The sequence below is a fragment of the Gilliamella sp. Nev6-6 genome (assembly GCF_001690605.1).
Classification (GTDB): Bacteria; Pseudomonadota; Gammaproteobacteria; order Enterobacterales; family Orbaceae; genus Gilliamella; species Gilliamella apicola_C.
In genome coordinates, this window is sequence record NZ_LZHP01000088.1 from 1 (window position 1) to 109973 (window position 109973).

97 protein-coding genes, 1 tRNA gene, 1 pseudogene and 1 riboswitch are annotated in these 109973 nt (G+C 35.6%); of the genes and pseudogenes, 39 read left to right on the forward strand and 60 right to left on the reverse strand.

Features of this window, described 5'->3' with window-relative positions; genetic code table 11:
* The coding region (locus A9G42_RS14495; RefSeq protein WP_179854642.1) for an RHS repeat-associated core domain-containing protein at positions 1 to 1063 on the reverse strand (1063 nt) is incomplete at its 3' end.
* Between the two features lie 71 nt (positions 1064 to 1134).
* On the opposite strand from A9G42_RS14495, the gene A9G42_RS13960 reads away from it, so the two are divergent.
* Entirely contained in the window at positions 1135 to 1272 is a 138-nt protein-coding gene (locus tag A9G42_RS13960) for a hypothetical protein (protein WP_179854643.1), read from the forward strand.
* A gap of 2 nt (positions 1273 to 1274) precedes the next feature.
* On the opposite strand, the gene A9G42_RS09940 is transcribed toward A9G42_RS13960, so the two are convergent.
* The 5 genes from A9G42_RS09940 to A9G42_RS09960 form a co-directional block, all read right to left on the reverse strand.
* Positions 1275 to 1481: a hypothetical protein gene (locus tag A9G42_RS09940; RefSeq protein WP_065653335.1), complete on the reverse strand. Its 207-nt coding sequence runs from the start codon at positions 1479 to 1481 to the stop codon at positions 1275 to 1277.
* 128 nt (positions 1482 to 1609) lie between these two features.
* Complete coding sequence (locus A9G42_RS09945) at positions 1610 to 2017, reverse strand: NTF2 fold immunity protein (protein WP_065653336.1); 408 nt, start codon at positions 2015 to 2017, stop codon at positions 1610 to 1612.
* Between the two features lie 9 nt (positions 2018 to 2026).
* A complete protein-coding gene (locus A9G42_RS14500) occupies positions 2027 to 5200 on the reverse strand; it encodes an RHS repeat-associated core domain-containing protein (protein WP_065653337.1) in 3174 nt (1057 codons plus the stop codon).
* Positions 5201 to 5298: 98 nt separating this feature from the next.
* A complete protein-coding gene (locus tag A9G42_RS09955) occupies positions 5299 to 6981 on the reverse strand; it encodes a DUF6531 domain-containing protein (RefSeq protein ID WP_065653338.1) in 1683 nt (560 codons plus the stop codon).
* Between the two features lie 8 nt (positions 6982 to 6989).
* Positions 6990 to 7778 (reverse strand): DUF4123 domain-containing protein, encoded by a 789-nt coding sequence (locus A9G42_RS09960; RefSeq protein WP_065653339.1) that lies wholly within the window; start codon positions 7776 to 7778, stop codon positions 6990 to 6992.
* Positions 7779 to 8054: 276 nt separating this feature from the next.
* Between A9G42_RS09960 and A9G42_RS13965 the strand changes: the two genes are divergently transcribed.
* Positions 8055 to 8222: a hypothetical protein gene (locus tag A9G42_RS13965; protein ID WP_179854644.1), complete on the forward strand. Its 168-nt coding sequence runs from the start codon at positions 8055 to 8057 to the stop codon at positions 8220 to 8222.
* 244 nt (positions 8223 to 8466) lie between these two features.
* Here A9G42_RS13965 and ribD read toward each other — a convergent pair whose 3' ends face one another.
* The 13 genes from ribD to rpsU all read right to left on the reverse strand — a co-directional run bounded on the left by ribD (position 8467) and on the right by rpsU (position 24026).
* Entirely contained in the window at positions 8467 to 9579 is a 1113-nt protein-coding gene (ribD, locus tag A9G42_RS09965) for a bifunctional diaminohydroxyphosphoribosylaminopyrimidine deaminase/5-amino-6-(5-phosphoribosylamino)uracil reductase RibD (protein WP_065653340.1), read from the reverse strand.
* Positions 9580 to 9587: 8 nt separating this feature from the next.
* On the reverse strand, positions 9588 to 10040 hold the full coding sequence (nrdR, locus tag A9G42_RS09970; protein ID WP_065567847.1) for a transcriptional regulator NrdR: 453 nt from the start codon (positions 10038 to 10040) through the stop codon (positions 9588 to 9590).
* Positions 10041 to 10264: 224 nt separating this feature from the next.
* Positions 10265 to 11554: a threonine synthase gene (gene thrC / locus A9G42_RS09975; protein WP_065653341.1), complete on the reverse strand. Its 1290-nt coding sequence runs from the start codon at positions 11552 to 11554 to the stop codon at positions 10265 to 10267.
* Positions 11555 to 11661: 107 nt separating this feature from the next.
* Positions 11662 to 12600 (reverse strand): homoserine kinase, encoded by a 939-nt coding sequence (gene thrB / locus A9G42_RS09980; protein ID WP_065567849.1) that lies wholly within the window; start codon positions 12598 to 12600, stop codon positions 11662 to 11664.
* Positions 12601 to 15057: a bifunctional aspartate kinase/homoserine dehydrogenase I gene (gene thrA, locus A9G42_RS09985; RefSeq protein WP_065653342.1), complete on the reverse strand. Its 2457-nt coding sequence runs from the start codon at positions 15055 to 15057 to the stop codon at positions 12601 to 12603.
* Positions 15058 to 15408: 351 nt separating this feature from the next.
* The gene (locus A9G42_RS09990; RefSeq protein ID WP_065567851.1) at positions 15409 to 15738 is read right to left on the reverse strand and encodes a hypothetical protein; all 330 of its coding nucleotides are present in this window, start codon (positions 15736 to 15738) and stop codon (positions 15409 to 15411) included.
* Between the two features lie 146 nt (positions 15739 to 15884).
* Positions 15885 to 16640, reverse strand: coding sequence for an SDR family oxidoreductase (locus A9G42_RS09995; RefSeq protein ID WP_065588613.1), 756 nt, complete (start codon positions 16638 to 16640; stop codon positions 15885 to 15887).
* Between the two features lie 182 nt (positions 16641 to 16822).
* On the reverse strand, positions 16823 to 17275 hold the full coding sequence (uspA, locus tag A9G42_RS10000) for a universal stress protein UspA (RefSeq protein WP_065588612.1): 453 nt from the start codon (positions 17273 to 17275) through the stop codon (positions 16823 to 16825).
* A 65-nt stretch (positions 17276 to 17340) separates the two neighbouring features.
* Entirely contained in the window at positions 17341 to 18855 is a 1515-nt protein-coding gene (pitA, locus tag A9G42_RS10005) for an inorganic phosphate transporter PitA (protein ID WP_065653343.1), read from the reverse strand.
* A gap of 68 nt (positions 18856 to 18923) precedes the next feature.
* Positions 18924 to 19895 carry a bile acid:sodium symporter family protein gene (locus A9G42_RS10010; RefSeq protein WP_065653344.1) on the reverse strand — a complete coding sequence of 324 codons (972 nt, stop codon included), beginning with the start codon at positions 19893 to 19895 and terminating at the stop codon, positions 18924 to 18926.
* Positions 19896 to 19963: 68 nt separating this feature from the next.
* Positions 19964 to 21805, reverse strand: coding sequence for an RNA polymerase sigma factor RpoD (rpoD, locus tag A9G42_RS10015; RefSeq protein WP_065567856.1), 1842 nt, complete (start codon positions 21803 to 21805; stop codon positions 19964 to 19966).
* Positions 21806 to 21886: 81 nt separating this feature from the next.
* A complete protein-coding gene (gene dnaG / locus A9G42_RS10020) occupies positions 21887 to 23668 on the reverse strand; it encodes a DNA primase (protein ID WP_065653345.1) in 1782 nt (593 codons plus the stop codon).
* A gap of 142 nt (positions 23669 to 23810) precedes the next feature.
* Complete coding sequence (rpsU, locus tag A9G42_RS10025; protein WP_034882800.1) at positions 23811 to 24026, reverse strand: 30S ribosomal protein S21; 216 nt, start codon at positions 24024 to 24026, stop codon at positions 23811 to 23813.
* Positions 24027 to 24212: 186 nt separating this feature from the next.
* Here rpsU and hemB point away from each other — a divergent pair, with 186 nt between their 5' ends.
* Positions 24213 to 25220 carry a porphobilinogen synthase gene (gene hemB / locus A9G42_RS10030; RefSeq protein ID WP_065588609.1) on the forward strand — a complete coding sequence of 336 codons (1008 nt, stop codon included), beginning with the start codon at positions 24213 to 24215 and terminating at the stop codon, positions 25218 to 25220.
* 687 nt (positions 25221 to 25907) lie between these two features.
* A complete protein-coding gene (locus A9G42_RS10035; RefSeq protein ID WP_065567860.1) occupies positions 25908 to 26489 on the forward strand; it encodes a Maf family protein in 582 nt (193 codons plus the stop codon).
* Positions 26490 to 26543: 54 nt separating this feature from the next.
* Here A9G42_RS10035 and A9G42_RS10040 read toward each other — a convergent pair whose 3' ends face one another.
* From A9G42_RS10040 to A9G42_RS10085, 10 genes are all read right to left on the reverse strand, one after another.
* Positions 26544 to 27209 (reverse strand): ABC transporter ATP-binding protein, encoded by a 666-nt coding sequence (locus A9G42_RS10040; RefSeq protein ID WP_065653346.1) that lies wholly within the window; start codon positions 27207 to 27209, stop codon positions 26544 to 26546.
* Positions 27209 to 28420 (reverse strand): ABC transporter permease, encoded by a 1212-nt coding sequence (locus A9G42_RS10045; RefSeq protein WP_065653347.1) that lies wholly within the window; start codon positions 28418 to 28420, stop codon positions 27209 to 27211. The genes A9G42_RS10040 and A9G42_RS10045 overlap by 1 nt, the downstream gene beginning before the upstream one ends.
* A 72-nt stretch (positions 28421 to 28492) precedes the next feature.
* Positions 28493 to 28987, reverse strand: a complete 495-nt coding sequence (locus A9G42_RS10050) for a DUF4418 family protein (protein WP_065653348.1) — start codon at positions 28985 to 28987, stop codon at positions 28493 to 28495.
* Between the two features lie 20 nt (positions 28988 to 29007).
* On the reverse strand, positions 29008 to 29667 hold the full coding sequence (locus A9G42_RS10055; protein ID WP_065567864.1) for an ABC transporter ATP-binding protein: 660 nt from the start codon (positions 29665 to 29667) through the stop codon (positions 29008 to 29010).
* A 10-nt stretch (positions 29668 to 29677) separates the two neighbouring features.
* A complete protein-coding gene (locus tag A9G42_RS10060) occupies positions 29678 to 30820 on the reverse strand; it encodes an ABC transporter permease (protein WP_065653349.1) in 1143 nt (380 codons plus the stop codon).
* 17 nt (positions 30821 to 30837) lie between these two features.
* Positions 30838 to 32124 (reverse strand): ABC transporter permease, encoded by a 1287-nt coding sequence (locus tag A9G42_RS10065; protein ID WP_065653350.1) that lies wholly within the window; start codon positions 32122 to 32124, stop codon positions 30838 to 30840.
* A gap of 24 nt (positions 32125 to 32148) precedes the next feature.
* Complete coding sequence (locus A9G42_RS10070) at positions 32149 to 33399, reverse strand: Fe-S-containing protein (protein WP_065580719.1); 1251 nt, start codon at positions 33397 to 33399, stop codon at positions 32149 to 32151.
* Positions 33400 to 33498: 99 nt separating this feature from the next.
* The gene (locus A9G42_RS10075; RefSeq protein ID WP_442903039.1) at positions 33499 to 34026 is read right to left on the reverse strand and encodes an iron transporter; all 528 of its coding nucleotides are present in this window, start codon (positions 34024 to 34026) and stop codon (positions 33499 to 33501) included.
* A 143-nt stretch (positions 34027 to 34169) separates the two neighbouring features.
* Complete coding sequence (locus A9G42_RS10080) at positions 34170 to 35372, reverse strand: FTR1 family iron permease (protein WP_065567869.1); 1203 nt, start codon at positions 35370 to 35372, stop codon at positions 34170 to 34172.
* Between the two features lie 17 nt (positions 35373 to 35389).
* The gene (locus tag A9G42_RS10085; RefSeq protein ID WP_065567870.1) at positions 35390 to 36028 is read right to left on the reverse strand and encodes a nitroreductase family protein; all 639 of its coding nucleotides are present in this window, start codon (positions 36026 to 36028) and stop codon (positions 35390 to 35392) included.
* 245 nt (positions 36029 to 36273) lie between these two features.
* Between A9G42_RS10085 and A9G42_RS10090 the strand changes: the two genes are divergently transcribed.
* The 13 genes and pseudogenes from A9G42_RS10090 (at position 36274) to thiD (ending at position 48285) form a co-directional block, all read left to right on the forward strand.
* Positions 36274 to 37716, forward strand: a complete 1443-nt coding sequence (locus tag A9G42_RS10090; protein ID WP_065653351.1) for an LTA synthase family protein — start codon at positions 36274 to 36276, stop codon at positions 37714 to 37716.
* Positions 37717 to 37725: 9 nt separating this feature from the next.
* Positions 37726 to 38353, forward strand: a pseudogene (locus A9G42_RS14860) (LysE family transporter).
* A gap of 201 nt (positions 38354 to 38554) precedes the next feature.
* Entirely contained in the window at positions 38555 to 39517 is a 963-nt protein-coding gene (gene gutQ, locus A9G42_RS10100; RefSeq protein WP_065567872.1) for an arabinose-5-phosphate isomerase GutQ, read from the forward strand.
* 184 nt (positions 39518 to 39701) lie between these two features.
* On the forward strand, positions 39702 to 40223 hold the full coding sequence (aroK, locus tag A9G42_RS10105) for a shikimate kinase AroK (RefSeq protein ID WP_065567873.1): 522 nt from the start codon (positions 39702 to 39704) through the stop codon (positions 40221 to 40223).
* A gap of 67 nt (positions 40224 to 40290) precedes the next feature.
* Positions 40291 to 41079, forward strand: coding sequence for an SPOR domain-containing protein (locus A9G42_RS10110; RefSeq protein WP_065653352.1), 789 nt, complete (start codon positions 40291 to 40293; stop codon positions 41077 to 41079).
* A 48-nt stretch (positions 41080 to 41127) separates the two neighbouring features.
* Complete coding sequence (locus tag A9G42_RS10115; RefSeq protein ID WP_065567875.1) at positions 41128 to 41949, forward strand: Dam family site-specific DNA-(adenine-N6)-methyltransferase; 822 nt, start codon at positions 41128 to 41130, stop codon at positions 41947 to 41949.
* 39 nt (positions 41950 to 41988) lie between these two features.
* Positions 41989 to 42666, forward strand: a complete 678-nt coding sequence (rpe, locus tag A9G42_RS10120; protein WP_065653353.1) for a ribulose-phosphate 3-epimerase — start codon at positions 41989 to 41991, stop codon at positions 42664 to 42666.
* Positions 42659 to 43354, forward strand: a complete 696-nt coding sequence (locus tag A9G42_RS10125; RefSeq protein WP_065580713.1) for a phosphoglycolate phosphatase — start codon at positions 42659 to 42661, stop codon at positions 43352 to 43354. The genes rpe and A9G42_RS10125 overlap by 8 nt, the downstream gene beginning before the upstream one ends.
* Positions 43355 to 43377: 23 nt before the next feature.
* On the forward strand, positions 43378 to 44373 hold the full coding sequence (trpS, locus tag A9G42_RS10130) for a tryptophan--tRNA ligase (protein ID WP_065580712.1): 996 nt from the start codon (positions 43378 to 43380) through the stop codon (positions 44371 to 44373).
* A 108-nt stretch (positions 44374 to 44481) separates the two neighbouring features.
* Complete coding sequence (trkA, locus tag A9G42_RS10135; protein ID WP_065653354.1) at positions 44482 to 45843, forward strand: Trk system potassium transporter TrkA; 1362 nt, start codon at positions 44482 to 44484, stop codon at positions 45841 to 45843.
* A gap of 39 nt (positions 45844 to 45882) precedes the next feature.
* A riboswitch (TPP riboswitch) is annotated at positions 45883 to 45984 on the forward strand.
* A 56-nt stretch (positions 45985 to 46040) separates the two neighbouring features.
* A complete protein-coding gene (gene thiM / locus A9G42_RS10140; protein ID WP_065653355.1) occupies positions 46041 to 46829 on the forward strand; it encodes a hydroxyethylthiazole kinase in 789 nt (262 codons plus the stop codon).
* An 8-nt stretch (positions 46830 to 46837) separates the two neighbouring features.
* Positions 46838 to 47479, forward strand: coding sequence for a thiamine phosphate synthase (gene thiE / locus A9G42_RS10145; protein ID WP_065653356.1), 642 nt, complete (start codon positions 46838 to 46840; stop codon positions 47477 to 47479).
* Between the two features lie 11 nt (positions 47480 to 47490).
* A complete protein-coding gene (gene thiD / locus A9G42_RS10150; RefSeq protein ID WP_065653357.1) occupies positions 47491 to 48285 on the forward strand; it encodes a bifunctional hydroxymethylpyrimidine kinase/phosphomethylpyrimidine kinase in 795 nt (264 codons plus the stop codon).
* Between the two features lie 72 nt (positions 48286 to 48357).
* On the opposite strand, the gene A9G42_RS10155 is transcribed toward thiD, so the two are convergent.
* The 3 genes from A9G42_RS10155 to A9G42_RS10165 form a co-directional block, all read right to left on the reverse strand.
* The gene (locus A9G42_RS10155; protein ID WP_143425425.1) at positions 48358 to 48816 is read right to left on the reverse strand and encodes an STY0301 family protein; all 459 of its coding nucleotides are present in this window, start codon (positions 48814 to 48816) and stop codon (positions 48358 to 48360) included.
* 617 nt (positions 48817 to 49433) lie between these two features.
* A complete protein-coding gene (locus A9G42_RS10160; RefSeq protein WP_065653359.1) occupies positions 49434 to 49889 on the reverse strand; it encodes an STY0301 family protein in 456 nt (151 codons plus the stop codon).
* Positions 49890 to 50066: 177 nt separating this feature from the next.
* On the reverse strand, positions 50067 to 50270 hold the full coding sequence (locus A9G42_RS10165; protein WP_065580527.1) for a heavy-metal-associated domain-containing protein: 204 nt from the start codon (positions 50268 to 50270) through the stop codon (positions 50067 to 50069).
* Between the two features lie 142 nt (positions 50271 to 50412).
* Between A9G42_RS10165 and A9G42_RS10170 the strand changes: the two genes are divergently transcribed.
* The 4 genes from A9G42_RS10170 to A9G42_RS10185 all read left to right on the forward strand — a co-directional run bounded on the left by A9G42_RS10170 (position 50413) and on the right by A9G42_RS10185 (position 55038).
* The gene (locus tag A9G42_RS10170; protein ID WP_065581827.1) at positions 50413 to 51351 is read left to right on the forward strand and encodes a hypothetical protein; all 939 of its coding nucleotides are present in this window, start codon (positions 50413 to 50415) and stop codon (positions 51349 to 51351) included.
* A 591-nt stretch (positions 51352 to 51942) separates the two neighbouring features.
* Entirely contained in the window at positions 51943 to 53031 is a 1089-nt protein-coding gene (locus A9G42_RS10175) for an RNA ligase RtcB family protein (RefSeq protein ID WP_065653360.1), read from the forward strand.
* Complete coding sequence (gene prfH / locus A9G42_RS10180) at positions 53031 to 53645, forward strand: peptide chain release factor H (RefSeq protein WP_065642237.1); 615 nt, start codon at positions 53031 to 53033, stop codon at positions 53643 to 53645. The genes A9G42_RS10175 and prfH overlap by 1 nt, the downstream gene beginning before the upstream one ends.
* 361 nt (positions 53646 to 54006) lie before the next feature.
* Positions 54007 to 55038, forward strand: coding sequence for an AI-2E family transporter (locus tag A9G42_RS10185; RefSeq protein ID WP_065653361.1), 1032 nt, complete (start codon positions 54007 to 54009; stop codon positions 55036 to 55038).
* A 595-nt stretch (positions 55039 to 55633) separates the two neighbouring features.
* On the opposite strand, the gene A9G42_RS10190 is transcribed toward A9G42_RS10185, so the two are convergent.
* From A9G42_RS10190 to A9G42_RS10210, 5 genes are read right to left on the reverse strand one after another with little or no spacing between them, the layout of a single operon-like run.
* Positions 55634 to 58432: a M16 family metallopeptidase gene (locus A9G42_RS10190; RefSeq protein WP_065653362.1), complete on the reverse strand. Its 2799-nt coding sequence runs from the start codon at positions 58430 to 58432 to the stop codon at positions 55634 to 55636.
* Between the two features lie 5 nt (positions 58433 to 58437).
* Complete coding sequence (locus A9G42_RS14170; RefSeq protein WP_065653363.1) at positions 58438 to 58746, reverse strand: ATP-binding cassette domain-containing protein; 309 nt, start codon at positions 58744 to 58746, stop codon at positions 58438 to 58440.
* On the reverse strand, positions 58715 to 60169 hold the full coding sequence (locus tag A9G42_RS10200; protein ID WP_065653364.1) for an ABC transporter ATP-binding protein/permease: 1455 nt from the start codon (positions 60167 to 60169) through the stop codon (positions 58715 to 58717). The genes A9G42_RS14170 and A9G42_RS10200 overlap by 32 nt, the downstream gene beginning before the upstream one ends.
* A gap of 57 nt (positions 60170 to 60226) precedes the next feature.
* Complete coding sequence (locus A9G42_RS10205) at positions 60227 to 62494, reverse strand: hypothetical protein (RefSeq protein WP_257006412.1); 2268 nt, start codon at positions 62492 to 62494, stop codon at positions 60227 to 60229.
* Positions 62495 to 62514: 20 nt separating this feature from the next.
* The gene (locus A9G42_RS10210; protein WP_065653366.1) at positions 62515 to 62748 is read right to left on the reverse strand and encodes a hypothetical protein; all 234 of its coding nucleotides are present in this window, start codon (positions 62746 to 62748) and stop codon (positions 62515 to 62517) included.
* Between the two features lie 820 nt (positions 62749 to 63568).
* Here A9G42_RS10210 and A9G42_RS10215 point away from each other — a divergent pair.
* Positions 63569 to 64084: a hypothetical protein gene (locus A9G42_RS10215; protein ID WP_143426154.1), complete on the forward strand. Its 516-nt coding sequence runs from the start codon at positions 63569 to 63571 to the stop codon at positions 64082 to 64084.
* The gene (locus A9G42_RS10220) at positions 64077 to 65195 is read left to right on the forward strand and encodes a hypothetical protein (RefSeq protein ID WP_065653368.1); all 1119 of its coding nucleotides are present in this window, start codon (positions 64077 to 64079) and stop codon (positions 65193 to 65195) included. The genes A9G42_RS10215 and A9G42_RS10220 overlap by 8 nt, the downstream gene beginning before the upstream one ends.
* Positions 65196 to 65556: 361 nt before the next feature.
* Here the strand turns inward: A9G42_RS10220 and rlmKL are convergent, their stop codons facing one another.
* The 5 genes from rlmKL to A9G42_RS10245 all read right to left on the reverse strand — a co-directional run bounded on the left by rlmKL (position 65557) and on the right by A9G42_RS10245 (position 73901).
* The gene (rlmKL, locus tag A9G42_RS10225; protein ID WP_065653369.1) at positions 65557 to 67677 is read right to left on the reverse strand and encodes a bifunctional 23S rRNA (guanine(2069)-N(7))-methyltransferase RlmK/23S rRNA (guanine(2445)-N(2))-methyltransferase RlmL; all 2121 of its coding nucleotides are present in this window, start codon (positions 67675 to 67677) and stop codon (positions 65557 to 65559) included.
* 261 nt (positions 67678 to 67938) lie between these two features.
* Positions 67939 to 68490, reverse strand: a complete 552-nt coding sequence (locus A9G42_RS10230; RefSeq protein ID WP_065567971.1) for an MltR family transcriptional regulator — start codon at positions 68488 to 68490, stop codon at positions 67939 to 67941.
* Between the two features lie 4 nt (positions 68491 to 68494).
* Entirely contained in the window at positions 68495 to 69658 is a 1164-nt protein-coding gene (locus tag A9G42_RS10235; RefSeq protein WP_065589050.1) for a mannitol-1-phosphate 5-dehydrogenase, read from the reverse strand.
* A gap of 78 nt (positions 69659 to 69736) precedes the next feature.
* Complete coding sequence (locus A9G42_RS10240) at positions 69737 to 71617, reverse strand: PTS mannitol transporter subunit IICBA (protein ID WP_065653386.1); 1881 nt, start codon at positions 71615 to 71617, stop codon at positions 69737 to 69739.
* Between the two features lie 679 nt (positions 71618 to 72296).
* Positions 72297 to 73901: a sulfatase-like hydrolase/transferase gene (locus A9G42_RS10245; protein ID WP_065653370.1), complete on the reverse strand. Its 1605-nt coding sequence runs from the start codon at positions 73899 to 73901 to the stop codon at positions 72297 to 72299.
* 767 nt (positions 73902 to 74668) lie between these two features.
* Between A9G42_RS10245 and A9G42_RS10250 the strand changes: the two genes are divergently transcribed.
* The gene (locus A9G42_RS10250) at positions 74669 to 76201 is read left to right on the forward strand and encodes a fused MFS/spermidine synthase (protein ID WP_065653371.1); all 1533 of its coding nucleotides are present in this window, start codon (positions 74669 to 74671) and stop codon (positions 76199 to 76201) included.
* 10 nt (positions 76202 to 76211) lie between these two features.
* Positions 76212 to 76823, forward strand: a complete 612-nt coding sequence (locus A9G42_RS10255) for a fused MFS/spermidine synthase (RefSeq protein WP_065588892.1) — start codon at positions 76212 to 76214, stop codon at positions 76821 to 76823.
* A 478-nt stretch (positions 76824 to 77301) separates the two neighbouring features.
* Here A9G42_RS10255 and glmS read toward each other — a convergent pair whose 3' ends face one another.
* Both glmS and glmU read right to left on the reverse strand, forming a co-directional pair.
* Positions 77302 to 79134, reverse strand: a complete 1833-nt coding sequence (gene glmS / locus A9G42_RS10260; protein ID WP_065653372.1) for a glutamine--fructose-6-phosphate transaminase (isomerizing) — start codon at positions 79132 to 79134, stop codon at positions 77302 to 77304.
* Positions 79135 to 79137: 3 nt separating this feature from the next.
* A complete protein-coding gene (glmU, locus tag A9G42_RS10265; protein ID WP_065653373.1) occupies positions 79138 to 80523 on the reverse strand; it encodes a bifunctional UDP-N-acetylglucosamine diphosphorylase/glucosamine-1-phosphate N-acetyltransferase GlmU in 1386 nt (461 codons plus the stop codon).
* 151 nt (positions 80524 to 80674) lie between these two features.
* On the opposite strand from glmU, the gene hemG reads away from it, so the two are divergent.
* The gene (hemG, locus tag A9G42_RS10270; protein WP_065653387.1) at positions 80675 to 81214 is read left to right on the forward strand and encodes a menaquinone-dependent protoporphyrinogen IX dehydrogenase; all 540 of its coding nucleotides are present in this window, start codon (positions 80675 to 80677) and stop codon (positions 81212 to 81214) included.
* A 148-nt stretch (positions 81215 to 81362) separates the two neighbouring features.
* Positions 81363 to 83189 (forward strand): ribosome-dependent GTPase TypA, encoded by a 1827-nt coding sequence (gene typA, locus A9G42_RS10275; RefSeq protein ID WP_065567901.1) that lies wholly within the window; start codon positions 81363 to 81365, stop codon positions 83187 to 83189.
* A gap of 33 nt (positions 83190 to 83222) precedes the next feature.
* Here the strand turns inward: typA and A9G42_RS10280 are convergent, their stop codons facing one another.
* Complete coding sequence (locus tag A9G42_RS10280) at positions 83223 to 83642, reverse strand: RnfABCDGE type electron transport complex subunit B (protein ID WP_065567902.1); 420 nt, start codon at positions 83640 to 83642, stop codon at positions 83223 to 83225.
* Positions 83642 to 85354 carry a formate--tetrahydrofolate ligase gene (locus tag A9G42_RS10285; protein ID WP_065587691.1) on the reverse strand — a complete coding sequence of 571 codons (1713 nt, stop codon included), beginning with the start codon at positions 85352 to 85354 and terminating at the stop codon, positions 83642 to 83644. The genes A9G42_RS10280 and A9G42_RS10285 overlap by 1 nt, the downstream gene beginning before the upstream one ends.
* A gap of 139 nt (positions 85355 to 85493) precedes the next feature.
* Between A9G42_RS10285 and sohB the strand changes: the two genes are divergently transcribed.
* The 3 genes from sohB to A9G42_RS10300 all read left to right on the forward strand — a co-directional run bounded on the left by sohB (position 85494) and on the right by A9G42_RS10300 (position 90223).
* Positions 85494 to 86603, forward strand: a complete 1110-nt coding sequence (gene sohB / locus A9G42_RS10290; protein ID WP_065653374.1) for a protease SohB — start codon at positions 85494 to 85496, stop codon at positions 86601 to 86603.
* Positions 86604 to 86891: 288 nt separating this feature from the next.
* Positions 86892 to 88592 carry an aspartate-alanine antiporter gene (gene aspT / locus A9G42_RS10295; RefSeq protein WP_065653375.1) on the forward strand — a complete coding sequence of 567 codons (1701 nt, stop codon included), beginning with the start codon at positions 86892 to 86894 and terminating at the stop codon, positions 88590 to 88592.
* A gap of 29 nt (positions 88593 to 88621) precedes the next feature.
* Positions 88622 to 90223 carry a bifunctional aspartate transaminase/aspartate 4-decarboxylase gene (locus tag A9G42_RS10300; protein ID WP_065653376.1) on the forward strand — a complete coding sequence of 534 codons (1602 nt, stop codon included), beginning with the start codon at positions 88622 to 88624 and terminating at the stop codon, positions 90221 to 90223.
* Between the two features lie 1040 nt (positions 90224 to 91263).
* Here A9G42_RS10300 and A9G42_RS10305 read toward each other — a convergent pair.
* The 3 genes from A9G42_RS10305 to A9G42_RS10315 all read right to left on the reverse strand — a co-directional run bounded on the left by A9G42_RS10305 (position 91264) and on the right by A9G42_RS10315 (position 93062).
* A complete protein-coding gene (locus tag A9G42_RS10305; protein WP_065567908.1) occupies positions 91264 to 92073 on the reverse strand; it encodes a helix-turn-helix domain-containing protein in 810 nt (269 codons plus the stop codon).
* A 22-nt stretch (positions 92074 to 92095) separates the two neighbouring features.
* Positions 92096 to 92632: a YbhB/YbcL family Raf kinase inhibitor-like protein gene (locus A9G42_RS10310; RefSeq protein WP_065653377.1), complete on the reverse strand. Its 537-nt coding sequence runs from the start codon at positions 92630 to 92632 to the stop codon at positions 92096 to 92098.
* A 342-nt stretch (positions 92633 to 92974) separates the two neighbouring features.
* Positions 92975 to 93062 (reverse strand) — tRNA-Ser (locus A9G42_RS10315).
* 182 nt (positions 93063 to 93244) lie between these two features.
* Here A9G42_RS10315 and A9G42_RS10320 point away from each other — a divergent pair.
* Genes A9G42_RS10320 through A9G42_RS10345 form a run of 6 tightly spaced genes read left to right on the forward strand, consistent with a single transcriptional unit; the run spans position 93245 to position 96768 of the window.
* Positions 93245 to 93571: a TusE/DsrC/DsvC family sulfur relay protein gene (locus A9G42_RS10320; protein WP_442903037.1), complete on the forward strand. Its 327-nt coding sequence runs from the start codon at positions 93245 to 93247 to the stop codon at positions 93569 to 93571.
* Positions 93572 to 93592: 21 nt separating this feature from the next.
* Complete coding sequence (gene ftsB, locus A9G42_RS10325; RefSeq protein ID WP_065567910.1) at positions 93593 to 93889, forward strand: cell division protein FtsB; 297 nt, start codon at positions 93593 to 93595, stop codon at positions 93887 to 93889.
* Positions 93889 to 94602, forward strand: coding sequence for a 2-C-methyl-D-erythritol 4-phosphate cytidylyltransferase (ispD, locus tag A9G42_RS10330; RefSeq protein ID WP_065567911.1), 714 nt, complete (start codon positions 93889 to 93891; stop codon positions 94600 to 94602). The genes ftsB and ispD overlap by 1 nt, the downstream gene beginning before the upstream one ends.
* 4 nt (positions 94603 to 94606) lie before the next feature.
* The gene (gene ispF, locus A9G42_RS10335; RefSeq protein ID WP_065567912.1) at positions 94607 to 95092 is read left to right on the forward strand and encodes a 2-C-methyl-D-erythritol 2,4-cyclodiphosphate synthase; all 486 of its coding nucleotides are present in this window, start codon (positions 94607 to 94609) and stop codon (positions 95090 to 95092) included.
* 15 nt (positions 95093 to 95107) lie between these two features.
* Positions 95108 to 96136 (forward strand): tRNA pseudouridine(13) synthase TruD, encoded by a 1029-nt coding sequence (truD, locus tag A9G42_RS10340; protein WP_065653378.1) that lies wholly within the window; start codon positions 95108 to 95110, stop codon positions 96134 to 96136.
* A gap of 5 nt (positions 96137 to 96141) precedes the next feature.
* Positions 96142 to 96768 carry a protein-L-isoaspartate(D-aspartate) O-methyltransferase gene (locus tag A9G42_RS10345; protein WP_065653379.1) on the forward strand — a complete coding sequence of 209 codons (627 nt, stop codon included), beginning with the start codon at positions 96142 to 96144 and terminating at the stop codon, positions 96766 to 96768.
* A 60-nt stretch (positions 96769 to 96828) separates the two neighbouring features.
* Here A9G42_RS10345 and pnuC read toward each other — a convergent pair whose 3' ends face one another.
* Together pnuC and nadR are read right to left on the reverse strand one after the other, a co-directional pair.
* The gene (pnuC, locus tag A9G42_RS10350) at positions 96829 to 97536 is read right to left on the reverse strand and encodes a nicotinamide riboside transporter PnuC (protein ID WP_065653380.1); all 708 of its coding nucleotides are present in this window, start codon (positions 97534 to 97536) and stop codon (positions 96829 to 96831) included.
* Between the two features lie 6 nt (positions 97537 to 97542).
* Positions 97543 to 98775, reverse strand: coding sequence for a multifunctional transcriptional regulator/nicotinamide-nucleotide adenylyltransferase/ribosylnicotinamide kinase NadR (gene nadR / locus A9G42_RS10355; RefSeq protein WP_065567916.1), 1233 nt, complete (start codon positions 98773 to 98775; stop codon positions 97543 to 97545).
* A gap of 239 nt (positions 98776 to 99014) precedes the next feature.
* Here nadR and A9G42_RS13970 point away from each other — a divergent pair, with 239 nt between their 5' ends.
* The 3 genes from A9G42_RS13970 to recD are packed head-to-tail and all read left to right on the forward strand — an operon-like array spanning position 99015 to position 102461.
* Entirely contained in the window at positions 99015 to 99167 is a 153-nt protein-coding gene (locus A9G42_RS13970; protein ID WP_179854646.1) for a hypothetical protein, read from the forward strand.
* A 48-nt stretch (positions 99168 to 99215) separates the two neighbouring features.
* A complete protein-coding gene (locus A9G42_RS10360) occupies positions 99216 to 100586 on the forward strand; it encodes a DUF4139 domain-containing protein (protein ID WP_065653381.1) in 1371 nt (456 codons plus the stop codon).
* Between the two features lie 24 nt (positions 100587 to 100610).
* Positions 100611 to 102461 (forward strand): exodeoxyribonuclease V subunit alpha, encoded by a 1851-nt coding sequence (gene recD / locus A9G42_RS10365; protein ID WP_065653382.1) that lies wholly within the window; start codon positions 100611 to 100613, stop codon positions 102459 to 102461.
* Between the two features lie 107 nt (positions 102462 to 102568).
* Here recD and A9G42_RS10370 read toward each other — a convergent pair whose 3' ends face one another.
* The 9 genes from A9G42_RS10370 to rsfS form a co-directional block, all read right to left on the reverse strand.
* Positions 102569 to 103294, reverse strand: coding sequence for an amino acid ABC transporter ATP-binding protein (locus A9G42_RS10370; RefSeq protein ID WP_065567919.1), 726 nt, complete (start codon positions 103292 to 103294; stop codon positions 102569 to 102571).
* Positions 103291 to 103992, reverse strand: coding sequence for an ABC transporter permease subunit (locus A9G42_RS10375; protein ID WP_065653383.1), 702 nt, complete (start codon positions 103990 to 103992; stop codon positions 103291 to 103293). Before A9G42_RS10375 ends, A9G42_RS10370 begins: the two co-directional genes overlap by 4 nt.
* Position 103993: 1 nt before the next feature.
* On the reverse strand, positions 103994 to 104773 hold the full coding sequence (locus A9G42_RS10380; protein ID WP_065587759.1) for an amino acid ABC transporter permease: 780 nt from the start codon (positions 104771 to 104773) through the stop codon (positions 103994 to 103996).
* A gap of 96 nt (positions 104774 to 104869) precedes the next feature.
* Positions 104870 to 105778, reverse strand: coding sequence for a glutamate/aspartate ABC transporter substrate-binding protein (locus A9G42_RS10385; protein ID WP_065587760.1), 909 nt, complete (start codon positions 105776 to 105778; stop codon positions 104870 to 104872).
* 228 nt (positions 105779 to 106006) lie between these two features.
* On the reverse strand, positions 106007 to 107548 hold the full coding sequence (lnt, locus tag A9G42_RS10390) for an apolipoprotein N-acyltransferase (RefSeq protein ID WP_065653384.1): 1542 nt from the start codon (positions 107546 to 107548) through the stop codon (positions 106007 to 106009).
* The gene (gene corC / locus A9G42_RS10395) at positions 107541 to 108413 is read right to left on the reverse strand and encodes a CNNM family magnesium/cobalt transport protein CorC (protein WP_065653385.1); all 873 of its coding nucleotides are present in this window, start codon (positions 108411 to 108413) and stop codon (positions 107541 to 107543) included. Before corC ends, lnt begins: the two co-directional genes overlap by 8 nt.
* Before the next feature lie 100 nt (positions 108414 to 108513).
* A complete protein-coding gene (gene ybeY / locus A9G42_RS10400) occupies positions 108514 to 108981 on the reverse strand; it encodes an rRNA maturation RNase YbeY (RefSeq protein ID WP_065567925.1) in 468 nt (155 codons plus the stop codon).
* A 23-nt stretch (positions 108982 to 109004) separates the two neighbouring features.
* Complete coding sequence (rlmH, locus tag A9G42_RS10405) at positions 109005 to 109475, reverse strand: 23S rRNA (pseudouridine(1915)-N(3))-methyltransferase RlmH (protein ID WP_065567926.1); 471 nt, start codon at positions 109473 to 109475, stop codon at positions 109005 to 109007.
* A 4-nt stretch (positions 109476 to 109479) separates the two neighbouring features.
* Positions 109480 to 109827: a ribosome silencing factor gene (gene rsfS / locus A9G42_RS10410; protein WP_065567927.1), complete on the reverse strand. Its 348-nt coding sequence runs from the start codon at positions 109825 to 109827 to the stop codon at positions 109480 to 109482.
* Positions 109828 to 109973 lie beyond the last annotated feature (146 nt).

A 109973-nucleotide genomic window follows, 5' to 3' on the forward strand; every position in this document is an offset into this window, starting at 1 on the left:
TGGTTAATTCTCTAAGATTAAAATGTGGTCCCTGATCCCCTATTCCGCCAAAATCATGACCAAGAGAATGTTCCTGAATAATTATATGTTTACCATCAGATCTAGTAAAATGATATTCCCTACTCATAATAGGTTTCTTTGTTATTGGATCGAATATTTTATTTTGATTCTTATCTAATAAATACACTTTTCCAACCTTGGTTGGACTCTGATTCATTGGAATTCCTGCATCTTTTTTAGCTGCTCTAAAAGCCTCTTTCCTCGACGCAAAAATTTTGTCACAAGGATATAAGCTATTAACTTCTTTTAACCCCAACGGGTCAATCCAAGCCAGTGGGTCAGGAACGTAGCTATAGGCATTTTCACCACCAGCCAGTCCGATAGGGTCTTGGCTGATGTAGCGGGCGGTGTACGGGTCGTAATAGCGGTAGCGATTATAGTGCAGCCCTGACTCCTCGTCAAAATACTGCCCTTGAAAGCGCAGGTTTTGTGGTACGGTGCGGTATTCTATGGCGAGGTTGCCATAGGATTTGTAAACACCACTCCAGACAATGTCGCCATTCGCCGTTATGAGCTCTTGCGGGGTGCCGAGTTGGTCGTTGAGGTAGTAGTAGATTTGCCCACCCCGTCCACGACCGACTAACTGCGCCATCGGCCTAAAGCCGGTGCTGCCCGGCTCGTAAATGTAACTGATGCAGCGGTAGTCTTGGGCTTTGGTGTGTTCATTGCGGATTACCTCTACACTAAAGTCCGCATCATCGGCATGGCATTCCGTAATAAGGTTTTCACCTTGCCAAAAGAACAGCGTTTTATCGCCCGTTTGCATGTTGGTTTTGCTGATTCGGCGACCAAAGGCGTCATACTCATAACAGTGTACGGTTTCTACCGTTTGATGGAAGTCTTTGTCGTTTTCATCCCAGTAGTGGCGAATTTTTTTAAATTCAATAAGCTGATGTTGCCCATTCCATTTAAATTGGTGTTCAGTATGTTGCCGTTTACCGCGTAACTCTCGAATCACATTGCCGTATTGGTCGTACTGATAATGCCGGTCACCTTGAATCAATAAGCGGTTAGCCTTGAGCTTGTTGCTGTGGGGGCAGGGTGCTTTGGGGGTGCCATGGGTTTTGGCAGTAGATGATGCGTGTTTTAATTCATCAAGTGGCTTTTCACTGCCCAGTAAGTTATCGGCTCCGTCAAAATAAAAGTGCTCATGATAGCCTTTATAACTTAGCTCATCCGGTAATTGCCCTTGGCTATAAGGTTGGTGGCTAGCGCTACTGAGTCGGCTTTTTAAGTCGTGGGTAAAGGTTTTTACCCCCTTTGTAGTTGTCGGTCATTTGGGTGAGCTCACCGGCAATATTATATTGGTAATGACGTTCAATCGGTTTATTCAGGCTGTCTTTGACCCTGACTTTTTGATTAAGCAATCGACCACGGCTATCAAATTGCTGATGACAATTGAGTTCGCCAAATCGCCCCATGCTACGGGCAATTTCATTGCCTTCCTGCCAGCGGTGGGTTGATAGTGTTTGACCGTTTAGGTCGATTTGGCTGACTTCATCACCTCGGTAACTTAAATACCGTTAAGGTGTTTAATTACGCTTAGTGGTTATAATGAATATTTTATCCATTTATCATCACCAATGCTAAACCTCTCTTTTTTATCTACTCGCCACTCATTATTTTTATAATGTAAAGTATAACGGTAGCGTGATTTAAACCCTGTATGTTGTTGGGTATAAATAGTAACTTTATTGCCCTTTAATTCTTCTATTTTTATTATCTCTTCATCTGGTGAATATTCGGGTGGATTTCTATACGACAATGCGGCTTGCCGACCATATTTTCGTTCTTTCTTTGTGCAAAACTTATCAAATATAGTATTTAATTCATTAACTATTTGTGAACGAAACTCACCTAATAAATTATTGTCCATTATTGAATGACAGTGTAATTCCCAATGATTCATAGCAATAATAAACTCTTTTAAGGTATTTTTTGCGTTTTCAATATTCATTTAATTCACCTAATTGTTAAAAACTTCATATAAAACCTTTTTCCCATCTTTTAAAACTGTATATTTTATTTGAGTTGGTCTTGTCCCCCCATTACCATAAATAAAATCCCATTCAATATCTACAGCTCCATGCTCTTTAATATAGTCTTTGACATTTTTTTCAAATTCTCGATATTTTCCTCGATTAACAGCGGGTAATTGAGGGAATACATTCCCTTTACCGCCACTACCGCCCAATATTCTACCTAAAATATGACCGGCATCATCACTACTATAACCTAAAGAACGAGCGTGCTCTCGAGAAGATTTATTCGTACCAGTCCCAGTACCTAAATCTTCTGGTCTGACTCCAACTTTTGCGGAAAGTATTTCACCATTTGCACCATATTCTATATCTGGACATAATCCTTCGAGCCCCAACGGGTCAATCCAAGCCAGTGGGTCAGGAACATAGCTATAAGCATTTTCACCGCCAGCCAGTCCGATAGGGTCTTGGCTGATGTAGCGGGCGGTGTACGGGTCGTAGTATCGGTAGCGATTATAATGTAACCCTGACTCCTCGTCAAAATACTGCCCTTGAAAGCGCAGATTTTGTGGTACGGTGCGGTATTCTATGGCGAGGTTGCCATAGGATTTGTAAACACCACTCCAGACAATGTCACCATTCGCCGTTATGAGCTCTTGCGGGGTGCCGAGTTGGTCGTTGAGGTAGTAGTAGATTTGCCCACCCCGTCCACGACCGACTAACTGCGCCATCGGTCTAAAGCCGGTGCTGCCCGGCTCGTAAATGTAACTGATGCAGCGGTAGTCTTGGGCCTTGGTGTGTTCATTGCGGATTACCTCTACACTAAAGTCCGCATCATCGGCGTGGCATTCCGTAATGAGGTTTTCACCTTGCCAAAAGAACAGCGTTTTATCGCCCGTTTGCATGTCGGTTTTGCTGATTCGGCGACCAAAGGCGTCATACTCATAACAGTGTACGGTTTCTACCGTTTGATGAAAGTCTTTGTCGTTTTCGTCCCAGTAGTGGCGGATTTTTTTAAATTCAATAAGCTGATGTTGCCCATTCCATTTAAATTGGTGTTCAGTATGTTGCCGTTTACCGCGTAACTCTCGAATCACATTGCCGTATTGGTCGTACTGATAATGCCGGTCACCTTGAATCAATAAGCGGTTAGCCTTGAGCTTGTTGCTGTGGGGGCAGGGTGCTTTGGGGGTGCCATGGGTTTTGGCAGTAGATGATGCGTGTTTTAATTCATCAAGTGGCTTTTCACTGCCCAGTAAGTTATCGGCCCCGTCGAAATAAAAGTGCTCATGATAGCCTTTATAGCTCAGCTCATCCGGTAACTGCCCTTGGCTATAAGGTTGGTGGCTAGCGCTACTGAGTCGGCTTTTTAAGTCGTGGGTAAAGGTTTTTACCCCTTTGTAGTTGTCGGTCATTTGGGTGAGCTCACCGGCAATATTATATTGGTAATGACGTTCAATCGGTTTATTCAGGCTGTCTTTGACCCTGACTTTTTGATTAAGCAATCGACCACGGCTATCAAATTGCTGATGACAATTGAGTTCGCCAAATCGCCCCATGCTACGGGCAATTTCATTGCCTTCCTGCCAGCGGTGGGTCGATAGTGTTTGACCGTTTAGGTCGATTTGGCTGACTTCATCACCTCGGTAATAGTGGGTTAAGATGTTACCATCAGGCAGGCGCATTCTAAATAAGCGTCCCGCTTGGTCATAATCAAAATATTGACTACTAAAGCCTTGGTGCTCTTGCGTGATGCGTCCACATTTGTCGTATTGCCATACCAGTGGCCATTTGCCATCGTCCACCTCATTGAGTCGACCAAATCCATCATAGTGGTAGGTGACCTTTTGCCCATCAGGCAATATACGGGCTGTTAACCGTCCGCAATGGTCACGCTCATAGGTGGTAATTAAGGCGGTGTCGTCTTGCCGAGTATCGCCGTATTCTGTTCGCTTGATTATCTGGTCATTAGCATCATAATCCCAAACGATATAGCGCCCATCAAACAGTTTTTCTGTTTTTACTTTGCCACTCGGCGTGTAATCAATATGATAATGGTCGCCATTGGCATTAATAATGTCGCTAATTTCACCATGCACATTGTCATAGAAGTATTCGCTATAACTGTTGTCGGGATAACGAATGCGTTTAATCAGCATGGTGTTGTCATGATATTCGTAGCACGTTTCACGCTGCTTTTCGTCAACTTCTTTTGTTATGCCACCATACGGGTTATAGCTAAATTGGCGTGAACTACCATCCGGCCAACGTACGGCAGCTAGCCGTCCAGCATCATTCCAGACCAACCGAGTTGCTGGTAGTTGGTCAATCGCTTTTTTATGCTCATATTGTTGCGGATTGCTGGTGCTTTCAAACACCAGTTTACCCATGGCATTGTAACGGTAATAGGTGATTTCACCACTGCGACTTTGGTATTCAAGCAGTTGCCCCAGTGCGTTGATGGTATAGTGTTCGCTAGTCTCATCGCCATAGCGGATAGCACTTAATAGGCCGCTATCGGTCCACTGATAGTGCAACTCTTCTTGCATGGGGTTGATATAGCACAGCAGTTGTCCATCACTATCATATTCCCATTTTTCTTTGCTTTTTTCACTGGCATCGGCACTGTACTGTATACGCTCCATTAATAAGCCACGATTAAAGCGTTGCCATAAACGCTGACCATCGGGATAGGTGACTGATATGCAATTGAGCTCACCGTCATAGCGATATTCGGTGGTATTGCCTAAGGGGTCGGTTTCGGCTAAAAGCTCTCCTTCTTGACCATAGTGACGTTCAATTGTTGCACCACTCGGTGAAATATGCTTAACCTGACGAGCGGATTGTTTATCATGCACCCATATCTCTTTTGAGCCATCGGCATAAATCGCCGTAGAAGTGCCCGCCGCATCATCCCATTCATAGCGTATTTCTGTATTGGGAATATTACTCCAGTGACGCAGTGCTCGCACCGCTTTGCCTTCACCTTGCCATTCCCAATAAAATTCGGCGCCACCGGCTAAACGGCGTTGGCTAAAGACATAATCGTCACGATACGTATAACGCTCCGCTTCGTTAGCCGGATTGATGGCTTCGCTAAGTTGCCCGCGTTCATCATAGGTGTAGCGAATAATCGGCTCGGGCACAGCATCACTCAAGGTAATATGCCGTTTTAAGCGAATTTCGGCTAGGCGGTGACCTTGCTCGGTGGCAATATAATCAAACAGTAAACTGGCCCCCGCTGGGTTTTCTAATCTTAATGGAGATGTTGTTTTTTCTGAGAAAAGCCGGTTATTTTACCGCTATTATCCGCTAAACGGTTAACATGCATGACCCAACCATTTAAACTGTCCGAGGTAAACAGGTATTCCTGCTCTTGCTCTCCTAACCAGACTGCGGTTTTCGCCATCAAATTAGCCGATAAGGAAATCGCCTTGTCGGGCATGGGTAGGGAAATGATAAGATTTTGATGGTCAACCCATTTAATGGTTTCGTCTTTATCATTAAAGGTAAAATGATGCTGTAATGAGTGGCTCCAACCATAACCAAATACTGAGCTCACTTCGACGGCGGTGGTACGATATTGTCGTTGGAACGTAAAAGGATAAACTCCTAATAGTGTCGCATCATCAAGTAATAACAACTCTTCACCGGTGACCATGGAGATAGGGCACCCTGTTTTTGTGCATTTTTTCGTTGATTGCGAGGCGGTATCGTTATGGGTGCTTCCTGATGAGGTTTCTTTTTTGTGTTCAATTTCTAGATGTGTGTTTTGCTTCGCTCCGGCTCTAGTTTCTTTATTTAATTTTGTCATTAAAGTGTTTTTCATTTGGTGTACTAATTTAGCCACTTTCTCGAAAAAATCTTTGACAAGATTTGTGAGGGACTTCAAAATAGTTTTTAAAATTTCCCAGATTTTTTTTACTAATCCAGATGCTTTTTGGGCAACTGAGGTTAAGCGATAAGCCATATAAGCCAAACCAACAGGGCCCGCAACTAATGACAGCAAAGCGCCAAATATTAGCCCGCGAAGGATATCGCCCAATATGTTTCCACCAAGCGAAACCAGCTCCGGTAAGATATTACCCCATGGATACATTTTGATATTTAATAATACGGCGTTAGCAATTAAGTAAATCGCACTTTCATCACTAAAAAATGCCGCTAAATGTAGCGCAAAATCTTTGCTTTGCTCAAGCGATGCTTGAATATCAATGTTAGGTATATCACCAATAATATCGTATAATTTTGCTGCACCATCATAAATCATTTTTCCGTATTTTACTGGGTCGGTAATAACGTTATAAGCCAGTTTAATGTCATCCCAGACACTAATAAAACCATCAAATAAGCCTTTAATGAATTTTTTTATCAGTTCAACAACATCAATACCTTTTTCCCATTGCGGTTTATATTCTTGCCAAGAAGCATTTAACTGGGTGTACATCGCTGACATGAGTTCATCATAAGCTTTGAATAACTTTTTGTTGTTTTCCACTAAATTGTTATCGATTGCTTCAGCAAAATAGGATTCATTTACCGTTAAATCAGTAAATACGGCTCGCCCTTCAGCGTCGGTTTTTTTCTCGTCAACCGTTTCGTTAAACCACGTAGAATTATATTTAATTAATTTAATTAAAACATCAGGAATCGGTAAATTAAGTATTGACTCGTGCTTAAGCACAACTTCTATTTTTCTATTCTCTGGACAGGTTATGGTGGTGGTTTCGATACTCTTTTGTTCGTAACTGGCTTTTTTATCGTTATTATTAATAGACAACACCCTGTCCATTTCAAAGGTCGGACCGCCCAAAGCACCGGACGTTTTATTAAAGGCTTGAACACACCAATCTTCAAGTATTTTTTTGTATTCTTCAGTTAATAAGGCTTTTCGTTTAAATAAGTCTAAATCGCGTTCAATTGATTCAATGTATTCCATAACATTCCTTATTTATTACTAAAAAAGTCAGCGTTTAAAATTTCAAATGGATTGGTGGCTAATTGCAACTCTTGTTGTAACGCTAAAACTAATTGCTGTGTCATTTGGCTATCTGCCGTTTTTGATTTATGCTTAGCGGCTAGGTGCATAATTTTTTGTTTGATTAATGCTTCTGGAAAGGCGTCATATAGGGGTAAATTATTTTCTTTTAACCATAACAACATATTACTGATTAAAGGTGTCAGTGTCGTTTGCACTAGCGTGTCAATGAGTGGCTGTGGCACCTGCCACCAAGGCGAAGTTTGCACCGCTTGCTCAACCGGTACATGCACCACATGTGATTGGTGATTAATCCAGTAAAAAGCAAAAGCAGGCAGCACGTCTTGCCAGCTATCGGTAAAATAATCAAGCATGATTGACAAATATTCGCCATCCCAGTAACGAAAAAACACTGTTTCACCATCGGGCATAATCGCTTGGGTTAGGCTCCGTAAATGGGCACAGATGTCTGCAAAGGGTAAATGAGAGCGTGCTAGCCAGCCCCAGTCTTTGTGCTCAGTGTTATTAATCCAATCTAAAAAGGGACTATGCTCATCAAGCCTAACTAACATAGGCATAACAGAAAACCAGTGCTCGTAAGGCGTGCCACTATAAAGACCATAGGGCGTTTGTGAGCCATCAGTGATATAGTAGTTTTTAACCGCTTGCGCATCACTGACATTAGAAAGTACGGCATACAAAGGCATGGCAGAGGTAGCGGTAATCGTGCGCCATTGAGACAGTGGCATAGCTAACATAATCTGCCCCTTGCATTGCGCAATAAAACCAACAAAGCTAAAAATCCGTTTAACTTATAAAAGACAAGAAAGGGATATTGAATAAAGCGATTGATGATTAAAGCAATACGACTAACAACAAGCTCCATGATATTTACCTAAATTCCTTTAGAAAGTATTAAGAAACCGAAAAATAAAGATATTTTTTAGTTAAGATAAGATTATTTTTTATTCTATGCAACCTTTTTTTAGTCTATTTTTGCTATTTTTTACTTATTTTGAAAAATCAATACATCTGTGTCAGGTTGTTACGCTTGGCGTAAATGTGAATCAAAATTAAAGGGGGTATTTGATAATATCGAAGCACTTTATTGGCAACATAAAGTATTAGCTGCATCAAGCTTAATGCACCATATTAGGAATATGGGCTATGATGGAGCAGAAAGAACGGCAAATCGAATATGATAAAAATCATTCAGAAAAGCAATTGATTTTATTGAAGTTTTTATTTTACTAAATAATAGTAAATAATAACGTTACTTCTTTTGCGACAAGGCTATTTTATGATGCACTGCCCGATATATTTAAATATTGGGCGTATGTGAATACTAACTTTTTTGTAACGAATATTTGCTTTGCACTAACTGGCTATTAAAGGCTATTTTAGCTATTTGCTATAGTCTTAATAAGCGTTTTATCAACCATATAATCATCTTCTTTTCAAAACAACCCGCAGATCTTCACCTACCATCGTGGTCGATTCGAACTGAAAGTTGGGTGCCATGGATAATTTTTGTAAATTAGGCAATATACACATATCGTTCGAATTATGCCCAAGTAATTTTGGCGCATAATAGATAATCAGTTCATCAACTAAGTCTTGCTCTATTAGTGCGCCAGCTAAGTGTGCACCAGCTTCAACCCAGACGGAATTTATGCCTTTTTTTCCAAAAAGTGTTAGTAAATGAACTAAATCAATATGATTTTGGGGAGAAGATTCAATAATTAATTGAGTGTTGGGTTTATTGATCGCAATATCTTGTTTGCGCACTATCCATATCTCGCCCAGTTGCTTAAAAATATTTTCTTCGCCTGTTAGTTGATTCTGACTATCGATAATGACTCGTATGGGTTGCCGAATATTTTCAGGAGGATAAATTTGTTTTATGTCATCAGGCAATTGTGCATGCCTGACTGTTAAGCTCGCATTATCCGTTTGTACCGTCATGCGAGTGCTCAATATACAACTTGCTTGCGCTCTGTATCTTTGTACATCTTGCCTTGCAATACTTGATGTTATCCATTTGCTTTCACCTGATGCCATAGCGATTTTACCGTCTAGCGAGGCAGCTAGTTTAAGTTGTACATATGGCAATCCAGTTCGCATTCGCTTTAAAAAACCTTTATTAAGCGATTCAGCTTGAGCGGCTAATACTCCAACAATAACCTCAATTCCCGCATCACGTAATCGTTTAATTCCATTACCTGAAACATCGGGGTTGGGATCTTGCATAGCAATCACAACACGTTTAATTTGCGATCTAATTAAGGCATCAGCACAAGGAGGCGTTCGCCCAAAATGACTGCAAGGTTCCAATGTCACGTAAGCCGTTGCACCTTGTGCGGCTTTTCCAGCCATGTTAAGTGCGTAAACTTCGGCATGTGGTAATCCTGCTTTTTGATGATAACCCGTGCCCACAATCTGATTATTTTTTACGATCAGGCAACCGACATTAGGATTAGGTGACGTGGTAAAACGACCCAACTTAGCGAGCTCAATAGCTTGCTGCATATAAAAATAATCGTTATCGTTTATTATCATTTAGGGTGTTATTTCTGTTGTAATTTGGCAATTTCATTACTAAATTGTTCGATATCATCAAAACTAAAATAGACCGATGCAAAACGGATATAAGCTATTTTATCAAGCTTTTTGAGTTCTTCAATAACGTAACGACCAATTAATTTCGCTGGTATTTCACGTTCGCCTGTTGATCTAATTTTTGATTTTATACGTGTAATAGCATCTTCAATCGAGTCAAAGCTAACAGGGCGTTTTTCTAAAGCTCGTTTTATACCATTGCGTAATTTATCTTCATTAAATGGCTCACGAACTTTATTACTTTTAATGACATTAGGCATAATTAATTCAGCAATTTCAAATGTGGTAAAACGCTCATTACATTCAACACATTGTCGTCTTCGACGTACTTGAAAGCCTTCACTAACAAGTCGAGAATCAATCACCTTAGTATCATTTGCATTACAAAACGGACAAAACATAATAATATCCTTATAATGACACAATTTAGATTACAATAGCTCAAAATTTTGATTTAAACAAGATTGATTAGTATTTTCTATTCTTGATGAGATGTATATTTTAGCGTTAAGAATAAAGGGAGCTATTTAATGAGTAAGATTAGCTAAGCGGTAAAGTAAGACAATTGAGAGCATTATCACTCAATGAATTAAATGCCGCCGATTTCTTGGCGGCAGTACAAAATTTACCATTCTAGCTTCATTAAAAAATTACGTAATTTGGTAAAATCATTCGGCATATAATGGGAAAGTAGTGTCATATCTGCTCGTTCAGCTAATGCGTTAGGAAGTGCAATTTGCTTGCCAAGAATATTTTCAACGACTTCTTTAAATTTAGCAGGGTGCGCAGTACCTAAAAATAAGCCATATTCACCCTTTTGTAACTGATCACGTAAAGCACGATAAGCAATTGCGCCATGTGGTTCGGATAAATAGCCTTTTTGATCGAGTTCACAAACGGTTTGTTTAGCAACTTCATCAGAAACCGCCGCATGAGCCAGTGATTTAAGATCCCAACCTTCACGCTGATAAATTTCTTCAATTCTAGGCCAGTTATTGGGTTGACTAACATCCATTGCATTAGATAGCGTTGCAATTGTTGTATGTGGTTCCCATTTACCAGTTTCTAAATATCGAGGTACTGTATCATTCGCATTAGTTGCTGCAATAAAACGCTTAATTGGTAAGCCCATGGTTTTTGCAAGTAGCCCAGCGGTTAAATCACCAAAGTTGCCACTTGGAACCGAAATAACTAATTGCTCACGTTGTTTGGGTGTTAATTGAGCGTAAGCTTCAAAATAGTAACATATTTGAGCGAGTAATCGGCTGATATTGATCGAATTAGCAGAGTTCAAACCAATTTTAGTTTTTAATTCTTCATCATCAAATGCCTTTTTCACTAATGCTTGGCAGGCATCAAAATCACTTTTGATGGCAATGGTATGAATATTATCACCAAGTGTACAAAAGAGTTTTTCTTGTAATGGGCTGATTTTTCCTTCAGGGTATAAAATAACGGCCCGAATATTCGGCAAATGATAAAATGCATGGGCGACAGCTGCGCCTGTATCGCCAGATGTCGCAGTTAAAATAGTGATTTTTTTATCTGCCGCCACTTGAACTAACGCTTGTGCCATAAATCGCCCACCAAAATCTTTAAATGCTAGTGTGGGACCATGATAAAGCTCTAATGAACCAATATCTGCTTCAACGGATGCTATGGGAGCAGGAAATTGAAAAGCATTTTTAACTAGTCTGTACATATCATCACTGCTAATTTCATCACCAATAAAAGCAGATAATATTTTGGCGCTACGAGTAACAAAATCAAGATTTAATAATGATTCAATTTCGTTTATGGAAAATTTAGGGAGTTCTTGGGGAAAGAATAGGCCTTGGCCTTTTCCTAATCCTTGTTGTACCGCTTGAGAAAAACTAACTTGTTCTGAATGATCTTTTAAGTTATATAATTTCATAATTATGTTCCGGTTATCTTTAATCTTTCACTTTTACTGCTATCAGCTTGAACAGTAAAAAGTTAACGTATTTTTTAGATTTAGTCCTGTTTTTATAATAAATAAACTTAAATAATTCTTGCGCCTAGGGGATCTATTTTACAAATATGGGTAAAGCCTTCATCATTTTGTAAATAACAATGTTTAAGTAGTAATTCAATTTGTTGTGCCGTTTCAAGTTGATCTGCAATGACAAACATTGTTGGACCTGAGCCAGAAATTCCCGATGCTAGAGCTCCGAGCTGTTTGACCCGTTTTTGTATTTCATCAAAGCTAGGTAATAATTGTTTGCGGTAAGGTTCAGCAATATTATCAACAAGCATTGCCGAAGCCAATTTAGGTTGTTTGGTATAACAAGCATGCAAAAAACCACCCACATAGCGACCGTGTGCTACGCAATCCGCTTTTTGATATTGAGCCGGTAATATTGCTCGCGCTTCAGCGGTTGAAACCTTAATACCGGGGTATGCCATCACCCAATACCAATCTTCAAAATGAGGTATTGATTCGCTAATTATGCCTATTTCATCAAGGATAAGTTGCATTCCACCTAAATAGCAGGGTGCCACATTATCATAATGTACGCTACCCGAAATGCGTCCTTCAAGCTTCCCCATCATTGTAAGCATTTCAAACTCATTAAATGGTTTATCAAAAAACTCATTTAAGGCAACAAATGCGCCAACCACAGAGCAAGCACTTGATCCTAATCCCGAACCTATTGGCATATTTTTTTCAAGAGTCATACTGACGGGCAATGTTTTACCCATTGCTTGACAAAAATACTGCCAGCATTGATAAACAATATTGTTTTTGGGATCATTGGGGAGGTTTTTCACAAATGAGCCTTTGCTAGTTAACAAAAATTTGCTAGCAGGTTCAACAGTGATACAATCGCCAAGCATCACACCACTAATAGGGCTAATTGCTGCACCTAATATATCAAAGCCAACACTAATATTAGCCATTGATGCAGGCGCATAAACAGTTAAAGATTTATGATTCATTTAGCCTCCTATTTTGCCTGATGTGGTACGTAAAATATCAGCAAAAACACCTGCAGCGGTAACATCATTGCCAGCGCCATAGCCTCGTAATACGAGTGGTATAGGTTGGTAATAACGCGTATAGAAAGCTAAGGCATTTTCACCATTTTTGACTTTATAAAGAGGATCTTCGCTATCAACGGCTTCAATCTTAACATGGCATTGCTTGTTTTCTATACTGCCAACATAGCGTAGAACTTTGCCTTTTTTTGCGGCTTGTTCTGATTTTTCTTTAAACACGGCATCCAATTGTGGCAATTGTTTCATAAACTCATCAAGGCTACCTTGTGTATACTCAACAGGTAGAACAGATTCGACATTGATTTGATCAAGCTCTAATTGTAATCCTGCTTCTCGAGCTAAAATTAATAGTTTTCTCGCCACGTCAGTGCCTGATAAATCATCACGAGGATCAGGTTCAGTAAAACCTTTCTCTTTAGCCAATTTAGTTGCTTCAGACAATAACATGCCTTCATCAAGTTTACCAAAGATGAAAGAAAGTGAACCTGACAATATACCTGAAAATTTAATAAGCTCATCCCCTGCATTGAGTAGATTTTGTAAGTTTTCAATAACAGGTAATCCAGCGCCAACATTAGTATCGTACTGGAATTTTCGTTTACTTTTTGCCGCTTCTTGGCGTAAACGCAAATAATAAGCCATTGAGCTGGTATTGGCTTTCTTATTTGGCGTGACGACGTGAAAGCCATTAGCTAAAAAGTCCGCATATTTATCTGATACTTCACTACTTGATGTACAATCGACTAGAATTGGGTTGAGTAATCGATTATTTTTAGCAAACTCAATAATTCCGTCTAACGTGTAGCTATGTTCACTTTGTCTGATTTGATCTCGCCAATTGCTCAGATCAATGCCATCACGGTTAAGGACATTATGTTTAGAATTAAATAGCCCACACACACGAAGATCGACCTGTTTGTTTTTTAGCCATTTTTGCTGGCGATTAATTTGATCAATAAGTGCACCACCAACACCACCAACACCAATAACAAATACATCAAGCATTTTGTCCGTACCAAATAACATTTGGTGAGCAACTCTTACGCCCATTACGGCAACATCATTATCAACCACAACAGAAATTGAGCGCTCAGATGAACCTTGTGCAATAGCGACAATATTAATATTCGCTCTGGCTAGGGCTGTAAAAAAGTTAGCTGATAAGCCTCGTAATGTACGCATACCATCACCGACAACTGAGATAATTGCCTGTTTTTCAATGACTTCAATAGGTTCAAGCAAACCATCTTTTAGCTCTAGGAAAAATTCATCATTTAATGCCTCTTCAGCTCGGCTGAGCTCAGTTTGCGGTACACAAAAACTAATACTATATTCTGATGAGGATTGGGTAATAAGCACCACTGAAATGCCGGCATAAGACATGGCAGAAAAAACGCGAGCCGACATACCCACCATGCCCTTTAAGCCAGGGCCAGAGACGTTAATCATTGCCATATTATTTAAATTAGTAATGCCTTTTACTGGTGTTGTTGAATCAACAACATTGGCACCGATTAATGTACCTGGCGCATCAGGATTATTGGTGTTTTTAATTAAGCAAGGAATTTGAAATTGAGCAATAGGTAAAATCGTTCTTGGGTGAAGAACTTTGGCGCCAAAATAAGAAAGTTCCATTGCCTCTTGATAAGATAGCGTCTTAAGGAGTTTTGCATCAGGCACAGTACGGGGATCACAAGTATAAACACCATCGACATCAGTCCATATTTCACAACTACTAGCACGCAGACACGCAGCTAGTACCGATGCAGAGTAATCCGAACCATTACGCCCGAGAGCAACGAGCTCACCTTTATCATTACCCGCAGTAAAACCAGGCATTAAAATTATATGATTTTGGGGAATATGCATTTCACTAAGTCGGCGTGAAGACTCTGCAATATCGACGGTTGATTCTAAATAGTTGCCTTCAGCAATTAGCATTGCTACTGGGTTTATTACAGTAACTAAATGCCCCTTAGCCTTAAGCAGTTCTTCCATAATGGCAATAGAGAGTTTTTCGCCACGGCAGATAATTGATGCATTAATGCTATCTGGGCATTGGCCTAATAAAGCGATCCCCTTAAGTAGTTGCTTAACATTGTTTAATTCATCAAGTGCAAAGCGCTTCATCTGTTCATAAGCAAAATTAGGTTGTGCTTTTGCAATTCCTTCTAGTAAATTAGCAAAGATTTTTTCAGCATCACAGATATTATTTTGTATATCCTGCCCAGCAACCGTTTTTTCTACCATTGCAACTAAATGATTAGTAATTTTAGCTGGTGCGGATAAAACAGTTGCGTTTTGCTCTTGTTTAGCATTATTTTCGATAATCTCTGCAACGCGTAAAAAACGTTCTGCGTTAGCGACAGATGTTCCTCCAAATTTTAAAACTTTCATATCACACCTTTACTTATTGTTCTAATTTATGCCTGTTACCATTCAAAATACCTTTTACCTAAAAACATCAGTGGTTTAAAAGTAGTAATAAGAAATCAAAATATTAAAATTTTATCTTTCTTTACTCTTATGGTTTTTGAACCTGTTTTTATAAAAACTAAAAACCCGCCTATTTTGGCGGGTTTTTTATATTTTCAAGGAAAAATTAACCCGCCCTATATTGAATAATAGTGCTTAAGGTGCTAATAATGTTTGAAATCATCATTATCATTTTCATCATTTTCCTAATTAAATTTATTTTTTAAACGCTAAAAACAAAACAGCCTGACATTTTCATGTCAGGCTGTAATTTTAAAAAAACTTTTTGCTATTTTCGTACTCATTAACAACTTTATTCAATGCTTGATAGATACTTTCAGTATCTTGCTTTTTTAACGCTTCATCAAGAATGTTAAGATACGATAACATTAGCTTTTGATTGTCTTCTGCAAACTTTGGTGATATTTCCTGATCTTCATATAGCATGACATAAGTGCGTGCAAATCCAAAAATCAAAAAATAGACCGCTGCGTTTTTTGTATCTTCTTGAATCAATGTTTGCATAGCATTACGCAGTTTTACATAACTGTCTGTGCCTGGTAAACTTGCCGCAAATGTTTTAGTTACTTCAGTAAATACCATTACGATTAACCTCAATCAAAACCACAAGAAAAAAGAATAGCAACCCTAAAGCAGAAGTGCAAGTCTATTTTGTTCTTCAAATCTATTTTTTATTATTAAAGGGAGCGAGCATTTATAATTTAACCTCCACAGTCAATACGTTTTAATTACTCACTTTCTTTGTAAAGTGCTAATCCTGCTGGAGCTTGAGCAACTGGCATTATCTCTAGTGAATTGACATTAAAATGTGCTGGCGTATTAACTAACCAAGAAATGGTATTTGCAATATCTTCTGGTGTTATATAATCAATACCTTCGTATACAGCGGCTGCTTGATCATTATTGCCATGAAATCTGACATTAGAAAATTCGGTGCCTCCACATAATCCTGGTTCAATATTGGTGACTCTGATTTTTTTTCCTAAAAGATCAGTCCGTAAATTAGCGCTAAATTGTTTTACAAATGCTTTTGTTGCGCCGTATACATTCCCACCTTTATAAGCATAGGTACCAGCTACTGAGCCAAGATTAATAATGTAACCAAAGTTGCGCTCAACCATACTAGGTAAAATTTGATGAGTTAAATAAATTAATCCCATTATATTAGTTTGAATCATTGTTTCCCAATCATTGAAATCAGCTTGATAAGCTGGTTCTAATCCTAAAGCCAATCCTGCATTGTTAATTAAAATATCGATAGGTTGAAATGCTTTAGGAAGCTGTAACAATATTGATTCTATTGCATCTTTTTTTGTAACATCCAAAGTTAAAAAGGTAAAGTTTATTCCTAATTCATCTGCTAATTTTTGTAACTTATCTCCACGTCGAGCAACACCAATCACTTTATAGCCATCAGCAACGAGCTTACGACAAATTGCTTGACCAAATCCGGATGAAGCACCTGTAACTAAAGCGATATTCATAATAAGCCTCCTTATTGGCTAAACAAAAGTTTACGTATATTTTCATAAACTGTGGTATGCATAAACAAAAAAGATACAAATAAAAATAGAGTAAAGCACATAATTTCTTGAAATGATTTTACAAAATATTTATTTAATACCTAAAAAAAACCCGCTAATTAAGCGGGTTGATATTTAATATTTCATGTAGCAGGTTCTTCTGCGGGTTCTTCATCTTTCAATGGAACAATTAATGTATCGATATGTGTATTATTAATAAGTTGACGAGCAGATGACATTAATTTACTCCAAAAGTCTTGATGATGGCCACACACGACAAGATCAGCGCCATATTCGTGAATTGCTTCAATTAATACTTGGTCAAATTCTCCATTTCCTAAAAGAGTATGAGCAATAGGATAACCCGCATCGTCGGCCAATTTATTTAAAGCAACGTGCGCATCTTGAGTAATTCGGTCTTTCATATCATTCATATTAATATCAACCAAACCAGTATAAAGATCTGAATAATTAATACCAACATGAATCAATGATATTTGAGCATTATATGGTCTAGCCATAGAAACAGCTTTTTCGACGAGAACTTCACTTTCAGGTGATAAATCCACTGCGACTAATATATGTTTATAAGCCATGATATTTTACTCCTTCCTATTTTTAAAGCCCAAATAAATTGAAAACCAGTACTCTATTTTTACTCCTAAATTAATTTTTGAGCAAGCCAAAAAAGTGATCCAGATAACAAAATTGAAATTGGAAGTGTTAAAATCCAAGTTAATGCAATACTTTTTATTGTTTTACTTTGTACTCCACCACCATCAACAATCATCGTTCCAGCAACTGAGGAAGAAAGAACTTGGGTTGTTGATACTGGCATGCCAGTATAGCTTGCAATCCCAATTGATAAAGCTGTTGTGATTTGTGCCGATACGCCTTGTGCGTAAGTCATGCCTTTCTTACCAATTTTTTCACCAATAGTAATAGCTACACGGCGCCATCCTATCATTGTTCCAACTGCCAATGCTGAAGCTACGGCAACGATAATCCAAACAGGCGCATATTCCACAGTTTTAAGCAGATCATTATTCAAAGATTTTAAATATTGTTTATCTTCTTGTGTCACGTTAGGTTGTTTAGCAATATGCGAAACCGTGTCAGATAAACACAGTAATATACGTCTAGCTTGTGAACGTTGTTCTACCGTAAGCGACTGATAATCACGTATTTTATTGAATAAATTATTAGCAATCGCTAATGTGGTATATGAACGCGAATAATCACAATGATATTTATTCAAGTCGCCTTCTGGAACACTAGTATCTAATAGTGGCTGTTTACCTATTATCGTTGTTAAATCGTCATTATGGGTAACAAAATACTCTTGAATATTGTGAATAGCATTACGAGTATTTGTAATATCATAGGTAGATGCACTCATGTTAACAATAAACCCTGCTGGAGCTATGCCCATCAACACTAACATCAATAAGCCAATACCTTTTTGACCGTCATTGGCTCCATGAGAAAAACTCACACCGGCAGCCGAAATAATGAGCATAATACGAATCCAAAAAGGAGGTTTCTTCTTGCCATAGAGTTTTTCACGTTGTTCTGGCGTCATGAAAATACGTTCTCGTTTTTTGCTGCTTTTTTTACTTTGGCTTTTACGTGTCCAATATTTCCTCAACAGAAAGATCATCAAGCCTGCAATCACAAGACCTACAACAGGGGAAACAATTAATGATAAAAAGATATGAATCATCTTAGGAATATTAAGGGCATCTATTATTGATGTATCCATAATAAATGCGTTAGTAAGTGCCACGCCAATAATTGAACCAATTAGGGTATGTGAGCTTGACGCTGGAATACCAAGATACCATGTCCCAAGATTCCAAATAATAGCCGCAAATAAAATAGAAAAGACCATAGCAAGCCCATGTGATGAACTTACATTAAGTAATAAATCAGTAGGTAATAGATGAACTATGGCATAAGCCACACTGAGGCCACCAAGCAAAACCCCAAAAAAGTTAAACATACCAGCCATAAAAACAGCGAGTTGTTCCTTTAATGCCCTAGTATAAATTACTGTTGCAACAGCATTAGCTGTGTCGTGGAATCCATTAATTGCTTCATAAAAAAGGACAAAAAACAGTGCCAAAACTAATAGTATAATGGTCGAAAATTCTAATTCAGCAAATAGATGTAACATAATATATCTTTCTGTTGTTAATAGCGACCCTATTATCCTTGAGAATAGAGCAATGAGCAAAACAATTTTTAAATTTTTCGTTTTGCATAATGTGCAGCTAAAATCGCACAAATCATTAATTGAACTTGATGAAAAATCATTAAGGGTAAAATTATTATGCCGATTATCGACATAGGAAAGATAATGCTAGCCATAGGAATACCGTTCGCTAAACTTTTTTTGGAACCACAAAACACAATAGTGATTTCATCTTCTTTGTTAAAACCCAGTAATCTTGAACCATAAGTTGTTATTAATAAAACAATAATTAACAATATAATAGAATAAAAAATAATTGATAAAAGTGATAACAAACTAATTTGAGACCAAATACCATTAGCAACAGCATCACTAAAGGCTACATATACAACTATTAGAATTGAGAATCGATCGGTTTTATAAATGACACTTTTATATTTATCCACCCATTTGCCAATAAAGCGTCTTGATAAGTGACCAAGTAAAAATGGCAACATAAGTTTTAACATGATAGAAGTGATGGCATCTAGCATATTCATAGAATTTGAAGCTTGCGTATGCATCAATAAACTCACTAAAACAGGAGAAATAAACACCCCTAATAATGTTGATGCTGAAGCACTACAAATAGCCGCAGCCACATTGCCTTTTGCAATTGAGGTAAACGCAATAGCAGATTGCACGGTTGCGGGTAATACACAAAGATAAACAAAACCTAAATAAAGATTTTGCGGTAAAAAAGTGGGAACCAATATTTGCATCATTACTCCTAGAACAGGAAAGATAACAAAAGTGGTCATAAAAATAACTAAATGTAACCGCCAATTTTTTATACCAATAACAATCGCTTGAAAGGAAAGCTTAGCGCCGTGCATAAAAAAGAGCAAGCCAATAGCAAAGGTAGTCAGATTTTCAAAAAAAACTTTAGTCTGCCCTTTACATGGTAAAAAACTAGCTGTAATTACGACACAAATTAACGTTAATAGAAATGGATCGATTTTAAAACGTTGTAGGATATTCATAGTTTTGCTTTTAGTCTAATTAGTAAAAAAAATCGCCACGATTGTGGCGATATTAATAGGTAATAACGTTATTCTAAGAAACTACGAAGCACATCGGAACGGCTTGGATGGCGCAATTTACGCAAGGCTTTAGCTTCAATTTGACGAATACGTTCACGTGTAACATCAAATTGTTTACCTACCTCTTCTAACGTATGGTCTGTGTTCATATCTATACCAAATCGCATACGTAATACTTTAGCTTCTCTTGGCGTTAGCCCTGATAAAATATCACGTGTTGCACTACGCAAGCTTTCAGATGTCGCTGCATCTAACGGTTGCTCAAGAGCAGTATCCTCAATAAAATCACCTAAATGGGAATCCTCATCATCCCCAACTGGTGTTTCCATTGAAATTGGCTCTTTAGCAATCTTAAGTACCTTACGAATTTTATCTTCTGGCATTTGCATGCGCTCTGACAACTCCTCAGGTGTCGGTTCACGACCAATCTCTTGTAACATTTGACGTGAAATACGATTTAGTTTGTTGATTGTTTCAATCATATGCACCGGGATACGGATTGTTCTTGCTTGATCGGCAATAGAACGAGTAATAGCTTGCCTTATCCACCAAGTTGCATAAGTCGAGAACTTATAACCACGACGATATTCAAATTTATCGACCGCTTTCATCAAACCTATATTACCTTCTTGGATAAGATCCAAGAACTGTAACCCACGATTCGTATATTTTTTGGCAATGGAAATAACTAAACGCAAGTTAGCTTCCACCATCTCTTTCTTGGCGCGGCGGGCTTTGGCTTCACCAATAGACATCCGTCTATTAATATCTTTAATTTGTTCAATAGATAGACTAGTTTCTGTTTCGATTTGTTGCAATAAGTTAACCTGAACTTGAATTGGTTCTTCAAACTGTTTCAAACTTACAGCAAATGCGCCTTTAGCTGTGAGCGCTTTTTCATACCAGCTCATATTATTTTCGTTACCGGTAAAATACGTCATAAACTGTTTTTTCGGCATTTTGCATTGTTCAACACAAAGCTTCATAATCACGCGTTCATGTGCTCGGACTCGCTCCATCATACTGCGCATATTATTAACGAGAATATCAAACTGCTTAGCGACTAAACGAAATTGCTTGAATATTTCTGATAGATTTTCGATCTCTTTTTGTGCTTTGTTATGAGCTCGACCATATTTTTTGATCGCATCAGACGTTTTATCGTGTTGCTCTTTTAATTCAGCAAATTTAGCTCTTGCAACTTCAGGATCAATAGAAACATCATCATCGGTTGAAGAGTCTCCTTCTTCATCCTCATTTTCATCGTCACTATCATCAATTTCAATTTCAGATTCACTAACTTCTAAATCTTCTGGCAATTCGTCTGTCACTTCTTCGGCATTTGGGTCAACAAAGCCTGTAATCAAATCAGATAAACGAACTTGGCCACTTTCGATTAAATTATATTGCTCTAAAAGATAAGTAATTGCTTCTGGATATTCTGATACTGAAGTTTGAACTTGATTGATACCATCTTCAATACGTTTAGCAATATCAATTTCGCCTTCGCGTGTTAGTAGTTCAACCGCGCCCATTTCTCGCATATACATACGAACAGGATCAGTTGTTCTACCAATTTCTGATTCAACATTAGATAATACTAAGGCAGTTGCAGCTTCAACAGCCTCTTCATCAGGGACATTATCTGAAAGTAATAGTTCATCAGAGTCTGGGGCTTCTTCAAGCACTTGAATCCCCATGTCATTAATCATTTGGATAATATCTTCAATCTGATCTGAATCAATAATCTCTTCAGGCAAGTGATCGTTGACATCAGCATAGGTTAAATATCCTAGCTCCTTACCTCGAATGATCAGGAGTTTTAGCTGTGATTGAGAATTTTGCTCCATAAAAGGTATCCACTTTAGTTATTTTGTCATCTATATTATATATGTAGACTAATAGTTGGAGTCTACATATAGCCTATATATTTAGTCTTTTCTTGATAAAACAAGTATTAAAGTCGCCAATTCTTTTTTCTCTACGGCACTTAAGCCAGAGACTCTCTCTTTTGCGATCAGTTCATCTTGCCTTTGGGCGAGTATATTATCATACAACTCTTTTAAAGTATGTGAAAAAGTTGAGCTTATTTCATCATCTTGATAATGGTGCTCCCATGTTGATAAACGGCTTAACTGTTTGTAAAACGGCCTGTCTATGCATTCTGTTAATATTTGTGCTGTTGTTATATTGGGATAACGTTGGCATAATTCAAGCAATTCGATAAAAATCTCAATTCCAGCCATGTTAACTTGACGAATTGCATTGAGATCAGAAACTTGCTCAGCAAGATTTGGGTATTGAAGTAGTAAACCAATTAAAATGCGCATCGTAGTTAATTTTATTTGTGTTCTAGGTGTATTTTCATTGGCTTTTTCATCTTTTTTAGAACGATTTTCATCTAACAATTGTTCTAGTTGAGAAACATCAAGTAAACCTAAATAATTACCTAATTTTTGTAATAAATTTAATCTGAAAGCTTTTGCCCTAATTTGATCAAGCAACGGTAAAGCTAGCGAACTTAATTTCGCTTTTCCTTCAGCAGTTTTTAAATCAACTTGCTTTAAAAGCTCATCAAATAAAAATTTCGATAGATTTGGTGCTTCATTTAAATATTTTTCAAAACCCTCTTTACCAACTTTACGCACAAAAGTATCTGGATCTTCATCTTGAGGTAAAAAAGCAAAGGTAATTTTCTTTCCATCTATTAAACAAGGTAATAAAACGTTCAGAGCTCGCCAAGCAGCGTTTCGTCCAGCATTATCACCATCATAACAAAATATGACCGAATCTGTAGCTCTAAACAGTAATTTAATATGTTCTTCTGATGTTGCCGTACCTAAAGCGGCAACAGCATAATCAATGCCATATTGAGCAAGCGAAACCACATCCATATAACCTTCAACCACTACAAGTTGCTGAGGGTTACGATTAACTTCAAGTGTTTCATAAAGTCCATATAGCTGAAAACCTTTATGAAAAATAGGGGTTTCTGGTGAATTAATATATTTTGCAGGGTCATTAATGATAGTTCGCCCACCAAATGCTATAACATTTCCTTGCCTATCTCGAATAGGAAACATGATTCGCCCGCGAAAACGGTCATATTGGTTACGGCTATCATTGGTTACTAACATACCCGCTTGCTGATAAAGTGCAGCTTCAGCTTTTGTTTTAACCACATTTTGTGATGTTAACCGCCATTCATTAGGCACAAAACCAATTTTATATCTGGCGATAATTTCGGCATTAAGCCCTCTTTGTTCAAGATATTTATGGGCTTCTATGGATGTTGGCAAGGCTAATTGCTGTTGATAAAAATTAGTAATTTTAGCCATTAATGCATACAGGTCACGGCGGACATTTCTAGATTCGATATGCTTTGATTGATCTATTTGACTATTATCAGTATCAATATAAGGTACCTGAATACCTTGCATGCTAGCTAATTCTTCAATAGCTTCAGGGAAAGATAACCGTTCATATTGCATTAAAAAATTAACAACAGATCCAGAGGCACCGCACCCAAAACAATAATAAATCTGCTTTTTCTCATTAAGAGAAAAAGAGGCGGTTTTCTCATCATGAAAAGGGCAACAACCAAAATAATTATTCCCTTTTTTTTTCATTTTAACGCGCTTGCTAATGACATCCAAAATATTGGTTCGAGCAATTAGATCTAAGGTGAAATCGCGAGGAATAAAACCTTTCATGATAAATTTTAACCAATTTTGTTGTTACAGAAAGGCAACAAGCCGTATTAAAAATACGGCTTGTTAGAATTCTTTATATTTGAAGATAACAAATTGATTTTAATATCAATTCCAATTTTCAGTATAAATAATTTTAAAACTATTAATATAGACGAGTGCGACGAGCGTTTTCTCTTTCTAATTTCTTAGCATGACGTTTAACAGCTGCAGCTTTTGCTCGTTTACGAATAGTGGTTGGTTTTTCGTAAAATTCACGATTACGAACTTCAGCTAAAACTCCTGCTTTTTCACAAGAACGTTTGAAACGACGTAATGCTACATCGAAAGGTTCATTTTCACGTACTTTAATTACTGGCATGTGCCTCTCACCTCAAATTTATTTAATATCACAAGGGACTAAAATTTAGTGCGTAATTTTACTCCTAATCGATATATGTTGTAAAGTAAAAAATAGAATTATTATCAGACTACAAATTAATTTGCTAATCAAAATATAGCGTCAGATAATAAATCAAATCTCATTAAGAATAAACAGGAGTTTTTCATGCCATCATTTACAGGTCAATACCCACAACGTCGCTTACGTCGTAACCGAGTTCATGACTTTAGTCGTCGTATGCTTGCTGAGCATAGCTTAACAGTTAATGACCTAATTTATCCAGTCTTTATTGTTGAAGGGAATAATACAACTGAACGGGTAAGTTCAATGCCAAACGTTAATCGAATGAGTATTGATGTATTATTAAAAGAAGCGGAACAAATAGTTAAATTAGGGATCCCTGTCCTTTCATTATTTCCTGCTATTGATCCGGTAAAAAAATCATTGCTAGCGCAAGAAGCGTATAATGAAAATGGATTAGTACCAAAAGCTATCCGAGCATTAAAAAAAGAATTCCCAGAGCTAGGCATACTCACCGATGTTGCTCTTGATCCTTATACTACACATGGACAAGATGGAATTATTGATGAACACGGGTATGTACAAAATGATATTTCCGTTCAAACGCTTGCTAAACAAGCGTTAATGCAAGCAGAAGCAGGTGCTGACATTATAGCACCAAGCGATATGATGGATGGACGCATTGGTACAATACGTGATGAGCTAGAAAAACAAGGCTTTGTTAATACGCAAATTATGGCTTATTCAGCAAAATATGCATCAAGTTTTTATGGACCTTTTCGCGATGCGGTCGGCTCTGCTAAAAATATAAAAGGCAGCAATAAAAAAACTTACCAACTCGATCCTGCGAATAGTAGTGAAGCATTACAAGAAATTTATCAGGATTTAAGTGAAGGTGCAGATATGGTCATGGTTAAACCAGGTATGCCTTATCTTGATATAGTTCGAAGAGTGAAAGAAACTTTCGCTGTGCCCACATTTGCTTATCAAGTATCAGGGGAATATGCCATGTTAACAGCAGCAATCCAAAACGGTTGGTTAGATGAAAAATTAGCAATTATGGAATCTTTACTTTGTTTTAAACGCGCTGGTGCAGATGGTGTTTTAACCTATTTTGCTAAACAAGTCGCTGAGTGGTTACATCAAAAATAACAATATTTGTTTAAATGTTGATAAATCCTTTTCTAATTCAAGGTGATTATATAAAGAAGCTAAATTAATTAGCAGTTTTGTTGTTTTTTTATAATACTTTTATAAAAAAAGTTACCTTTTATCAATATGCAACAACACTGAAAGCCCAAAATAAGCCATGTTGTTTTTATTTCGGCTCGCTAAGATTCTCTTATTTTAAAAAAGATTTGAGTTATCAACTAAAATGAGCGAGCCGATGTATGGGAAAAATTGATTAAATCATCAATTAGTATTTTTTCCCAGTTTTGGGCGATTGACTCATTGTGGGATGAGTAGCTCCAACTTACCATCATCGTCAATGAGCATAGCTTTTAGTTGTAGCCATTACGCTGATCGCAGATGGCTGCCTAATTTTTTATGATATTTATCATGGCATAACTATTCGTCCATCTCTGAATTAAGGCGCTTTTCGATAGCCAGTTTATTAAAAATAACCATTATCTTATCTAAGTCGTCTTGAGTTTTTCTATTGTTAGCTAATTTTGCTAGTAGATATTATGAATATTTTTTATCCATTTTTATTTGTCTGTTTTTTATATTACAATATGTTAACAATAACTCTACTAGCTGCACCACAGTCAGTTGATTATTATGCTTATATCGGTTTTAATGCACATCCTTCCGCTTGGATTTTAAGAGAAAATTAAAATGAGAATCATCTTAGCATCAACATCTCAATCACGTAAAAAAGTGCTTGAAAAATTAGCTATTCCTTTTGAATGTGTGCCACCGATTTGTGATGAGACGCCACTTAAAGGCGAATCAGCCGAGCAGTTAGTCGTTCGTTTAGCCCAAATGAAAGCACAATCATTAGTTACTAGCTATCCCAATAGTTTAATTATTGGTTCAGATCAGGTGGGGGTGTTAGACGGTAATATTGTTTGTAAACCGCATACGGTTGATAATGCCCGCAAACAGCTTCGACAAAGCAGTAGTAAAGCTTTCTATTTTTATACTGGTATGACAGTAATTAATACCAAAACTCAACAACAAACCACCATTTGCGAACCATTTAAAGTGACCTTTCGACATTTAACTGATTCAGAAATTGATGCCTACATTAGCAAAGAGATGCCTTTACAGTGCGCTGGTAGTTTTAAATGTGATGAGTTAGGTATTACCTTGTTTGATAAACTAGAAGGTAATGATATTAATTCGTTAGTCGGATTGCCACTGTTAAAACTAAATAAAATTATGATTGAAATGGGTTGTAATCCACTATTGTTGTAAAGCACACAAGTTAAATTCCTCCATTTTGACTTAGTGTTGTGTTAACCGATTTATTTAATCAATAAATTTCCCTGCCGACATTTTCAAAATTGTTTGGCTATAACTAGCTACATCATTATCATGGGTGACAATTAATAAGGCTGTGCCTTGCTGGTTAATTTCGGTTAATAGTTGCATGATATCCGCCGAGCTTTCGTCATCAAGATCACTGGTTGGTTCGTCAGCTATAATGATTTGTGGACGACAAATTAATGCACGTAAAATAGCAACTCTCCGCATTTCACCACCAGACATATTGGCGGGATAAGCATCTTGTAAATAACTTATTTTAGCTTTTTTAAGCAGGCTTTGTGCGTAACTTAGGCTGTTATTATTGGAACGCTTAGTTAAATAGAAAGGCAAGCGGATATTATCTAGTGCGGTTAAATTAGGGAGTAAACTACTACCTTGTGGAATATAACCAATATGCTGATTGCGAAATGCCGATACCTGTTGATCATTAAGTTCAAATAAGTTGGTTTCATTAACGGTGATCTTGCCTTGTGTTGGTGTGAGTAATCCTGCAATCATGTTAAGTAATGTTGTTTTACCGCTGCCCGATTTACCCATAATGCAAATAAAGTCATTTTTTTTCATTGAAAAACTGACATTATTTACTGCTGAAAAGGTTTGCTGGTCACGGTAATAATCTTTACGTAGATTTTTGACATTTAGTAACATTATTCGCCCTCTCTAAGCGTACTGTAAGTATCAAATTTAGTTATAGATAATGCACTATAGGTACTTGATAACGGGGCAATGATTAACGTAAGAATAAAAACTATTATTGCATATAATAGTGCATCAAATAATGAAATATTCATACACGGCAAACCGATTGATTGACAAATTAATAAGCTAAATGCATAGAGTAACACTGTTGCGATTATGATGCCGGCAATACCACCTAATGCACTGATTATTAAAGATTCTCGTAACAACATTTTGACTAGATCACGGCGTGAAGCGCCTAATATTCGTAATAAACTGATTTCGCGTTTCCGTTCATTAAGTGAAGATGAAAAAATAACAAAGATCACAATAATTGCCAGAATCCAAAAAATAGCCGATAGACTATAAACAATAGTTGAAAAGCTGGTTAACCATTTAGATATATTGCTTAACATGCCTTTAGTCATGATAAAGTCAATATTATAGTCAATAGCATATTTAGGCATAATTTGATTAATAATGTCTTTAGACTGATAATCAGAATTAACTTTGATAAAAATTGACGAAGCATAATCTGCAAAATGGTCAATATCGCCCTCAATTAACTTAGCTTCTTTCATTAATGATTGCGCTGCTTGCATGGTCATAAAGACTGACGTGTCGAAGCCCATACCGGTACTATCCATTTTTGCAGCGATTTTAAATGGGTGATTAAAAAACATGATTTCACTGCCTGCATTAGCACTAATTTTTGAACCGACAACGACTTGATTGTCAGTAAGAGGTGCTGAGAGTTGTGATTGCAACCAAGGTTTAATCACAAAATCACTATGCTGATCAAAACCAATTAATTGGACTTTAGATGAACAACAACCTGCATTTAGCGATGCAATAAATAGTTGTGGTGAAATAGCATCGATGCCTTTGATGGCTTTTATCTTATCGATCAAATCAACTTTTAAATAAAAACTACTCGGTTCACCACGCAATAAGGCAACTTCTAAATTTTTTTCATAACCATGGGGGACAATAAGAATATCAGCTCCTAACCGATTAGCCATGCCAGTAATACCCAAGCTAAGGTTTTTCATTAGCACGCTACCACCAAACAGTGTTGCAGAAAAAAGCATGATAATGATAATCAAACAGCAACTGCGAAATGGTCGTCGCTGTATATTGCGCCAAGCTAAATTTGCCATAGTGATCGGTTTTTCTTGCATGTTAACTTCCTGCTGGTGTAATTAAAAAGTATCTTTTTTTATGCCGAATAAAGATAAATAAGCGTTTAGCCTTTAAAAGTTAAATTGTCGATTTTTAGTCTTTTTATTTAAATAATAAGTGTTAATGATAGCAATAATAAATAATAAACTAGATAATAACACTAAGGCTGGTTTTGCCCCCATATTACATCGCATCATTTCGTTAGAGCAAACGCCAATTAAAATGGTTGGAATTGCTATGGCTAATAACGAAATACAGGCAAGTGCCATACTTAATCCCATGCGAACAAAGGCAGTACGGCTAATTAATAGCAATGTGCCAATAGTTATCACTAAACAACCAATACCGATTTCAGCTCTGGCTGTCCAAAAACATTTCATGATTTTTCCTGTACTAGCATGCATGTGCCCACTATGCGCAAGCTTACTACTAGTGCTACTCATTGTATCAATCGGTGTGGTTACAGCTTCAGGCGGTGGACAAACTGGCAATATATATAATGGAAATAAAATAATTAACACACCAATAACGATAAAAATACTTGACGAAATAATACGATTTTTCATATACGATAACCCATTGTTGATTAGTTGTTTATAACACGCGCAATTTTGCCGTGCTCAAGTACTACTGTAGTTTGAGCATGTTTTGACACTTCTGGAGAGTGAGTAACGACTATTATTGTGCTACCTTCTTCGTGTAGCTGATGCAGTAAATTCATGACCATCGTTTCATTACTTTCATCTAAATTACCAGTTGGTTCATCGGCCAAAATTAATTTGGGGTAATTAATCAATGCTCTGGCAATACATACACGTTGCTGTTCACCGCCTGATAGCTGCCTTGGTAAGTGTTTAGCTCGTGCAGCAAGCCCAACTCGTTCTAATGCTTGCATAGCTTCTTTTTCATCAACCATGCTGTGATAATATTGTGCAACCATCACATTTTCTAAAGCAGTTAAATATGATACTAAGTGAAATTGTTGAAATATTAGTCCTATTTTATCTCGGCGAATTTCGGTCAATTCGGGCAAAGAAAGTTGAGTAATATCTTGCCCATCCAAAATGACTGAGCCCAATGAAGGTTTATCCATGCAACCAATGATATTCATCAAAGTGGTTTTACCACTGCCTGATGGTCCCATAATTGATAACCATTTGCCTTCTTCAACTGTTAGATTCACTTCAGACAGCGCATGGAGCGAACCATAAATCTTAGACACATTGTTTACTTCGAGTATATTCATACTTTATATCCTATTCGCCACGCAACACTAACGCAGGCTCTATTTCAAGTGCACGTTTTACTGGAATTAAACATGCAATGACTGTTACTATCGTTGAAATAATAATCGTGGTTGGGATTAAATAAAACTCAATAATAACGGAGCGCCCAAACACACTACTGCTTATGATTTGAGCAAAAATAAGCCCGCAAATAGCACCTATAATTCCTCCTACGACACCTAAAACTAATCCTTCAGCTAAAAACTCTTTGGCAATACTTATATTATTTGCACCTATTGCTTTTTTAAGACCAATTTCTTGACGGCGCTCCATAACCACTGTCATCATGGTGGTAGCAACACAAATCATGGTAAGTATCAGCACGATAAAAGTAACTAAGTAAAGTAATGAAGATAGTTTACCTAATACCGAAGATTCCGATTTTATTACCCATTTAATTAAATGAGGCTCAAGTTTTGTCATTTGGTTTTTAATGACTTCAATGTAGTGTTGTAACTCAGATTCTGTTGCAGTAATACTGACTTCAATAACTTCAGCTTGTTCGTTTTCTTCAAGTAGTTGTTCTAGCGCATGCAAGTCAATAAAGATAAAACCATCTTCTGCCCGTCCTGTTTTAACAATACCCGTAATTTTAAGTTCTTCATCAAAACGGGAATCTTGTTTTGATTTACCCAAAATGGGCATAGTGTTGCCAACGGTTAATTTTGCAAAATTAGCAATATCGGTACCAATAAGTATTTCATGTGAATTTTGCGGTAATGTTCCTTCAATACGCCAATAGGGGCTGGTTTTAGTAATTTGTTTAAAGTCTGTTCCCACAATCGTATAAGGTTGCTGATTGCTACGAATTAAATCATAACGAAATGGCGTGACGCCAAGCAATTTATCTTTTGGTAGAAGGTTTACCGCTTTATTGACATCAGCTATTGCCACAGTTGGTTGATTATTAGTTGGCAATAATAGAAGATTGGCGCCATAAGAACGAAATTCTTGTCCCATTTGCCGTGGTATATCATAACAAAGTGTAATCATACCAAGCAGTACAGTCGCACCTATGGCAACACCAAGTAAAGCAATAGTGATGCGCGAACAACGGCGAATAAGCGAACTCAGCACCATTTTAATGATAAAGCGTTTATTGTTATTGATCATAATACTTACCTTTCATCTTATCGGTCGTGTAACACATCGGTTGGGCGTAAAAACATCATAATACGTAATGCGGGTAAGCTACCTAAAAAAGTGATTAGGCAAACCATAATTATAACTAACGGAACAATGATCATTTTAGGTTCAATAAATGAACCAAATACGGTATAACCTATAATTTGCGCAAAACCAAGGCCAATAAAATAACCCAAAACGCCGCCGAGTAAGGCAATAATCAAAATTTCAGTGAGTATTAACATAGCAACAGCCGTATTGGTTGCGCCAAGCGCTTTTAATAAACCAATTTCGGTACTTCGCTCTATTACATTGGCTGTTACCAAATTCGAAATAGCTAGAGCAGAACAAACTAGTGATAAGATAGTGAGTAATAACATTAATAATTGCGTTTTTTGTAAAATAGAGCCTTCAGACTCGGCAACTTGCATAATGGCCTTTACACGCACATTGGGCATTAACTCTTCCAATTGATAAGCAATTGAGCTGATATAAGCGGTGCAATACCATGTATCCCACTCTGTTCTGGATAAGCTATTTGGATCTTGTGCTGCTTTTCTGGCAAGTTCGTTTTCAGGTGTGGTTAATGCGCTGACTTCAACTCGTTCAACCAATCCTTTTTTATTAGCAAGATCTTGTGCCACAGGTAACGAAACAAAAAGCTGCGTATCTTCAATTCCACCACTATGAAAAATATTATTAATTTTCAATGTGATCTTTTTGTTTGTTTGAGGTGAGACGATATCGATTGTGTCTCCTAGCTCTAAATTCCACTGTTTAGCAATAGATTCCCCTACCATAACGGCTTGTATATTATCATCTGTTATAGTGTTACCTTCAATTGCCCACCATGACTTCATGGCTAATATACCTGTATCAACTTGATCACCTGTCGGTATATTAAAGTGTTTATTAAACCAAGTTCCAACTACTGTAACAGGTTTATCGTTAAAAATAGCTTGAGTTGTTAAAAAAGGCGCAAAATCAACAATATTGTAAGCCCAAAAAATCATTTTAATTTTCACAAGATCTTCTTGCTTAATATATTGTAATGTCTGTTGCCTACCATTATTGTCGAGTTGATACATTTCATTAATAATGGCATTACCACGAGGAACAATGTTTAAATTAGCACCATAAGCTTTTAATTCTTGATTAACTTTATCACCAACATCAAACATTACATTTAACATAGCAGTAGCAAGCGAAACACCTAAAGCGATAGTTAAAGCAATAAGCAAGACTTTCTTTTTTTGGCGAACTAACACGCTTATTAACATTCTGCTAAACATTATCCAATTCCTTTTAATACGTTTTTATTTAAAACGACTTTTTTCTGCTTCAAGATTAGCAGGACGGATCACCATGTTACCATCAATAATTTCATATTTAAGTGGTACAGGATTACAACCACCAGGAAATCCAATTGTGGCAATATTCATCACTACATCACATAAAATACAAACCACTTGATCACCCCGTTGGTAATAACCACTTGCTCCACAAATATCACAAGCATCAAATCCAACACCATAAGCATTATCGCTTTTTTTTATGATAATAAAGCGAACTAAGGTACCATCGGTTGCTTGGTAGCCATAACGATGTAAATTACCATCATTGACTTTATCAAGAGAAATAACAATTAATCCATCACTATTAGGCGATATTGGTTCTGCTGGTGTAAGTTCTACTCCTTTTTCAAAAATATAACGAGCACGCGTTACGGTATAAGCGGTTATCGCCGAACCTGCCATAATCAATAGCGCATTTCTTCTATCGTTGCGCAATTGCGCTTTGAGTTTGCGAATTTGAGCAGGGTTGCTGCCTACTAATGAGGTGGTTTTTGACTTTATGAACAAGATTAAAGCTAAACCAAGCACAATTGCCATAAAAATAAAAGTGAAGCAATTAACATGGCTAAGGATAAAAATGACTAATTCCATCATCCATGGTTGTGATGAAATAAAGCGCCTAACAATTAGAATTTGTAGAATATTAATACTGTTTTGGATAGTGAAAATAATGATAGACAGTGAAGTAATGACAAAAACAAATTTAGCAGATAAGCGATCGCAGACGCGGTAAATAAATAATCCTGTTAGCAAAACAACAAGCAAAGAAAAACTATAACCAACCCATTTAAACAAGTAATCATTATTAAATATAGAATCCATCCCGACTGAAAATTCGAATGGATAGAGTATTAAATTGGGTAAGAACTGGGCACTTATCGAGCCGATACCAAGCGTAAATAGGAGTGAAAATAAGATTATGCCAACGCAGTTATCAATAGTTTTTTGTAAGTAAATGCTAGCCATTAGTGGTATAGCAATTATAACCCAAAGCGTAATTACTCCAAGATCATAAAACTCACGAACCGCTAAGCCAGTATTACGTTTTAAAATGGCATAAATCAATGATGCTATCAATCCCAATATAAAACCGAACAAAATACTCTTTTTACCATAAGGAAAGGTTGATTTTACAATCGCTGCACTTAGTAGTGCCATCATCATTACAGGAACGAAAGTATTATCGGTAATATTAATAAGATATTGAAGCATATTTATTGCCTAGCTATTCCAAATGTTATTGGTGAGCACAAGCTCACCATAACTGATGATCAATTATTAAATATAATTATACTTAGTTTTTTCTAATAATTACCATGCACGCGGGATATAATCAAAGTCCCAAGAAACTTCGATTGGCTTTTTCCAAAAACGCCCCTCGACACCTGTTTCTTTATCTACGTGTAACAAATAACCTTGCTTTTCTGGATTTTCAATAATAAATGTAACTTTATATTTACCAGCACCGTCAAGCTTAATATTATTACCATAATGAGGACCATCCGATGCATTCATTGGCATAAAGTTACCTTCGATAGCTTTATCACTGCCTTGTTTTTGAATTTTATATTTAACGGTTAAATAAGGTACAAAATCGCCGACACCATAACCTAAATTATTACCTTCAGCAGCCGAGATATCCGCTTCAATATGCATATCTGATTTTGATGCAGGAAGCCCCCCCATACTAGCTGGCTCCATATCCACTGGTTGGAAATAAACAGCACCAATGTGTAATGGGCCAACAGTGACTTCATCACCAATTGGAAACTCCTCAAATCCTTTTTGTTCACCTGGTGCTGGCGCCGCTGCGTGAGCAAATGAAGATAAAGCAAGCATTGAGGCAATACTCGCTGATAAAACTAATTTTTTCATTGAAAACTCCTTCACGTTGTTTTTGACTACTTTTTATTTTCATAATATTTATGCAATATTCTAACCATACATTCCAAATGGTTTGAATTAAATAATATTAGTCATGCTTACCATTTTTTGTTTTTATGGTTGCATTGAAATTTGTAATACATAACTGACACTAACACAATAAATACCATAACAACTTGTGGTAATAAAGTTTCGATTGTTGGGTAAATACCTAATACTTCAATAGAGTGCACAAAATCAACAGGCGTAACAGTAATAATATCTGCTTCTTGGAGTTCTTTTACTCCACCTCCAGCAAAAGCTATCGCCATGATATACATCAAAATACTCGTGCCTATAAAGAAAGGTCTGATTGGTAACTTCATAGTACCAAAACGAATAACAACAAAAATAATTGCAAGAACAATCGTTCCTATCACAAGTCCATACCAAACCATATGTATGTGTTCTTTAGCTTCAGTAATCATGGCTTGATAAAATAAGATTGTTTCTGCTCCTTCACGAAAAACAGCTAGAAAAGCAGCGAAACCTAAAGCTAAACAACTACCAGATGAAACAGCAGTTTGTACTTTTCCTTCAACATAACTCTTCCAAACTTCAGCTTCTGCCTTTGAAAACATCCAATTACTAATAAAAAATAACACTATAGTTGCCAAAAGCATAGCAACGCCTTCAATAATTTCTTGATTTGCACCACTGATATCAAACACAGTATAAAGAGCAATAGCAGCTAAAATACTGGCAAAAACTGCAACAATTGCGCTCATATATACCACTTTGACCATAGCAATATTACCAGAACGCACTAAATAAGCTGATATTGCTGCAATCACTAAAATAGCTTCAAGACCTTCTCGAAAGATGATAATAAACGATGCGAATAAAACACGCCAGCCACTCTCTTTTTTACCATCCAATTCGTTAGCATCTTGATGCAGCATTTTTAAAATAGTGTCAATTTCTGCTCGAACAACTTTATTGGGAGCACCATTTGTCATTAATCGTTTAATTTTAGCAAATTGGTATTCGGTATCAGTGCCTCGTTTGCCCGAAATATAAGACATAACAGCACGCTCAACACCATGTTTTTCATAAAAGCCAAAATAAGCTTCATTAACGCGGGCTTTTGCACGTTCAGCATCTGTCATGAAATAGATATCATAAGCATCATTTAAAATTTCATCCATTTCATCAACAATGGCATTCCAACTTTCATACTTTTTTGCTTGTGCATAAGAGGTTGGCGCAAAAGCAATTAAGCTTGCAATAAATAATAAAACCAGTGTTAAATATTTTTTCATAATTATTTAATTGCCTTTTATTTTCCTAATATCAGCATACCAAGAGGCTTGCGATCTTCAGGCAATTCTAGTGCTTGAATTATGGCATCTGACTTGATGGAATGAATATAACGAGCATTTAATTTCAATGCTGCCGCAGCTAAATAAGCATTCTGACTCATTGCGCCAACAGCAGTATAATTAAAGTGAGCACTTTCTTCGGGATTTATATCAGCCAATACATTAGCATCTGACACAAAAATTAATGAATAGGCGGCTCGCTTAGTAAAATTTTGCAAACCAATGTCGGCGCGAATATCTTTATTATTAATTTCTCTTAAATAATGACCTTCCCACTCATATAAAAAAGTGCCTTTTTCACTAGCAATATAAATTCGTACATAAGGAGGCTTACCTTTAACCATTGGTACTGTCCATCCTGTTTTACCTCGGTTCAACCCACTTGCTGCCCAAAGCACTTGTGAAAGTTCCTCATCAGAAATCTTACCAGTAGGAAACCCGCCACCAGATGTTGAAGCACGTTTTTTTAAGCTTTCAAATAAGCTCATTCCATCTTTTATTTGTGGCTTAGGTAATGAAATATCGGCATAACATAACGCGAAAGGAATCAACGATGATAATAGAATTAAAGCTAATTTTCGTACATAACACGACATAGTAATACCTAATTATTTGACATTATTGGCGATATCTTATTGCTAACGGTTTCAATTATCAACATCAAATGCTAATAATTATCATTTGATATATGAAAAGTCTGCTTTTGCCATTAGCACTTTTCAAGTTAGGCTATGAAGATAATGTGATAAATTAAACAGCATTAACCGATATTTTTATTTTTTTATGTATTGAGTATATACTTTAGCAAAATTGATTTTTGAGAAATTGAGTAACAAATCTTATGCCATTATCGACATTCATTGTTTTACCTCTTTTTATTATCACAATTGTTTTTGCCTCGCTCTTTAAAAAGAAAAAATGGCAATTTTTAATCGTAACTTTATTAACGATTTTTATTGTAATGGAGCTAACTTCTATCTACTTTAGTGGTGGATTTATTGATTATCAGTTTTATGTGAATTTAAATATAAATGATATTATAGAAGGGCTATTTATTTTTAAATTGCAAGCAGTTTTGGTCATTGTAGTCTTTTTTTCTTTCATTTTTTTACTATTAAAACTCGCTAATTGGTGTAAAGGGAAATGCCGATTATTGCCTCGTGCGTTACTCGCTGTTATCGCTATATTTTCAATTAGTTACCACAATGGACCATTAAGCCGGTTATATGAAATATATCAGGTTACTAGTGCTCCGCGCGAACCATTTGAGCAAGCATTGCAATCACTCAACATGACTAATTACACCAATAAAAACCAGCTTGTTAGTCAACAAGGTAAAAATATTATTGTTTTATCATTAGAATCGTTTGAACAAGGTTTTCTCGACTTTGAAGATATTACACCTAATTTACGGCATCTTCGCCAAGATTATACTTTTTTTACCAATATGCCAATGAGCCCTGGAAGCACTTGGACGACTGCTTCCATGTATACTTATATGACAGGCATGCCATTTTTAATTGGCGGTTACACAACATCCCCATTAATGCGTGCAAACCAAACAAACTTAGTTAGTTTGGGTGATGTGCTAAAACAAGCTGGATATCAAACCCGTTATGTGATGCCTAGCCCTGATTTTGCTGGTATTGGGCATACTGCTGAGCTTTTGGGTATGCAAGTCATTTCGGAAAAAAATTACGTTGGGCAATACCCAGCAGCACCATTTGGATTATATGACAAAGATATTTTTGATGTTGCGCAAAAACAGATTACACAAATGCGTCAAAATAACCAACCATTTGCCTTATTTGTATCAACCGTTTCAACTCATGCTCCAAATGGTTTTGATGACGAAAGAATGAAATCAATTATTTCACCCAAACCAGATAATATGTCTTTTGTTGCTGCTTCATTAGATCATAATTTAGGGTTATTTATTCAACAATTAAAAGATGAAGGGGTATTAGAAAACACTGTATTTTATATTTTCCCAGATCATTTAATGATGGGATCTGGTACGCCAACCATTAATCGCCTTTCACAAAAAGAGCGCAAGCTTTATCTATTAACTAACGCAAGTATACAAGATCTACAAAAAACACCCGATCAAACCATTTACCAAATTGATTTGCCTCGTTTAATTTTAAATGGGGCACAAGTTGCAAGTAATGGCAAATTTCTAACTGACTATTTATCTGCCCCTAATTTTGATAAAAAACAGTTTATTGAAAAAAATAAAGCCAATATCGCAACGATCAATAATTCAGCACAGGTATTTAAATAGGTGCCGAAAATGGGGGGTGATACATTGCTTTTAGTTGGCTCTACCAGTTTTTTAAGGATGATTTCGCCTGGGCCTGATTTCTTTTTAGTGTTAAAAACAGCTTAAATTATCGCCGAAAAACAGCGTTATTTACTTGTTTAGATGTGATCACGGCTATTTTGATTCATATTAGCTATTGCGTTGCCGGTCTTGCGGTGCTGATTGGCACCATTCCATTGCTCTATAACACGCTACGCTATGCTATGCTGGTGCCGCTTACCTTATATGGCTTGGCTTTAAAGCATTATTTGCCTCTAATGTGACCACTTGCTTAGTTGGCAAACAACTAACTAAGCAGCTAATTTCAGCAAAATTGGCTTTTATGCAAGTTTTTTTATGTAATCTACTTAATCCTAAAGCAACGTTATTTTTTCTAGCAATTTTTACGCAAATGCTTGATGCTGAATCATCAACGATTGATAAACTTATCATTGCATTTATCATTTGGATTGAAGCCTTTTTTTGGTGGCCTTTTGTGGTGTTTGTTTTTCAAAATCAAACAATACAACGGCGTTATTTTAAAATTCAATCTATTTTCGATAAATTATTAGGTACTATTTTAATTACATTAGGTGTAAAAGTTGCTTTCGGACTTTAAGTTATTCTAATGTTGTGAACTAATATTTACTTTCAAACACCTGTTTACCTGAAAAGTTTTGATAAAAAGACTTTCTTTTTTTGAATATTCGATCGTTAATTGTTAAACTGATAAGAGTTTAGCTTTTATAATCGATTACTTTTATTTACCGATTATACATTCACTGGACACTGATTTTTTTATTCGACAGGCTAATTGAAAATGGATAAATTATTACAATATGGTCGAGAAGTTCTTGAACTAGAGTTACAAGAAGCGGAAAAGTTACCTAATCGGCTTGGCAAAGATTTTATTAATGCATGCCAGCTTATCTTAACCACCAAAGGTAAGGTTGTTGTTTCAGGTATTGGAAAATCAGGACATATTGGAAAAAAAATTGCTGCATCGTTAGCAAGTACGGGCAGCCCCGCTTTTTTTATGCATCCTTCGGAAGCCTTGCATGGCGATTTAGGCATGGTTACAGCCAATGATGTGGCTATTTTAATCTCTTATTCCGGACGGGCAAAAGAATTTAATATTATTCTGCCTATCCTCGCTGCAATGAATGTACCTGTAATTGCAATTACTGGCGGAGTTGATTCACCATTGGCTAAATCAGCTCAAGCTGTTTTAAATATCTCGATAGAAAAAGAGGCCTGCCCAATGGGATTAGCGCCAACATCAAGCTCAACCAACACATTATTGATGGGTGATGCGCTGGCGATTGCTGTAATGCGAGCTCGAGGTTTTAGAGAAGAAGATTTTGCTCGCTCCCACCCAGCAGGTAGTTTAGGTGCTAAATTACTTAATCATGTCAGAGATGTGATGCGAACAGGCGATCGAATACCTAAAGTTCCACAAACAGCAACGGTTCTTGATGCTATGCTAGAATTAAGTCGAACAGGTGTAGGTTTAGTTGCAATCTGTCAGAATAATAATAAAATAATTGGAGTATTTACCGATGGCGATTTACGTCGGTTATTATTGAAAAATGGTACATTACAAGATAGTATTTTGGATGTTATGACTAGCCCTGGATACCTTATCCCTGATAATTGGAAAGCGGTTGAAGCATTAAAATCCTTTAATGATCATAATATTACCGCTGCACCAGTCGTTAACAATGAGGGTGAATTAGTCGGTGCTTTAAACATTCATGATTTGCATCAAGCTGGTATTAGCTAAAACTATTAATAAATACCTATTGCCAAAAGGTACTATCTATTGAGATAATTACCGACCTAAATTTTTGTCGTTAGACGGAGATCAAAGAAAAAGTTACACAATTGAATTTTGCATGATTTTTAATCAATTCAAATCGATGTTGTGTTGTATATTTTAACCAAAATTAATAGATGATGAAACTACAATGGCAGAAAAGCGAAATATCTTTCTAATTGGCCCTATGGGGGCAGGAAAAAGCACAATAGGCCGACAAATTGCGCAACAGTTAGGCATGGATTTTTTTGACTCAGATCAAGAGATTGAGAAACGTACTGGAGCCGATATTGCATGGATTTTTGACCTAGAAGGAGAAGAGGGATTCCGTGCCAGAGAAGAGAAAGTCATTAACGAATTGACTGAAAAACAGGGCGTAGTTCTGGCAACTGGTGGTGGTTCTGTCTTATCAAAAGAGACACGCAATCGATTGTCAGCGCGTGGAATTGTTGTTTATCTTGAAACAACCATTGAAAAGCAAATGGCAAGAACACAAAAAGATAAACGTCGTCCATTACTGCAAGGCGGTAACACACCTCGCGAGCTTTATGAAGAACTCGCAGGTGAACGTGAACCTCTTTATGAAGAAATTGCCGATATTACCATTAAAACTGATGAGCAAAGTGCCAAAGGTGTTGCCAGTTATATTATTGATAAAATAGAACAGATTTAAGTAACTTATTTTGGAAGTAATAGCTATTAATGAAGTAATAAACCTTTTTATAGGTTAAGGAGTAAGTATGCGTGTAGATAAAGATGACCGTTATATTTCAGAGCAACCGAGTAAGGACTCTACGCCTTCATTAAAGTTGCTAAACCTTCTTCAAAATTTTCCAAAGAAAAAATTAGTTATCTTCGGTTCGATAGCCATTATTTTTCTATTATTGCTTGGCTTGACTATTTTTTACTCTTCTCGCGAAAATGAAGTAACAGCATTAACACCACCTACCGTTAATGATGTTACGGCAACAGAAGAAACTAACAGTTTGATTTCGAATGGACAAAGTGGCGCGGCTGTTAATGGATCTCAAACTGAAAGTTCTGATAATACAGATGATAGTTTAAGCTCAATAGATAATCTAAATTCTGAGGCTAAGGGACACTCTAATACTATTACAACACAAAATAGAAGAACTAACGCTGGTATTTCTAATAATATAAATATTTCACAATCAACTAATACTAAGAAAAATAATAATGATCATGATAAGAAAACAGTTAATCGTAAAGAAGAAAAAGCTGATTTAGGAAAAAAAATTAAAATAAGTAATGATCATTATGTTATTCAGCTAAGTGCATCCAAATCAGTTGAGGGTTTGAAAAAATTTATTAAACAAAACAATATAACTAATTACCATATATATAAAACTGAATATAGTTCAGGAACGTGGTTTATTTTAGTAAAAGGTGATTATTCATCAGCTAATGAAGCACGTAAAGCTATTAAATCTTTACCATCAGCACTCTTAAAAGATAAACCATGGGTTAAATCGGGTGCGGTTGTTAATAAAGAAAAAATAGAAAAATAATAAGTAATATCGTTTATTTATCCAATCAACGACAAATAGGAGTATCCGTTGAAGAAGCAACGAGCCTTTTTAAAATGGGCTGGAGGAAAGTATGAGCTTGTGGACACAATCAAACGGTATCTTCCAGAAGGCGATCTATTGATTGAGCCTTTTGTCGGAGCTGGTTCTGTGTTTTTAAATACAAACTACGAAAACTATATTCTAGCGGATATCAATCAAGACTTAATTTCACTATATACCTTGTTACAATCAACTCCAGATCAATTTATTCGTGATCTCAGATTGCTTTTTACTACTCAAAATAATCAACCTGATGCGTTTTATCAGCTTAGAGATGTATTTAATCATAGTAAAGATCGATATTTTAGATCATTATTATTTGTTTATTTAAACCGACATTGTTATAACGGCCTATGTCGTTATAACAATAGTGGATTATTTAATGTGCCATTTGGGCGTTATAAAACCATTTATTTTCCTGAAAAAGAACTTTATTTTTTTGCAGAAAAAGCACAAAAAGCAAAATTTATTTGCGCACCTTATCATGAGGTCATGAAGAAGGCAGAAAGAAATTCGGTTATTTATTGTGATCCGCCCTACATATCCCCAAATCAATCAGTAGGGTTTACAGCTTATTATTCAAATATTTTTGGATTTGAAGAACATAAAAACTTGTCGAAATTGGCTGAAACTATAGCATATAAAAAGAATATACCCGTGCTAGTATCTAATCATTATACTGATTACACAATGACTCTTTATAGCAAAGCAAGCGAGCTTTATCGCGCAGAAATGCGTCGTTCAATTAGCTGTGCAGGTGAGGGTCGTAAAAAAATTGATGAGATTTTAGCGCTCTATAAAAAGTCATAATCAGGCTTGAATATAAAATGAGTTATCATGAGGTAGGTTATGAGAAAATTTATTATTGCTCCATCAATATTGTCAGCTGATTTTGTGCGCCTTGGTGAAGATGCACAAAAGGTCATTGACGCTGGAGCCGATGTTATCCATTTTGATGTTATGGATAACCATTTTGTACCTAATCTAACAATGGGAGCGATGTTTTGTAAAGCACTGCGAGATTATGGCATTAGCGCACCTATTGATGTGCATTTGATGGCATCTCCTGTTGAAGAGCTAATAGTCTCATTTGCTAAAGCTGGTGCTACTAATATCTCTATTCATCCAGAAGCGACGATTCATTTAGATCGTTCATTACAATTAATTAAAGATCATGGTTGTACGGCAGGTATTGTACTAAATCCAGCCACACCACTGGATTATTTAGATTATGTCATGGACAAAATTGATATTATTTTGTTGATGAGCGTTAATCCTGGCTTTGGGGGGCAATCTTTTATTCCCGCAACCTTGAAAAAATTACAACAAGTTAAACAACGTATAATTGCATCAGGATTAAATATTCGTTTAGAAATTGACGGTGGGGTAAAAGTAGAAAATATTGCTGAAATAGCTAAAGCAGGTGCAGATATGTTTGTTGCTGGTTCGGCGATCTTTAATCAGCCTAATTATAAAACAGTTATTGATGCAATGCGTAAGGAGCTAGCAGGAGTTATACATGAATAAACTAGACAATATTCAAGCGATAGCATTCGATTTAGATGGTACATTAGTTGATAGCGTACCAGGGCTAGCATTGGCGACACAAAATATGCTAGCGGAGTTGAATTTACCAACCATCAGCAATGAGCAGATCAAAAATTTCGTTGGTAATGGTATTGATGTCATGCTAGAACGTGTTTTTAAAGCCATTAGTATTGAGCCATCAAAAGAACTATTCGCCAAAGCCAAGATATTATTTAACCAACATTATGATAAAGTTATTGATGCCGAAACTAGGCTGTTTCCGAATGTTAAAGAAACTTTAAAAGTGCTTTATGATAATCATTATCCACTTGCATTAGTGACCAATAAGCCAGCCCAATTTTTACCTGCATTACTAGCGTCATTAGGCATAAAAGAGTTCTTTTCGCTAGTGCTTGGCGGTGGAGATGTGATTAAATTAAAACCACATCCAGCGCCTTTGTATCAAGTAATGGCGAAATTTGGATTGTTTAGCGATCAGTTACTTTTTGTTGGTGATTCGAAAAACGATATCACTGCTGCGCAAAATGCCAACTGCCCAACTGTTGCCTTAAGCTATGGCTATAATTATGGCGTTTCAATTGCTACTAGCAATCCCGATTTTTTATTTGACGATTTTAAAGATATATTAACAATTCTACCTCAGCCAAAAACTGATGCAAAAAAATAATGAGTATAAATTAGGAATAAATTATGAGTAAACCGATTGTATTTAGTGGCGCTCAGCCATCAGGGGAACTAACACTTGGCAACTACTTAGGTGCTTTAAAAAATTGGGTGTCTTTGCAAAACGAATATGATTGCGTTTATTGTATTGTTAATCAGCATGCAATTACCGTACGTCAAGATCCAAACAAATTACGTAAAGCCACATTAGATACACTAGCGCTTTATTTAGCTTGTGGTATCGATCCACAAAAAAGCACTATTTTTGTACAATCGCATGTGCCTGCACATGCAGAGTTAGGCTGGGCTTTAAATTGCTACACCTATTTTGGTGAACTCAGCCGTATGACGCAATTTAAAGATAAGTCATCACGCCATTCAGAAAATATCAATGCAGGGCTATTTGATTATCCTGTGCTTATGGCTGCTGATATTTTACTCTATCAAGCAAACTTAGTTCCTGTTGGTGATGATCAAAAACAGCATCTTGAACTATGCCGTGATATTGCTATGCGTTTTAATGCGCTTTATGGTGATATTTTTACTGTTCCAGAGCCGTTTATTGCCAAGGTTGGTGCGCGCGTTATGTCATTGCAGGAGCCGGCTAAGAAAATGTCTAAATCAGATGAAAACCGTAATAATGTGATTGGGTTACTCGAAAATCCAAAAGACATTGAGAAGAAAATTAAACGTGCGATGACTGATTCTGATGAACCACCTGTAGTACGCTATGATCTTAAAAATAAAGCTGGTGTTTCAAATCTACTTGATATTTTAACTGGTGTGACAGGTAAACCTATTGCCGAGCTTGAAAAAGAGTTTGAAGGTAAAATGTATGGTCACCTCAAAACAGAAGTTGCAACGCAAGTCATTGACATGCTAACTACCTTGCAAGCTAAATATCGTGAGTATCGTGACGATGAGCATTATCTATTTTCAATCATGCAAGATGGGGCTGAGAAAGCACGTTCAAAAGCCGAGCCAACGTTGAAAAAAGTCTATGATGCAATCGGGTTTGTATAATTGCAAAATCAATAACAGATTGCGACTAAAAAATGAATGATATGCAATGGCTTTAATATACTAAGTAAATGGATAATGGTTAAAGCCATCTAAATATATAGGCTAGTTATGAAGATTATTATTCTTGGTGCAGGACAAACAGGTAGTGCACTTGCGGAATATCTTGTTACCGAAAAACAAAATGATGTTACTGTGGTGGATGAAGATCATGATAGATTGCAATCGCTACAAGAGCGTTTTGATTTACAGGTAATTTGTGGAAAATCATCCTATCCTCAGGTATTAGAAAGTGCTGGCGCTGAATCGGCCGATATGCTTGTTGCTGTAACTAACTCTGATGAAGTCAATATGATGGCCTGCCAAATTGGTCATGTCTTATTTAGTATTCCACAAAAAGTGGCTCGCATTAGAGCGCCTGAATATAATGATGAAAATTATCCTTTTTTCAATAAAGACTGTATTAATATCGATCATATTATTGCCCCAGAAAATCTTATCACTAATCATATAAGTCAATTAGTTCAATACCCTGGCTCATTGCAATTTGCTTCTTTTTATGATAACCGAGTGTGTCTAGTGGCGGTAACGGCTTATTATGGCGGTGCTTTAGTTGGCAGTGAATTATCCGAGCTCAAAGAACATTTACCTCATGTTGAAGCGCGAGTGGTTGCTATTTATCGTAAAAACCGCTTTATTCGTCCGCTTGGCTCAACCTTGGTTGAAGCGGGAGATATGGTGTATTTTATTACGCCACCAGTTAATATCAAAGCTGTAACCAGTGAACTACAACGATTAGAAAAACCTTATAAGCGAATCATTATTAGTGGTGGTGGTAGTGTTGCTGTCACTTTAGCAAAGCGTTTGGAAAATGATTACCAAGTCAAGTTAATTGAACGCAATGCTGAGCGAGCCGAACTCATTGCCGAGCAACTGGTTAATACCACAGTGTTGCATGGTGAGTCATCCGATCAAGAATTACTTTCACAAGAGCAAGTCGAACTTACCGATCTTTTTATTGCAGTCACTGGTGACGATGAATCCAATATCATGTCATCTATGCTTGCCAAAAGAATGGGCGCAAAAAAAGTGATCGTACTAATTCAACGCCAAGCCTACCTTGAATTGATTAATGATAGTGTGATTGATATCGCAATATCGCCACAACATGCCACCATTTCAGAACTATTAAGTCATGTAAGACAAACTGGTATGGTTAAAGTCGTTTCGCTAAGGCAAGGTGAATCTGAAATTGTCGAAGTGGTTGCCAAAGGCAATAATGATACATCAAGACTGGTGGGTAAAAATATTAATGGCTTAAAACTACCTTCAGGCGCAACAATTGGAGCTGTTGTTCGTGGTGAAGATGTGATTATTATTAATACTGATTTGATGATAGAAGATAATGATCATCTAATCATCTTTTTGCCAGATAGAAAGGCAATAACAGATATTGAAAAGTTATTACAATAGCTTGTTAAAAACTGATAGTCAGTTCATAATGAATGAGTAAATTTTGACTCGGGGTGTTTTTTGTTTTGACAAAAAACTGAGATTTTACCCGTTGAACCTGATCTGGATCATGCCAGCGTAGGGAAGTCTAAGCCGTCTTAGCTTTAATTTGGCAAATTCTTCCCAATATTTTAGTTCTAAAATAACAGGGAATAAATATGTTAGACAATAAGCCATTTCAATTAGTACAAGCAACGCCTTTTATCCACCATGTAAAACAACAAAACCCATTAGTGCATTGTATTACAAATGATGTCGTGCAAAATTTTACCGCAAATGTGTTACTCGCTATTGGCGCATCACCAGCAATGATTATTGCCAAGCAAGAGGTGGAATCATTTGTCGCCATTGCGGATAGTTTATTGATTAATATTGGCACCATTAACAGTAGCACAGCCAAAAGTATGTTATTAGCAACAACCCAAGCTTTGCAAACACAAACTCCATGGGTACTTGATCCTGTCGCTGTGGGGGGGGCGCTTGATTATCGAACTGAAATTGTACGTCAATTACTATCATTAAAACCAACAGTCATACGCGGTAATGCATCAGAAATATTAGTACTAAATGGTGAAAATGGATCATCGAAAGGACCTGATGGTCAAAACTCAACGACATCTGCTGTACATGCAGCCAAAGCACTTGCACAAAAATATCAAACGATTGTTGCAATGACGGGGGATATTGATTATATCACTAACGGCAACATCTTATATAGCATTACTGGTGGGGATATTGCTTTAACAAAAGTAACAGGAACAGGCTGTGCACTATCTGCTATGGTAGCTGCTTTTATTGCCAATTCACCAGATCCTTTATCAGCTACCGCCTCAGCTTGTTTTATGATGAAAAAAGCAGGTCAACGTGCCAATAAACAGCAAGGATTAGGTACCTTTGCGGTATCACTACTAGATCAACTATCTCTGTTTAATTCATTGCATCAATAAGGAACAAGATGAAAAAGCAATTAGATTTAACGCTTTATTTAGTCCTTGATCCATTATTATGTGGTGGTATTAGTGGCATGGTAAATACCACAAAAATTGCTGTTTCTAATGGGGCAACTGCAGTACAGTTAAGATCTGAACATAAGTTTAGCGGTAAAGATTGGTATTATGCCGCATTAGCATTGAAAGAAGCGCTGAATGAAACACCCGTACCACTGTTTATTAATGATCATGTCGATATTGCTTTAGCGGTTGACGCCGATGGTGTACATATTGGACAAAGTGATCTTCCTGTTGATGTTACTCGTCAATTAATTGGTAGAGATAAATGGTTAGGGTTTTCGATCGCTAATCGACGTCAACTTGATAGCGTTCCATGGCATAAGGTCGATTATATTGGTATTGGTCCTATCTTTCCAACCGCAACGAAAAAAGATGCAGCAGTAGCACTGGGAACCGAACTATTAGTCGAACTAATAGAACTGAAGCAATGTCCTGCTGTAGCCATTGGCGGTATTGATGAAAGTAATGTGACTAACGTTATTCAAACAGGCATCGAAGGCGTTGCTGTGGTTTCAGCTATTTGTGGTAAACAAGATATTGAGCAAGCGACGTTATCACTCATTACGCAAATCAAGAAGGCTAAATAGGGCATACAATTATGACAACAATTGCATTAACCATTGCTGGTTCAGATCCCAGCGGTGGCGCAGGAATTCAAGCCGATTTAAAAACTTTTTCGGCACTCGGTGCTTATGGTATGTCAGTTATCACTGCATTAACAGCACAAAGCACACAAGGGGTTGATGCGGTATTAGCCATTACCCCTGAATTTGTTGCAGCTCAATTCAATACGCTATATCAAGATATTCAAATTAATAGTGTAAAAATGGGAATGCTAATGAATAAAGAGATAGTCATAGCAGTTCACCATCTTCTTAGCACAAATGCTATTCCTGCTATCGTCTTAGATACTGTAATGATAGCTAAAGGAGGACATCCCCTGCTCAAATCTGATGCCATAACTGCTATTCGTGAGTTATTATTACCCTTAGCAACCATTGTTACCCCTAATATTCCTGAAGCAGCAGCACTACTTGATTGTGGTGAGGCCAAAAACGAAGATGATATGCAAAAGCAAGGGGATGAATTACTCAAATTGGGTTGCAAGGCGGTTTTAATGAAAGGCGGGCATTTGTCAGGTAGTCAAAGCCCTGATTATTTGATAACCCAAGATAATGTAATAAGAATAACTTCTCCACGAATTCAAACTAAAAATACTCACGGCACAGGTTGCACACTATCTGCAGCAATTACCGCATTGTTACCCAAATATAATTTAGCAGAAGCCGTAATGCAGGCTAAAAATTATTTGCAAGGAGCCATTAGCCATGCTGATAATTTAAATATTGGTAACGGAATTGGTCCAACACACCATTTTTACCGCTGGTGGTGATCGCACAATAAATAGTCTAAATGGGATTTAAGTTGTCAGCTATTATATATAACAACAAATCCCATATTTCAACTAATGCAAATCTTTTGCTTCACTTGTGCTACAGGTAAGTGTTCCTTTTTTTCCTTGTCCATCTTCAAAATAATCAGCCCAACAACTTTTCATTGATAAATCAATTCTTTTTATTAGCTCAATTCTACTTCCATTATAAGAGCAACTAACATAATAAGGTTCAACATCTGCTTTAAAATCGACTTCCCATATTAACTCATGTTTCTTACCTTCAACCCATCCTTTTGCTGGTTTTAAACTGACCTTTCTAGAAGGCTTACCGTGATAAACAATCATGCTACTAAACGATACCGTTAAACTATTTATATCATCAGAAACCTCCCACCCATTAGGCCTGTTTTCAACTTCTTCTTTAGCCTTGATGTTTTGTGGGCAATCAATTTGATAGGCATTAACAAAAAAAACCGCTCCAAACCAAGCCATAATAGCTAGAGTAACACTCAATATTTTCCTTTTCATATTATCTATCCTTCTAACAATTACCTATTAATAAAAAGATAAAAGCATTCTAAGATTTCAAAAAATCATGTTAATATCTTAAATAAAAACAATTATAATTATTTATAAGTCATTAAGCTATTTTCACCATGTTATCTAAATTAAACGAGTTTTTTATTATTTCTGTTTTGGAGTAAGTTTTTAGCAAGGTAGCATGACGGAGATATCGCCAAAAAAGCCCTATACCATAAAATAAGACTCATCACTATCATACAAAACTCAAACTAAAAATATCCACGATACGGATTGCACACACTTTACCAAAATTGCAGTATTATTTCCCCAATGTAGCAATCTAGAAGAAGCCATAAAACATTTGCAAGGGGCAATTAATTTAACCATTGGCAAACGTATTGAGCCTACACATTATTTTTATCAATGATGGTAACAAATAAATGATTAGCATTAAGTTGGTTTAAGACGTTTTATATAATTCTATGAAAAGTATTATTAGAACATTAAAACTTAAATTAAAATAATGTATTGAAAAAATAAACTAGGGTTTAAAATTTTAGTGGGATTTGAGTTATCGGCTATTACATATAACAATACATATAACAACAAATCCCATATTTCAACTAATGCAAGTCCTTTGCCTCACTTGTGCTACAGGTAAGTGTCCCTCTTTTTCCTTGTTCATCTTCAAAATAGTCAGCCCAGCAACTTTTCATTGATGAATCAATTTTTTTTATTAGCTCAATTCTGCTTGTACTGTAAGCGCAACTAACATAATAAGGTTCAACATCTGTGTGGTAATTAACTTCCCATATTAACTCATGTTTCTTACCAGCAACCGTTCCTTTTGCTGGTTTTAAAACACCCATTCTAGAAGGGTTATCGTAATAAACAATCATGCTATGAAAAGAGCTACTCAGGCTATCTTTATCAGAAACCTCCCATCCATCAGGCATGTTTTCAACTTCTTCTTTAACTTTGATGTTTTGTGGGCAATCAATCTGATAAGCATTAACAAAAAAAACTGCACTAAACCAAGCCATAATAGCCGCAGTAACATTCAATATTTTACCTTTCATAGTCTATATCCTTTTCACAATAGCTTATTAATAAATAGATAAACGCATTCTAGCATTTTCCAAAATATGCTGATACTTTAAACAAATTTTTTGTTATTTCTGTTTTAAGGTAAAATTTCAGCAAGGTAGCATAACAAAGATGCCTAAGAAACCTAGTGCTATCAAATATAGAGATAGTCAGTTCGCAGTTCCAACAAACTCATAACCAGCCTCATTAATCGCAGTGATAGCGGCTTCTTGTGTAATGGAACTATTTTCGATAGCAACTTGGCGCTTAGTTAAATCAACGGTCACTTTTGCGTTTGGGTCAATGTCATTAATCGCTTTTGTTATCATTTTCACACAATGCTGGCAATTCATATTATCGACTATCAATTTCATAAAAATCTCTCTATTCCTAATGTTATTTAATAAACAACCAAACAAAATACCTATTTATAACACTAATTTTATTTGATTACATTTAGTTTTTTTCATAAAGATGATAATATTTACTTCCTTTTTACACTTATAACAAAATATTATGATGAAAAAAATAAAATATTCTTTATTGTGGATTTGCAGTTTAATCCTTGTTGGCTGTTCTGAACCTAGTTCTATCGAGCGTTGGATTGACAACCCTACTGCTAACGAAATAAAAGTCACTATTGATGGTAAAGAATTAACTATTCCAGCTAAATCGGGTATTAATTATACATTTGAATACGGCAAACATACCTTATCGTATAATAATGATGACTTCAATTTTGTTGTAAAACCGGCTCAATTTGGAAAATTAGGTCTTATTAACCCAACACAAAGTAACTATTATTTATACACAGTCATCTATTCAACGTCTGAGTTGAATGATGAAGAATACGAAAAGATTTTAAGAGAAAAAAGAGAAATCAATAACATTCCAGCCATTATTGATGGTAAAGCGCAAGAAATAGAATTGCCAGCAAAATTAATCAATGATGTATTTATTGAACACAGCCAATATCATTGGGATTATTCTTATGATCAACCTTTTCCAAAAGAAATAACCCAAGACCTAAAATTGAAGAAAAACCAATCTTATCAAGAACGTTTTAGAAAATTATATCGTGAAAGCGACTTTATTGAATTCTTAAAAGAAGATGAAAAAGAAGACATTAGCTTTCCTTACAATCCTAAAAAGTTCAGTGAGATAAGCCAATATGTTATTCCTAAGATTGACTTAAATAACATAAAATGCGAAGCAGGTCGTCAATATATGGAAAGCCTATTAAATGACTGGAATCATCTTATAACATTAAAAGGTAGTGATTTTAAAAAACCATACGACAATTTGGCATCAAATGACGCAATGGCTAAAAGTTATCGCTCAAAAGAAAAATGTACAGAAGAAAACGATCCTGAGAAAAGCTACAGTAAAGAATTGGGGAAATTCGTTGATGCTCTTCGAGATACTCGCGATGTTAACTTTTATGTGATCAAATAATAGTCCTTGATCATTTTCAAAAAATCGAAAAAGAGGTTGCTAAATGACCTCTTTTAAAAAGAGTAAAATCATTTTAAACGGGTTTTATGCCTCGATAGCTTACAGATAAGTGTTCTTCCTATTTTTATCTCAAGGATAAAAGGCTAAAATTTTACTTTTTATGTTGTTTTATTAATTAAAATTCTTCACGCCTACTATTTACATCTTATAAAAAAATAACTATGATACACGCCATTATTAACTGCAAAGGAGAATTGATTATGATTTGTTTAACTAACCTTTGCAGGCTTATCGCAAAATAATTAAGTAGTAACACTTCTCATTTTTACTTCAATTCATTCTGCTGATCTTAGCCTGCCAATATAACCTATACCCAATACTTAAAGATAATTTTGCTTTACATTGTTAAAGTAAGCGTTGTTTTGGATTAACAATAATTAACTGTTGTGATCAAATCAATGTTAAGTGCAAAGCTGAATTTTATATGTATTATTTTAATTTATAACGTTTTTTACATGTAATTTATTCAAAAAATTTGTCTTTATACATCATCAGGGTATAACAATAATATTGATTAATATGGATTGATATATGGACAATTCTATACAGGTGCTATCTGACAAAGCATCATATATTGCATCAAAAAACACATGGATTGAAGGCGTGGCTATTGAACAGCTACTGGCAACCGCTAATTTGCCGAATATGGTTAAAGTTGTGGGCATGCCAGATCTTCATCCGGGAAAAGGCTACCCTATTGGCGCTGCTTATTTAAGCCGTGAAATCATCTACCCAACTTTAATTGGCAGTGATATTGGTTGTGGTATGGGTTTTTGGCAAACTGAAATCAATATAGCTAAATTGAGTATTGATAAATTGGAACGGCAAATTGGTAATATTGATCAGTCAAATACTCATCATAAATACAATCTTGGTACAATTGGTGGTGGTAACCATTTTGCTGAATTACAAAAGGTCAGTAAAATTTGTGATGAGTCGTTATTTAATGATTACCAACTCAATGCTAAGAAGTTGTTTTTATTAGTGCACAGTGGTTCAAGAGGATTAGGTCATGCGATTTTACAAAATCAATTATCGCGTTTTGGTAATCAAGGTTTACTTGAAAACAGTCCTGAAGCATTAGACTATCTAGCTAAGCACGATAACGCAATAGCATTTGCCAGATTAAATCGTCAAGTTGTCGCTGAAAGATTAATGGCAAACCTAAATACACAAGGGGTTGAAGTGCTAAATGATTGTCATAATTTTCTCGAAAAAGTCATGTTGAGTGGTCAGACGTATTGGTTGCATCGTAAAGGCGCCTCTTCAGCAACAGATGAATTAGTGATTGTACCCGGATCGCGTGGGGATTATAGTTATTTAGTTAAGCCAATACAGCATGAAAATCTTCTTATGTCATTAGCCCATGGTGCGGGGCGTAAATGGCGTCGGGCCGACTGTAAAGGCAAGTTAGATAACCGCTATTCAATGCAAGAACTTAAACGAACCAAATTGGGGAGCCGTGTCATTTGTGAAGATAGCAGCTTAATTTTTGAAGAGGCGCCACAAGCTTATAAATCAATTGAGAGTGTAATTGAATCGATGCAACAAGCAAACATTGTTAAAGTGATCGCACAACTTACTCCAATATTGAATTATAAAACACAAGGAGGTCATTAATGGCATTGCTCTTTTTTTCATCTGCCAAAGGGCCTGCTGAATGCACTTTAGCTGTTGCGAAAGCCGTAACGCAATTTCTAAATGAAGCAAGTAAATTATCAGTAACAACCGAAATAGTCGAAAGTGTATTGGGCGATAAGCCCAATACTTTCCGTTCAGTGCTTATTTCAATTGAAGGCTTACAGTGTGATCAATTAATACAGCGTTGGCTTGGAACCGTACAATGGATTTGCCAAAGCCCATATCGACCAGCACATAAACGTAAAAATTGGTTTATAGGCATTACCTGCTTACAAAACCCTTCACAAATAATGGATAGTACTATTGAATTTACGACGATGAAATCATCGGGCGCTGGTGGCCAGCATGTCAACAAAACCGAATCTGCCGTTCGTGCAACACATATCGCAACGGGTATTAGTGTCAAAGTACAGACCGAACGAAGCCAACATGCCAATAAGCGATTAGCGAAATTATTATTGGTGCATAAACTTGCTGAATATGAAAATAATTTACATCAGCAGAATAAAACTATACGCCAGCAATTTCATTACTCAGTACCAAGAGGTAACAGTAGTTTAGTTTTTTATGGCAAAGGATTTCATGAAAAATAGAGTAACCATATTATGTAGATAACATATTTATTATCTACATAAATCAATATTTATCATAGAGTAAAGATAGGGTCGCTACAACATTCTCACATAGTCTTTCCACCTTATCGTTATATAATGCCATTTTGTACAAGGATGGTGTATTTAACTATAGCAAAAAAGCAGACGTATAATTTATCCTCTGTTATAATCGCTTTCTTTTTGAACTTAATGCTATGTTTTGAAGTACATTTTAGAATTATTTTAAATCGCCTTAATTTTATCGATTTTTTTTAGCACAAATAGCAAAAAAAGAATATGTTAATATTTAAGGTTAAAAATTAATAGTTAATCGGCTATTTATTGAAAGGAATTAATGACCATGATACTTGATAATAATCAAAAATTAGGACTTTTTTGTCTTACATTATTTTCTGTTTTTTTCATTATTTTAATGCAAGTTCATTTAATGCCTGCAGTGATTGCAGGTTTATTAACTTATACCTTAACTCAGAAATTAGATGATTTTCTCTCGCGAAAAATGATGCGCTTTAGCCATCGATCAAAATTAGTTTCGGTATTAGTCCTAACGACTCTGATTATTGGTATTTTTATTGGTGGTTTTTGGTATTTATTTGCTTGGTTTGTTGACATGGCTAAGCATCCTACCGAAACGTTAACAAATATGAAATTAGTGGTAAACAATGTAATAAATAGTCTTCCACCGAGTATTACTCATTATTTGCCAGATGATTTAGATGAAGTTAAATCCACGATAATGGTTTATCTTAAAGATCATATATTCTACCTACAATCTATCATTAAAAAAGTATTTCACGATTTAATCATATTAATTGTGGGAATGATTATTGGGTTAATTCTTGGTTATAAAGAAAATCAACGTAACGTTGATGACAACAAAGTTGTACAAAGACCACTAACTAAAGCCTTAAAAGCAAGTTTAAACCGATTAGTTGTCGTATTCCAGTATGTTGCTATGTCACAAGTTGTGATTGCATTATTTAATACAATAATGACGTCTATTTTGTTATTTATTATTCTACCTGTGTTTGGTATTCATTTACCGTTTAGCAAAAGTTTAGTCTTAGCCACATTTGTTTTTGGACTTATTCCAATTATTGGAAACTTAGTTGTTAACGCATTAATCTTTGTTGTTGCATTTACAGTATCATTCACTGTTGCGATGGTGATTATTGTTTATTTAATTTTAATTCATAAAATGGAATATGTACTTAATGCCAAAATAGTTGGAACAAAAATTCATGCAGGCATCTGTGAATTATTAATTGCGATGCTATTTTTAGAAACACTTTTTGGTGTGATTGGTTTAATCTTTGCACCTATTTTTTATGCATTTATAAAATTATCGTTAAAAGAGTTGGAAATTATTTAATTTAAATATAATCAATCTTTTGCATATTAGCGGTGATTTCATTTACGTAGACAACTATTTACAATAAATCTATTACTGGGTAATCATATCTCCATATTACCCAGCATCAATATGCTAACGAATGCCGTATTAATATTCGCATAGAGATATAACGGATATAGCTTGCCTTTCCCAAAAATAATATAGTGAAGAGTCGGCAATGCTCCATGATAAAAATAAAAGAGGGTTTGAATACGAAAAAAGACAAAACAAGATAAAATAAGTTAATTGTATCCATAAATGAAAAGAAGCCGTTCATTACCAAAGAATAATTAACTATAACGCCTAACAACCCAATAAGGCACATAAATCATATTTGCTTCCTATTGAATACATGTAGCGTAATTTTCTATACCAAGTGTGAACTCATTATGGCGTATTTATGTGCTAATTTTTAATTTTATCAGTTTGAGCAATAGCTAAACACAAAATGGCTCTATATTTTTGAGTCGTATCGGAATGTAAATTTACCCATACAATAAAATCAGGAAACTAAAAGTAATACTCTATATGCTAACTAGTTTATTACTTTTGATTCCTGACTAAATTGATAATTTTATTGATTCGAATTATCGGTCTTTTTAGGTAATAAAGTGAAAATTTTTGGATTTTTACCTAATAATTGCTTAGCTAAATGGTTCGTATCTTGTAATGTAATGGCTTCAATGAGATTGGCTGGCATATTTAACTCATCAAAATGGCTACCATCAGCTGCAGTTTGTGCCATTGCGGTTAACCAATAGGTAGAACTGGCCTTTTTTTCTTGATAATCAAGTAACCATGATCTTTTTGCTTGCTGTAACTCATCTAAAGTCACGCCATTACGCGCTACAGATTGAATTACCTCATCTGCCAACACCGTTATAGCATGGGCTTTGTCAGGGGCTGTCGTAAAGTTTAGCCTCGCTAAATAATAGGAAGTCGGATATTTGATCAGTTGCTGCGAAAAAATAATGGTATAGACGCCAGAGGCCTGCTCTCTAACATAATAACGTAATCTTAAATTAATAATATAGTCAATAAGTTCAAGACTAAGTTGATCACGTAGCTGCCATGGTTTTTGCGCTGAGTAAAGTATACTAACCATCGATTTATCGCTACTAGCCATAGGGTATGTTTTTTGCATTGATTGATGAATTGGTATGATACCGTTATCTACCCATCCGTCTTTTTTATCAGTAGTAGGTATACCCGCAAACCAATATTCAACTAATGGTTTAATTTCATCAATCTTAAAACGTCCAGAAATAATAATATTGGCCGATGGTGATAAAGCAAATGCACGTAAATAGTTTTGCTTCAGTTGATCTGCTGAAAAATCCCTCCAAGCACCATCAGGTGAAACTAACAAACGATCACCATGATTAAAGGCATTTTGATTGATTAAGTCTAAAAATTGCCTTTCAACAGGTTGTTTGGAATAAGCTAAGCTTAATTGTTGTTTGGTTTGGGCTAATTGTTGGGGGGCAAAATTAGCGGCGGTTAATTTCAAATAAAATAATTTAAATAATGATGCTAATTGATCATTCGGTGCCTTTCCGCGTAAACCATGATAAAGCAGTTCGGCATAAGGGGAAACACTAACTTGGTGTTGCCGACTAAATTGGTTTAATTTTGCTGAAGTATACGTTCCATAACCACTATCTTCCGCCAATCTTTGTGACCAACGCATAATACCTAATTGTTGATCGCTATCAAGAGATAATCCCCCAGGGATCTGTAATAACATTTCAACATCACCTGATAAAGTATTATCAGGGCGTGCAATAACTCGAAGCCCATTGCTTAATTGCCATTCATATGCATTGATTTCACTAATATCGTGGGTTGCTGTAATTTTTCCTTGTAATGCAGGCTTGATATCAAGATTAACTTCTTCTTTCTTAAATGGAAACTTTCCTAACTGAGTTTGTCTAATCGTTTGCCATAATTGTTTGATTTGCTCGGAATTAACCGAATTTTGATCACTATCTGGACCAATAACTGCAATCCGTAAATTAGCGCTGTTTAGTCGCTCACCCACTATTTTTTGCAGATCGCTTGCATTAAGTGTTTTTAATATTTGTGTTGTTTGAGTTAATTGCTGTGCTTTATTTTGTATAGGTAAACTATTTGTAATATTGTTAACTAATTGATTAGCTAAATAATCATTTTGATAGTTAATTTCATTTTCTGCCTGTTGTTTTAATTTTGTTAAAATTTGGTTTTTAACTTGTTGCAATTCTATTTCTAATACAGGGCTGGTTGACATACGTTGTACTTCGGAAAACAGATGCCTCATTGTCTCTAAATACTGTTGATCTTTTGGCTGTGCAAAAAGAAGGTATTGCATACGTTTGTTATCAAATAAAATACCTTGTTGATTAATTTGAGCGCTAGGCAATATTTGATTTTCTACTAACAATGATAGCCGATGATTAAGTAACGTTAGCCAGACTAAATCAAAAATATCTTCTTTTATTCCTTGAGGTGTATTTAAAGCTGTGGGTAAATCACGTTGTAATGCGATTTGTATTAGTCGTTGCCCTTGTTCGCGATCAAGGATAACTTTAACTAGTGGCTCGTTTTGTGGTGAAAAAGCTCTTAATTGTGGAATATCAACTGGTGCATCACCTCGTGAACGCTGACCAAAAAGTGTATTAATCCATTGTTTAGCTGATTTAGTATCAAAATTTCCTACTGCAACTAAGCTCATTCTTTGTGGCTGATACCAATTGTTATAGAACGTTTTTGCTTCCTGAACCGGTGCGTTTTTTATGATATCTAACGAACCAATTGGAGCTCGATTAGCGTATAAACTTCCATGATAACGTAGTTCATCTAAGAGGGTATTAATGCGGTAAGCCACGCCTTGCCGTAAGCGCCACTCTTCAATGATAACATCGCGTTCACTTTCATAATCTTGTTGTTCAAATGAAATATGATAAGCCCAATCCGATAATACGGTTAATCCTTTTTCCAATTGTAGAGCTTCACTAGCAGGTAACGATAAGCGATATACCGTTGAATTAAAGCTGGTGGCGGCATTAATGTGAGTTCCCAAATGGATTCCATATTCTTCTAGCGATTTAAAACTAGATTTATTAGGAAAATTTTTTGTTCCCTTAAATGCCATGTGTTCAACAAAGTGAGCTAAGCCTAGTTGATTTTCATTTTCTTGCAATGAGCCACTGTGCACAATTAATCTTAACTCTAATCCTGCTTTTGAGCGAGGTTGTAGATAGACAGTTAACCCGTTGTCTAATTGATAAGTTTCTATCGTAGGATTGGATTCAATTAGCGTATTTGACCAGCATAAATGGGGAAAACTAAGCAATAGGGAAAAGAAAATATAGTATAAAAAATTTTTTAACATCGAATTTAAACCTTAGATATAAACACAGTCTCAAACTCGGCATTTTGCTGTGCCAATTTTTGTATTGGTGAAATAGCCGTATCATCTAAATTGATGACTTGTTTAACATGATTTTGTATTGGTTGATGAGAAATAAAGATCATCGCGCTTTCTGGTAATTTTTTCTGTAATAGCGAAATAAGTTGATAGACACTTGGTAAATCCAATGCCGAAGTTACTTCATCTAACAAGATTAGTTCGGGTTTGTTAAGCAACACCCTAGCAAACATTAAACGTTGTTGTTCACCACCTGATAAACGGTTCCCCCCAATCACTTTCGGTTTCTAGCTCATGACTCAATTTATCTAGCCCAACTAATGATAATGTTTCAAGCAACTTTTGTTGTGTAAAGTTTTTTGAGCAAGCAGGGTAAGCCAATAAATTATCCAACCTATCGTAACTAAGGCGTATTTTTTGTGGGATCCACAGATAATTATCTGTACGTTGAATAATACCTTGATAATTTGTCCAAAAACCACTAATGGTTTTTAATAGTGTTGATTTACCTATACCCGAACGTCCTTGAACCAATAACGTATCGCCTTTAGTTAACTGGATATGAGTCGATAATAGGACTTGCTGATTATCTGCACTTTTTAATATTACCTGCGCATCAAGTAGCGTATCATTATGGGTAGTTTGAGTAATTGTATTTTCAGGTAATTCATCTAAAAGCCGAACGAAATGATAAAGCCTTGTTACTGTCGCTTGCCAAATTGCAATATCTCGATATGCATAAATAAACCAACTTAATGCCGAGGAAACCTGCATAAATGCTTGTCGAATTTGCATCAAGCCACCTAAATTAATTAAGCCAGCAATAAAAGCAGGTAATGCAAAAAAAATCGGCGCTAAAGAAGATACTTGTTGGTAACCTACACTAAAAAATGAAAGATTTCTTTCATAATTCATCAAATTTTGCCAATTATGAATAATGGTTGTAAATTTGTTTTTTAACCTAGTCGTTTCTTGTTTTTCACCATGTTGGCCAACGATTGCTTCGCTAGATTGGTAACAATGAATCAATGTCGCTCGGTAATTAGCTTCGCTTTGCTGTTTTTCGATATTAATTTTATGTAAAGGTTTACCTATAGCATGAGTGCAAATAATTCCTAATAATGTATAGATAGCGCAAGCAAAAACCATATAACCAGGGATATGAATATCTATCGATAGTAAGGTAAAGGAAATAGCACCAGATAGTGTCCATAAAATGGCAGTAAAGGAGATTAATGTCATAAACGAACGCAAAAATGAAAGTAATAAATCTAGTGATTGTTTAATCAGTAAATTGATATCTTCAGCAATACGTTGATCGGGGTTATCAAGTTCAATATGTTTTATTTTAAGATGATAGTGATGAGAATGTTTAGATAACCATTGCTTAGTTATTTTTTCTGTCATATGGTAACGCCAAATTATTAATAGCTTCTTTTGTAAATAATCAGCGTACACAACGACCAAAATCATCATAATAATAAGAATAATAAAATCGCCCAATAAACGATAAAGATTTTGCTCGTTTAAAGCCTGTAGGGCATTATAAAAATCTCCATTCCATTGGTTTAATTTAACATTAAACCATACAGTGGATAAACTTAAAGCGATAACACTAAGTAATAATAACCAAGCCATTTTTGATGCTGAAGAACACCAAAAAGGCTTTACTAAATATAAGAATTGTTTAATTTTTTGCATGTTTATGCGGCAGTAAAATTTATATTATTGCGAAAAAAGTATAACGTTTTATGTAAATTAGAAGTCATAACCAACTTGAATCCAAAATTGGCGACCAGGAGCATAAGCATTGACAATTCTGTCATTACCTGCCGCATCAGCACCATAAACATAACGATCGGTAACATTTTTTTTATTTAAAATATTATTAATTTCTACAGAAAAATTAGCACCTTTAGCAAAAGTTGGCGCCCAACCGAGTTTAGCATCCCAACGAAGCGTACTGGCAAAGCGTTCTTTTTCGTATTTTGCCATTTTATCCCCCGTATTTGGATCGATGTGATATTGGTTACTATAACGAACCGCTTGATTTCGCGGGCTTTGCCATTGTAGTAAGTTGTAAAACGTTAAATCATAGTCTGGAATTTTGCTTGTCAGTTCGAAATTGATCTTAACGGGAATATTAAAATCGGTTGCAGGTAAATCAGATGCTTTAATTATTCTACCGTTATACCAAACTTTATCATGGCGAACATTATTTGCGGGATCATAATGCGCATAACCTAGCTCTTTAGGTGTATTGCTTTCACTTTTTTGCCACGAGATTGAAGCTGATGCAGTATGTTCAGCGTGATAAAATTCGATAGGTAGTCTATTTTTTACCACTAATGACAAAGTATCATGCGTACTGCGCCCAGAGTTATCAAAGGTTCGAATGTTTGATCGACCATTATCATATTTAGGGCGACTGCGAACTTCATCATAACTTTCACGATGTACATATTGTAATTGCCATAGACTGTTTTTTACAACCTGCTCAAAACCTAAACTAATTTCATCATTATAAGGTGTAGAAAGCGAATTAAGCCCTTCAAAATCAGTTGAGCTTATCCAATCTTCATCAACTTGTCCTGGTGTACAAAAGTAATAGCAGTTCTTTAATCCCGCATTTTGTGCACCATATAAAGCATAAGCCATCATAGTACGGCCATAATAGCGGTTGATTCCAGCAGTTAATACAGTATTACCGTTACCAAAGGTGTCTAAACTTGTCACAAATCTTGGTGCTAGGTTGACGTCTTTAATAAAATTATCATAATCAATACGTATTCCAGGACGGACTGTTAAGCGACCGTATTTGATCGTGTCATCGGTAAAGAATGCGTAATTATCGTAACTTGCTTGATAATGGCCAGCTTGGAAAACCGAAGCATGATCGGCATAAGAGAGCCAAGGGAGGGCGTCCCATGTACCAGTATAGGTGTAACGATAAAAATCTTCATTTCGAATATAACGCGCTTTGGTTTTTGCTAGTTCGAATCCGATAGAGGGTTCATGCGTGGTATCCAACCAAGAAATTGGTTTAAAATCAAGTTTTGTCTTTAATCCCCAATTATCTTGTTTAGTGGTTAAATTACCAACGCCTCCCGAATGATATTGCACGGGGTTACGCCAATCAGAATAATCAACCAATGTAATAAAATAGTTTTGATCGTTGGTTCTTTTATCTTCTAGCTTTTGATAACTTGTTGTCAAATCTAATTTGGCAAAATCAAACTCATGCAGTAATTGCAAGGCTATACTTAAGCCATTATGCTTAGTATTGTAACCAGAATTAGCAACGGTTGCGGCAAATGAGTAATTGTTATATTGTGAATAATTGGTAGAAAAATTTACTGATGTTTGGTTTGTTGCATACCAAGTAAATTTAGATGAATAGTTATTTGAAACACGTGTTTGGTTTTTCATACCGCCGTTTTTTCGAATTTCAATCAGATCTTCACCATCTAATAATAATGATGGACCTTGATAAGAGACAGAAGAGATATCAGATTCTCTTCTTGATGCGGCAAACATTACACCTAAATCGTCAGTAAGACCTGTTTCAAACCAACCGCCAAAACTTTGTTTACTGTACTTAGGTTGAAATCGACTCGGATGACTGGCATCATTGGCGGAGCTATCAAATTTAATAGCTGGATCGACATGCGTTTTATTCCATGAAGATTGGGTTTTACGATAAAAAATATTGCCATTAGTTTCATGATTCCAACGACGGCTAATTACATCTACAACACCACCTGTAAATCCACCGTATTCAACGGGGATATTATTGTCATATAATTTAATTTCATTAATTAAGCGGCTATCAATATAAAGACCTTGTTCATCGCTATCAACACGCGTATTGGTTACGCCTAATCCTGGATCGACTGGATCGACATCATTATTAAAGCTTACACCATCTAATTGATAATTATTTTGATAGCTGGTATTGCCATGAATCGAGATATCGGCAGGCTTAATTTCACCTTGCGTCATGCCGTTGTTACTGCTATTCGACATTTGTATCGCAGGCAAAGTTTTCAATACATCCGTGATATTACCATCGCCCGTATTTGATTGATTTTATTTGAATCAATTGCTTGAGAGGTTGATAATTTAGCTGAGGGCGCTGTTACAATAATGACGTCATCGTCTTTTTTGTCATCTTCGCTTTTTTCAGCTATCTGTTGGTCGATCTGATTTGGGCTGGATAATGCTGTTGGGTTATAACTAATTAAAAACAGGGGTAAAGCCGATACTACTACTTTTTTCATACAAAAACGATCCTTGGGAAATACAGACAAATATAATAGTAATAGATTTATTGCCAATTTATATTTAATAATGATATTTATTATCATTAAAGCAAAATATTTATATTTGTCAACTAAAAGAGTTAATTTGTAGTTCGTTCTATCTGATTAAGGCTTACTTTAAAAATATTAAAAAAACGCCAAGTATTAGAAAAAGCCGCCCAAGAAAAGTATTGAACCATGATAGTCAAGTTGGCTAATGCCAAAGTTATTTTTTTATACATTACCCATTGTGCTCTTTGGTCAATTTACAGATAAAGTTACGGGATATGCTTGGAAAAACTTATTGATTCGGTTAATTTATCTCGTGGAAATTTATGATTTTCTATCAAGTTTGAGCATTCAACAGATAAGATCTTGCCCTTTTGGGAAGAAATTTCCCTAGATTTAATTATTTTAGGCTTGTGTTGGTGGATTAATATCCCAACTTATCTTTTGGGATCTAATGCCTCTAGCGTGGCGTGAGTGCTAAAACTTCGGGCTTGATGATAAGGTAGTTTTTAGCATTATATATCGTTTTGCCCAAATCACTGTTAAAGATTCCAGCTAAGTAAGATAGGGGATAATCTAAGCATTCTTTGTATCCCATTGTCTTTCCAATTAAGTGACACTCAGAAATTAGAAAAATAGCAACAATATTTATGCTTACTTTTATATACTATAATAAATTTAAAAAAAACACGTTTACAAAATACTAGCGATTTACTTATACTTTCTATCTATTTAATAATAGAAAAGCTCGAATTAAAGTAAATATAAGTTGTAGAAAAGGATTTAGAACGTGCTAAGGAATAGTTGTTTGGTTGCCAGCCATAAATTATTGGTAAAAATAAAAGAAACATTAACTAATTTAAGCGTTTTTCACCTACAAATACTTTTCGACTTTTATTCTAAAACGACAAGATTGTTGTCTTTTTCATTAACACCAATATTTATTGGCATTAGCTTGTTATTAACGACTTATGTCAATAGAGCAATCGCCTTAAGTTCAGAAGTTATTCATGTTGCCGAAACTACCAATGTGATTAATGGTACTGCGCCTTATTTAAGTTTTGATGGCGGGAAAACTAAAATATTAGGCGTTGATGATATTTTTTGGATGAGCTATCAAGTTGGTAATCAAACTTTTCGATATACACTCGATAATAATACTTCGTCACAACAGAACCCTATTTTGTTACCTGAATCGATTAAAACGTTTGCCGATATTAATTCGATTATCCCCAAAAATTATCCAATACCCGAGTGGGCAGAAGATAATGGGCAACAAATAGAATTTAATAGCCGTTATGGATAGACAATATTTTTTTGATGATGATGGCGATGAAATTCTGAGTGGTGCCGGTATGGTTTCGCTAAAAATATTTGATGAAGCAGATGATTATGGTAGTGATGATTTGGCCGAGTGGGGAGAGCGCAGCTATAAACGTAGTGACCTTATTGATCCTTGTCGTTATAGCTATAGAATGGTTTTACTATCTAGCATTTCTTCAGTTTTGAGTAAGTTTGGTGTGCCATCTAGAAGATCATTTGGAGCAACTGTCACGGAAGATGAGTGGAATGATGATCCATGGGCATTTGAGGATCGATTGGTTTTACATATTAAGCCTGCTGTTTCCAACCCTTATGCATGTTGGGCATATCCACTTACTCAACCAACCCCACACAGTGAGCATATAGGTAATGAATGGGTAGCGTCCGATCTGTATAGGGAGTCAGGGGCAAAAAAAGGATATCAACTTCAAAATATTAATAGCCCTTCAGCTAATTTTCCAACCACGGCAGGCGATTCATTTTCGTTTAATTTAACAGTCGCAGGGTCTTTTCCTCATGAACTAAGCTACAGTAAGCAGCCTAAGGATTCAATTATTAATTTAACTATTAGAAAAGCAGAAGAATTTAGATATTATGGAAATTACCCTAATGAAGCGACAATTACGCTATTAGGACCAAAAGCAGGGCAGCCAAATACGTCGTTCTCTCCTACAACGTTTATTATTTATGCTGATCAAGAGCAAACTAAACCTATATATAGTTTTACAATTAACAAATGGTTTATTTTATTAGAGGATGGTAAACGAACATTTAAAGAAAGTAGAGAGTATTGTGAAAGCATTGGGTACCGCCTTCCTACTGTACCTGAATTAACCAATGTTAAAAATGTTGAGCTAAATTGGCATCAAGGATACCCTACTGGCAAAGAAGGGTTCTCTAAGGTACAACTTGGAGGAGGAATCATTCCAGAATGGGACTCTGATGTTTTTAGGCTAGATCGTCATATTTATAGAAAATTTTGGTCGAATAATCGCCATAAGAATGATAACTACTACTTAGTTGATGTTTATAGATTGATATTTTCAGAACCAATAACAGAACAAATTGGCTACGCACTTTGTATTTCACCGTAATCTTTAAACGGCAGCCGCACAGCAACAACAACGGGTGATTTAATACAGATAGAGCAATACTTTGTAGATAGAAAGGTAATATTAAAATGATTTATTTTGGTTTAGGAGCGACGTTATGATATATGTAGTAACAGAAACAACTAATTAATGCGTAAGAGCAACTAACCACAAAATAATTTTTATTTATATCGTAGTGCCAATATGTAATGATAATTCAAATCTAGGATTTAAAGATTTAGCTTGTGATGTATTGTTCAATATTGCATTGTTTAGGCACGGTTACCGCTGTAAAAAAACGTCAGAAAACCAATTGATTTTATTTAAATTTTTTTGTTGGATTAACCGCCGTGTAGGCGGTTAATTATTGATGCTTTACAATAAAACAGCAGTGGATTTGCTTGTTACGTTTAAAATCAAGCGAAAGCGTTTTATTGGTAATTTCTTGATAGGTAAGTCCTAGATTTTGCATACCACTGCTATCCATCTTAAAACCACGTTTATTATTCGAAAAGAGGATAGTGCCATTAGGTTTTAGCAAGCGTTTTAGATCCGCCATTAATTTTAGGTGATCTCGTTGCACATCAAAGGTATTATTCATACGTTTGGAATTCGAAAATGTTGGCGGATCGATAAAAATTAAGTCGAATTGTTCATCGGATTGAGATAAATAAAGCAAACAGTCAGCCTGAATTAATCGGTGCTTTTTACCTGTTAAACCATTTTGTTTTAAATTACGATCTGCCCATTCTAAATAGGTGCGTGACATATCAACGGTAGTGGTTGATTTAGCACCACCAAGTCCTGCATAAACAGTTGCACTCCCTGTGTAAGCAAATAGATTTAAAAAGTCCTTGCTAGCACTCAGTTCACCAATCATTTTGCGTGCTAAGCGATGATCTAAAAACAGTCCTGTATCTAAATAATCGGTAATATTGACCCAAAATTGGGTTTTTTGGCGATTAATGGCGTATTCATGGACTAAAAAATAATCCTGCTTTTGCCCTAATTTTTGGTATTGTTGTTTACCTTTTTGTTTTTCTCGGGTTTTTAATACTAGTTGATCGGCAGTCAGATTAAGCTCTGACATGGTGGCATTGATAATATCAAATAGCCGTTGCCGTGTTTTTTGTGGATCAATATTTTTAGGGGCGGCGTATTCTTGTATAACTATTTTATCTTTATAGCGATCAATAGCAACATTATATTCGGGTAAATCTGCATCATAAAGTCGATAACATTCAAGTTGTTCTTGAGCTGCCCATTTTTCCAGTTTTTGTTTATTTTTGCGTAACCGATTTGCAAAGTCGGCAGCCGGCACCGTTGGGTTCGTGATAGATTGTTGAGCATCACGCTTAGCAATGGCATAATTTTTTTGTATACAGTCGAGAGGGCCATTTTTGGCTTTAAATTGTCTATCTGCTCGCATTTGTAAACAATCTAATAGTTGCGGTGCACCACTAAATAGTGATAATCGCCAACCACCAAAGTGTTGTTTAATTTGTCGACCGAGAGCAGTATGTAAAGCAATAAGTGTGGGCTCGCTTTCTAGCCGCTCGCCATAAGGTGGATTACTGATAATCATACCTGTTGTTTGCATTGGTAATGGATTAGTAAGTTGTGTTACATCTTGTAAAGCAAAGGTAATTAAATCGCCCACACCGGCTTGGATAGCATTTTGTTTGGCTCGCTCAAGTACGGTAGGATTATTATCGTAACCAATAAAAGGAATATTGGGTTTACAGGCATTATGTTTTGCTGAAAATAATAACTCATTCCATAGCGTTGGATTAAATCCTTTCCATGCAAAAAATCCCCATTGTTTGCGTTGTAATCCTGGTGGGATTTTTGACGCCATCATAGCTGCTTCAATCAGTAGCGTGCCTGAGCCACACATGGGGTCAAGCAACGGTTCATCACTCAGCCAACCTGAACGCATAATAATGGCGGCAGCAAGGGTTTCTTTTAATGGTGCTTGCCCTGTTTGCTGACGATAACCACGTTCATGTAAGCTATTGCCACTTAAATCTAAAGATAAGGTGACTCGGTTTTTATTTAAATACGCATGAAGTCGAATATCTGGATCTTGTTTAGCAACATTGGGGCGTTCGTTAGTATGGCGTAAAAAGTGATCAACAATGGCATCTTTGATCTTAAGTGCGCCATATTGACTATTGCGAATAAATTCGTTAACACCAACAAAGTTGATCACAAAAGCGTTATCGACCGCAAAAATATCTGTCCATTTAATATTAAATACACAAGAATAGAGATCTAAATCACTATAAATATCAAATTCAGCTATTGGCAACAAAATGCGTGAGGCTAAACGGGACCATAATAATGATTGATATAATGTTTTTTCATCAGCATCAAAATAAACTCCACCTTGGGTAATTTTACAGTTGGGTGAACCTATTTGTTCTAACTCTTTTTTTAATAACTCTTCAAGCCCGCGAGATGTGCTGGCAAATAGCGTTTTCATGTATAATCCACTTTACAATAAAATTGAAGGTATTATACCGACTAATTACAATAGTGGGAAATAAAGGCAACGCTTATATCTATTTTTTGTTAATCAAAATTTATTAGCTTTTGACAAAAGCGTTTAAACAAAAGGGTAAGTTATATATTTTGATTATGATTTTTTTGTAGAATTAAATACAAATTCGTTTTCATTGTCATAATAATTTTTATATAAAAATGTTATAAATTAAATAAAAATCTTAATATCAATTAACGATTGTTATGGAAAGTAATCTAATTTTTGTTTATTACTGATGCGTAAAGTGAGATCGGTAATTGCGATGATTAATGCAGAGCGGATCATTTGTTGATAACGATTTTGATACATAGATGACTTTAAACCATCTACAATTCCTGCCGCTTTTTCATGCTCTTGCTTGTGATCCCAATTAGGCGGTAAAACCATGTCATGCAATAAGCTAATCGGTCCTAAAATTTCATCATCAAGATAAGTATATTTTTTTTCATCGTTATCTAATTCATCTAAAATGGCCATGAGTAGCTCAATATCTTCAAACTCTTCGCGTGTAATAATACCTAGCACATATAACAGTTTTAAACAAACAGAGGTATCATTCAACGGTCCATTTTTACCCATTAACGAGGGGATAACAAATTTTATTGCGTGCGGTTCTTTACGAAAGGCTTTTTGGATTAAATGGTTAACGCTATCACTAATCAGATTAATTGCAACAGCCAACAAGCTGTGAATATCAGCCTGTTGGTTGAGTTTTTCTAAAATAGTATCTTCTTGTAATATCGTTCCTGACATTTTTTTATACAAATTGACGATTTTGCATTGCAGTATAAAGTTCTTCTACCTTTTGAACAATAATATTGTTGTTTTCAATACCTGAAATTTCAGTAAATGCGGCTTTTACCCCTTTATTAGCAATAAGATCTGCAAGTTCAACGGCTTGTTCATCGTCATCATTACGATAGTTCAGCGCAGCGGCAATACCAATCAATAAATTAGTATTTTGTACTTGATACTCAAAAGTGCCAAGTAATGGTTTAATTAAACGATCATTAACGCCCAATTTTCTTATTGGTTGACGGCCCACACGTGCTGTATCATCTTGTAAATAAGGATTTTCAAAACGAGATAAGATTTTTTCGATATAGGCTATATGTTTTTGATCATCGAAATTATAACGTTTGATAAGAACTAGACCGCTTTCTTCCATTGCTCCCCGTACGATTAAACGAATGCGTTCATCTAAAATAGCATCTCGAATCGTTGCAATATTATGATAAAACCCTAAATAAGCCGTAATGGCATGGCCTGTATTTAAAGTAAATAGCTTGCGCTCAATAAATGCCATTAAATTATCTACTGGCTCCATGCCTTTTATGTGTGGAATTTTGCCAATAAACTGTGTTTCATCGACGATCCATTCCGAAAATGTTTCAACCGTTACTTCTAAAATGTCGCCTGTTTTTGATGTGGCTGGTGGGACAATGCGATCTACCGCTGAATCCACAAAACCTATATGGGTATTTACCCATTCATGCAACGCTACGGGTAATGTTTTAAAAATTTCTTGTTTAAAATGATGGGTACCTTTCACCATATTTTCGCAAGCAATAATGTTTAGCGGTTTAGCATTACCTTGCTTATGGCGAGCAATAATGCCTTGTGCAACGATGGCGGCAATGCGTGCTAGAATTTGCGGTCCTACGGCTGTTGTTAGTAAGTCAACTTTTGCTATATGGTCGATAACTTCACTTGATGTGCTATTAATTGCGTCAACATTTTTAACTATTTCGGTTGTCGATTGCTCACCAACAACATTAACTGGATACTCATGACGTTTAGCGATATCATCAATAACTTGTTGATTGACATCGGCAAACGTAACATGCACACCAGCATCTGACAATAATTTACCAATAAAACCGCGTCCAATGTTACCTGCGCCAAAATGTAATGCTTGCATAATAATTAACCTTTATTTGAGTTTAAATTTAAAAAGAGGAAATTAAATCCCATATTTTCGGGATTTAATCAATATTGTTTAGCTTAATATTGTTAAAACTTCTTCAACGTTATTTGTTGTCGCTAGTTTGGCAATAATTGTTTCATCATCTAATGCGTTAGTCAGTTTTGCTATTACATCAAGGTGTTCATTATTGCGAGCAGCAATACCGATCACGATTTTTGCTTTATCGTCTTTTTCTTGACCAAATTGCACACCTGAAGGGTATTGGCAAAATACAATTCCTGTTGTAATGACATCATCTTTTGCTTCAATCGTACCATGAGGAACAGCAATTGATTCACCAAGGTAAGTTGATGTAAGTTGTTCACGTTCAATCATGGCTTCTATGTAGTCCGGTTTCACATAACCATTATCGACTAACTGTTGACCTGCAAAACGAATCGCTTCTTCTTTATTTTTAGCGGTCAACCCTAAAAAGATATTTTTTTCTGATAACTTAAAGAGCGGGGTATTATCTGTGGATGTATTGTTTACAAGTATTGCTTTTTCTCCTGCTATGCTAGAATTTTGCGATCTTAAAAGATCAACTACGAGCTGGCTATATAATTGGCTATCTAAAAAATTAGTTAATGAAATATGATGTGCGTTTGGCGCATGTTGTTTTGCTCGATCAGTTAAGTCTTTATGCGTAATAACGATATCAACATCGTTTGGAAGATTATTAATCGCTAAATTAGTGACAAAAATATCCAAATTGGCATCTTGAACTTTTTTGCGTAATACTCCTGCACCCATAGCACTTGAGCCCATTCCTGCATCACAAGCCACAATGATTTTTTTCACTTTCGCAAGGTCAAGCGTGCCGTTTACCATGCCTTTTGCTTCGCTTTTCATTGCAGAGATATTTGATTTTGCATCTTCAAAGCTTTTGTCTGCTTCTTTGGTTGTCTTTAATAAAATAGCTGAAGTGATAAACGTAACCATTGTTGCCGCAATGACAGAAAAAATGACACCAAGCATTGATGATTTCGGAGTTACGGCAAGAACGGCAATGATTGAACCTGGTGATGCTGGTGAGCTTAACCCTGCACCAAATAGTGTTAAAGTAAATACGCCTGTCATTCCACCTAAAATCACTGCAATAATAAGGCGAGGATTCATTAATACATATGGAAAGTAAATCTCGTGGATCCCACCAAAAAAGTGAATAATTGCTGCACCACTGGCTGAACTTTTGGCTGAGCCTTTACCAAAAAACATATAGGCTAATAATAACCCTAATCCAGGACCAGGGTTTGCTTCAATTAAAAAGAAAATCGATTGAGAATATTCAGCCGCTTGTTGAATACCTAACGGTGAGAATATGCCGTGATTAATGGCGTTATTTAAGAAAAGAATCTTAGCGGGTTCAATAATGATAGAGGTTAAAGGCAATAAATTGTGTTCAACCAAAAAATTAACAGCAATAGTTAATTTACTTGATGCTACAACGACAGAAGGGCCAATTGCAAAAAATGAAAGTAATGCTAAAAGCATACCAATAATACCAGCAGAAAAGTTATTCACTAACATTTCAAAGCCGCTTTTAATTTTGCCATCGACAGCTTTATCAAATTGTTTAATTACCCAACCACCTAAAGGACCAACTATCATTGCCCCTAAAAACATCGGAATATCTGAACCAACAATGACCCCCATTGTTGTGATTGCACCAACAACCGCGCCACGTTCTCCGTGAATTAATTTACCGCCAGTATAACCAATCAAAAGTGGTAATAAATAAGTAATCATAGGACTAACTAGCTTGGCAATAGTTTCGCTTGGATACCAGCCTGTTGGAATAAATATAGCAGTAATAAATCCCCACGCAATAAACGCACCGATATTTGGCATTACCATATTACTTAAGAAACGCCCAAAGTTTTGAACTTTCAATTTGATATTTGAGGTTGTCATAATATTCATCTTTCCTTATTGATTGGTATAATCATTATGCAGTTATTGTAGAGGGATTTCGTTATTCGATTCATCAAAAAAAATTGATAAATGTGATGCATATCACGTAGTTAAACCTAGGTATTTTTTATTTTTTGTGATTTAAATCACACTTTTTCTGTTATTAGTAAAATCTGTTATTAAATAAAATGGCTAATTGCGAATACTGCGTGTTTAGAACATTCGAGTTGTTATAAATTAGTTTTTATCATCAAATTGGATAGAATATAAGAGGTGTTTGTGTATTAAGATCATTTTATGATTGGCATTAATACCACAAAAAGTTCGTTGAAATTAACTAATAAAACGGTCTCTTGCCACTTTAGGCTTATTACAGTGTGATATTAGATTGCGCTATTCAAATTATAATTATTATGTGGTTGGATGCATGATTATTTATTGCACAGTAGGAGGTGGGAATGACATATGACCAAACGTTTCTTGCCCTATTAATTATACATAAAAAATGTTGGCTTAACTTGTTCAATTCAAACCAACATTAATGTTAGAGCTTAGAAAGATTAGAACTTTACTTTATTATCGCATTGATTACTAATAACTAATAAGAAAAAAAGTCGCAATACTACAAAATTTATAGTAGATATTGCTATTTCTTTTTCAAAAAAAGTTATAGCAAAAATCAATCATTATTAGAAATTTTTAAAAAGGGCATAACGCTGCCATCAGGCATAAAAACACGATCATTATTTTTTTCTTTATTCAAAATAGTTTGATCAACATCGTATCCCAAAAGATTAGATAAAATATATTTATTCATCAATCCGCTTAAATAACCTGTTGGACTTCGAAATGACTCTATAAATTGACAGTTATAGCGATCATTTGTTGATATAAACATAAACGGAATTAAAAATTGGTCAACATTTGTGCTGCTTACACCATGCCCAACATTAACGATTTCGCCATGATCCGAGGTATAAATTAAGGTATAATTATGGCTGTATTTGTTAATAACATCGTACAACGCTTTCACTGTACGATCCGTGTGATGGATGGTCAGATCATATTTTTCAGCATCAGGTAAAGCTTGCTTATCAATTTCATCATAATTTTCATAAGGTTGATGACTTCCTCGTAAATGTACGAAAATGAATTTTTTCGGTGAATTGTCTTGCTGAAGCGTTTCCTCTAATAGCTGACTTAAATAAATATCATGCATATCTTTACCAAAAGCGACAACATCGCTCTTACGCGCAATAAAACCAAATTTAGTTTCAAATGAATCTTTAATCCCCTGGCCAGGTGAGGCTAGCCAATAGGTTTTGTAATGATTGAATTTAGCCATTTCAATAATTGACTTATTATTAAATAAATTATCATCACTTTCTGGAATATTAAATGAAAGTGTTAATGGTAAAGAGTCCTTTGTAAAAGCGGCAGCTGAGTGACTATTTTGAATAATACAAGCACCATTTTGACTAAAAATATTGGTCATAAAAGGCGCTGTTTGTTTATGGTAACCATAGGTGCTGTATCGAGATACTAATGAGGATTCTCCCATAATTAATACTACTAAGTCGTTATCGGTTTTATTGGGTGGTAAAAGAATAGCTTCATTAAATTTTTCAATCTCATTTGTACTAGAATAGATGTTTGTTGATGCAAAACTAGCTAAAAGATAGGATAAGTTACCTACAGCAGCAGGGTATGTATGACGAAATAATACTGCATTATTTTTATAGTAACCTCGTTGAGCTTCACGATTTAGAGATTGGTCTCGCGTTATAGCACATACCATAACAGACAAACTGATTATACAAAAAGATAAAGGAATAGTGGGTCTAAGTTTAACAGTAATTATTTTTCTAAAAATAAATAAAATAAGAGCAGTTGCAATAAATGCGGGGCCTATTATGATTAAAACTTGTTTAGACATTGATAATGCTTCATTAGCATTACTTTCGACAATAGAATCAAGTATACCTACTGATATTATTTCTCCATAATAAATGAAATAACTAATTTCGGATAAGAACAGGAATAGAAATAGTGTGCTAATCCCAACAATAAAATAATGGCGATTATAAACACCTATATGCACAAGTACAATAAAACATAATGTTGTTACCCAGTCTATATAAAATAGTAGATTTTTAAAAACAGATTTATTAAACAGAATATCGGATTTTGTTATAACGATATAAGCCCAAATAGCACTAAGAACAGTGTAAACTAGCAATAAAATTAGCCATTGATTATTTTTTATAACTTTACATGTTTTCATAATTTATCTCTTATTTCTTTTTATTATTAATTAATATAGCAAGTAAATGATTGTACTTAATCTTATCAAAAAGTGTTCACATTCTATAAATGTGTTATGTTATTAAGGTAATATTTTTTTCCATATTGCTCTAACGAGATCCGAACATTAACCAAATATCGAAAAGGCTAGTTTATAATAGATTGTAATATATTCAAATAGTGTTTTATTTTTGTATTTTCTTAATTTTTTAATTACGATCATAAATAAAGTGTGCTTCTAACATATTGAAAAAACTTTTAGTGATCATACTATCCCAACAATTTTCAGCGTTGTTTATACTTTGGTTAAGTTTATTTTGTAGAATGAAAAATCAATATGCTTTCTGGCAGAATTTTTATAATGCTCGATTTATTGCTCTTTCTGTTGCACTATAGCTCATACTTCCAAATTCCTGCACTAAATTTAACCATAATGTATTGTTTTATGATTGTTATTTATACCATAAAAGTGATATTTGGTTATGTTTAAAGATTAATAGCTTCAGAATTAATCAACGTGACAATTAGTGGTGAAAATGGGCTGGTGTGTTAGTTTCAAATTACAAAAATATTAAGGAATACCTAGCATTAGCAAAACTGATCAATTTAGGGTATGATAATCATTCAATTTGTGGTTAATTTGAATGCTTAATAATTAAGTGCAAAATTCTTCTGAAGATGATTAAAAATAAATAGTAATATTTGACTAAATATTAAACTCAAGGAGTGTTGGGAGGTAACATTGATATGAAATATTTTGCTTGGGGCATTTCGCTTTTAGTTGGACTTATGAGCTTAGGGCAAGAAATGCTATGGTTTAGAATAGTTAGCTTTAATTTGGGAGGCGCGCCTTATGCTTTTGCAATTGTATTGGTTTTTTTTCTATTAGGCATTGCTTTGGGGGCACAGAGAGGGAAGATTGTTTGTAAATATTCTCCTAATCTATTGTTAACTGGAGGGCGAGTTTTAATCTTCGCTGGTGTTCTTGATATATTAATTCCATTTATTATTCAAAATATAAATCAACCACATAATATCCTATTGCGTTTAGTTATATTTTGTATTTTGATATTGGTTGTTGCAGCTTTAAAGGCAATATTATTTCCAATCGTACACCATTTAGGTACGAATATTGCTAATGGCAAGGTAGGGGCATCGGTTTCTAAAGTTTATTTTTTTAATATTATTGGTTCAACACTTGGTAGTTTATTAATTGGTGGTATTTTCCTTGATTATGTGTCCATTTCATCAATGTTTATTCTCATTGGTATCGTTTGTATTTTATTAGGTATTTTGATGATTATTAAAAAATCAGCCGTTTCTGTTATTGCTGTTGCTGTACTTGGTAGCATTTGCTTTTGTTTAGTGGATAAACACACTGATTCTATTTTTAGAAATATTTTCGAAAAAGGCATATCTATCAATTCTTATGTTGAAAATCGCTACGGGGTAATTCATATAGTCAATGATGATAACGACGGAAGGAAAAATATTGTATTAGGCAATTATATGTATGATGGTATGATAAATAAGGATCCAAATGATGATGTCAATGACTTAAATCGCCTTTACTTATTAGCAGCTGTCCATCCAAATCCTAAATCAGCTCTGGTTATAGGTGTGAGCGCTGGTGCATGGACTCGGGCATTGTCCAGTTTTCCTACATTAGAAAACATTGATGCTATTGAAATTAATAAAGGTTATTTAGATATTATTAAACAATATCCTATTGTTTCACCAGTATTAGATGATCCAAAGATAAATATTTATATTGATGATGGGCGACGTTGGCTTAAACGCAATAGTGATAAAAAATATGATTTAATCATTATGAACACGACTTACCATTGGCGTTCAGGTATAACTAATTTATTATCGCAAGAAATGATGAAAATACTGCAACATTCATTAAATCCTAATGGTATTTTGGCATTTAACAGTACCCGTTCACTTGATACATTAAAAACAGCACAATCGGTATTTAAGCATGCTTATTGGGGCACATTGGGCTTTATCTATACTTCTGATTCAATAATTAAAATTGATGAAAATGTGGCTAAAATTCGTCTTGATAAGTTAGTTTTAGATAGAACCCCGTTGTTTAATGAAGAATCCAAACAATTGGAAAATGGTGCTTACAAAAAAACATTAGAGACAAAACTATTAAACTTAGAGGAAGTTGAAAAGCTTTATAATTTAGGGCGAGACACAGAAGTTATTACTGATAACAACATGATAACAGAATACAAGTATGGGCTTTTTGCAACGAAAAAGAAATAAGGAACTGTTTATGTTAAGCAAAAAACAATTATTACTATTAAGTACGCTATTTTTTATTTCAGGAATGAGTGGTTTAACTTATCAAGTCGCTTGGCAACGAGTGCTTTATTCTGCTTTTGGTTCAGATGTTGATTCTGTTGCAATTATTGTATCGGCATTTATGTTAGGACTTGGCCTAGGAGCTCTTGGTGGTGGCAGAATTGTTGATAAATACCCAAATAAAGCACTACAGCTTTTTTGTTTTAGTGAATTTGGAATTGGTTTATTTGGAATAATTAGTTATCCACTTATTTTATTTGTGGGTGATATTTTTATTAGTTACAATTTAATTGTTGTTGCCATTGTTAATTTTTTATTGGTGCTTGTTCCAGCGCTCTTGATGGGAGCAACATTGCCAATTTTAATCACTTATATTGCACAGTTTTGGAAAAACATTGGTCAAACAACAGGACATCTTTATGCTATTAATACTTTTGGTGCAGCCGCTGGAGCGTTTTTAACAGGATTTATTTTGTTTATCCATTTTGGTATTAACGGTGTAACGATATTAGCAGCATTCGGTAATTTTGTTGTTGCCACACTTGCTTATCTGTTTTTGAATAAAGCACAGATAAAGGATTGATAGAAAGATCGATAAATGCTATAAAGGTATTTAAAGATGAAAATAAGCGAAAATTATCGCTTATTTTCAATTGCCTCAAAGCTAACTAATTAAGAAGCTTTATTATTAAGTATACATCATCAATAAAGTTAACGGTAGCGTAATTAGGATTGTTGATGAAGTATTCCTGTGTTTTTTAGATTTCATCTGTCATTTCCCGTTTTTTTATTTCTTTTTCTAGAGTGATAATTTTTTGCTACTCACTAGTTAGTTCTCGTTTTGGTGTTGTTGGGATTGATTAGCCTAACCTTTTTGTTACGCGTTGATTTACCTATAATTAAATGGTTAGTGGTTTCATCTAATGAAAACTTACATTAGATGAGTATAATCAAGCACTTTTGGGGTCTCTGTATGGAATTTTTTGATCATAATGTGTTCTTCTATGATTTTTATTTATAGCATAGAGGTGACATTTGTCTATTTTAGAAGGGGATGATGATTATTCCACTGTTACCGATTTTGCCAAATTTCGAGGCTGATCAACATCGGTACCTTTGATCAAAGCAACATGATACGCTAGCAGTTGTGTGGGCACAGTGTAATAGATTGGTGCGGTGAATTCTTCGATATGGGGTAGGTTGAGAATCTGCATAGTGTCATCACTAACAAACCCTGCGCCTTGTTCAGCAAAGACATACAATTTACCACCGCGAGCTTTGACCTCTTCGATATTGGATTTGAGCTTTTCTAGCATTTCGTTAGTTGGCGCTATAACTATCACCGGCATGTCAGAGTCAATCAATGCTAATGGGCCGTGTTTGAGTTCGCCAGCGGCATAAGCTTCGGCGTGAAGGTAAGATATTTCTTTCAGTTTTAATGCTGCTTCCATGGCTATTGGGTATTCATCACCACGGCCTAAAAATAGTGCATGATGCTTATCAACAAATTGCTCAGCTAATTTTTTTATTTTTGATTCAAACGTGAGCACTTGTTCAATGCGATTGGGTAAGATTTGTAGTGCATGCACAATAGCCTGCTCAGTACTTTCTGCCATATTATTTAAACGTCCTAATTTAGCAACAAGTAATAATAATACGGTGAGTTGTGTTGTAAAGGCTTTGGTTGATGCAACGCCAATTTCAACGCCAGCTTTGGTTAATAATACTAAATCCGCTTCACGCACAAGCGTGGATGCTGCTACATTACAAATAGCAAGAGTACTTAAGTAACTATTTTTTTTGGCTAGCCGCAATGCGGCTAATGTGTCAGCGGTTTCACCTGATTGTGAAAGAGTAATAAATAGGCTATTTTTGCGACGAGCTGGTTTACGATAACGAAACTCAGAGGCAATTTCGACATCACACGGTATACCGGCTAAGGCTTCAAACCAGTAACGTGCTACCATACCCGCATTATAAGCGGTGCCACAGGCAACAATTTGTACATGTTTAACTTGTCTTAAGATACTTTTTGCTTCAGCTCCCAGTTCTGATAAATCGATTTTACCATGTGTCATGCGACCCTCAAGGGTATTTTTAATTGCATTGGGTTGTTCGTAGATCTCTTTTTGCATGTAATGACTATAGCCTGATTTATTACCCTCATCATATTTTGCATCAGATTCTATATATGGGCGGATTACTTCATGATGGCTTTTGTCTAAGATTGTTATTGAATTGTGAGTGATAAGTGCAATATCACCTTCTTCTAAATAGATAAACCGACGAGTGACAGGTAATAGCGCCAATTGATCTGATGCGATAAAGTTCTCGCCTTCTCCACAACCAATAACTAAAGGGCTGCCTGAACGGGCGGCCACTAACAGAGCAGGATTGCGTATGTCCATAATTACTGTGCCATAAGCCCCTCGTAGCTGTGGTATCGCTTTTTGTACAGCCTCAAATAAGGAGCAATCTTCTGTCGATATGATGTCATGAATTAAATGAGCAATAACTTCAGTATCGGTTTGTGAATAAAATTGATAGCCTTTAGCGATGAGTTTTTCGCGTAATAATTCAAAATTTTCAATAATGCCATTATGTACAACAGCAATAAAATCAGAAATATGCGGGTGTGCATTGTGTTCGGCTGGTTCGCCGTGAGTTGCCCACCGAGTATGTGCAATGCCAATAGAGCCTTTTATTGGATATTGTGCTATTGCATCTTTTAATGCTTGCACTTTACCAACACGGCGAACACGTTGCAAAACACTTTGTGGTGAAATGATTGCCAGGCCTGCAGAATCATAACCACGATATTCTAATCGTTTTAGGCCTTCTAGTAATATTTCTGCAACATCACATTTGGCAATAGCCCCCACAATTCCACACATAGTTTATTCCCCGTTAATTAATTTCGTTGGACGTTTCCAATTTGCAAGCTGTTTTTGTTTAACTCGGCTTACCACCAATTCATTGTCATTGACATTGTTGGTAACGGTTGTACCAGCTGCAATGGTTGCGCCTTTACCCACTTTTACTGGTGCAATCAATTGTGTGTCAGAACCGACAAACACATCATCTTCAATAATGGTTTTAAATTTATTGGCACCATCATAATTACAAGTGATAGTGCCTGCACCAATGTTGACGTTACTACCAATTTCGCTATCGCCAAGGTAGCTTAAGTGCCCAGCTTTGGTGGCTTTGCCCAGATGCGCTTTTTTTAATTCAACAAAATTGCCGACATGGGCTTGTTCGTCAAGTCGTGAGCCAGGTCGTAGGCGGGCGAAAGGGCCAATAGTACACTGTTTAGCGATAGTTGAATCTTCAATAATGCTATACGGGCTGATGTTTGAGTTATCATCAATCGTGCAATTTTTTAAGATACAGCCCGCACCAATAAATACGTTATTACCTAGTGTGACATTGCCTTCAATAATGACATTACAATCAATAGTGACATCTTTACCGTGCGAGAGTGTGCCACGTAAGTCAAAACGGTTTGGATCAAGCAGCGTCACGCCAGCTAGTAACAAATTTTGCGCTTGTTGGTGTTGATATTGCCGTTCTAATGTGGCTAATTGTTGGCGATTATTAACACCTTCAACTTCAAATTGTTGTACTGGGTGTGAGGTTAATATTTCATAACCATCTTGGTGTGCAAAAGCAATAATATCTGTTAAGTAGAATTCTTTTTGCGCATTATTGTTGGTTAACCGTGATAGCCAATTTTTCAATAATTTGCCGTTAACAAACATGATACCTGTATTAATTTCATTAATTTTTTGTTGCTCAAGCGTGGCATCTTTTTGTTCGACAATGGCAACAACTTTACCGTTGCTACGCTCAATGCGCCCGTACCCCGTTGGGTCATCAAGGATTACGGTCAATAATGCTATACCTTGCTTTGGTTTGCTAGCAATTAAAGTTTCCAGTGTTTGAGTCGATATAAGGGGGGTATCGCCATATAAAATTAGGATATCTTCGTCATCTTGAATGTGAGGGATAGCTTGTTGAACAGCATGGCCTGTACCAAGTTGTTCTGCTTGGTAAATCAGTTGTACATGCTGATCTTTAAGAGCCTCTTCAAGCTGTACTTTGCCATGGCCATAAACAATATTGATGCAATTGGTATTAAGTTGTTGAACTGTGTCAATAACATGTTGTAACATCGGCTTATTGCCAATTTTATGTAAAACTTTAGGTAGGTTGGAATACATCCGTGTGCCTTTTCCTGCCGCCAAAATAATCGCATTCAGTTTTGGGGGTGCAATTGCCATAATCAGTTCCGTTCAGGTTAAATTAGCCTAATACTATAATCAAAGTTTTGAATGAAATCACCCCCAATCTTTTAATTTTTATCATAAAAAAAGTAATATTGATATTTACCAATGGGTTTAACAAAAAAGGAAGCAATACATGAGTTCCATGATGAAAGTTTTATTACTCTATACTACACACGAAAAGCAAACACTTAAGATTATGCAACGTATAAAATCGCGCCTTTCTGGTAAATGTGAATGCGATGTTATTGAATTGCTATCCGATACTAAAATCGATTTAACACAATACCAAGCAGTTTTATTGGGTTGTTCGATCCGTTACGGTTTTTATAGCAAAGCGATGAAGACGTTTATCGATAACAATTATCAGCAATTAAATAAGATGAAGTCGGGATTTTTTGGGGTAAATATGGTGGCTAGAAAACCTAATAAAAATACCCCAGAAACCAATTTATATACCAAAAAATTTCTGGCAAAAATAGCATGGAAGCCAACTATTACCGCGGTTTTTGCTGGTGCACTTTATTATCCTCAATATAATTGGTTTGATCGTAATATGATCCGCTTTATTATGTGGTTAGGAAAAGGCGATACAGATGTAACAAAACCAGTTATTGAATATACTGATTGGAAGAAGGTAGATAAATTTGCTGAGCAATTTTTACATTCAAACGTAGCCATTTGCTAAAATTTTTTACATGAAAATTGATATTTTGTTGGGTTTACCAAATTATCAAGCTCTTTTCAATAAACTTTGTGATATAGATCAACATTTCGGTTAAAAAGGTGTACAATATCGCGCCTATAGAATATGTCTCCTAATTGGAATTTTAATTGTGATTGAAAATTTAAGAAATATTGCCATTATTGCTCACGTTGACCATGGTAAAACAACTTTGGTTGACAAATTATTAAAACAGTCGGGTACGCTAGATAATCTGCGTGGTGACGATAACGAACGTATTATGGATTCTAATGCTCTTGAAAAAGAGCGTGGTATTACCATTTTAGCGAAAAACACCGCTATTGATTGGAATGGTTACCGAATTAATATCGTTGACACCCCTGGGCATGCTGATTTTGGTGGTGAAGTTGAACGTGTTATGTCAATGGTTGACTCTGTATTGTTGCTTGTTGATGCAATGGACGGCCCGATGCCACAAACACGCTTTGTAACGCAAAAAGCATTTGCTTATGGTTTAAAACCGATTGTGGTTATCAATAAAGTCGATCGTCCTGGTGCACGCCCTGATTGGGTTGTTGACCAAGTGTTTGATCTGTTTGTTAACTTGGGGGCGACTGATGAACAGTTAGATTTCCCTATTGTTTATGCTTCAGCTTTAATGGGTATAGCCGGTTTAGATCATGAAAATATGGCGGAAGATATGACACCGTTATTTGAAGCGATCGTTAAACATGTTGAACCGCCAAAAGTTGATTTAGACGGTCCATTCCAAATGCAAATTTCTCAACTTGATTATAACAACTATGTTGGTGTTATTGGTATTGGTCGTATTAAACGCGGTCGTGTTAAACCAAATCAACAAGTGACTATCGTCGATAGTGAAGGCAATAAACGCACTGGTAAAGTGGGGCAAGTGCTTGGTCATTTAGGTCTGCAACGCTATGAAGCTGAAGTTGCCGAGGCTGGTGATATTATAGCATTAACAGGTCTTGGTGAGCTCGGTATCTCTGATACAATTTGTGACAATAGTTGCGTTGAAGCTCTGCCAGCGTTAACTGTTGATGAGCCAACAGTGACTATGTTCTTTAATGTTAATAGCTCACCATTTGCTGGTAAAGAAGGTAAGTATGTGACTTCTCGCCAAATTCTTGAGCGTTTAAATAAAGAACTGGTACATAATGTTGCGTTGCGCGTTGAAGAAACCCCTGATCCTGATGCATTTAGAGTGTCTGGTCGTGGTGAATTACATTTGTCAGTGTTAATTGAAAATATGCGTCGCGAAGGTTATGAATTAGGGGTTTCTCGTCCTAAAGTTATCTTTAGAGAAATTGATGGTAAAAAACAAGAGCCATTTGAACAAGTTACTCTTGATATTGAAGAACAACATCAAGGATCCGTGATGGAAGCTCTTGGCTTACGTAAAGGTGACCTAACAAACATGTTACCAGATGGTAAAGGCCGTGTACGTTTAGATTACGTTATTCCAAGCCGTGGGCTTATTGGATTTAGAACGGAATTTATGACCATGACATCAGGTACTGGCTTGCTTTATTCTACCTTTAGTCATTATGATGATGTGCGCCCAGGTGAAATAGGTCAACGTAATAACGGTGTAATGATTTCAAACGGTACAGGTAAAGCGTTGGCTTATGCGCTTTATGGTTTGCAAGACCGTGGTAAGTTATTCCTAGGTCATGGTGCTGAAGTTTATGAAGGTCAAATTATTGGTATTCATACTCGCTCAAACGATTTAACTGTTAACTGTCTAACCGGTAAAAAATTAACCAACATGCGAGCATCAGGTACAGATGAAGCAACTACATTGTCACCACCAATTAAAATGTCATTAGAACAAGCATTAGAGTTTATTGATGATGATGAATTAGTCGAAGTAACGCCATTATCTATTCGTCTACGTAAACGTCATTTAACTGAAAATGATCGCAAACGTGCGTTTAGAAGTGGTAATAAAGACTAATTGTTGTAGTTTTACCGTAATATGAAAACCTCGCTATTTAGCGAGGTTTTTTTTTGCTTTAACTCTGGCAATAGCATCAGCAATGGATTGTTTGCGATCCTTTGGCGCAATTGTATTGGTATTATTAACTGGCATTGTGCGAGGAAATAATATTGTGGGCGGTACGAGTTGGTTATGGCTTAAACGTTGTTGTTTTTTCTGAGTTAGTACTAACTCTTCTGATTCAGTCAATGCAGTACCTAGTGTGCTTAATGTAATACAGTCTGTTGGACAGGTATTAATACAATTACTGCACGAGGTACATAATTGTGGCAAAATGGTGTGCAATACTTGCTTGCTGCCGACAATGGCATCGGTTGGGCAAACACGAATGCATTTGCCACAACCAATACAGTTTTCTTCATCAATAAACGCTTTATATTCTTGTTTAGTTTGCATAATCATTTCTTGCATTAACTTAAACCTACTATATTACCATCTTTGTCAATATCGATTTGCCGATAAGCAGGGTTAGTGCCTAATCCCGGCATGGTCATCACGTTTCCAGCATAAACACGAATAAAACCAGCTCCAGCTGAAATCGCTAAGTGACTAATATCGACATCAAAATCGGTAGGTACATTTTTTAGATTTGCATCCGCACTAATTGACATTGGTGTTTTAGCAATACAAAGAGGCAACTGGTCCAGTTTTAGTGCTTCGATCTCTTTGATATTTTCAAGTGCAGTAGCCGATAAATTAGCTTTGTTGGCACCATACTTTTTCACCATAGTTTGAATTTTATCTACTAGAGGCATGTTGTCAGGATAAGGTAGTTTGATTTCGTTTGGTGTATCACATGCTTTAATCACGTGCTTAGCTAGTTTTTCTGCGCCTTTACCACCTTGAGTGAAAACTTCACTTACTTCACAGGCAAATGCACCATGCTCAATTGCATATTTTTGTAAAAATGCCAACTCTTCTTCGCTATCATGTGGAAAACGGTTAATGGCAACAATCACTTGTAGCCCATAACTTTTAGCATTGTTGATGTGCCACGCTAAATTAGCTGCACCAATTTCAAGTAATTCAATATTTGATTCTGAAATTTCTTTCGGGATTGCTTGTCCTGGTTTGATATTATATTTACCACTGTTCGATTTTAAGCTACGTACGGTAGCAACTAATACCACACACGAAGCTTTAGTACCCGCTTGGCGATATTTAATATTGAAGAATTTTTCCATGCCCATATCTGAGCCAAAACCAGCTTCAGTTACGACATAATCGGCAAGTTGCAAAGCAATGCGATCGGCAATGACAGAGGAGTTGCCATGGGCAATATTGGCGAAAGGTCCCGCATGAATAAGTACCGGCGTATTTTCAACTGTTTGCATCAGGTTTGGATTAATCGCATTTTTAAGTAATACTGTCATGGCGCCCGCAACTTCAAGTTGTTCTGCGGTAATTGCTTCGCCTTGAGTATTATAAGCTAAAATAATACGCCCAATGCGCGCACGCATATCGTGTAAATCTGAGGCTAATGCTAAAATTGCCATAAGTTCTGATGCTGCGGTTATCTCAAAGCCATCTTGACGTGTAATGCCATTAACGCCACCACCGACACCAACAGTAATTTTACGAAGTGCACGATCATTATGATCCATCACCCGTTTCCACACAATACGATTTACATCGATATTGAGACGCGGCAAGCCCGTTTGTGCGGTAAATTCATCGCCCAAGCGTTCTTCATGATAAAGGCGCGAATCTAATGCGGCTGATGCCAAATCATGAGCTGCGGTGATTGCGTGAATATCACCCGTTAAATGCAGATTTAAAGTTTCCATAGGTAATACTTCGGCTTGACCACCGCCAGCAGCACCACCTTTAACGCCAAATACAGGTCCTAAACTTGGTTGACGAATACAAGCAATTGCCGATTTACCAATGTAATTTAGTCCCTCACTTAGCCCGATTGTATTCACCGTTTTACCCTCACCAAGTGGAGTTGGCGTAATAGCGGTAACTAATACCAATTTGCCGTTAGGTTTGTTTTGGTTGGTTTTAAGAATGGATAAATCGATTTTTGCCACGTGTTTGCCATAAGGCAGGACAAACTCTTCTGGGATGTTGCATTGTTTAGCGATTTCAGTAATTGGGCGTAAAGGCATATTCGTTCTCATCTAACAATAAATTGGAATGTCAGTATAAAGAATTTAAATAGCCGAATAAAGCGACAATTTTATCTTTATTGATTTTCGGCACAAGTCACAATTATCTTGTTATAATAACTAAATACATTCAATAAAAGGAAATAGTTAAATGAATTGGTTTTCCGAATATTCGCTTTTCTTAGCAGAGACGGCGACAGTCGTTATTGCCATTTTAGCAATACTGATTTTTATATTAAGCCAACGTCGTAAATCAGCAACGGTTGGTGGGCGTTTATCAGTCAAAGACATTAGTCAAGAATATGAGCAAGTTAAAGATGATATGTTAATGTCAAGTATGGACGAACTAGAAGCTAAGCTGTTTATGAAAGATCTAAAAAAACAGAAAAAACTTGAAAAGAAACAGGCAAAATTAGCGGCTAAACAAAAAAAGAAACAAGTCAAAAACCAAGAAAAATCTGACGAAAAATCGGCGCTAGATAATGCAACAAAGTTGGCAGAAAACAATATAGATCAACAAGCCAAACCTAAATTATTTGTATTGTCTTTCAATGGTAGTATGGATGCGCACGAAGTTGAAGAATTACGCCAAGAAATTACCGCTGTATTAGCTGTTATTAAACCAGAAGATGAAGTTGTAGTAAAACTTGAAAGCCCAGGTGGTGTAGTCCATGGTTATGGGCTTGCGGCATCGCAGTTGTTACGGTTTAGACAGCGTAATATTCCTTTTACGGCTGTCGTCGATAAAGTTGCAGCCAGTGGTGGGTATATGATGGCATGTACTGCGTCAAAAATCATTGCTGCACCATTTGCTATTGTGGGCTCTATTGGGGTAGTTGCTCAAATTCCTAACTTTAATCGCTTGCTTAAAAAGCATGATGTGGATATTGAATTGCAAACAGCAGGTGCGTATAAGCGTACTTTAACCATGTTTGGTGAAAACACCGATGAAGGTCGACAAAAATTCAAACAAGAGCTTGAAGAAACCCATCTTTTATTTAAAGGCTTTGTTAAAGAATACCGCCCAAATGTTGATATCGAACAAGTTGCAACTGGCGAGCACTGGTTTGCAACTCAAGCTAAAGATAAAGGCTTAGTTGACGAAATCAGTACGAGTGATGACTTTATCTTATCTCACTTAGATACACATAAAATTATCTCTGTTAGTTATTTACGTCGGCAAAAACTATCTGAAAAGTTAGCTAAAAATGTAATAAAAGGTGTGGAAAGACTGTTTTTAAGGCAAGGAAACGGGCTGTGATAGCCCATTTTATAATGCATTGAATTATTCATAATTTCGTATTAATAATATGCTGATTGGCATATTATTTATTTTTTATTTATAAATCAAATCATTATCTTTTTTATTTAATTCCCACAATCATTATCTATTATCTTCTAACGATAATATTAATTGTTAAAACTGACTATCTATTAATCTAATTGCAATTTAATATAAGTCTATATTCATATAGTTTGATGGATATAGCTCCACCTTATTACATTTCTTTTTTTAATTCATAAATCATTACGCTTGAGGACAATTATTATGTTTCAATGGCTTTCAAACTGGATTTTAGATGGACTAAAACATTCCCCCGAAATTTTATTATTTCTATCGTTGAGTTTAGGGTATTTGATTGGTGGCATTAGGATAGGCAAATTCCAACTCGGTGGTGTTGCTGGTTCGTTGCTTGTTGCTGTCGCTTTAAGCGTTTTTGGTGTGACTATTGACGCTGGTGTTAAAGCGATTCTTTTTGCGTTATTTATTTATGCAGTGGGTTATGAAAGTGGTCCGCAATTTTTCCGTTCACTTGGTATAAAAACCTTACGTGAAATCTTCTTAGCATTATTTATTGCAGTTGCAAGTTTTGTGACTGTTATCGTACTAGCCAAATTATTCCATTTAGACAAAGGTCTTGCAGCTGGATTAGCTGCGGGTGGTTTGACACAATCGGCAATTATGGGCACAGCCTCTGATGCATTAAGCCAATTAGGTTTAAGCGCAGATGAATTAAGAAAAATGCAAGCAAATGTAACTATTGGTTATGCTGTGACCTATATATTTGGTTCACTAGGTGCCATTATTGTCTGCGTCAATATTCTGCCAAAAATCATGGGTAAAGATATTGGTGATGATGCAATAAAAGCACAGGCTGAGCAACTTCATGGTTCGCTTTCATTAAGCTCTGATCAAAATCTAGCTTTATCTGATATTAGTGGTCGGTTGTATCGTATTACCAATAAAATTAATCAAACAGTGGCGCAAGTTGAACAAACTATTAATGGCATTAGTATTGAGCGTATCAAACGTGGCAATAAAATCATTGAAGCAATGCCAGAAACAGTATTAAAGTCGAAAGATATTATTCTTGTTGTGGGTCATCGTGATTCAATGATTAAAGTACATGATCTACTTGGTAGTGAAGTGAATTCAGCATCTGGAATGGATGTGGTAATGAATAAGTTAGATGTTGAAATGCGTAATAACCGTTATGAGGGTGAAAATCTTACTCAAGTACTTCAATCAGATGAAGTGATGAAGTTAAAACATGGCATCTATCTTTTAGCGATTAATCGTGATGGACAACCTCTTCCCCTTAATAACGATATTTATTTAAAACTTGGTGATGTTATTACTATTTATGGTGCTGATAGTGATCTTCGTCGTGTTATTGACAAAATCGGTGCACCCATTACCAAAAGTGAAAAAACTGACTGGATATTCCATGGTTTAGGGCTTGTTGTTGGCCTTATTATTGGCTTAATTGTGATTCGTGTAAGTAATATTCCTATCACATTAGGTGCTGGAGGTGGAGCGCTTTTATCAGGATTATTATTTGGTTGGTATCGTTCGGTTCACCAAACTATCGGTAATATTCCTACTGGTGCAGTGCAACTTTTAAAAGATTTTGGCTTAGCTGGATTTGTTGCTGTTGTGGGATTAAGTTCTGGTCTTCAAGCAATTAATACAATTGAAGAACAAGGTTTATCTCTATTTTTAATTGGTGTGGTTGTTACTTTGCTACCAATGCTACTTGCCATTTATTTCGGAAAATATGTGCTTGGCTATAAAAATGCAGCAGTATTTGCTGGTGCTTTAGCAGGATCGCGAAGTGCTAACCCCGCTTTTGGTGAAGTGCTCAATAAAGCTGGCAATTCAACGCCAACTAACTCTTTTGCTATTACTTACGCTTTAGCTAATGTTTTCCTAACTTTATTAGGTCCATTAGTTGTTGCTTTTGTTTAATTGATATATCAAATTAAGGGTACTAATGTATGAAAAACAAAACAGAATATAGCCAATATGCTAATTTAAGTCCTTTTGAATTAAAAGATAACTTAATTAAACTGGCACAAAGCCATACTGATCGGGTGATGTTAAATGCGGGTAGAGGTAATCCAAACTTTTTGGCTACTTGGCCTCGTCAAGCATTTTTCCAATTAGGTGTGTTTGCAACTCAAGAATCCGAAATGTCATTTTCATATTTAAATGAAGGTGTTGGCGGTATGCCAATTAAAGCAGGATTAACTGGACGCTTTGAACATTTTATTTGTCAAAATTATAATACCCCTGGTGTGGCATTTTTAGGTAAAGCTTTTTCTTACATCCGAGATCAACTTGGGCTTGATGAAAACGCTTTTTTACAAGAAATGGTAGAAGGTATTTTAGGATGTAATTATCCTGTACCTGATAGAATGCTTCACTTTAGTGAAGATATTGTTAAAGCCTATGTGTTACAGCAAATGGGGGCCCAATATCTAGATCGTGATAATATCGATTTATTTGCCGTTGAGGGTGGTACAGCCGCCATGGCTTATATTTTTAACTCCATGAAAGAAAACGGATTAATTCAAAAAGGTGATAAAATTGCTATTGGTGCGCCTATATTCACACCTTATCTTGAAATTCCAGAACTTAATGATTATCAATTAGTTGAGGTATTAATTAATTCTGATCCTAATTCAAATTGGCAATATCCTGAGCCAGAATTGCGTAAATTAGAAGATCCAGCAATTAAAGCCTTTTTTGTTGTTAATCCATCTAATCCACCATCAGTTAAAATTGATGATAAAAGCTTAAAAATTATCGCTGATATTGTTAAAAAACGCCCTGAATTGATTATTTTGACTGATGACGTTTATGGTACATTTGCCGATGATTTCCAATCTTTATTTGCCATTTGTCCTAAAAATACCATTTTAGTTTATTCATTTTCTAAATACTTTGGTGCGACAGGTTGGCGATTAGGTGTTATAGCAACGGCTAATGATAATGTGATAGATAAAACCATTAAAGCATTACCAAGCAAAACTAAACAGATCTTAAATAAACGCTATAGCTCAATAACAACTGATCCGGAAAATCTTAAATTTATCGATCGCTTAGTGGCTGATAGCCGCGCTGTAGCATTAAACCACACTGCCGGCCTTTCAACACCACAACAAGTACAAATGGTCTTATTTGCATTGTGTGAAATGATGGATAGTGATCAAAGCTATAAAAACGCATTAAAATCACTTATTCGTCGCCGTGCAGCATCGCTTTACCAACATTTGGGGCTTAAACATACAACTGATGAAAACAGTGTTGATTATTATACACTTGTTGATCTTGAGCATATTTGCCGAGAATTATATGACGATAAATTTGCTCAATGGATATTAAAAAATAAAAATCCGACTGAGATGTTATTTAGAATAGCAGACGAAGCGGGGGTCGTTCTATTACCAGGTAAAGGATTTGCTGTACAACATCCTTCTGCTCGAGCATCGTTAGCTAACTTAAATGAATATCAATATGCAGCGATTGGCTTATCAATGCGTAAATTGGCTGAAGAGTATTATGATGAGTATAAGGGCAAATCAGATAAAAAATAGTTAATTATTTAGATTTGTTCATCTAACTATTAATCAAACCCTAGTTTATCTAGGGTTTTTTTATTGAGTTAGCAAGTTAATTTTTCAATGTATTACGAGGTGTTCCATCTGTTTTCAGCTTAGTTTGCTTTTGTAATGCAGTAAACTTTTGATCTGTCACTTCCACAACACATTATGCGACTAGAGTCTCATTTTTTACATGGGCAATGGATACTCTTAAATAATTGCCAAAATTGGTTTTTAATAAACTTTCATAATAAAAAACCACGCACTGATCATAAGGTCATTGATTATCATTTTCATACTGTTCAGCAATCATTTTCCTTAGCTCTGATGAGCCAAAAGCAGGTTCATATTCTACTTTTGCCTGACCTGTTTTTGAACAAGCTCTATCTTTATAGTTGCTAGATTTTAATCCTTACTAAGTATGAAGTTATTACCCTTTTCTAGTCAATGAGAAATAATAACACATTGAATAAAAATAATAATACAAGGAAGGTACGCGTTTATTTGTAGGGCTTTCAGCCTGAATTATCACCATCCTAGCGGGCAGTTCAATACTGTCAAGTTAACTATTTTTTTATAGTAATCTTAATACAGATAATCTATCAATAACACATCTTTGATTATTTGCTACTACTTGCGATTATATTGGTAGATTTAGTATGTAAAAAAGTGAAAAATGAAGAAGTAATTGGCGCTTTAAGATAATAATAATTAATGTGAAACGATATGCTAAATTTTAATATATTTATTTTAAAACAAGTTTAAAGAAGATAGCGAAAGCGCAGGAAAAAATAAAAACATCCAGTTAATTCCAAGTAATTGATTTCATATAATTTATTCATTACTCACCTCATATATATAACTGTGTTCTACCTTTTAAAAGTGGACTATATTGGATTGCTATGGACTAAAATAATATGGTGTTCAATCAAAGTCAAACCGAAGTTCTGAGTGATGATCATCAAATTTAGCTTTATGAAAAAAGTTAATTTGACGGTGCCAACCAAAGAATTACAAAACACTCTGGTTCAAAATTATCTATCTCTCATGTGCTTTGGTGAAAAACCGAACCGCTTACGGAAATAAATTGCAAATCTAGATCCTGAATCATATCCAACTTCTTGTGCGATTTGTGTAATATTTAAATGAGTGGTTTGTAGTAGCTTTAATCCATAACTCATTCTTGCCTCAAACAGTATATTAGACAAACTTGTTCCTTCATCAGATAGGCGTCGCCTTAATGTTGACTCACTCATGGCAAAATGTTTTGCAATTGCTTTTGATTGCCATTTTTTTGTAGGTGCACCTAAAATTAATCGTTCCAGCTTCTGCTTAAGACCTTCATTTACTGAGATAGGAAAATTAATATTTACTATTTCTAAGCATCGTAATAATTGTATAAATTGATGTAAAAGCAAATCATAATTTGAGAGAGGATCTTGAATAATACTGATTGTATAATTTATTGATGCATTAAAAATATTGGGAACAGATCGCACGATTTTTATCTGATGGGTAAAGTCTGTTGACTGTGTGGTTTTTAAAGACTCATACTGTTTTAGTATTTCTTGTGGCCAAGTAAAACAGTCGGCCAAATAAATTTTATTTTGAATATTTTGATTAGTAATATCTAAAAGACTGTTAGCAGGAACAACTAATAATTCTCCTGCTAATATCTCATAAATTTCACCTTTATAGCTGATAACCTTTGATCCTTGAACTATACGAATTAACATTGGATCAACTATTCTCACCTGCGATAATTTATAATTACAACTTTGTGAAACTCGTGAGTACTGACCTAATGTAGTAAGTTGCTGTGATTTTTTTATTACCTGATTCAAAAAATATCCTATTAGCAATATTTTATTGCTGATAATTGTACATTATTGTCGCTTTACCTAATAGATTCGTATTTGCAATAAATCCTATTAATGCGGGGGATGTTGAATCACTAACATTAATATGTTCAATACTCAAAGCATAAATAGTAAAAATATAGCGATGACTTGTGCCTTTGGGTGGGCATGGCCCCCCATAATAAACATTACCAAAATCATTGCGCACAGCTTTGCTTCCTTTTGGTAATAGCAAGGTATTATTACCTGCATTTTTTACAATATAATTTACATTCGCAGGTATATTGGCGACTACCCAGTGCCACCAACCAGAGCCAGTTGGCGCATCTTGGTCATACATAGTAATGACGAAGCTTTTTGTACCTTGAGGTGGGTCGTTCCAACTAAGACTAGGTGAAATTTTCTCACCATTACAGCCAAATTCATTAGCAATATATTGACTAGTAAAACCATTCTTGGACAGATCACTACTTTGTATGCTAAAGCTTTGTGCGAAAGTATTAAAACTGACTAAATACAAAATAAAAATTATTATCTTTTTCACTTTATTTCTCTTATCATAAATTAGAGTGAAATTATTTTAGATAGAAAATAATAAAAATTCTGCACAAATTAGCTCAATTATAGTACAAATGTGCTTAGATAATAATTCTATTTAGAGTTTAGTGAAGTTTTTTAACACGATTTGGTGCTATCAATTTAACCCATCCCTTGTATGGATATTGTCAAATTAATTTTCTAACATGGGTTTGAATTAGAAGATAGCTATCAAATTACAATTTACCATTAAAAGTTAACTTGACAGTCCCTAACAAAATATTAAAACATGGTGTTTTATTTGATATGATTTTTTAGATATTGATTTTTTCTATGCCTTGAGAGAAGATGGCGGAAGCGCAGAGATTCGAACTCTGGGAGGGTCGCCCCTCGCCGGTTTTCAAGACCGGTGCTTTCAACCGCTCAGCCACACTTCCGCAATGGCTGTGAATATTAAAGTAGACTTGCTTATTTGTAAATAGCTATTTTAATATTTTTTATTGTTTGCTTTAAATTTAATCAAATTATATAGAAAACACACAATGATGGCGCTTTCTTTTTCAAAATTAGTGTTGGATTTTGATTAATTGAGTATAATAAAACGCAAATGAATTAGCGTATGTTAAAAATGTTAGAGCAAATAGAAACCGATGATAAAGGCTATTTAAAAAACTGGCAGGATTGGACTATTGATTTGGTTCCTGAACTGGCTGCTAATGAGTGTATTGAGTTAACTGATGCGCATTGGGAGGTTATCTTATTTGTCCGTGATTTTTACTTAGAATATAAAACATCACCAGCTATACGTGCGTTAGTTAAAGCGATGGAAAAGAAGTTCGGTGCACAAAAGGGTAATAGTCGCTATTTGTATAAGTTATTTCCTGATGGCCCAGCTAAACAAGCGACTAAACTTGCAGGCTTACCAAAGCCCGTTAAATGTATATAGATAAAGGATAACGTTACATTCATGATAAGATGGAAGCTCCCTTTATTACTATTAGTTGTGTTTGGTTATCTCCAATATTCTTTATGGTATGGCAAAAATAATGTGTACGATTATCGAGATAATGTAGAGATGTTAGCCAGTTTGCGGGCTGATAATGAGAAATTGAAGGCTCGTAATGAGCAAATGTTTGCTGAAATTAACGATCTACAACGTGGTTCTGAAGCGATAGAGGAGAGGGCTCGCAGTCATTTAGGTATGGTAAAAGCTAATGAATATTTTTATCGAATTATTATTGATTCAGATTCAAAAAAACGATAATGCATAACATGAATAATCTTAATAATATTATCGCTATTGTGCCAGCTGCAGGAATTGGCTGTCGCATGAATAGCCAAATCCCTAAACAGTATTTAAAAATCGATTCAAAAACAATCTTAGAGCACACACTAAATAAATTATTAACACACCCTCAAATAGCGAAAGTTATTGTTGTTATTAGCCCTGAGGATAACATCTTTAGCTCGCTCTCAATAGCTTCGCACGATAACATTAGTATCACTTTAGGCGGTAAAACTCGTGCTGATTCTGTGTTAGCTGGATTACAATTATTAAATGATAAGCAATGGGCATTAGTTCATGATGCCGCAAGACCTTGTGTGGATCATGATGACATATCTCGCTTGATAGAAACGGTGATTAATAAAAAGCAAGGTGGTATTTTGGCTATGCGTATTAGCGATACGATAAAACGAGCATGCCAAGATAATGACACTATTATTGATTACTCTGAAGATCGAACTTATTTATGGGGCGCAGCAACACCTCAATTATTCAATGCTGGTGAGTTAAAATCTTGCTTACAACATGCTTTAAATAACCATATCGCAATTACTGATGAAGCTTCAGCTATTGAGTATTGTGGGGGGCATCCTTTATTAATTGAATGTCGTCGAGACAATATAAAAATAACGCGTCCTGAAGATTTAGCGTTGGCTAATTTTTATTTAACTAAGCAAATTTTAAATAGGTAAAAATATGAGAATAGGTCATGGATTTGATGTCCATAAGTTTGGTGGTGAAGGTCCAATTACGCTTGCTGGTGTAAAAATTCCTTATCAATATGGACTTATTGCTCATTCTGATGGCGATGTTTTATTACATGCAATAACAGATGCGCTGATTGGTGCATTAGCATTAGGCGATATTGGTAAGCTATTTCCCGATACAGATCCAAAATATAAAGGCATAGATAGTCGGATCTTATTGAAAGATGTGTACAGTATTGTTCAAGTTAAAGGTTATGAATTAGTGAATTTAGATGCCACTATCATTGCGCAAGAACCCAAGATGAGACCGCATGTTGATCAAATGAGAGTTAATATAGCTGAAGATTTAAAAGTTCATTTTGAGCAAATTAGTGTAAAAGCAACAACAACCGAGCAGTTAGGCTTTACGGGACGTAAAGAGGGCATTGCTTGCCAAGCAGTAGTATTATTAGCTCGAAAAACTAAAACAGATTAAATTTAAAAGTAGGCAATACAAGTGTTAACACAACTTAATTATTTATATGGAAAACCGACAGCCACAGGGCAATATAAGCAACAATACGAAGATTTTGTCGTTACAGAACATCTTGGTTTTGAGTTGACTGGTGAGGGTGAGCATGTTTTAGTTTATTTGCAAAAACGTGATTGTAACACTATTTTTGTGGCTGAACAGTTAGCTAAATATGTTGGTATTTCAACTAAGTTAGTGAGTTATGCAGGATTAAAAGATCGTCAAGCGATAACAACGCAATGGTTTAGCTTACATATGCCAGGTCAACAAACGCCAGACTTCTCAGGATTTGATTTAGCAAATTGTCAGATATTAAAAGTTACCCGGCATAATAAAAAATTAAAAATAGGGGCGTTAAAAGGTAACTATTTTAAAATTATTTTAAGAGATTTAACCGCTCAATCTGAAATCGAATCTAAATTAGCATTGATCAAACAACATGGTGTGCCTAATTATTTTGGTGAGCAACGCTTTGGCCGTGGTGAAAATAATATTACCCAAGCTATAAACTGGGCAAAAGGGGCTATTACGGTTAAAGATAGAAAAAAAAGAAGTTTTTATCTCTCTGCAGCGAGAAGTGCTATTTTTAACGACATTGTGAGTAAACGAATTGGACAACAGCTTCATAAAACTGTTATTGATGGCGATATATTACAACTAGCACAACGCAGTAGTTGGTTTGTTGCACAAACAGATGAGCTAGCATTGTTACAAGCACGTTTAGAAAACGGTGAGATTAATGTTACAGCACCAATGATGGGGGATTCACCACTAGGTACACAATTTAAAGCGTTGGAGTTTGAACAAGAATGTTTAGAAAATTGGTCTGAATTTTATGATCTATTTAAAAAAGAGCGCGTTGAGACAGCAAGGCGCTCACTATTGTTACGAGCAGATCAACTCAATTGGCAATGGTTAGATTGTCATAGTCTTGAACTTGATTTTTATTTGCCATCAGGTTGTTATGCAACAAGTGTGATACGTGAATTAATAATAGAAAATGAGTAGCCAAAATGCAAAGCCCAAAAATGCAGTCCCTAATTAAATTTTTGCGTCAACAAGCAATAAAAGATGAGCGAGTTTTAGATGCTATCGCTTCAATTCCTCGAGAACATTTTGTTGATGAGGCGTTGTCCCATCAAGCTTATGATAATTGTCCCTTACCAATAGGTAATGGGCAAACTATTTCTCAGCCCTATATTGTAGCAAAGATGACCGAATTATTAAGGTTAGAGCCTCACTCAAAAGTGCTCGAAATTGGTACAGGATCGGGATATCAAACTGCGGTTTTGGCAAAATTAGTTGAACATGTTTGTTCGCTGGAACGTATCAAGAGTTTGCAATGGAATACTAAACGCCGTTTAAAACAACTTGATATTCATAATATTTCGACACGCCATGGTGATGGTTGGTTAGGTTGGCCAGAGCGAGGGCCATTTGACGGTATTATCGTTACTGCCGCCGCATCCGAAGTACCACAATGTTTATTAGAACAATTAGCAGATAAAGGCCGGCTAGTTATTCCGGTTGGTGAAAATAAACAGACTCTCCAATTAATTGAGCGTGATGGACATAATTTTATCGTGAAAGATATGGGTGAGGTAATATTTGTTCCTTTAGTTAAAGGCGATATAGAATAATGGGTCTGCATTTCAAATAGAAAATAAAATATTTATTTTCTATTTGAAATGCACTTGGTTCTAAAATATTTTGACAATATCTTGTTTCTGCTTAGAACGTTCCCATTCACAGATTCCATAAATAGCATTAAACAAGTAAATTAAGTATTGTGTTGCAATAACGATATTGTCGGTATAGATATTTAAACCAATTACCAGTACATTTAATATAACCCATAAATACCAGTTAAACGCATAGCGCATCATCAATAATAATTGAGCAACAATACCTAGACCAAATATAAAACAGTTAGTTATTAGTTGGTAGGTTGTATTAGTTGCACCAATTTTATCCGTTAAATAAATATTAATAAAAGCGGCAATAATAAGAAATATGATTGTATATAAAAATGTGGTTTCATTGAGTGAGCGAACTTTAACGTTTTTATTATTATCAAGGTTCTTTTTCCAAGTGAATAAACCATAGATGTGTGAACAAAAATAGTAGACTGGCGGTAGTCCTGCACCAATATTGCCGCCAAGAACATTAGCACAACATTCTGCAACTACGGCAAACATACCTAATACATTCCCCATGTTTTTACGTTTTGCTAATAAGATAACACATAGCAGACCGCAAAAAGCGCCTATGTAAGAAGTAGCATAGCGTAAATCAAATTCAGTAAATGGGTCAGTGTATAAGAATGCTAGTGTTACACATAATATACAAAAAAATGGATAGAATTTACTGCGTCCAATTAAAATGGCAAGATTGCTTAATTTATTCATAATTCATTACTCTTCATCATTAATAAGTTGATTAACTAGTTCAATGCAACGTAAATAACGTTCTTCGTAATCGGGCGATTCTATTTCTATATATTTGATATTATTTTTTTCTAATAACGTTATTAATAGTTTTTGAAAATCTTTACGTTGTTTTGGACTGCCTAAATGACGTAAACCGTCAGCCACCCATGGCGTGTTATTGCCAAGTAAAATCACTAAATCAAAACGATAGTTATTGATCATAGCTTGTAAAAATGGATGTTCTTTACCTTCATATTTTTTACAAAAAGCTTGAGTTGTCACAAAATCGGTATCAATAAATGAAATTTTATTGGCATGTTTTATGGCAAAATCGATATATTGTGCATGCCCTAATGCGATTTTATCGTAGTCAGCATACTGTAATGCGCGTTCGTCCCCGCCAAGTTGAGAAAATACATAATCCCGACCATATTCCCATGCACTGGTTGTGTTAAATACGTTTGCTAGTTTATTCACTAAAGTCGATTTACCACTAGATTCACCTCCTAAAATGGCAACGGTTCTAACAAAAAATGGTCTAACTTCGGTTGGTATGTATTGCCAGTTTTTTAGCGGTGCTTGACGGATTTGAGTACCACTTATTTGCATAAATTGTCGTTTTGGATCAATTAAGACGGTTTCTAGATCAAACAAATCTTTATACATAGCAACATCTTGTGGTTCGCTTGAATACACAAGATCAGGGTTAATTCCTTTGGTTTTAAATAATTTTTTTACCCGCTCACTCCATTCATGCCAACCATTAGGATAAGCTGGAATACCGTCTTCTTCGAGTAATTCAATGTGGATATTTTTTTGATATTTAAAAGTTTGCAGTAACCAGCGAATACGATCGTTAATTGTTGGTTGGCGGGACATAGCACTTTGTTCAAATAGTGTCATATCACGAGTTGTATCAGAACAAAGTACGACATAGAGTTCATCCACTTGGCTGATTGCGCGCTGAATGAGATAGATATGTCCTGTATGTAAAGGATAAAACTTACCAAAAATAACCCCCACTTTTTTGTTTTGGGTTGATTCTTCAATTTGTAAATATTGATGAAGTGATTGTAATTTTTGTGCACTTGGATTTTTAATTTTATTATTAATTAGCTGGCTTAGGTAGCCTTTAGTCATGTGGCAGGCATCGGCAACTGTTTGTAATGATATGTTTTTTCGCTTTATTACTGTTTTTAAATAACTGAAGTCACACATAAGATCTCCTTATATTTTGTTTTTTATCTTAAACACAATATAAATCAATTCTGCACTTTGTTCAATATATTAAACAAAAATAATTTATTTTGATATAGGTTATTGGCAATTTATAACAATTAAATTAAAAAGAATAAATACTCTTTTGAGTATTAATAATTGTGCTATAACTTAATTAACTGATAACATGAGATATTAAAATAGGTGAAATTAATTTTTTATAAAAGAGAAAAATGAAAATGAAAATTCAACAAATTGCTTTTTTAATCGCATTCGCTTCTGGTAGCGTTTTTGCCAGCAATAATGTAACACTCAATAAAGTAACCCTGTTTTTGCAAGGAGCTGAATTGCAAGGGCAGTCAACGGTGTCGTTAGCTAAAGGTGAAAGCTAAATTGCATTAACTGGAATTGCTGATGGTGTTAGAGCTAATTCAATTAATGTGGGATTTGGTAAAAATGCTAATGTAAAAGTACTCTCAACGTCATTAAATGAAGATTATTCTAACAATGATAAACAAAATGACGAAATTAAGCCTTTACTTGAAGAGTTACAGCAATTACATGAAAAACGTGATACGGCTGATATTCAATTAAAAGCCATATCTGAACAAGTTGCTCTTTTACAAGGAAATCGTTTAGATTTATTAGTAAAAAGTGACAATGATAGTTTAAGTGGAATGAAAAATACCTTAGATTTCATTAAAACCAATTTAATCGCAACACTAAATGAACAAAATAAACGTCAAAAAGAAGTCGATCAGATAGATGTCCAAATAAGGCAATGTCAAGATAAAATTGATAAGCGCAAAGCATTAACAAACAGTCCTAACAGTGCAATTATCGTTAAGGTTTATTCTGACAAAGATATGACATTACCAGTTACTTTATCTTATGTCACCAATAAAGCTGGTTGGGTTCCAGTTTATGATGTGCGTGTTGCTGATATCAACTCCCCGTTACAATTAACTTATAAAGCAGATATTTATCAAAATAGTGGCTTGAATTGGCAGAATATCGATTTTAGTTTATCGACTTCTAATCCAAGTGACGGAATAACGGCGCCTGATTTATTGCCTTGGCATATTGATATCTATTCTGAAAAAGGTGGCTTCTTTTTTTCTAAACATGATGATATAAGTGCAAAAGTATCAAGATCCGTTCGCCCTGATGATAATGCATTAACCAATACTTTAGGCATTAACACGCGCTTTGAGGTTAAATTGCCCTATACCATTAAATCGAATACCCAAAGTAATATCCTTACGTTACAGAACAAAGAAGTTGAAGCAAAATATCATTACATTGCCATTCCTAAATTAGATAGTAGCGTGTACTTACAAGCACAAATTACTGATTGGGATAAATTAGACCTTTTGCCTGGAAAATCGACAGTATTTTTTGATGGCAATTATATTGGTGAGAGTTTTATTACTACTAAAGATTTAAAAGAAACATTGGATATCTCTTTAGGAAAAGATAAAAACATTTTTATATCGCGTAATCGTAATATTAATGAAACATCAAAACCTTCGTTATTTGGTAATGATATTTCACAAAAATATGCTTATACCATTGATGTAAAAAATGCCAAATCGCTACCAATTGATATTATTGTTTATGATCAGCTACCGAATATTATAAACAAGACAGTAGTGCTTGATGATGCTAAATATGATGATGCAAATTATGATAAAAAGACTGGCACATTAATGTGGCAATTTAAATTAAATCCAAACGAAAATAAAAATCTTAATTTAAGCTTTAAACTTACTTATCCAAAAGATAAAGTTAGCGATATAATTGGATTGTAGATAAGTTAATAATAGACGTAAAATATGTTAAATCAGTGGCTCAGCCAATTTAAACAAGACAGCCAAATTAGTTTGCTGGATATTCATTTGGCATATTTTCTAACCAATAAAGCGAAGCTAAATGATGATATTACGGCTAAACGTTTTAGTTTTTTGGTGCTATCGTTAAGTAAAGAGGTAAGATCTGGTCATGTTTGTCTGGATCTTACTTACTTAACTCAATCTACTATTGAGCCGCAACTTTGGTTAGATTTAGGATCACCGAGCGAGCATGATTGGAAACTCACACTAGAACAAGCAGGTAATCATCAGGTTGTGAGCGATGGAGCAAGTTTATCTCCGCTTATCTTTATTGAAAATAAACTCTATTTTCAACGTATGTGGTTGGATGAAAAAAATGTCGCTCAATATTTTAATCACACAACGCTGGATAAAGAGTTAAGCGGTGATGCTGATTTAAGCGCGATACTTAATCAGCTTTTTGTCTACAATGAATCTGAAATTGATTGGCAAAAAGTAGCCGTCGCTTTGGCATTAACACGTAAAGTTGCTATTATTTCGGGGGGACCTGGTACTGGCAAAACAACCACTGTTGCCAAAATTTTAGCCGCAATTATGCAAACCAACCCAAAAGCTCGCTTGATTACCGCAGCGCCAACGGGTAAAGCCGCATCAAGGCTAACCGAATCATTGAGCCGAGCAATAGAACAACTCTCTGTGACAGCACTAAATATAAAAGCTGAAGCGATCACTTTACACCGCTTATTAGGTGCAAAAGCAGATAATCGTTCATTCAAGCATGATAAGAACAACCGATTGCATGTCGATGTATTAGTGATTGATGAAGCGTCAATGGTGGACTTAAATATGATGGCAAGGGTTATTGAGGCACTACCAAATGCTGCTCGTTTAATTTTATTAGGCGATAAAGATCAATTATCATCAGTTGAAGCAGGTGCCGTATTTGGTGACCTTTGTACTTTTATTACACATGGTTATAGTGAGCCACGAGCCAAAGAACTTAGCCAATTAACTGGCTATATTGTACCGGCTTGCAAGCAAACAGTTGCAATCACTGACAGTATTTGCTTATTACAAAAGAGTTATCGCTTCAATGAATCATCTGGTATTGGGTTATTGGCTAATGCAGTAAAAGAGGGACGTTCAACGGTTGTTAAGAAATTACTATTTGATGAGTCGTTAAGTGATATCCAATATCACGCACTTTCATCTCAGCAAGCTTATCATGATGTTTTACAAGATAGTATTAATCATTATCAACATTATTTAAATATGATTAAGCAAAGCGGAACGCATGATATTGCGGCAGTTTTAGCTAAATTCGCCGAATATCGTTTACTTTGTGCCGTAAGAGAAGGTCATTTTGGTGTAGAAGGTTTAAACAAACAAATTGAGTTATTATTAGCTAAAAGTAAATTGATTCATTTAAAAAATAAAGAAACATGGTATGTTGGCAGACCAATTATGATTTTACGTAATAGTGCTTCATTAGGGCTGTATAATGGCGATATTGGCATTACATTAATGGCAGAAAATGATAGCTCAAAGTTACGAGTGTATTTTCCTTTCGCAGATGGTTCAATTAAAGGGTTTTCACCATTTCGATTACCTGAACATGAGACTGCTTATGCCATGACCATCCATAAATCGCAAGGATCAGAGTTTGATTATGTTAATGTGATTCTGCCAATTGATTATTCGCCGTTGCTCAATCGTTCTTTGCTTTATACCGCAATTACCCGTGCTAAAAAAACCGTTGCAATTTATGCAGTTGAATCAATTTTAATACAAGCGATTAAATCACAGACACAAAGGCATAGTGGTTTAGTGGATTTATTACAAAATAACTCATAAGTTTGAGTATTTTAAGCACTGTTAAATGAATTGTTATTTATCGGGTTTGTTGGTAAAAGTTTCGGGTGGAGTAATAAAACAGGGCAATAAGCCCTGTAATAATTGAATTAATGGATAATTTTAGCTAAAAAGTCTTTAGCACGATCTGATTGTGGATTAGTAAAGAACTGTTCTTTTGAGGTATCTTCAATAATTTCGCCGGCATCCATAAAGATAACTCGGTGCGCCACTTTACGGGCAAAGCCCATTTCATGAGTAACGACCATCATGGTCATACCTTCATAAGCGAGCTCAACCATAACATCTAATACTTCGTTTACCATTTCGGGATCTAGTGCTGAGGTTGGTTCGTCAAACAGCATCACAATCGGATCCATACATAACGCGCGAGCAATAGCCACGCGTTGCTGTTGACCACCAGAAAGCTGAGCAGGGTATTTATTGGCATGAGCCAGTAACCCAACACGTTCTAGAAGGTTAAGTGCTTTTTCTTGAGCTTCTTCATCTGTTCGACCTAACACTTTAATTTGTGCAAGTGTTAGATTTTTTAAAATAGTTAAGTGTGGGAATAACTCAAAATGTTGAAACACCATGCCTACTTTAGAACGTAATTTGGCTAAATTGGTTGATTTGCTAGTTATTTCTGTCCCATTAATAATAATTTTACCCTGTTGAATAGGCTCTAAAGCGTTTACGGTTTTTATTAAGGTTGATTTTCCTGAACCCGAAGGACCACAAACAACCACAACCTCGCCTTTACCGACTCTTGTTGTGCAGTTTTTTAATACCTGAAATTGTCCATACCATTTTGATATATTTTCTAAGGAGATCATCGATTTATCCCTTTTTTGTAATAATTAACTAAACGTGAAGCAGTAAAACAAATTATAAAATAACTTGCTGCTGCAAAAATAATCATTGAATACTTAACCGTACCACCTTGTACATTACCGATTTGTGTCACACTTGCTCCAAATAGGTCTATTAAGCTCATTACATACACCAAAGAAGTATCTTGGAATAAGATAATACCTTGAGTTAATAATAGTGGCACCATCGATCTAAAAGCTTGCGGTAAAATAATTAAACGCATGGCTTGGCCTTTAGTCATACCCAAAGCGTAAGCTGCATGATATTGGCCTTTAGCAACAGCATTAATACCTGCACGAATAATTTCAGAATAATAAGCAGCTTCAAAAAGTGCAAAAGCAATCATTGCAGAAATAATTCGTACGTCAGCATAAGGAGGAAGATTAAATACATATTTAATAACCTGTGGCAATGCTAAATAGAACCATAACAATACTAATAATAGCGGGATAGAACGGAATAGGTTGACATAGCATTTAGCAAAAATATTAAATAATTTATTATTTGATAAACGCATTAATGCCAGTACTGTCCCCCAAACAATACCAAAAATCACCGCAGTAAAAGTAATTTTCGTTGTTAACCATAGCCCACTTAGTAATAAGTGGTAGTTGTTTAACATGAGTGAGGGGATATTGGCAATCCAATTAAATAACTGCATTTTATCCTCCATGATTCATATTAGGTAAACGCGTGTGTTTTTCAACAATTCGCATAATAGTCAATACAGCATAGTTAATTAACATAAATGCAATAGTGACTCCACATAATATTTCCACAATACTATTGGTTGACTCATTAATACGATCGATTTGACCGATTAAATCAATTAACCCAATAGTTGAAGCAACCGATGAATTTTTAATAATATTGGTCATTTCTGATGTTAAAGGTGGAATAATACGTCGGTAAGCATTTGGCAATAAAACATGCATATAAGCTTGTTGATTGGTTAATCCAAGTGCAATGGCGGCATATCGTTGACCTTTAGGTAAGGTTTGAATACCCGTTCTTACTTGCTCAGCAATACGCGCAGATGTAAATAACCCCAAAGCAATTGCAGCTGTGATAAAAGAGCTAACATTAGGCGATAAACCAGAAATAAACCATGTTTTTAAACTCCCAGTTAAGATTTCCGGAAATAACATGTACCATAAAAACATTTGTACGAGTAGCGGAATATTACGAAATAGCTGAATATAGCCTGCTGCAAAGTTATTTAGAAACCGATTTTCTAAGGTTCTACATATTCCCACAAGCGATCCTAGTATAAATGCGATGATCCATGCAGCCGCAGCTAATGAAACTGTCACAAAAATACCATTTAACAGCCAATTTAGGTAAATTCCATCACCGTAAGGTGTTGGTTCAAAAAACAAAGCCCAGTTAAATTTTTCAAAGAATTGAATTATCTCAGACTTAAATATTTCATAAGAATTCATAATATACTTTATACATAAAATTAGGTTATGTACTAAATGTTAAAAACATTATGTTAAAAACATTTAGTACATTGGATTAGAAAGATAAGAAAAGTATTAATCTAATGCTTTATCGTTAGGATTGGCAAAAAGCTCAACCATTTTGGGTGAAATTTCAAGATCCATATTTGCGCCTTTTGGCGGAACAGGTTGAGTAAACCATTTATTATAGGATTCTAGTGCTTTTCCTGATTTTTGCGCATCAGCAATTGTCTTATCCATTAATTGCTTAAATTGTGTATCGCCTTTTCTTAGCATACAGCCGTAAGCTTCATAAGAAAGTGGTTCGCCCACAATTTTCCATTCAGCGGGATTAATTGCGCGTGAGCGTTCACCTGCAAGTAGTGCGTCATCCATCAAAAATGCAGCAGCACGACCTGTTTCTAATGCATTAAACGCATCACCATGATCTTTTGGCGTAATGATACGAATACCTAAATTATTTTTATTGTTGATTTGGTTTAAACGAATTTCAGACGTTGTACCTGCCGTAGTGACCACATTTTTGCCTTTTAAATCCTCAATACTATTGATATTGCTATCAGCTTTTACTAAGAATCGAGTACCAACAATAAAAATGCTGTCTGAAAAACCAACCGTTTTTTGGCGTTCAACATTATTAGTTGTCGAGCCACACTCAAAATCGTAAGTGTAGTTATTGAGTAATTGAATACGAGTCTTAGAAGTCACTGGTAAGTATTTCACTTTAAGATCAGGCATGTTTAATTCTTTTTTAACCGCATCAACGATTAAATTAGAATAATCTTGTGAATAACCAATAACTTCTTGTTTTTCACCATAATAGGAAAATGGAATTGAAGATTCACGATGACCAACAACAATAACGCCACTATCTTTAATTTTGGCTAATGTACCACTAAGTTCCTCTGCAATAGCTGAACTAGTCATTAGGCCTAACATTGCAAATGATAACACTAGTTTGGTTAATTTTGTCTTTCTGTTCATACTCATCTCCTACTGTTTAGTTTGTATCATATTAAATAATTTTAATATTTTTACAAAGGGGGTATATTATAACTTATTTTTTATCATAAAAGTACTTTTTACTGTTTATTTGTTTATCATTGAAACTAGGTGCAATCAATAATTCGCATAATATTATGGCTACGAATTACACCAATACTTATTTAAATCCAATTATATAATAAGCAATAATTATGCCAGTATTGTAAATTATGAACGTCGTTTTATAAAAAGTGAGATAAACATTAATATCATAATTACAAAATAGGGTAGAGTGCCCCATTTTGCATAAGGTGTTAAACCTATTGTGGGCGATACAGATGCTGATAAAACACCTGTTTCAAATTGTGGTAATTGTTTAACGATATTACCATGCTCATCAATAATTGCAGTAATTCCCGTATTGGTACTGCGAATTAAAGGTCTGCCAAATTCCAGCGCCCTAGCTTGTGCCATCTGTAAATGTTGTTTAGGACCAATGCTATCGCCAAACCAAGCATCATTTGAAACAGTAAGTAAAAAATCGGTATCAGAGGCAAAGTTTTGATGGATTAAATTCGATAAAATCACTTCATAACAAATAGCGGGTGTAAATTTAAAGCCTTTTATGTGTAATTGAGGTTGTGTTGTTTCGCCAGGTTTCATTGATGACATTGGAATATCGAGAATGGCGGCAATCGGTTCAAGTATTGACTCTAGCGGTGTAAACTCACCAAAGGGTACCAAATGATGTTTTCTATAACGATTGGTTGTTGGGTATTGATAAGGTTCTTTTTCACCAAGCACTAACAGGGTATTATAGATATCTCCATTGGATTGATATCCTTCTTCACCAAAACGATAATCAAGAATGCCCACGGCAATTTCAGCATCATGAGCTCTAGCTTGGTTATCTAAATATTGCAAAAAAGTTTGCTGATTGATTTCGTAATCGGTGATACTGGCTTCTGACCAGATGATAATTTCATTTTTATTTAGATTGTCTAAGGTAAGTTTAGTATAGGTTTGTAACGTGTTATTGAGCTGTTCTTTTGTCCAGCGGATTGACTGCGAAATATTTCCTTGAATTAACGCAAAATGAGCCGAGCGCGTTTTGTCTACAGTAGTCCAATTAATATTGCTGAATGAAATTGGTGCAATAAAGAGCGTAAACAGTGCGATAATCGCACCAATTGCGTGCTTTCGGGATGTTTTGATGGTTATTGACTTAATACTATAAATAAATAACCCACACAAAATAGTAAGCAATAAAGTAACACAATCTATTCCCCCTATAGGGAAATAGGCTCGCAGTGGGCTATCAAGTTGACTATAACCGAGCTGTAACCAAGCAAATCCAGTCAATATATAACCACGTAAAAACTCAGTTATTTGCCAAAGCATTGGTGCTGCAAGTACTAGTTGATTAAATGAAAATTGTCCAGCAAAACGATTTACCATTCTTAATAGAAGAGCAAAAAGCATAGGATAAAGCGATAAATACAGGATTAAAAAGCCTAAAATAATAATGGCAACGGGTAGAGGTAATTCTCCATATTGTTTTATGCTGATATAAACCCAATGCACGCCAGATGTAAAATAGCCGATACCCCAAGTTAATCCCAATAGCATGGCTTGTTTTTTAGATTTATCAGCAATAAGCCATAAAAAACCCGCAAACGAGACAAAAGCTAACGGCCAAATATGAAAAGGTGCATAACTAAAAACGGCTATTGCACCAAGAAATATACTTAATAATATCTGTTTAAGCATTTTCAGGTAACTCTAAATTGGGCACGGTTGCACCATCAGGAATGGTGACATGTAATTGAATGATTCGTCGTCTGTCTGCAATGGCGACTTTAAATTGATAACCATCAATGGTAATGCTTTCACCACGTAAAGGTAATCGACCAAAATGTTGCATGATCAGCCCTCCAATGGTGTCCATTTCTTCATCACTAAAATGAGTTGCAAAAATATCATTAAAATCTTCAACGGGAGTTAGTGCTCGCACTGTGTAGACTGAGGCCGTTAAACGGCGAATATCACGATCTTCAACCTCATCATATTCATCTTCAATATCGCCTACGATAAGCTCTAAAATATCTTCAATTGTCACAAGGCCAGAAACACCGCCAAACTCATCTATTGCCATCGCCATATGATAGCGTTGCATCCGAAATTCTTTTAACATATGATCAACGCGTTTGCTTTCCGGAACAACAACGGTTGGTCTAAGAATTTTTTTGAGATCAAAATTATCAATACCTTGGCGAATAAAAATCAAAAGATCTTTAGCTAATAAAATGCCTTCTATGTGATCTCTATCTTCACTAATAACAGGATAACGGGAGTGCCCATGTTCAGAAATAATATCTAAACATTCATCGAGGGTATAATTGTCTTTAATTGTGATAATTTGTGAACGGGGTATCATAATATCACGAATGCGCTGTTCGGCTATATCCATAACACCTTCAATCATATCGAGCGTATCGGGATCGATAAGTTCGTTTTCTTCCGCTTCACGAATCACTTCAATCAGTTCTTCTTTATCTTTGGGCTCCGAATTAAACAACTGACTTAACCATAATGTAAACCCTTTTTTAGGTCTCCGGTGATTATCATCACTCATTTGCTCTTTTCCTTTCTTGCTTTGTTATTAATGTTGCTTATTTTATATTTGTGTTTAACTCATTCAATTGCTATTGAGTTAAACGGTTAATTGTGTGCTTTTATTCGTCAATAGGCTGATAAGGATCTTTAAATCCTAGCTGCTGCATGATATCAATTTCGATATTTTCCATTTCTTCGGCTTCTTCGTCAAGAATATGATCATAACCCAGCAAATGTAAACAACCATGCACAATCATATGCGCCCAGTGTGAGGTTAGTGATTTATGTTGTTGTACAGCTTCAGTTTCCACAACTTGCTTACAAATAATGAGGTCGCCCAATAAAGGAACCTCAATCTCAACAGGAGATTCAAACGGAAAAGATAAAACATTAGTTGGTTTATCTTTATGGCGATAAGTATAATTTAACTGCTGGCTTTCTTGTTCATCAACAATACGGATAGTCAGCTCGGCGTTATCCATAAACTGAGGTAAAATAACGTCTAACCATTGCAAAATTTGTGCTTCGCTGGGTAAATTCTGTTGCTCTTTTGTAGCAATTTGTAAATCTAAAATAATGGCGCTCATCTTATTTTGTTGACCTTACGTTATTATTCACGGTGATAAGGATGATTAGCGGTTAAGCTCCAAGCTCGGTAGAGGCTTTCAGCCACAATAACACGCACTAAAGGGTGAGGAAGTGTCAAGGGCGACAGTGACCAACTCTGTTCTGCCGCTGCTTTGCAAGCTGGGGACAAGCCTTCTGGCCCACCAATTAATAAACTCACATCACGCCCATCGACTTTCCAGCGTTCTAACTGATCGGCTAAATGGTGCGTGGTATAAGGCTTACCTGGAATATCAAGCGTTACAATACGATTGCTTTTACCGCAAGCACCTAGCATTGCCTCGCCTTCTTTATCTAAAATTCGGACAATATCTGCATTTTTGGTGCGTTTGCCAGCGGGGATTTCAATAAGTTCTAAAGGCATATCTTTAGGGAATCGTGACTGATAATCACCAAAAGCAGTGGTAACCCAGTTTGGCATTTTATTGCCAACAGCAATAAGCTGTATTTTCACGTAATTAACTCCAAAGTTTCTCAAGTTCGTAAAGCTGGCGGCTTTCTTCTTGCATGATATGTACAATCACTGAATCCATATCAACTACAACCCAATCTGCATCACTTTTTCCTTCACTGCCTAATACCAAATGGCCTTGTTTTTTTGCTTCATCAAGCAAATGGTTGGCGATAGACGAAACATGACGGTTAGACGTCCCCGTACAAATAATCATATAATCAGTAATGCTTGATTTACCACGGACATCAAGGGTAACAATATCTTTACCTTTTAAATCATCAATTTTATCAATAATAAAATCTTGTAACGACTGTTGCAAAATAATCTCTCTTATTAAAAAATAAAGCGTCATTATAACATATATTATTAAAAATAACGGTGATGATAAAATTTGGCGAGAAATAGTTTGTCAAACAGTTTCAGATAATCTATGCATTTCAGTAAAAAGTTCGCAACCTAGTCTACACATAAAAACACTATTGTCTTCTCTACAAAAGC

Coding starts and splice junctions, on each gene's coding strand:
- A9G42_RS10075 (WP_442903039.1), bottom strand. CDS start 34,026: ATGCTTGCTTTATCTTCATTTGCTCACGCAGCGGCGCCAGCACCAGGT.
- A9G42_RS10375 (WP_065653383.1), bottom strand. CDS start 103,992: ATGCAGTTATTTAATTGGATTGCCAATATCCCCTCACTCATGTTAAAC.
- A9G42_RS10385 (WP_065587760.1), bottom strand. CDS start 105,778: ATGAACAGAAAGACAAAATTAACCAAACTAGTGTTATCATTTGCAATG.
- A9G42_RS09940 (WP_065653335.1), bottom strand. CDS start 1,481: ATGGGGCGATTTGGCGAACTCAATTGTCATCAGCAATTTGATAGCCGT.
- A9G42_RS10170 (WP_065581827.1), top strand. CDS start 50,413: ATGATGAAAAAAATAAAATATTCTTTATTGTGGATTTGCAGTTTAATC.
- prfH (WP_065642237.1), top strand. CDS start 53,031: ATGGCATTGCTCTTTTTTTCATCTGCCAAAGGGCCTGCTGAATGCACT.
- A9G42_RS10300 (WP_065653376.1), top strand. CDS start 88,622: ATGAAAAACAAAACAGAATATAGCCAATATGCTAATTTAAGTCCTTTT.
- A9G42_RS10035 (WP_065567860.1), top strand. CDS start 25,908: ATGAGAATCATCTTAGCATCAACATCTCAATCACGTAAAAAAGTGCTT.
- A9G42_RS10230 (WP_065567971.1), bottom strand. CDS start 68,490: ATGTCAGGAACGATATTACAAGAAGATACTATTTTAGAAAAACTCAAC.
- A9G42_RS10160 (WP_065653359.1), bottom strand. CDS start 49,889: ATGAAAGGTAAAATATTGAATGTTACTGCGGCTATTATGGCTTGGTTT.
- A9G42_RS10345 (WP_065653379.1), top strand. CDS start 96,142: ATGCAAAGCCCAAAAATGCAGTCCCTAATTAAATTTTTGCGTCAACAA.
- A9G42_RS10080 (WP_065567869.1), bottom strand. CDS start 35,372: ATGAAAAAATATTTAACACTGGTTTTATTATTTATTGCAAGCTTAATT.
- A9G42_RS10045 (WP_065653347.1), bottom strand. CDS start 28,420: ATGCAAGAAAAACCGATCACTATGGCAAATTTAGCTTGGCGCAATATA.
- A9G42_RS10285 (WP_065587691.1), bottom strand. CDS start 85,354: ATGAGAACGAATATGCCTTTACGCCCAATTACTGAAATCGCTAAACAA.
- A9G42_RS10220 (WP_065653368.1), top strand. CDS start 64,077: ATGGATAGACAATATTTTTTTGATGATGATGGCGATGAAATTCTGAGT.
- thrC (WP_065653341.1), bottom strand. CDS start 11,554: ATGAAATTATATAACTTAAAAGATCATTCAGAACAAGTTAGTTTTTCT.
- A9G42_RS10210 (WP_065653366.1), bottom strand. CDS start 62,748: ATGAAAAAAGTAGTAGTATCGGCTTTACCCCTGTTTTTAATTAGTTAT.
- A9G42_RS10200 (WP_065653364.1), bottom strand. CDS start 60,169: ATGCAAAAAATTAAACAATTCTTATATTTAGTAAAGCCTTTTTGGTGT.
- A9G42_RS10165 (WP_065580527.1), bottom strand. CDS start 50,270: ATGAAATTGATAGTCGATAATATGAATTGCCAGCATTGTGTGAAAATG.
- A9G42_RS10235 (WP_065589050.1), bottom strand. CDS start 69,658: ATGCAAGCATTACATTTTGGCGCAGGTAACATTGGACGCGGTTTTATT.
- A9G42_RS09995 (WP_065588613.1), bottom strand. CDS start 16,640: ATGAATATCGCTTTAGTTACAGGTGCTTCATCCGGATTTGGTCAAGCA.
- A9G42_RS10155 (WP_143425425.1), bottom strand. CDS start 48,816: ATGAAAAGGAAAATATTGAGTGTTACTCTAGCTATTATGGCTTGGTTT.
- A9G42_RS10050 (WP_065653348.1), bottom strand. CDS start 28,987: ATGAAAAATCGTATTATTTCGTCAAGTATTTTTATCGTTATTGGTGTG.
- thiE (WP_065653356.1), top strand. CDS start 46,838: ATGAAAAAGCAATTAGATTTAACGCTTTATTTAGTCCTTGATCCATTA.
- rlmKL (WP_065653369.1), bottom strand. CDS start 67,677: ATGAAAACGCTATTTGCCAGCACATCTCGCGGGCTTGAAGAGTTATTA.
- nrdR (WP_065567847.1), bottom strand. CDS start 10,040: ATGTTTTGTCCGTTTTGTAATGCAAATGATACTAAGGTGATTGATTCT.
- A9G42_RS10055 (WP_065567864.1), bottom strand. CDS start 29,667: ATGAATATACTCGAAGTAAACAATGTGTCTAAGATTTATGGTTCGCTC.
- ybeY (WP_065567925.1), bottom strand. CDS start 108,981: ATGAGCGCCATTATTTTAGATTTACAAATTGCTACAAAAGAGCAACAG.
- A9G42_RS10085 (WP_065567870.1), bottom strand. CDS start 36,028: ATGTCGTGTTATGTACGAAAATTAGCTTTAATTCTATTATCATCGTTG.
- thrB (WP_065567849.1), bottom strand. CDS start 12,600: ATGAATCATAAATCTTTAACTGTTTATGCGCCTGCATCAATGGCTAAT.
- A9G42_RS10250 (WP_065653371.1), top strand. CDS start 74,669: ATGAAATATTTTGCTTGGGGCATTTCGCTTTTAGTTGGACTTATGAGC.
- A9G42_RS09955 (WP_065653338.1), bottom strand. CDS start 6,981: ATGGAATACATTGAATCAATTGAACGCGATTTAGACTTATTTAAACGA.
- rpsU (WP_034882800.1), bottom strand. CDS start 24,026: ATGCCAGTAATTAAAGTACGTGAAAATGAACCTTTCGATGTAGCATTA.
- sohB (WP_065653374.1), top strand. CDS start 85,494: ATGAATTGGTTTTCCGAATATTCGCTTTTCTTAGCAGAGACGGCGACA.
- hemG (WP_065653387.1), top strand. CDS start 80,675: ATGAAAGTTTTATTACTCTATACTACACACGAAAAGCAAACACTTAAG.
- A9G42_RS10240 (WP_065653386.1), bottom strand. CDS start 71,617: ATGACAACCTCAAATATCAAATTGAAAGTTCAAAACTTTGGGCGTTTC.
- A9G42_RS10110 (WP_065653352.1), top strand. CDS start 40,291: ATGCGTGTAGATAAAGATGACCGTTATATTTCAGAGCAACCGAGTAAG.
- rsfS (WP_065567927.1), bottom strand. CDS start 109,827: ATGACGCTTTATTTTTTAATAAGAGAGATTATTTTGCAACAGTCGTTA.
- thiD (WP_065653357.1), top strand. CDS start 47,491: ATGACAACAATTGCATTAACCATTGCTGGTTCAGATCCCAGCGGTGGC.
- ribD (WP_065653340.1), bottom strand. CDS start 9,579: ATGATAATAAACGATAACGATTATTTTTATATGCAGCAAGCTATTGAG.
- A9G42_RS10070 (WP_065580719.1), bottom strand. CDS start 33,399: ATGCTTCAATATCTTATTAATATTACCGATAATACTTTCGTTCCTGTA.
- A9G42_RS10190 (WP_065653362.1), bottom strand. CDS start 58,432: ATGTTAAAAAATTTTTTATACTATATTTTCTTTTCCCTATTGCTTAGT.
- aroK (WP_065567873.1), top strand. CDS start 39,702: ATGGCAGAAAAGCGAAATATCTTTCTAATTGGCCCTATGGGGGCAGGA.
- A9G42_RS13970 (WP_179854646.1), top strand. CDS start 99,015: ATGAAAATTCAACAAATTGCTTTTTTAATCGCATTCGCTTCTGGTAGC.
- A9G42_RS10320 (WP_442903037.1), top strand. CDS start 93,245: ATGTTAAAAATGTTAGAGCAAATAGAAACCGATGATAAAGGCTATTTA.
- A9G42_RS10205 (WP_257006412.1), bottom strand. CDS start 62,494: ATGTCGAATAGCAGTAACAACGGCATGACGCAAGGTGAAATTAAGCCT.
- recD (WP_065653382.1), top strand. CDS start 100,611: ATGTTAAATCAGTGGCTCAGCCAATTTAAACAAGACAGCCAAATTAGT.
- A9G42_RS10090 (WP_065653351.1), top strand. CDS start 36,274: ATGCCATTATCGACATTCATTGTTTTACCTCTTTTTATTATCACAATT.
- lnt (WP_065653384.1), bottom strand. CDS start 107,548: ATGCTTAAACAGATATTATTAAGTATATTTCTTGGTGCAATAGCCGTT.
- glmU (WP_065653373.1), bottom strand. CDS start 80,523: ATGGCAATTGCACCCCCAAAACTGAATGCGATTATTTTGGCGGCAGGA.
- pnuC (WP_065653380.1), bottom strand. CDS start 97,536: ATGAATAAATTAAGCAATCTTGCCATTTTAATTGGACGCAGTAAATTC.
- rpe (WP_065653353.1), top strand. CDS start 41,989: ATGAGAAAATTTATTATTGCTCCATCAATATTGTCAGCTGATTTTGTG.
- A9G42_RS10175 (WP_065653360.1), top strand. CDS start 51,943: ATGGACAATTCTATACAGGTGCTATCTGACAAAGCATCATATATTGCA.
- A9G42_RS10380 (WP_065587759.1), bottom strand. CDS start 104,773: ATGAATTCTTATGAAATATTTAAGTCTGAGATAATTCAATTCTTTGAA.
- ispF (WP_065567912.1), top strand. CDS start 94,607: ATGAGAATAGGTCATGGATTTGATGTCCATAAGTTTGGTGGTGAAGGT.
- A9G42_RS13960 (WP_179854643.1), top strand. CDS start 1,135: ATGATGCGTGTTTTAATTCATCAAGTGGCTTTTCACTGCCCAGTAAGT.
- trkA (WP_065653354.1), top strand. CDS start 44,482: ATGAAGATTATTATTCTTGGTGCAGGACAAACAGGTAGTGCACTTGCG.
- aspT (WP_065653375.1), top strand. CDS start 86,892: ATGTTTCAATGGCTTTCAAACTGGATTTTAGATGGACTAAAACATTCC.
- thrA (WP_065653342.1), bottom strand. CDS start 15,057: ATGAAAGTTTTAAAATTTGGAGGAACATCTGTCGCTAACGCAGAACGT.
- A9G42_RS10245 (WP_065653370.1), bottom strand. CDS start 73,901: ATGAAAACATGTAAAGTTATAAAAAATAATCAATGGCTAATTTTATTG.
- ispD (WP_065567911.1), top strand. CDS start 93,889: ATGCATAACATGAATAATCTTAATAATATTATCGCTATTGTGCCAGCT.
- thiM (WP_065653355.1), top strand. CDS start 46,041: ATGTTAGACAATAAGCCATTTCAATTAGTACAAGCAACGCCTTTTATC.
- ftsB (WP_065567910.1), top strand. CDS start 93,593: ATGATAAGATGGAAGCTCCCTTTATTACTATTAGTTGTGTTTGGTTAT.
- dnaG (WP_065653345.1), bottom strand. CDS start 23,668: ATGAAAGGTTTTATTCCTCGCGATTTCACCTTAGATCTAATTGCTCGA.
- A9G42_RS09945 (WP_065653336.1), bottom strand. CDS start 2,017: ATGAATATTGAAAACGCAAAAAATACCTTAAAAGAGTTTATTATTGCT.
- A9G42_RS10060 (WP_065653349.1), bottom strand. CDS start 30,820: ATGATCAATAACAATAAACGCTTTATCATTAAAATGGTGCTGAGTTCG.
- A9G42_RS10065 (WP_065653350.1), bottom strand. CDS start 32,124: ATGTTTAGCAGAATGTTAATAAGCGTGTTAGTTCGCCAAAAAAAGAAA.
- rpoD (WP_065567856.1), bottom strand. CDS start 21,805: ATGGAGCAAAATTCTCAATCACAGCTAAAACTCCTGATCATTCGAGGT.
- uspA (WP_065588612.1), bottom strand. CDS start 17,275: ATGGCTTATAAACATATATTAGTCGCAGTGGATTTATCACCTGAAAGT.
- A9G42_RS10125 (WP_065580713.1), top strand. CDS start 42,659: ATGAATAAACTAGACAATATTCAAGCGATAGCATTCGATTTAGATGGT.
- A9G42_RS10185 (WP_065653361.1), top strand. CDS start 54,007: ATGATACTTGATAATAATCAAAAATTAGGACTTTTTTGTCTTACATTA.
- A9G42_RS10280 (WP_065567902.1), bottom strand. CDS start 83,642: ATGCAAGAAATGATTATGCAAACTAAACAAGAATATAAAGCGTTTATT.
- pitA (WP_065653343.1), bottom strand. CDS start 18,855: ATGTTACATCTATTTGCTGAATTAGAATTTTCGACCATTATACTATTA.
- corC (WP_065653385.1), bottom strand. CDS start 108,413: ATGAGTGATGATAATCACCGGAGACCTAAAAAAGGGTTTACATTATGG.
- A9G42_RS09960 (WP_065653339.1), bottom strand. CDS start 7,778: ATGTTAGCTATGCCACTGTCTCAATGGCGCACGATTACCGCTACCTCT.
- A9G42_RS10255 (WP_065588892.1), top strand. CDS start 76,212: ATGTTAAGCAAAAAACAATTATTACTATTAAGTACGCTATTTTTTATT.
- A9G42_RS10370 (WP_065567919.1), bottom strand. CDS start 103,294: ATGATCTCCTTAGAAAATATATCAAAATGGTATGGACAATTTCAGGTA.
- A9G42_RS09990 (WP_065567851.1), bottom strand. CDS start 15,738: ATGGTATTTACTGAAGTAACTAAAACATTTGCGGCAAGTTTACCAGGC.
- A9G42_RS10010 (WP_065653344.1), bottom strand. CDS start 19,895: ATGAATATCCTACAACGTTTTAAAATCGATCCATTTCTATTAACGTTA.
- nadR (WP_065567916.1), bottom strand. CDS start 98,775: ATGTGTGACTTCAGTTATTTAAAAACAGTAATAAAGCGAAAAAACATA.
- A9G42_RS10040 (WP_065653346.1), bottom strand. CDS start 27,209: ATGTTACTAAATGTCAAAAATCTACGTAAAGATTATTACCGTGACCAG.
- glmS (WP_065653372.1), bottom strand. CDS start 79,134: ATGTGTGGAATTGTGGGGGCTATTGCCAAATGTGATGTTGCAGAAATA.
- trpS (WP_065580712.1), top strand. CDS start 43,378: ATGAGTAAACCGATTGTATTTAGTGGCGCTCAGCCATCAGGGGAACTA.
- gutQ (WP_065567872.1), top strand. CDS start 38,555: ATGGATAAATTATTACAATATGGTCGAGAAGTTCTTGAACTAGAGTTA.
- hemB (WP_065588609.1), top strand. CDS start 24,213: ATGCCATCATTTACAGGTCAATACCCACAACGTCGCTTACGTCGTAAC.